The 115,343-nt window shown below is 39.2% G+C and carries 108 protein-coding genes, 12 tRNA genes, 1 other RNA gene and 1 riboswitch (2 of these 122 running past the window's edge); of the genes, 57 read left to right on the top strand and 64 right to left on the bottom strand.

The window, feature by feature from the left end; genetic code table 11:
• Positions 1 to 405, bottom strand: partial view of a glycosyl transferase family 90 gene (locus A9P82_RS01625; RefSeq protein WP_066203467.1) — the start only. 582 nt of this gene lie to the left of the window's left edge; 405 of the gene's 987 nt are visible here — the first part of the coding sequence; the start codon lies at positions 403 to 405; its stop codon lies off the left edge, out of view.
• Between the two features lie 47 nt (positions 406 to 452).
• Between A9P82_RS01625 and A9P82_RS01620 the strand changes: the two genes are divergently transcribed.
• The 3 genes from A9P82_RS01620 to A9P82_RS01610 are packed head-to-tail and all read left to right on the top strand — an operon-like array spanning position 453 to position 3,769.
• Complete coding sequence (locus tag A9P82_RS01620) at positions 453 to 1,607, top strand: glycosyltransferase family 4 protein (RefSeq protein WP_197492207.1); 1,155 nt, start codon at positions 453 to 455, stop codon at positions 1,605 to 1,607.
• An 8-nt stretch (positions 1,608 to 1,615) separates the two neighbouring features.
• The gene (locus A9P82_RS01615; protein ID WP_066203461.1) at positions 1,616 to 2,707 is read left to right on the top strand and encodes a glycosyltransferase; all 1,092 of its coding nucleotides are present in this window, start codon (positions 1,616 to 1,618) and stop codon (positions 2,705 to 2,707) included.
• A 3-nt stretch (positions 2,708 to 2,710) separates the two neighbouring features.
• On the top strand, positions 2,711 to 3,769 hold the full coding sequence (locus A9P82_RS01610) for a glycosyltransferase (protein ID WP_066203458.1): 1,059 nt from the start codon (positions 2,711 to 2,713) through the stop codon (positions 3,767 to 3,769).
• Between the two features lie 7 nt (positions 3,770 to 3,776).
• Here A9P82_RS01610 and A9P82_RS01605 read toward each other — a convergent pair whose 3' ends face one another.
• The gene (locus A9P82_RS01605) at positions 3,777 to 4,892 is read right to left on the bottom strand and encodes a hypothetical protein (protein ID WP_231891183.1); all 1,116 of its coding nucleotides are present in this window, start codon (positions 4,890 to 4,892) and stop codon (positions 3,777 to 3,779) included.
• Positions 4,893 to 4,965: 73 nt separating this feature from the next.
• Between A9P82_RS01605 and A9P82_RS01600 the strand changes: the two genes are divergently transcribed.
• The 4 genes from A9P82_RS01600 (at position 4,966) to A9P82_RS01585 (ending at position 8,255) form a co-directional block, all read left to right on the top strand.
• The gene (locus tag A9P82_RS01600) at positions 4,966 to 5,466 is read left to right on the top strand and encodes a DUF5606 family protein (protein ID WP_066203455.1); all 501 of its coding nucleotides are present in this window, start codon (positions 4,966 to 4,968) and stop codon (positions 5,464 to 5,466) included.
• A gap of 185 nt (positions 5,467 to 5,651) precedes the next feature.
• Positions 5,652 to 7,367, top strand: a complete 1,716-nt coding sequence (locus tag A9P82_RS01595; protein WP_066203452.1) for a M3 family oligoendopeptidase — start codon at positions 5,652 to 5,654, stop codon at positions 7,365 to 7,367.
• 42 nt (positions 7,368 to 7,409) lie between these two features.
• A complete protein-coding gene (locus A9P82_RS01590; RefSeq protein ID WP_066203449.1) occupies positions 7,410 to 7,784 on the top strand; it encodes a VOC family protein in 375 nt (124 codons plus the stop codon).
• Between the two features lie 141 nt (positions 7,785 to 7,925).
• On the top strand, positions 7,926 to 8,255 hold the full coding sequence (locus A9P82_RS01585) for a YegP family protein (protein ID WP_066203447.1): 330 nt from the start codon (positions 7,926 to 7,928) through the stop codon (positions 8,253 to 8,255).
• A 104-nt stretch (positions 8,256 to 8,359) separates the two neighbouring features.
• Here the strand turns inward: A9P82_RS01585 and A9P82_RS01580 are convergent, their stop codons facing one another.
• Together A9P82_RS01580 and A9P82_RS01575 are read right to left on the bottom strand one after the other, a co-directional pair.
• Complete coding sequence (locus tag A9P82_RS01580) at positions 8,360 to 8,641, bottom strand: DUF721 domain-containing protein (protein ID WP_066203444.1); 282 nt, start codon at positions 8,639 to 8,641, stop codon at positions 8,360 to 8,362.
• Positions 8,642 to 8,659: 18 nt separating this feature from the next.
• Positions 8,660 to 9,247, bottom strand: coding sequence for a riboflavin synthase (locus tag A9P82_RS01575; RefSeq protein ID WP_066203441.1), 588 nt, complete (start codon positions 9,245 to 9,247; stop codon positions 8,660 to 8,662).
• Positions 9,248 to 9,348: 101 nt separating this feature from the next.
• Here A9P82_RS01575 and A9P82_RS01570 point away from each other — a divergent pair, with 101 nt between their 5' ends.
• Together A9P82_RS01570 and fbaA are read left to right on the top strand one after the other, a co-directional pair.
• The gene (locus A9P82_RS01570; RefSeq protein WP_066203438.1) at positions 9,349 to 10,041 is read left to right on the top strand and encodes a DedA family protein; all 693 of its coding nucleotides are present in this window, start codon (positions 9,349 to 9,351) and stop codon (positions 10,039 to 10,041) included.
• Between the two features lie 150 nt (positions 10,042 to 10,191).
• A complete protein-coding gene (gene fbaA / locus A9P82_RS01565) occupies positions 10,192 to 11,265 on the top strand; it encodes a class II fructose-bisphosphate aldolase (protein WP_066203435.1) in 1,074 nt (357 codons plus the stop codon).
• 73 nt (positions 11,266 to 11,338) lie between these two features.
• On the opposite strand, the gene gyrB is transcribed toward fbaA, so the two are convergent.
• From gyrB to A9P82_RS01520, 9 genes are all read right to left on the bottom strand, one after another.
• On the bottom strand, positions 11,339 to 13,324 hold the full coding sequence (gene gyrB, locus A9P82_RS01560; protein ID WP_156522578.1) for a DNA topoisomerase (ATP-hydrolyzing) subunit B: 1,986 nt from the start codon (positions 13,322 to 13,324) through the stop codon (positions 11,339 to 11,341).
• A gap of 153 nt (positions 13,325 to 13,477) precedes the next feature.
• On the bottom strand, positions 13,478 to 14,260 hold the full coding sequence (locus A9P82_RS01555; protein ID WP_066203432.1) for a glycoside hydrolase family 25 protein: 783 nt from the start codon (positions 14,258 to 14,260) through the stop codon (positions 13,478 to 13,480).
• Positions 14,261 to 14,269: 9 nt separating this feature from the next.
• Positions 14,270 to 16,933: a methionine synthase gene (gene metH / locus A9P82_RS01550; RefSeq protein WP_066203430.1), complete on the bottom strand. Its 2,664-nt coding sequence runs from the start codon at positions 16,931 to 16,933 to the stop codon at positions 14,270 to 14,272.
• Positions 16,934 to 16,974: 41 nt separating this feature from the next.
• On the bottom strand, positions 16,975 to 17,367 hold the full coding sequence (locus A9P82_RS01545; protein ID WP_066203428.1) for a GxxExxY protein: 393 nt from the start codon (positions 17,365 to 17,367) through the stop codon (positions 16,975 to 16,977).
• 17 nt (positions 17,368 to 17,384) lie between these two features.
• Complete coding sequence (locus A9P82_RS01540; RefSeq protein WP_066203425.1) at positions 17,385 to 18,410, bottom strand: homocysteine S-methyltransferase family protein; 1,026 nt, start codon at positions 18,408 to 18,410, stop codon at positions 17,385 to 17,387.
• Between the two features lie 241 nt (positions 18,411 to 18,651).
• Positions 18,652 to 19,815: a DUF6600 domain-containing protein gene (locus tag A9P82_RS01535; protein ID WP_156522577.1), complete on the bottom strand. Its 1,164-nt coding sequence runs from the start codon at positions 19,813 to 19,815 to the stop codon at positions 18,652 to 18,654.
• 304 nt (positions 19,816 to 20,119) lie between these two features.
• Entirely contained in the window at positions 20,120 to 20,848 is a 729-nt protein-coding gene (gene kdsB, locus A9P82_RS01530) for a 3-deoxy-manno-octulosonate cytidylyltransferase (protein WP_066203420.1), read from the bottom strand.
• Positions 20,849 to 20,862: 14 nt separating this feature from the next.
• Positions 20,863 to 21,552 carry a monofunctional biosynthetic peptidoglycan transglycosylase gene (gene mtgA, locus A9P82_RS01525; protein WP_066203417.1) on the bottom strand — a complete coding sequence of 230 codons (690 nt, stop codon included), beginning with the start codon at positions 21,550 to 21,552 and terminating at the stop codon, positions 20,863 to 20,865.
• A 173-nt stretch (positions 21,553 to 21,725) separates the two neighbouring features.
• The gene (locus A9P82_RS01520) at positions 21,726 to 22,637 is read right to left on the bottom strand and encodes a helix-turn-helix domain-containing protein (protein ID WP_066209455.1); all 912 of its coding nucleotides are present in this window, start codon (positions 22,635 to 22,637) and stop codon (positions 21,726 to 21,728) included.
• 183 nt (positions 22,638 to 22,820) lie between these two features.
• Here A9P82_RS01520 and A9P82_RS01515 point away from each other — a divergent pair, with 183 nt between their 5' ends.
• Genes A9P82_RS01515 through A9P82_RS01505 form a run of 3 tightly spaced genes read left to right on the top strand, consistent with a single transcriptional unit; the run spans position 22,821 to position 24,974 of the window.
• A complete protein-coding gene (locus tag A9P82_RS01515) occupies positions 22,821 to 23,687 on the top strand; it encodes an SDR family NAD(P)-dependent oxidoreductase (protein ID WP_066203414.1) in 867 nt (288 codons plus the stop codon).
• A gap of 4 nt (positions 23,688 to 23,691) precedes the next feature.
• Positions 23,692 to 24,594 carry a helix-turn-helix domain-containing protein gene (locus tag A9P82_RS01510; protein ID WP_066203411.1) on the top strand — a complete coding sequence of 301 codons (903 nt, stop codon included), beginning with the start codon at positions 23,692 to 23,694 and terminating at the stop codon, positions 24,592 to 24,594.
• Between the two features lie 2 nt (positions 24,595 to 24,596).
• Positions 24,597 to 24,974: a cupin domain-containing protein gene (locus A9P82_RS01505; RefSeq protein WP_197492206.1), complete on the top strand. Its 378-nt coding sequence runs from the start codon at positions 24,597 to 24,599 to the stop codon at positions 24,972 to 24,974.
• A gap of 41 nt (positions 24,975 to 25,015) precedes the next feature.
• Here the strand turns inward: A9P82_RS01505 and A9P82_RS01500 are convergent, their stop codons facing one another.
• Both A9P82_RS01500 and A9P82_RS01495 read right to left on the bottom strand, forming a co-directional pair.
• A complete protein-coding gene (locus A9P82_RS01500) occupies positions 25,016 to 25,990 on the bottom strand; it encodes a GSCFA domain-containing protein (RefSeq protein WP_066203409.1) in 975 nt (324 codons plus the stop codon).
• 190 nt (positions 25,991 to 26,180) lie between these two features.
• On the bottom strand, positions 26,181 to 26,801 hold the full coding sequence (locus A9P82_RS01495; RefSeq protein WP_066203406.1) for an OmpW/AlkL family protein: 621 nt from the start codon (positions 26,799 to 26,801) through the stop codon (positions 26,181 to 26,183).
• Between the two features lie 177 nt (positions 26,802 to 26,978).
• On the opposite strand from A9P82_RS01495, the gene A9P82_RS01490 reads away from it, so the two are divergent.
• The 8 genes from A9P82_RS01490 to A9P82_RS01455 all read left to right on the top strand — a co-directional run bounded on the left by A9P82_RS01490 (position 26,979) and on the right by A9P82_RS01455 (position 33,091).
• Positions 26,979 to 27,761, top strand: a complete 783-nt coding sequence (locus A9P82_RS01490; RefSeq protein ID WP_066203403.1) for a dienelactone hydrolase family protein — start codon at positions 26,979 to 26,981, stop codon at positions 27,759 to 27,761.
• A 146-nt stretch (positions 27,762 to 27,907) separates the two neighbouring features.
• Positions 27,908 to 29,425: a bifunctional ADP-dependent NAD(P)H-hydrate dehydratase/NAD(P)H-hydrate epimerase gene (locus A9P82_RS01485; protein ID WP_066203401.1), complete on the top strand. Its 1,518-nt coding sequence runs from the start codon at positions 27,908 to 27,910 to the stop codon at positions 29,423 to 29,425.
• A complete protein-coding gene (gene pnuC, locus A9P82_RS01480; protein WP_066203399.1) occupies positions 29,422 to 30,087 on the top strand; it encodes a nicotinamide riboside transporter PnuC in 666 nt (221 codons plus the stop codon). The genes A9P82_RS01485 and pnuC overlap by 4 nt, the downstream gene beginning before the upstream one ends.
• A gap of 26 nt (positions 30,088 to 30,113) precedes the next feature.
• Positions 30,114 to 30,689, top strand: a complete 576-nt coding sequence (locus tag A9P82_RS01475) for a Crp/Fnr family transcriptional regulator (protein WP_066203397.1) — start codon at positions 30,114 to 30,116, stop codon at positions 30,687 to 30,689.
• Positions 30,690 to 30,723: 34 nt separating this feature from the next.
• Entirely contained in the window at positions 30,724 to 30,975 is a 252-nt protein-coding gene (locus tag A9P82_RS01470; protein ID WP_066203393.1) for a type II toxin-antitoxin system HicB family antitoxin, read from the top strand.
• Positions 30,976 to 30,979: 4 nt separating this feature from the next.
• The gene (locus tag A9P82_RS15815) at positions 30,980 to 31,171 is read left to right on the top strand and encodes a type II toxin-antitoxin system HicA family toxin (protein ID WP_197492205.1); all 192 of its coding nucleotides are present in this window, start codon (positions 30,980 to 30,982) and stop codon (positions 31,169 to 31,171) included.
• Between the two features lie 77 nt (positions 31,172 to 31,248).
• Positions 31,249 to 31,842 (top strand): NAD(P)H-dependent oxidoreductase, encoded by a 594-nt coding sequence (locus tag A9P82_RS01460; RefSeq protein WP_066203391.1) that lies wholly within the window; start codon positions 31,249 to 31,251, stop codon positions 31,840 to 31,842.
• 190 nt (positions 31,843 to 32,032) lie between these two features.
• Positions 32,033 to 33,091 carry a mechanosensitive ion channel family protein gene (locus tag A9P82_RS01455; protein WP_066203388.1) on the top strand — a complete coding sequence of 353 codons (1,059 nt, stop codon included), beginning with the start codon at positions 32,033 to 32,035 and terminating at the stop codon, positions 33,089 to 33,091.
• A gap of 21 nt (positions 33,092 to 33,112) precedes the next feature.
• On the opposite strand, the gene A9P82_RS01450 is transcribed toward A9P82_RS01455, so the two are convergent.
• Positions 33,113 to 33,658, bottom strand: coding sequence for an NUDIX domain-containing protein (locus tag A9P82_RS01450; protein WP_066203386.1), 546 nt, complete (start codon positions 33,656 to 33,658; stop codon positions 33,113 to 33,115).
• A 35-nt stretch (positions 33,659 to 33,693) separates the two neighbouring features.
• Positions 33,694 to 36,315: an MGH1-like glycoside hydrolase domain-containing protein gene (locus A9P82_RS01445; protein ID WP_066203383.1), complete on the bottom strand. Its 2,622-nt coding sequence runs from the start codon at positions 36,313 to 36,315 to the stop codon at positions 33,694 to 33,696.
• 200 nt (positions 36,316 to 36,515) lie between these two features.
• Between A9P82_RS01445 and A9P82_RS01440 the strand changes: the two genes are divergently transcribed.
• From A9P82_RS01440 to A9P82_RS01425, 4 genes are all read left to right on the top strand, one after another.
• A tRNA-Gly gene (locus A9P82_RS01440) sits at positions 36,516 to 36,591 on the top strand.
• Positions 36,592 to 36,711: 120 nt separating this feature from the next.
• Positions 36,712 to 37,437, top strand: a complete 726-nt coding sequence (locus tag A9P82_RS01435) for an LOG family protein (RefSeq protein ID WP_066203380.1) — start codon at positions 36,712 to 36,714, stop codon at positions 37,435 to 37,437.
• 168 nt (positions 37,438 to 37,605) lie between these two features.
• Complete coding sequence (locus A9P82_RS01430; RefSeq protein WP_066203379.1) at positions 37,606 to 38,865, top strand: cation:proton antiporter domain-containing protein; 1,260 nt, start codon at positions 37,606 to 37,608, stop codon at positions 38,863 to 38,865.
• Positions 38,866 to 38,872: 7 nt separating this feature from the next.
• Complete coding sequence (locus tag A9P82_RS01425) at positions 38,873 to 39,649, top strand: FkbM family methyltransferase (protein ID WP_066203376.1); 777 nt, start codon at positions 38,873 to 38,875, stop codon at positions 39,647 to 39,649.
• Positions 39,650 to 39,691: 42 nt separating this feature from the next.
• Here A9P82_RS01425 and A9P82_RS01420 read toward each other — a convergent pair whose 3' ends face one another.
• Positions 39,692 to 42,031, bottom strand: coding sequence for an NADP-dependent malic enzyme (locus A9P82_RS01420; RefSeq protein WP_066203374.1), 2,340 nt, complete (start codon positions 42,029 to 42,031; stop codon positions 39,692 to 39,694).
• 113 nt (positions 42,032 to 42,144) lie between these two features.
• On the opposite strand from A9P82_RS01420, the gene prfB reads away from it, so the two are divergent.
• Together prfB and tilS are read left to right on the top strand one after the other, a co-directional pair.
• A protein-coding gene (gene prfB, locus A9P82_RS01415; protein ID WP_156522576.1) for a peptide chain release factor 2 occupies positions 42,145 to 43,222 on the top strand; the annotation gives its coding sequence in 2 pieces (ribosomal slippage) (positions 42,145 to 42,204 and positions 42,206 to 43,222; 1,077 coding nt in all).
• Positions 43,223 to 43,371: 149 nt separating this feature from the next.
• A complete protein-coding gene (gene tilS, locus A9P82_RS01410) occupies positions 43,372 to 44,727 on the top strand; it encodes a tRNA lysidine(34) synthetase TilS (RefSeq protein WP_066203372.1) in 1,356 nt (451 codons plus the stop codon).
• Between the two features lie 116 nt (positions 44,728 to 44,843).
• Here tilS and A9P82_RS01405 read toward each other — a convergent pair whose 3' ends face one another.
• On the bottom strand, positions 44,844 to 45,152 hold the full coding sequence (locus tag A9P82_RS01405) for a PIN domain-containing protein (protein WP_066203371.1): 309 nt from the start codon (positions 45,150 to 45,152) through the stop codon (positions 44,844 to 44,846).
• Positions 45,153 to 45,468: 316 nt separating this feature from the next.
• Between A9P82_RS01405 and A9P82_RS01400 the strand changes: the two genes are divergently transcribed.
• From A9P82_RS01400 to A9P82_RS01390, 3 genes are all read left to right on the top strand, one after another.
• Complete coding sequence (locus A9P82_RS01400; protein ID WP_066203370.1) at positions 45,469 to 45,789, top strand: DUF3467 domain-containing protein; 321 nt, start codon at positions 45,469 to 45,471, stop codon at positions 45,787 to 45,789.
• A gap of 165 nt (positions 45,790 to 45,954) precedes the next feature.
• Entirely contained in the window at positions 45,955 to 47,589 is a 1,635-nt protein-coding gene (gene pruA / locus A9P82_RS01395; protein ID WP_066203368.1) for an L-glutamate gamma-semialdehyde dehydrogenase, read from the top strand.
• Positions 47,590 to 47,786: 197 nt separating this feature from the next.
• Positions 47,787 to 48,308, top strand: a complete 522-nt coding sequence (locus tag A9P82_RS01390) for a Dps family protein (protein WP_082915160.1) — start codon at positions 47,787 to 47,789, stop codon at positions 48,306 to 48,308.
• Positions 48,309 to 48,360: 52 nt separating this feature from the next.
• On the opposite strand, the gene A9P82_RS01385 is transcribed toward A9P82_RS01390, so the two are convergent.
• The 8 genes from A9P82_RS01385 to A9P82_RS01350 form a co-directional block, all read right to left on the bottom strand.
• Positions 48,361 to 48,924: a hypothetical protein gene (locus tag A9P82_RS01385; protein ID WP_066203365.1), complete on the bottom strand. Its 564-nt coding sequence runs from the start codon at positions 48,922 to 48,924 to the stop codon at positions 48,361 to 48,363.
• A gap of 59 nt (positions 48,925 to 48,983) precedes the next feature.
• On the bottom strand, positions 48,984 to 50,525 hold the full coding sequence (locus A9P82_RS01380) for a YifB family Mg chelatase-like AAA ATPase (RefSeq protein ID WP_066203362.1): 1,542 nt from the start codon (positions 50,523 to 50,525) through the stop codon (positions 48,984 to 48,986).
• A 31-nt stretch (positions 50,526 to 50,556) separates the two neighbouring features.
• Entirely contained in the window at positions 50,557 to 51,372 is an 816-nt protein-coding gene (locus A9P82_RS01375; RefSeq protein ID WP_066203359.1) for a glutaminyl-peptide cyclotransferase, read from the bottom strand.
• Between the two features lie 113 nt (positions 51,373 to 51,485).
• Complete coding sequence (locus tag A9P82_RS01370; RefSeq protein ID WP_082915159.1) at positions 51,486 to 52,820, bottom strand: transporter associated domain-containing protein; 1,335 nt, start codon at positions 52,818 to 52,820, stop codon at positions 51,486 to 51,488.
• A gap of 152 nt (positions 52,821 to 52,972) precedes the next feature.
• A complete protein-coding gene (locus tag A9P82_RS01365; protein WP_066203354.1) occupies positions 52,973 to 53,377 on the bottom strand; it encodes an ExbD/TolR family protein in 405 nt (134 codons plus the stop codon).
• Positions 53,378 to 53,457: 80 nt separating this feature from the next.
• A complete protein-coding gene (locus tag A9P82_RS01360) occupies positions 53,458 to 54,147 on the bottom strand; it encodes a MotA/TolQ/ExbB proton channel family protein (protein WP_066203351.1) in 690 nt (229 codons plus the stop codon).
• Between the two features lie 93 nt (positions 54,148 to 54,240).
• On the bottom strand, positions 54,241 to 54,762 hold the full coding sequence (locus A9P82_RS01355) for a hypothetical protein (protein WP_066203349.1): 522 nt from the start codon (positions 54,760 to 54,762) through the stop codon (positions 54,241 to 54,243).
• 17 nt (positions 54,763 to 54,779) lie between these two features.
• The gene (locus A9P82_RS01350; RefSeq protein WP_066203347.1) at positions 54,780 to 55,532 is read right to left on the bottom strand and encodes a menaquinone biosynthetic enzyme MqnA/MqnD family protein; all 753 of its coding nucleotides are present in this window, start codon (positions 55,530 to 55,532) and stop codon (positions 54,780 to 54,782) included.
• 123 nt (positions 55,533 to 55,655) lie between these two features.
• On the opposite strand from A9P82_RS01350, the gene purB reads away from it, so the two are divergent.
• Complete coding sequence (gene purB / locus A9P82_RS01345; RefSeq protein ID WP_066203344.1) at positions 55,656 to 57,002, top strand: adenylosuccinate lyase; 1,347 nt, start codon at positions 55,656 to 55,658, stop codon at positions 57,000 to 57,002.
• A gap of 132 nt (positions 57,003 to 57,134) precedes the next feature.
• Entirely contained in the window at positions 57,135 to 58,019 is an 885-nt protein-coding gene (locus tag A9P82_RS01340; RefSeq protein ID WP_066203341.1) for a mechanosensitive ion channel family protein, read from the top strand.
• 345 nt (positions 58,020 to 58,364) lie between these two features.
• On the opposite strand, the gene A9P82_RS01335 is transcribed toward A9P82_RS01340, so the two are convergent.
• From A9P82_RS01335 to A9P82_RS01315, 6 genes are all read right to left on the bottom strand, one after another.
• On the bottom strand, positions 58,365 to 59,174 hold the full coding sequence (locus tag A9P82_RS01335) for a M48 family metallopeptidase (RefSeq protein ID WP_066203338.1): 810 nt from the start codon (positions 59,172 to 59,174) through the stop codon (positions 58,365 to 58,367).
• A 138-nt stretch (positions 59,175 to 59,312) separates the two neighbouring features.
• Entirely contained in the window at positions 59,313 to 60,074 is a 762-nt protein-coding gene (locus A9P82_RS01330; protein WP_066203335.1) for a succinate dehydrogenase/fumarate reductase iron-sulfur subunit, read from the bottom strand.
• Positions 60,075 to 60,182: 108 nt separating this feature from the next.
• Complete coding sequence (locus tag A9P82_RS01325; RefSeq protein WP_066203326.1) at positions 60,183 to 62,168, bottom strand: fumarate reductase/succinate dehydrogenase flavoprotein subunit; 1,986 nt, start codon at positions 62,166 to 62,168, stop codon at positions 60,183 to 60,185.
• A 3-nt stretch (positions 62,169 to 62,171) separates the two neighbouring features.
• Positions 62,172 to 62,393, bottom strand: a complete 222-nt coding sequence (locus A9P82_RS15750; RefSeq protein ID WP_255364016.1) for a four helix bundle protein — start codon at positions 62,391 to 62,393, stop codon at positions 62,172 to 62,174.
• Entirely contained in the window at positions 62,390 to 62,590 is a 201-nt protein-coding gene (locus A9P82_RS15745) for a four helix bundle protein (protein ID WP_255364015.1), read from the bottom strand. Before A9P82_RS15745 ends, A9P82_RS15750 begins: the two co-directional genes overlap by 4 nt.
• 71 nt (positions 62,591 to 62,661) lie before the next feature.
• Positions 62,662 to 63,324, bottom strand: coding sequence for a succinate dehydrogenase cytochrome b subunit (locus A9P82_RS01315; protein ID WP_066203319.1), 663 nt, complete (start codon positions 63,322 to 63,324; stop codon positions 62,662 to 62,664).
• 256 nt (positions 63,325 to 63,580) lie between these two features.
• Between A9P82_RS01315 and A9P82_RS01310 the strand changes: the two genes are divergently transcribed.
• From A9P82_RS01310 to A9P82_RS01280, 7 genes are all read left to right on the top strand, one after another.
• Entirely contained in the window at positions 63,581 to 64,597 is a 1,017-nt protein-coding gene (locus A9P82_RS01310) for a sensor histidine kinase (RefSeq protein ID WP_066203316.1), read from the top strand.
• Positions 64,594 to 65,355, top strand: a complete 762-nt coding sequence (locus A9P82_RS01305) for a LytR/AlgR family response regulator transcription factor (RefSeq protein WP_066203313.1) — start codon at positions 64,594 to 64,596, stop codon at positions 65,353 to 65,355. The genes A9P82_RS01310 and A9P82_RS01305 overlap by 4 nt, the downstream gene beginning before the upstream one ends.
• A gap of 94 nt (positions 65,356 to 65,449) precedes the next feature.
• On the top strand, positions 65,450 to 66,217 hold the full coding sequence (locus A9P82_RS01300; RefSeq protein ID WP_066203310.1) for a sterol desaturase family protein: 768 nt from the start codon (positions 65,450 to 65,452) through the stop codon (positions 66,215 to 66,217).
• Between the two features lie 105 nt (positions 66,218 to 66,322).
• Positions 66,323 to 66,649: a hypothetical protein gene (locus A9P82_RS01295; RefSeq protein ID WP_066203307.1), complete on the top strand. Its 327-nt coding sequence runs from the start codon at positions 66,323 to 66,325 to the stop codon at positions 66,647 to 66,649.
• A 35-nt stretch (positions 66,650 to 66,684) separates the two neighbouring features.
• A complete protein-coding gene (locus tag A9P82_RS01290) occupies positions 66,685 to 67,062 on the top strand; it encodes a hypothetical protein (protein ID WP_066203301.1) in 378 nt (125 codons plus the stop codon).
• Between the two features lie 36 nt (positions 67,063 to 67,098).
• Positions 67,099 to 67,470 (top strand): hypothetical protein, encoded by a 372-nt coding sequence (locus A9P82_RS01285; protein ID WP_066203296.1) that lies wholly within the window; start codon positions 67,099 to 67,101, stop codon positions 67,468 to 67,470.
• 44 nt (positions 67,471 to 67,514) lie between these two features.
• Positions 67,515 to 68,606: a serine hydrolase domain-containing protein gene (locus tag A9P82_RS01280; RefSeq protein WP_082915157.1), complete on the top strand. Its 1,092-nt coding sequence runs from the start codon at positions 67,515 to 67,517 to the stop codon at positions 68,604 to 68,606.
• 137 nt (positions 68,607 to 68,743) lie between these two features.
• Here the strand turns inward: A9P82_RS01280 and A9P82_RS01275 are convergent, their stop codons facing one another.
• The 17 genes from A9P82_RS01275 to polA all read right to left on the bottom strand — a co-directional run bounded on the left by A9P82_RS01275 (position 68,744) and on the right by polA (position 77,370).
• Positions 68,744 to 69,220, bottom strand: a complete 477-nt coding sequence (locus A9P82_RS01275; protein ID WP_066203290.1) for a ribonuclease H-like YkuK family protein — start codon at positions 69,218 to 69,220, stop codon at positions 68,744 to 68,746.
• A 26-nt stretch (positions 69,221 to 69,246) separates the two neighbouring features.
• Positions 69,247 to 69,318: transfer RNA gene (locus tag A9P82_RS01270), tRNA-Trp, on the bottom strand.
• 8 nt (positions 69,319 to 69,326) lie between these two features.
• A tRNA-Phe gene (locus A9P82_RS01265) sits at positions 69,327 to 69,399 on the bottom strand.
• A gap of 3 nt (positions 69,400 to 69,402) precedes the next feature.
• Positions 69,403 to 69,488, bottom strand: a tRNA-Ser gene (locus tag A9P82_RS01260).
• 180 nt (positions 69,489 to 69,668) lie between these two features.
• Positions 69,669 to 69,740: transfer RNA gene (locus A9P82_RS01255), tRNA-Asn, on the bottom strand.
• A gap of 6 nt (positions 69,741 to 69,746) precedes the next feature.
• Positions 69,747 to 69,820, bottom strand: a tRNA-Lys gene (locus A9P82_RS01250).
• Positions 69,821 to 69,904: 84 nt separating this feature from the next.
• Positions 69,905 to 69,979 (bottom strand) — tRNA-Ile (locus tag A9P82_RS01245).
• 7 nt (positions 69,980 to 69,986) lie between these two features.
• A tRNA-Met gene (locus A9P82_RS01240) sits at positions 69,987 to 70,057 on the bottom strand.
• An 83-nt stretch (positions 70,058 to 70,140) separates the two neighbouring features.
• Positions 70,141 to 70,213, bottom strand: a tRNA-Ile gene (locus A9P82_RS01235).
• Positions 70,214 to 70,219: 6 nt separating this feature from the next.
• Positions 70,220 to 70,292, bottom strand: a tRNA-Arg gene (locus A9P82_RS01230).
• A 9-nt stretch (positions 70,293 to 70,301) separates the two neighbouring features.
• Positions 70,302 to 70,372, bottom strand: a tRNA-His gene (locus A9P82_RS15345).
• A 9-nt stretch (positions 70,373 to 70,381) separates the two neighbouring features.
• Positions 70,382 to 70,453: transfer RNA gene (locus A9P82_RS01225), tRNA-Gln, on the bottom strand.
• A 74-nt stretch (positions 70,454 to 70,527) separates the two neighbouring features.
• A complete protein-coding gene (locus A9P82_RS15340; RefSeq protein ID WP_156522575.1) occupies positions 70,528 to 70,665 on the bottom strand; it encodes a hypothetical protein in 138 nt (45 codons plus the stop codon).
• A gap of 689 nt (positions 70,666 to 71,354) precedes the next feature.
• Positions 71,355 to 71,840, bottom strand: a complete 486-nt coding sequence (locus A9P82_RS01220; RefSeq protein ID WP_197492204.1) for a glutathione peroxidase — start codon at positions 71,838 to 71,840, stop codon at positions 71,355 to 71,357.
• A 211-nt stretch (positions 71,841 to 72,051) separates the two neighbouring features.
• Positions 72,052 to 73,455: a hypothetical protein gene (locus A9P82_RS01215; protein ID WP_066203283.1), complete on the bottom strand. Its 1,404-nt coding sequence runs from the start codon at positions 73,453 to 73,455 to the stop codon at positions 72,052 to 72,054.
• Positions 73,456 to 73,513: 58 nt separating this feature from the next.
• Positions 73,514 to 74,200, bottom strand: coding sequence for a ComF family protein (locus tag A9P82_RS01210; protein ID WP_066203282.1), 687 nt, complete (start codon positions 74,198 to 74,200; stop codon positions 73,514 to 73,516).
• A gap of 347 nt (positions 74,201 to 74,547) precedes the next feature.
• The gene (polA, locus tag A9P82_RS01205; RefSeq protein ID WP_066203278.1) at positions 74,548 to 77,370 is read right to left on the bottom strand and encodes a DNA polymerase I; all 2,823 of its coding nucleotides are present in this window, start codon (positions 77,368 to 77,370) and stop codon (positions 74,548 to 74,550) included.
• A gap of 91 nt (positions 77,371 to 77,461) precedes the next feature.
• Between polA and A9P82_RS01200 the strand changes: the two genes are divergently transcribed.
• From A9P82_RS01200 to A9P82_RS01180, 5 genes are all read left to right on the top strand, one after another.
• Positions 77,462 to 78,040, top strand: a complete 579-nt coding sequence (locus tag A9P82_RS01200; protein ID WP_066203275.1) for a hypothetical protein — start codon at positions 77,462 to 77,464, stop codon at positions 78,038 to 78,040.
• Between the two features lie 176 nt (positions 78,041 to 78,216).
• The gene (locus A9P82_RS01195) at positions 78,217 to 79,089 is read left to right on the top strand and encodes a carbon-nitrogen hydrolase (RefSeq protein ID WP_066203272.1); all 873 of its coding nucleotides are present in this window, start codon (positions 78,217 to 78,219) and stop codon (positions 79,087 to 79,089) included.
• Positions 79,090 to 79,116: 27 nt separating this feature from the next.
• Positions 79,117 to 79,365, top strand: coding sequence for a hypothetical protein (locus tag A9P82_RS01190; protein ID WP_066203270.1), 249 nt, complete (start codon positions 79,117 to 79,119; stop codon positions 79,363 to 79,365).
• A complete protein-coding gene (locus A9P82_RS01185) occupies positions 79,353 to 79,685 on the top strand; it encodes a hypothetical protein (RefSeq protein ID WP_066203267.1) in 333 nt (110 codons plus the stop codon). Before A9P82_RS01190 ends, A9P82_RS01185 begins: the two co-directional genes overlap by 13 nt.
• 24 nt (positions 79,686 to 79,709) lie before the next feature.
• Positions 79,710 to 80,750 (top strand): agmatine deiminase family protein, encoded by a 1,041-nt coding sequence (locus A9P82_RS01180; protein WP_066203265.1) that lies wholly within the window; start codon positions 79,710 to 79,712, stop codon positions 80,748 to 80,750.
• Positions 80,751 to 80,801: 51 nt separating this feature from the next.
• Here the strand turns inward: A9P82_RS01180 and A9P82_RS01175 are convergent, their stop codons facing one another.
• From A9P82_RS01175 to A9P82_RS01160, 4 genes are all read right to left on the bottom strand, one after another.
• Positions 80,802 to 83,207, bottom strand: coding sequence for a TonB-dependent receptor (locus tag A9P82_RS01175; protein WP_066203263.1), 2,406 nt, complete (start codon positions 83,205 to 83,207; stop codon positions 80,802 to 80,804).
• 57 nt (positions 83,208 to 83,264) lie between these two features.
• Positions 83,265 to 83,360, bottom strand: a riboswitch (TPP riboswitch).
• A gap of 49 nt (positions 83,361 to 83,409) precedes the next feature.
• Positions 83,410 to 84,534, bottom strand: coding sequence for a hypothetical protein (locus A9P82_RS01170; protein WP_066203260.1), 1,125 nt, complete (start codon positions 84,532 to 84,534; stop codon positions 83,410 to 83,412).
• Complete coding sequence (locus tag A9P82_RS01165) at positions 84,534 to 85,166, bottom strand: ABC transporter ATP-binding protein (protein ID WP_066203257.1); 633 nt, start codon at positions 85,164 to 85,166, stop codon at positions 84,534 to 84,536. Before A9P82_RS01165 ends, A9P82_RS01170 begins: the two co-directional genes overlap by 1 nt.
• Positions 85,167 to 85,268: 102 nt before the next feature.
• On the bottom strand, positions 85,269 to 86,114 hold the full coding sequence (locus tag A9P82_RS01160) for a hypothetical protein (RefSeq protein WP_066203256.1): 846 nt from the start codon (positions 86,112 to 86,114) through the stop codon (positions 85,269 to 85,271).
• Positions 86,115 to 86,275: 161 nt separating this feature from the next.
• On the opposite strand from A9P82_RS01160, the gene A9P82_RS01155 reads away from it, so the two are divergent.
• The 3 genes from A9P82_RS01155 (at position 86,276) to A9P82_RS01145 (ending at position 88,908) form a co-directional block, all read left to right on the top strand.
• On the top strand, positions 86,276 to 87,463 hold the full coding sequence (locus tag A9P82_RS01155; protein WP_066203253.1) for a proline dehydrogenase family protein: 1,188 nt from the start codon (positions 86,276 to 86,278) through the stop codon (positions 87,461 to 87,463).
• Positions 87,464 to 87,579: 116 nt separating this feature from the next.
• Entirely contained in the window at positions 87,580 to 87,960 is a 381-nt protein-coding gene (locus tag A9P82_RS01150; RefSeq protein WP_066203251.1) for a DUF3127 domain-containing protein, read from the top strand.
• A 120-nt stretch (positions 87,961 to 88,080) separates the two neighbouring features.
• Positions 88,081 to 88,908 (top strand): purine-nucleoside phosphorylase, encoded by an 828-nt coding sequence (locus A9P82_RS01145; protein ID WP_066203247.1) that lies wholly within the window; start codon positions 88,081 to 88,083, stop codon positions 88,906 to 88,908.
• A 94-nt stretch (positions 88,909 to 89,002) separates the two neighbouring features.
• Here the strand turns inward: A9P82_RS01145 and A9P82_RS01140 are convergent, their stop codons facing one another.
• A complete protein-coding gene (locus A9P82_RS01140; protein ID WP_066203240.1) occupies positions 89,003 to 89,593 on the bottom strand; it encodes an RNA polymerase sigma factor in 591 nt (196 codons plus the stop codon).
• Between the two features lie 279 nt (positions 89,594 to 89,872).
• Between A9P82_RS01140 and A9P82_RS01135 the strand changes: the two genes are divergently transcribed.
• The 5 genes from A9P82_RS01135 (at position 89,873) to A9P82_RS01115 (ending at position 94,482) form a co-directional block, all read left to right on the top strand.
• On the top strand, positions 89,873 to 90,082 hold the full coding sequence (locus A9P82_RS01135; protein ID WP_066203238.1) for a hypothetical protein: 210 nt from the start codon (positions 89,873 to 89,875) through the stop codon (positions 90,080 to 90,082).
• Positions 90,083 to 90,194: 112 nt separating this feature from the next.
• An RNA gene (gene ffs, locus A9P82_RS01130) (signal recognition particle sRNA small type) lies at positions 90,195 to 90,294 on the top strand.
• Between the two features lie 134 nt (positions 90,295 to 90,428).
• Complete coding sequence (gene fsa, locus A9P82_RS01125; RefSeq protein WP_066203235.1) at positions 90,429 to 91,085, top strand: fructose-6-phosphate aldolase; 657 nt, start codon at positions 90,429 to 90,431, stop codon at positions 91,083 to 91,085.
• Positions 91,086 to 91,309: 224 nt separating this feature from the next.
• Positions 91,310 to 92,740, top strand: coding sequence for a type III PLP-dependent enzyme domain-containing protein (locus tag A9P82_RS01120; protein WP_066203231.1), 1,431 nt, complete (start codon positions 91,310 to 91,312; stop codon positions 92,738 to 92,740).
• 83 nt (positions 92,741 to 92,823) lie between these two features.
• Positions 92,824 to 94,482 carry a glutamine--tRNA ligase/YqeY domain fusion protein gene (locus A9P82_RS01115; RefSeq protein ID WP_066203226.1) on the top strand — a complete coding sequence of 553 codons (1,659 nt, stop codon included), beginning with the start codon at positions 92,824 to 92,826 and terminating at the stop codon, positions 94,480 to 94,482.
• Between the two features lie 448 nt (positions 94,483 to 94,930).
• On the opposite strand, the gene A9P82_RS01110 is transcribed toward A9P82_RS01115, so the two are convergent.
• From A9P82_RS01110 to A9P82_RS01095, 4 genes are all read right to left on the bottom strand, one after another.
• Positions 94,931 to 95,773 carry a type 1 glutamine amidotransferase gene (locus tag A9P82_RS01110; protein ID WP_066203223.1) on the bottom strand — a complete coding sequence of 281 codons (843 nt, stop codon included), beginning with the start codon at positions 95,771 to 95,773 and terminating at the stop codon, positions 94,931 to 94,933.
• Positions 95,774 to 95,788: 15 nt separating this feature from the next.
• Positions 95,789 to 96,889, bottom strand: coding sequence for a carboxylate-amine ligase (locus tag A9P82_RS01105; RefSeq protein WP_066203220.1), 1,101 nt, complete (start codon positions 96,887 to 96,889; stop codon positions 95,789 to 95,791).
• A gap of 97 nt (positions 96,890 to 96,986) precedes the next feature.
• Positions 96,987 to 97,949: an ATP-grasp domain-containing protein gene (locus A9P82_RS01100; protein ID WP_066203217.1), complete on the bottom strand. Its 963-nt coding sequence runs from the start codon at positions 97,947 to 97,949 to the stop codon at positions 96,987 to 96,989.
• 24 nt (positions 97,950 to 97,973) lie between these two features.
• A complete protein-coding gene (locus A9P82_RS01095; protein ID WP_066203214.1) occupies positions 97,974 to 98,678 on the bottom strand; it encodes an esterase family protein in 705 nt (234 codons plus the stop codon).
• A gap of 425 nt (positions 98,679 to 99,103) precedes the next feature.
• On the opposite strand from A9P82_RS01095, the gene A9P82_RS01090 reads away from it, so the two are divergent.
• The 6 genes from A9P82_RS01090 to A9P82_RS01065 all read left to right on the top strand — a co-directional run bounded on the left by A9P82_RS01090 (position 99,104) and on the right by A9P82_RS01065 (position 109,668).
• Positions 99,104 to 99,667, top strand: a complete 564-nt coding sequence (locus tag A9P82_RS01090) for an RNA polymerase sigma factor (RefSeq protein WP_082915156.1) — start codon at positions 99,104 to 99,106, stop codon at positions 99,665 to 99,667.
• A 145-nt stretch (positions 99,668 to 99,812) separates the two neighbouring features.
• Complete coding sequence (locus A9P82_RS01085; RefSeq protein ID WP_066203212.1) at positions 99,813 to 101,003, top strand: FecR family protein; 1,191 nt, start codon at positions 99,813 to 99,815, stop codon at positions 101,001 to 101,003.
• Between the two features lie 154 nt (positions 101,004 to 101,157).
• A complete protein-coding gene (locus tag A9P82_RS01080; protein WP_066203210.1) occupies positions 101,158 to 104,607 on the top strand; it encodes a SusC/RagA family TonB-linked outer membrane protein in 3,450 nt (1,149 codons plus the stop codon).
• Between the two features lie 11 nt (positions 104,608 to 104,618).
• A complete protein-coding gene (locus A9P82_RS01075) occupies positions 104,619 to 106,061 on the top strand; it encodes a RagB/SusD family nutrient uptake outer membrane protein (protein WP_082915155.1) in 1,443 nt (480 codons plus the stop codon).
• A 258-nt stretch (positions 106,062 to 106,319) separates the two neighbouring features.
• Positions 106,320 to 107,504 (top strand): TlpA disulfide reductase family protein, encoded by a 1,185-nt coding sequence (locus tag A9P82_RS01070; protein WP_082915154.1) that lies wholly within the window; start codon positions 106,320 to 106,322, stop codon positions 107,502 to 107,504.
• Positions 107,505 to 107,532: 28 nt separating this feature from the next.
• Entirely contained in the window at positions 107,533 to 109,668 is a 2,136-nt protein-coding gene (locus tag A9P82_RS01065; protein WP_066203202.1) for a carboxy terminal-processing peptidase, read from the top strand.
• Between the two features lie 89 nt (positions 109,669 to 109,757).
• Here the strand turns inward: A9P82_RS01065 and A9P82_RS01060 are convergent, their stop codons facing one another.
• The 5 genes from A9P82_RS01060 to A9P82_RS01035 form a co-directional block, all read right to left on the bottom strand.
• Positions 109,758 to 110,003, bottom strand: coding sequence for a hypothetical protein (locus A9P82_RS01060; RefSeq protein WP_066203199.1), 246 nt, complete (start codon positions 110,001 to 110,003; stop codon positions 109,758 to 109,760).
• A 335-nt stretch (positions 110,004 to 110,338) separates the two neighbouring features.
• Positions 110,339 to 111,463, bottom strand: a complete 1,125-nt coding sequence (locus tag A9P82_RS01050) for an alpha/beta hydrolase family protein (RefSeq protein ID WP_066203195.1) — start codon at positions 111,461 to 111,463, stop codon at positions 110,339 to 110,341.
• Between the two features lie 2 nt (positions 111,464 to 111,465).
• Positions 111,466 to 113,463 carry a TlpA family protein disulfide reductase gene (locus tag A9P82_RS01045; protein WP_197492203.1) on the bottom strand — a complete coding sequence of 666 codons (1,998 nt, stop codon included), beginning with the start codon at positions 113,461 to 113,463 and terminating at the stop codon, positions 111,466 to 111,468.
• Positions 113,464 to 113,861: 398 nt separating this feature from the next.
• Positions 113,862 to 115,295, bottom strand: a complete 1,434-nt coding sequence (locus A9P82_RS01040) for a RagB/SusD family nutrient uptake outer membrane protein (RefSeq protein WP_066203184.1) — start codon at positions 115,293 to 115,295, stop codon at positions 113,862 to 113,864.
• Between the two features lie 12 nt (positions 115,296 to 115,307).
• Positions 115,308 to 115,343: the 3' end of a SusC/RagA family TonB-linked outer membrane protein gene (locus tag A9P82_RS01035; RefSeq protein ID WP_197492202.1), read on the bottom strand. It continues 3,606 nt past the right edge of the window; only the last 36 of its 3,642 coding nucleotides appear in the window; its start codon lies off the right edge, out of view; the stop codon is at positions 115,308 to 115,310.

Raw genomic sequence — 115,343 nt, 5'->3', positions numbered from 1 at the left:
ACCCGCAACAGGTCTGCTTTTTACAATCGCAGGCTCGTCCGGAATTTTGGTAATATCGCCGAATAAAAAATGTCCTTTTAAATCTTGATTAAAATACCTGCCATATTCGTAAAAATCGAAATAATAACTCCTGTGTCCATCTTTTGTAAATGCTTTTAACGACAAATCCGAGAGCTTTTGGGCGGCTGATAAATTTGTTGTTTTCTCCAGTTTGTTATAATAATTTACTCTTGCCAATATTTTCTTCTTATTATCATCATCGAGCAAATTAAAAGAGTCTAATATTGCTTTCAACTTCGGTTGATAATAGCCCGCAGGAATTATTTGTCTGAAATAATTTTGCGCGTAGTACAAGATTTTGCTGTTCTTATGCTTGTATGATAATCTTTTGGGTTCTATTTTCATAACTAAAATCAAAAGTAAACAACGGCAATGAATATAAGCCATGAACTATGAACTTTTCAAATTACTTTTGTCAAAACAAGAATATGCGCATTGGCTTTGACGCAAAAAGAATTTTTCACAACGCTTCGGGATTGGGCAATTACAGCCGCGATTTGATAAGGATTTTGAGCGAAAAGTATCCCGAAAATCATTATCTCTTATACAATCCAAAGCAAGGAAAAATCAATCGCATTACAGAAGAAAAAAATATCTCCATTCATTATCCCGAAACCAATTTTGGTAAACGCTTTTCGTCTTATTGGCGGCGCTCGGCAATCGTAAAACAATTGAAAAAAGACAAGCTCGATTTGTTTCACGGTTTGAGCAACGAATTGCCTGAAAGTATTGAAAATACAGGCATTCCAAGCATTGTAACCATCCACGATTTAATTTTTCTCCGCTATCCTGAATGGTACGGGAAAGTCGAAACTTTTATTCATACAAAAAAAATAAAACAAGCGGCGCACGCGGCAAATTTTGTGATCGCCATCAGCGAGCAAACGAAGAATGATTTGATTGAATTTTTAAATATTCCCGGAGAAAAAATTAAAGTAATTTATCAAGGCTGCCATCAGGCATTTAAAAAATTTTATTCCGGCGAAGAAAAAATTGCCGTGAAGAATAAATTCCATCTTCCCGAAAAATTTCTGCTGAACGTTGGTACGATTGAAGAAAGAAAAAATTTATTGACAATTGCAAAAAGTTTGAAACATCACGATTTGCCCTTAGTTGTTATCGGAAAAGAAACAAAATATACCGAAAAAGTAAAGCAATATTTGCATGAAAATAATTTGGAAAACCGTGTACAATTTTTAAAAAATGTTTCGATGCAAGAGCTTGCAATTATTTATCAATCATCGTCTGTATTCCTTTATCCATCTGTGTTTGAAGGATTTGGCATTCCGATTATTGAAGCATTGTACAGCAAAGTTCCTGTAATTACAAGCAAAGGAAGTTGCTTTCCCGAAGCAGGCGGAAATTCCAGTTTTTACATTGATACTTTTGATGAAAAAATGCTGGCTGAAAAAGCCAATCTTTTGATGAACAATGAAAATTTATATCAACAAACCGTTGAAAACGGTTATAAATACGCGCAGCGTTTTAACGACGATGTAATTGCAAAACAAGTAATGAATTTGTATCAGCAAACAATTAAACACTAATTGTCAAAATGTCAAATCAAGGAACAATATGTTTTTTTAATTCTGCAAATGCCTGGGGCGGCGGCGAAAAATGGCATTATGATGCTGCTATGCTGATGCATAAAAACGGTTGCCGCGTTTTGGTAATTACAAGTCCCGGAAGCGCTTTGCAACAAAGGCTTCCGAAAGGAATTGAATGTAGTGAAATGGAAGTTGGAAATCTTTCTTATCTCAATTTTTCAAAAATAAAAAAACTCAAAAATATTTTTCTACAACATTCCGTAAACATAGTTGTCATCAACCTTTCAGAAGATTTGAAACTTGCAGGAATTGCTGCTAAGCGTGCGAAAGTTGAAAGAATTATTTACCGCAGAGGCAGCGCCATTCCTTTAAAAAATCATTTCATCAACCGCTATTATTTTAAAAATATTCTGACGAATGTTTTGGCAAATTCGGAAGCAACAAAACAAACTGTTCTACAAAATAATCCAAACCTTTTTCCTTCGGAAAAAATAAAAGTGATATACAACCCGATTGATACAAAAGAATTTATTGAAAGAAATTCTTCGCCGGTTTATGAAAAAGAAAAAGATGAATTGGTTCTGGCAAATATCGGAAGATTGGTAAAGCAAAAGAATCAAAAATTTTTAATTGACATTGCGGGAAAATTGAAAGAAAAAAATGTTCCATTTCGGCTGTACATCACTGGCGACGGACGTTTGGAAGAAGAACTGAAAAACTATGTGCAAGAAAAAAACGTTTCGCAGGAAGTTATCTTTACAGGCTTTTTAAAGAATGTAAAAGACGTGTTGATGTGTTGCGATATATTTTTGCTTTCCTCTTTGTGGGAAGGTTTCGGTTATGTTTTGGCGGAAGCTTCGCTTTGCAAAAAAGCAATCGTTGCATTTAATACAAGCAGCAATCCCGAATTGGTTGTAAACAACGAAACAGGTTTTTTAACCGAAGTAAATAATGTGGAAGAATTTAGTGATAAAATTATTGAGCTATACAACAACCAAACTTTGCTGAAATCCCTTGGCGACAAGGGTTTTGAATATATTTTGGAAAATTTTTCGGTTGAAAAAATCGAGCAACAATTATTGAATTATCTTTCCGAATAAATCATGAATATTTTATTTGCAGGAAAATTTGACCCTGATTATAACCGCACAAAAATCATTATTGACGGACTGAAATATTTTCCTGAAATAAATATTTCGTTTTATAACTATTCAAATAGGTTACGCTTTAATCCTTTTCGTTTTAGAAAATTAAGCAAAGAGGCAGACGTTATTTTCATGCCTTCGTTTACGCATTTGGATGTTCCGTTGATTCGCTTGTTTACAAAAAAGCCAATCATCTTCGACCCTTTGATTTCACGGTATTTGAGCAAAGTTTTTGATTATAAAACCATTTCAAAAAATTCGCCGCGCGCGCTCAAAAATTTTCTTAAAGACAAACTTTCCATGCAAGCAGCAAACATTGTTTTGTGCGATACGGAAGCGCATAAAAATTATTATCATTCCACAATCGGCATTGCTGAAAAAAAACTACACGTGCTCCGCGTAGGTGTAAATACGGATGAATATTTTCCAAAAAAAAACGAACAAAAATCTTCCGAAAGTCGCTTTATTGTTGGCTTTTACGGCTCTTTTGTTCCGTTGCAGGGTGCTGAAAAAATTGTTGAAGCAGCAAAATTATTGTTCGAACAAAAAGATATTTATTTCAAATTAATCGGCAGCGGATTTGAATTTGAACGTATCAAACATCTCGCATTGAATGAATATCGACTTGACAATGTTGAGTTTACCGGTTGGATAAAAGAAGACGAACTGGCAAATGAAATCGACAACTTTGATATTGCTTTGGGCATCTTTGGCGATTCGCTGAAAACCGATTTGGTTATTCCGAATAAAATTTATCATTACGCTGCAATGCAAAAAGCAATCGTTACAAAAGACACGCAAGGCATTCGTGAAATATTTTCCGATAAAAAAAATATTGTTTTATGCGAAGCAAATAGAGCATCCATTGCTGAAAATATTCTTGCTTTAAAAACCAATGCCACTCTTAAAAAATCAATTTCTGAAAATGGATATAACCTCATTGCACAAGAATTTAATCATAAAAAGATTGCAGAACAATTTATTAATCTTGCAAAAGAATTGCTGCATCAAAATTAATTTTCCTCTAAAAGAAATTTCTTCGCAAAGTCTTGTGTCTCGTGGCTTTCAGCACCATATTCAGATTTGGCAGCAACACTTGTTTCATTTGAATTTTCAAAATGGCGCCCATTGTTTTTGCTTTTAAGAAAGACGGATTTTTCCAATAATCAGCCAACTCAAACTTAAGTTGATAAATCTTTTCCGGTGTTGAAATTTCGTCTTTCAACATTACGTCCATCAATTCTTTCATTCTGTAACGTTCCGTTGTAATCCTGTACACCAAACGCGAACGCTCTTCCGCCTGATATTGCTTGATAGATTCGGAATCCAAATGCTTCATTGCCATTTCCACAATATCAAAATTTTCTTTTGCAAACTGCGGCATATACAAACGCATTTTTCCTTCATAAGTCTGTTGGTCAAAATCAATCGCACGGATATAATATTGCGTTCCCTCAATGTCCGGCGTAATGTCCACAACAAAATTATAAGAACGCATATCGCCAAGCAATCGCACAAAACTCGACTCATTAAATTTTACAAAAGACTTCAACAAACGCAGCACATTTGTTTCAGGTTTATGCAAATAATCTTTGATAAAAATGTCGCCCGGAATGCCCGCGATATGTTCTTCAATCAAGGTTTGATTACACGTTAAAAAAACAATGCGCGACGATGAAAGCAAATGTTCCAGTTCCAAGCCATACACGCGGTTTGCATCGGCTTTCTTGATATAAAAATGGTCGTAATTTCCGTTGAAAACATTCACTATTTTTATACGAAAAGGCTGGCTGTTGCCAAAGCTGCAAAAGTCAATTCGTTCCACATTTAAGTTTGATGAAAAACTGAAATCGCCTTCTGTTTTCAGCATCGCATAACACTTTACCAAACCCTCTTTCAGAAATTCCCATTCACGATAATCGTAGCTCACTTGTTCCCAAGCCGTTTCATTTCCCTTTGCATCAAGCAATGGTCTTGCATATGTGAAATGAATCAAATCGTTGTAGGTTACAGGTAAATCTACTTCGCGACCATACCGCTCCAAATATGTGCGCAGCGCAGGTTTTACCGGATAAAGCATCTTTTTTTTCGATGGTCGAGCCGCTTCCTGATGATGTTCTTTTGATATGTTTTTATTCAATAAATTCAAGTTTTTTAAATTTGGCTTTATATAATTAACTGTTTACTTTCGCACCCTTAAAATAAAAGTATAAATGGAATACAACAAAATAATTTCTGTAACGGGCTTAGGCGGATTGTTTGAATTGGTTGGCAGCAAAGCCGACGGTGCAATTGTACGTTCGTTGGAAGATAAAACCACAAAGTTCATTTCATCGCGCAGCCACCAGTTTTCACATTTGGAAAGCATTGAAGTATTTACAGTGCGCGACAATGTGAATCTCGTAGATGTGTTTAACGCCATTAAAAATTCATCGGAAAAATTGCCCGATTACAAAGATGCAAATGCCGTAAAAGCATATCTGCAAAAGGTTTATCCCGATATGGATTTCGAGCGTGTGTATGCAAGCGATATGAAAAAAATGATTCGCTGGTACGGCATTCTTTCTGCGAATAACATAGATTTTAGTTTGCCGGCAAATGAAGAATTAAAGGCAGAAGCTGAGGCAGTAGCAGAAGAAAAACCTGTTGAAGAAGCAGAAGCAAAACCAAAGAAAAAAGCCGCTCCGAAAAAGAAAAAAACAGAAGAAGAATAAAATTGCCACATATGCGCCGATAAATTTTTGTCAGTGTATTTATGGCAAGTCAAATGCGCAGGAAAAGCCTTGTTAAAATGCTTTAGCCTGCGCGTTTTTATTTTACTTTTACACGACATTGCGACAAATGCACGAATGAAATTTATCTGTGCATATGTGGCTATCTAAAATAAATTTTCATAAACATGACAGCAGATATTCAAAAACTGAAAAGACATTTTTTACCCGAAGATTTTACCGTTACCACTTGGGAAACTTTAGAACCCTATTTTAAAAATTTGGCGGAAAGAGCAATTAATTCTAAAGCCGATTTGGAACATTGGCTGAAAGACGTGAGCGAAGTGGAAGCCGTTGTGAGCGAAGATGCGTGCTGGCGGCAAATTAAGATGACTTGCGATACTACGGATAAATCTTTGGAAGAAGCGTTCACGTATTTCTGCATGGAAATACAACCGAAGCTGCAACCTTACGCCGATTTATTGAATCGCAAATTGATTGATTCGCCTTTTGTAAAAGAATTAGATGAAGAAAAATATTTTACTTACCTGCGCAGCGTAAAGAAAAGTATCGAGCTTTTCCGCGAAGCGAATATTCCTTTGCAGGCAGAATTGAGCGTGCTCCAACAACAATATGGCGCCATCGCCGGCAAGATGACGGTGGAAGTAAACGGACAAGAATACACTTTACAACAAGCTGCAAAATTCTTTGAAAATCCCGACCGTAAACTGCGCGAAGAGGTTTATTTCAAAATCCAAAACAGAAGATTGGAAGACAAAGATGCGTTGAATAATTTGTATTCCGAATTAATTGAAAAACGCACGAAAGTGGCGCAGAATGCAGGTTTCAGCAATTACCGCGATTACAAATTTGTGGAACTCGGAAGATTCGATTACACCAAAGAAGATTGTTTTCAATTTCACGATGCGGTAAAACAAAATGTATTGCCTTTGGTAGAAAAAATCAATTTATATAAAAAAGAAAAGCTCGGTTTGGATGTGTTGAAACCTTGGGATACAGAAGCCGAACCTGAAGGCGTAAAGCCTTTGCATCCTTTTGAAAAAGGCGATGAACTGTTGCAAAAATCGGAACAATGTTTTGAGCAACTCAATCCGTTTTTTGCGGATTGTTTGCGCAAAATGCAGGAATTACATCATTTTGATTTAGACAGCCGCAAAGGTAAAGCGCCGGGCGGATATAATTGTCCGCTTGCGGAAAGCGGCGCGCCGTTTATCTTTATGAATGCTGCGGGGCAAATGAGCGACGTAACCACGATGGTTCACGAAGGCGGACACGCCATTCATTCTTTTCTCGCGCATCCTTTGGAACTAAGCGCGTTTAAAGAATATCCTATGGAAATTGCGGAAGTCGCAAGTATGTCTATGGAGCTGTTTACGATGAATTATTGGAATGTTTTTTTTGATAATGAAGAAGAATTGAAACGCGCAAAAATCCATCAGTTAGAACGTGTAATTACCATCTTCCCTTGGATTGCAACTATCGATAAATTCCAACATTGGGTGTATGAAAATCCGGCACATACGTTGGACGAAAGAAAAGAAAACTGGCTGCGCATTTTAAATGAATTTTCTACCGAAACCATTGATTTTACAGGGCTTGAAGAATATCGCGCTTACGGTTGGCAACGGCAATTGCATTTGTTTGAAGTGCCGTTTTATTATATCGAATACGGCATTGCGCAGCTTGGCGCCATCGGTTTGTGGATGCAATACCAGCAAAATCCGCAACAGGCTTTACAAAACTATATCAACGCATTAAGTCTCGGCGGCACAAAGACTTTACCCGAACTTTTCAACGCCGCAGGATTGAAGTTCGACTTCTCTCCTACGCATATTAAAACCTTGATGGATTTTGTGAATAAAGAAATGGAAAAGTTGATGTAAAAAACGCATTATAATATGTCTTTAAAAAAATAAATTACACAAATGAAGACTGTATTCGATACAATAATTCTTTATGTTAGAAACATTAAACTTCTTCGGGATTTTTATGTGGAAAATTTCAATTTAAAAGTTATAGAACAGGATGACATTTGGGTCTTATTGAATGCAGGAAATACGAATATCGGATTCCACAAAATCGGAGAAAAATATTTGAAACAAATTGATGAGAATCATCAGTTCGATAATAATACAAAAATGGTTTTTGAAATAGATGAAAATATAGAAGCCGCCAGAAAAAATTTCTTGGAGAAAAATATTCCGATGAGAGAAATCAAAACTTTTGAAAATTATGATTTTTGGCTTTGCGATGGAACAGACCTCGAAGGAAATGTATTTCAACTAAAAAAGAGAAAATAACCGCAGTAATAAAATGTTCAATAGTGGAAACTAAAACAATCAAATAATTTTATTGTTAAGATTTTGGGCAAATAACTAACAAATAAAAATAAGTTTATATCTTACTCACAAATTTATCAAACCTTAAAAAACGATTGAATCATGGCAAAATTTGTGATTTCAAAAAGAACAAACGGAGAATTTCAGTTTAGCCTGAAAGATGACAGTGGAAAAATTCTGCTCGGTAGCGAAGGCTATACTACGCACGCCGCGGTAAAAAACGGCGTCGAGTCTGTAAAGAAAAATGCGTTGATTGAGGCGCATATTGAGAAGAAGGAATCGTCTAACGGAAAATTTTTCTTCAACGTAAAAGCGTCTAACGGACAGGTAGTCGCTACCAGTCATTTGCACGATACAGATGCGCACCGCGCAGAAATTATCGAAGCAATTAAAGAAGCGGAACACGCTCCTGTTGAAGACGAAACTGTGTAAATTTCTCTTGTTTTTTGTTCAAGAGGAACCTTTGACGAAATTTTTCATATCCTTTGAGTAATTTTGATACAAAAAATTTCATGTCGGTTTCAGAGAAGGTTTTCTCAATTAATTACAACTTCTGTAATAGTGTCTCTTCCCATTTTTTCATTGATACGTTCAATGATTTGGGAGCGCTGATACAGAAGTTCGTTTTTAAGCGGACCATTGGATGTACGGATAAACAACTTCTGATTGATGATTTGAATTTTATCGGTATATTTTGCGATTACTTCACCCACAATTTCGCGCCATACGTCTTCAAGCTGAGCCGTTTTAAGACCATTTTTTAACCGACTTTTTTGAAGAAAATTTTTCATCGCATCGCCCATAGAAAATTCCGACATCGTATTATCCGTTTAATTTTATTTTAAAGATTCAAAGCGTTGAATATATTTTCCAATCACATCAAACTCAATATTTACAATACTTTCAGGCTTTACCTGCTTGATACTTGTATGTTCGTATGTATATGGAATAATAGCAACAGTGAAGGTATTTTTTGTAACATTAAAGCAAGTAAGGCTTGTTCCGTTTACAGCAACAGAGCCTTTTTCAATCAACAGCGAAGCAAATGTTTCCGGATATTCAAATGTATATTCCCAACTGCCTTCAAGCGTTTTTAATTCTACACATTTTGCGGTTGCATCTACATGACCTTGTACAATATGTCCGTCAAGCCGACCGTTCATCTGCATACAACGTTCAATATTTACCTCGCCGTTTCTGCGCCATGTAGCAAGATTGGTTTTTTTCAAAGTTTCTTCAATGGCGGTAACTTTATATTTGTCGTTTTCAATAGCTTCAATTGTCAGACAAACGCCGTCGTGAGAAACACTTTGGTCAATCTTCAATTCGTTTACAATGGAACTTTGGAGCCAAAAAGATTTATTGGTTCCATGCGATATTATATCAACAATTTTTCCCGTGGTTTCAATAATTCCCGTGAACATCGGGCGAAGTTAATCCAAATAACAAGATGTTTGGTTAATAATTTCTTTTAAATGAAACACAATGTTTTTTATTTTTATATTTGGGCAATAATAACTAACGAATGCAGACAATAGACGCCGTTTTAATCAGTTTTGATTGGAAACAACTTTTAAATCCGGATTTTTATGTACATCTTCCCGCAAGCGCATGGATAATTGCGTTCATCATTTTTGCAGAAACAGGATTGTTTATCGGCTTTTTTTTGCCGGGCGATTCGCTGCTGTTTGTTGCAGGCATTTTCAGCGAAGATTTAATTCGCTCTTCGGCGATTGATACCGGCAATACACACCTGAATTTATTTGAACTGATTATCATAATCTTTATTGCCGGCGTACTTGGCAATATGGTCGGTTATTGGTTTGGCAAAAAGAGCGGACCGTTATTGTTTCACAAAAAAGATACCTGGTATTTCAAGCAAAAGCATTTGGTTCAGGCGCATAATTTCTTTGAAGAGCGTGGTGGCGGCGCCATTATATTTGCGCGCTTTCTGCCAATTGTACGCACCTTCGCTCCCATCGTTGCAGGCATTGTAGAAATGGACAGAAAGAAATTTATGTTATACAACATCATCGGTTCTTTTACGTGGACGGCGTTGATGCTTGCAGGTGGTCATTATCTTGACAGGTTCATCCGTAAAAAATACGGTTTTGAATTAACGGAACACCTGGAAGTAATCGTCATCGGATTAGTAGTCATTACAACTGCCCCTATTATTATAAAAATGATTAGAGGAAATAAGAAAAATAAAAATTGACAATATTAATAGACAGCTGTCGGAATGAAAATCTCCGGACGTTCTTGTTAGCCATCTATTTGTTTTTAATCAAAAACTGTCCTATTGTAATAAAACAATCGTATTTTGCTGCCCGCAAATTATTTTCTGTGATTCATTAAACAAAAAACAATGGCAAAATACAGAGCAGGCGTTTTACATGGCGAAGAACTAATCGACTTGTTCAACGATGCAAAACAAAACGGCTACGCAATACCTGCCGTAAATACAATCGGCACCAATTCAATTAACGCCGTATTGGAAACGGCGGCAAAAGTAAACTCCCCGGTTATTGTTCAGTTTAGCAATGGCGGCGCTCAATTTGTAGCCGGCAAAGGAATGCCGAACGATAATTACCAGGCAAATATTTATGGTGCAGTAAGCGGCGCGCTTCATGTGCATAATGTAGCAAAATATTATGGCGTGCCGGTTATATTGCATACCGACCATGCTGCGAAAAAATGGTTACCCTGGGTGGATGGACTGATTACCGAAGGCGAACAATATAAAAAAGAAAAAGGACAGCCTTTGTTTAGCTCACACATGCTCGACCTAAGTGAAGAACCCTTGCATGAAAACCTCGAAACATCCGTTGCTTTTTATAAAAGAATGCAACCGCTCGGTATGTGCCTCGAAATCGAACTGGGCGTAACCGGCGGCGAAGAAGACGGCGTGGACAATTCCGGCGTGGACAATTCAAAACTCTACACACAACCCGAAGAAGTATTTGAAGCTTATGAGGCATTGAGCAAAATAGGAAATTTATTTACCATTGCAGCGGCATTCGGCAATGTTCACGGTGTGTACAAACCCGGAAATGTAGCCCTGCATCCTGAAATTTTAAAGAACAGTCAGATTTATATTTCGGAAAAATTAGGCTTGGCAAAAGATGCTAAACCTGTATCTTTTGTATTCCACGGCGGCAGCGGCTCGGAGAAAGAAAAGATTGCGGAATCACTGAATTATGGTGTTGTAAAAATGAATATTGATACAGATATGCAGTGGGCATTTGCCGATGGAATTTTTGGTTATTACAAAAAGAATGAAGCGTATTTGCAAGGACAATTGGGTAATCCTGAAGGTGCAGATGCTCCAAACAAAAAATATTACGACCCGCGCGTATGGCTGCGAAAAGGCGAAGAAAGTTTTGTAAAGCGTTTGGAAGAAGCCTTTACCGACTTGAATTGCATCGGCAGAAATGCGTAAGCATAAAGAATGTACAAATAAAAACAGCCGGTGGTAAAAATTCGCCGGCTGTTTTTATTTGTAGAAATTGTTCTTAAATATCAATTCTTGCGTATGTCGCGTTTTCTTCAATAAACGCCCGGCGCGGCGGTACATCATCGCCCATGAGCATGGCAAAAGTTTCATCTACCGCTGCCAGGTTTTCAATAGTTACTTTCTTTAACGTGCGGCGCGTGGGGTCCATGGTTGTTTCCCACAATTGCTCCGCATTCATTTCGCCAAGACCTTTGTAACGCTGAATGTTTACACTGTCTTCTTTTCCGCCACCGAGTTTAACGATTAGATTTTTCCGTTGCTCTTCGTTATATGCGTATTCTTGTTCTTTACCTTTTTTTACCAAATACAATGGCGGTTGCGCAATGTACACATAACCTTGCATTACCAATTCTTTCATATAACGGAAAACAAAAGTAAGAATCAAGGTAGCAATATGGCTTCCGTCCACATCGGCATCGGTCATAATGATGAGTTTATGATAACGAAGCTTCGACAAATTCAATGCTTTCGGGTCTTCCGGCGTACCGATGGTTACACCCATTGCCGTAAAGATGTTGCGGATTTCTTCATTCTCATAAATCTTATGCTCCATCGCTTTTTCCACGTTCAAAATCTTTCCACGCAAAGGAAGAATCGCCTGATAGCTTCTGTCGCGACCTTGCTTTGCCGTTCCGCCTGCGGAATCCCCTTCGACCAAAAAAAGTTCGCATTTTTCCGCATCGCGTTCGCTGCAATCGGCAAGTTTTCCGGGTAATCCGCTTCCGCTTAAAACAGATTTACGTTGCACCATATCGCGCGCTTTTTTTGCCGCGACACGAGCCTGTGCAGCAAGCACCACTTTCTGGATAATGTTTTTTGCCTCTTTCGGATTTTCTTCTAAATATGCTTCCAACACGCGGGCTACGGTTGTTTGCACTACGCCGCTCACTTCGCTGTTGCCGAGCTTTGTTTTTGTTTGTCCTTCAAATTGCGGTTCGGGAACTTTTACCGAAATAATGGCGCTCAAACCTTCGCGGAAGTCATCGCCCTCAACGGTAACTTTTGCTTTTTCAAACAAGCCTTGCTTGTCGCCATAGCTTTTAAACACGCGCGTCAATGCCTGGCGAAAGCCGGTTACATGCGTTCCGCCTTCAATCGTGTTGATATTATTGACGTAAGAATAAATGTGTTCTTTAAAATCATCGTTATAGCTCAAAGCCACGTCCACCGTAACATTTGAAGGTTCATCATATCCTTCTACATACAAACTGTTTGCAATTATCGGCGTGCGTTTTGCATGGCTGTCGAGCATTTCCAGAAATTCAACAATGCCGCCTTCACTGTAATATTCTTTTATATAAACGTTTCCGTCCGCATCTTTTTCACGCAAATCTTTAAAAATAATGCGCACCTTTTTATTCAGATAAGCCAATTCCCTCAAACGATTTTCCAGAATATCTTTTTGATAAACCGTTGTTTGAAAAATGGTATTATCGGGCCAAAAATGCTGCCGTGTTCCGTGTTTATCGGAAGTTCCCACTTCGCGAACAGCATATTGAGGAATACCGATTTTATATTCCTGCTCAAATATTTTTCCTTCACGAAATACCGTTGTGTGCATGTGCGTACTCAGCGCGTTCACACAACTCACACCCACGCCATGCAAACCGCCGGAAACTTTGTACGAATCTTTATCGAACTTGCCACCAGCGTGCAAAACCGTCATTACAATTTCGAGCGCACTCTTTTGTTCTTTTGTATTGATGCCCGTAGGAATACCGCGCCCGTCGTCTTCAACAGAAACGGAATTATCTTCATGAATAACTACTTCAATATTTTTGCAATAGCCGGCAAGCGCTTCGTCAATCGAGTTATCAACCACTTCGTACACCAGATGATGCAACCCTTTTACGCCCACATCGCCAATGTACATCGCGGGTCTTTTTCGTACGGCTTCCAATCCTTCCAATACCTGAATACTATCGGCGCCATAGGTTTTATTTTGCGTTGGTTGAATGTTTTCGTCCAGATTTTCCTGACTCATAATTTTATTTGAAACCCTCGTTTTTATGTTTGAAAAAAGTGTAGCGAAATTACGAAAAAATACCCGAAAAATCAACCAATTTACTAATTAAAATAAAAGAAAATACGAACGTCTGAAAGTCAGTAATATCAGGCATTTCAGGAGATTTACAGGCTAAGGAAGAAGAAAATTTTTAAAGGCTGCACTGTCGCCATTGAAAACGCTGAAATCGACGTGCTCACGAATGCCGTAAACATGACCATTTTCACTGTGCTGCCAAAAATTCCAATGCCGTTTTATGCGCGGTTTATGCTCTTCAAAATAATGTGCTACCCACAAAGGATAATCGTCAAATTCGCCGTCCAGATAATCGTTATAAAACGTCGCATAAGAATAAATGACAGGTTTTATATGGTAATAATTTTCAATCGTTGAAAGATAATTGTGCAGCTCACCGCGGACGACTTTGGGAGAAGATTTGTACAGCTCCTCAATGTCTACAACAGGCGGCAAATCGCCCGAAGTTAGTCGAACATTTTTGATAAAATTCTGCGCCTGCAACACGCCGCTTTTCCCTGCAATGAAAAAATGATATGCACCACGAGGAATGCCCGCAGCGTAAGCACTTGACCAATTGTATTGAAATGCTTTATCGACATTTGACAAGCCTTCGGTTGCTTTGATAAACACAAAACCAATTTTGATATTTTGCGATTGCATCGCTTTTACTTTTGCCCAATCGATTTTGTCCTGATGCGTGCTTACATCAATGCCGTGAATGGGAAAATTATCCGGCATATCAATACCGAAATCGTTGTAATAAACAAAATGCGCAACTTTGTCGTTATGAGCTTTATAAACATATTGAGCAATCGCCAATATGCCCATCACTCCTATAACACAAGCGAATATTTTCCAGAATTTACTTTTGCGTTTCGGTTTCTTTTTGCGAGGCATTTTCAATTATTATTCCATACTAGGTCTTAACCATTTTTGCGCCGTTTCATCATCCCAGTTTTTGCGTTGCTTATAATCTTCGTATTGGTCTTGTGAAATTTTTCCCACGCCGAAATATTTACTTTCGGGATGTGAAAAATACCAGCCGCAAACGCTCGATGCAGGATACATTGCCAAAGATTCGGTAAGCTCAATGCCAATGTTTTCGGTAACGTTCAACAAGTCGAACAGTTTGTATTTTTCCGTGTGGTCGGGACATGCAGGATAGCCCGGCGCAGGGCGAATGCCAACGTATTTTTCTTTAATCAAATCTTCATTTGACAAGTCTTCATCTTTTGCATAACCCCAAAAATCTTCGCGTACTTTTTTATGTAATAATTCTGCAAACGCCTCGACAAGTCTGTCGCTCAGCGCTTGCAGCATAATTTTATTATAATCATCATGCTCGGCAACAAAACGCTCGATGTGCTTTTCAATGCCTTGAATGGTTACTGCAAAAGCACCCAAAGCCCCCCTGCCCCCCGAAGGGGGGAGAAAATCTGCAAGAGATAAATTCGGCTGGTCTTTTGCTTTTTTAATTTGTTGTCTTAAAAATTCGAGCCTTGTTTTTTCTTTATCAAAATATACATCAACAGAGTCGGGCGCAACTTTTTCTGCGTGCATAAAACCCACGACGCCATTGGCTTTCAGCCAATTTTCTTCGATAATTTTATCTAACATTGCATTGGCTTCGTTGAATAATTTTGTGGCTTCCTTACCTACAACATTATCCGTCAAAATGTTCGGAGAATTGCTATGTAATTCCCAACTGATGAAAAATGGTTTCCAATCGATATACTCACGAATTTCTTTTAAATCATAATCTATGAAAACTTTCGTACCTATAAAACTCGGCTGAATTGGTTGATAATTTTGCCAGTCAATTTTTACAGCATTTGCCTGCGCATCTTTAAAAGAAATAAATTGTTTTACAGGTTTTTTATTCTCAAACTGCGTTTTTAGTTTAGTGTATTCATCTTTCGTTTCTTTCAGAAAAATTTCTTTCTGCGTTGCATTTAATAACGAACCCACAACCGTTACGCTGCGCGAAGCATCCAGGCAATGCACCACACCGTGTTCATATTCGGGTGCAATTTTTACCGCGGTGTGCATACGCGAAGTAGTTGCGCCGCCAATCAGCAAAGGCAATTGCATATTGCGGCGTTTCATCTCACGCGCCACGTTTACCATTTCGTCCAAAGACGGCGTAATCAATCCGCTCAGTCCTACAATATCTACTTTTTCTTTTTCAGCAGTTTCCAAGATTTTATCCGTAGGAACCATCACGCCCAAATCAATTACTTCATAACCATTGCAGCCCAACACAACGCCGACAATATTCTTTCCAATATCGTGCACGTCGCCCTTAACTGTCGCAAGCAAAATTGTCGGCGCGTTCGATGCTTCCTGCTTTTCGGCTTCAATGTATGGCGTAATAATTGCAACCGATTTTTTCATCACTCTGGCGCTTTTCACAACTTGCGGCAAAAACATTTTTCCGCTTCCGAATAAATTGCCGACAACATCCATTCCCGCCATTAACGGACCTTCAATCACATCCAAAGGCTTGGGATATTTTTGCAGGGCTTCTAAAGTATCTTCATCAATATAATTCGTGATGCCGTTTACAAGTGCGTGCTTCAAACGCTCTTCCACCGTGGCTTTGCGCCAGGCTTCATCTTTTTTAATTTCTTTTCCTTTAGACTTTACGGTTTCTGCAAAAGCAATTAATTTTTCTGTTGCTTCGTTGTTATCATTGTTGCGATTGAGAATTACATCTTCGCACAGTTCACGCAACTTCGGTTCAATTTCATCATACACAACCAACTGTCCCGCGTTCACGATACCCATGTCCATGCCCGCTTTTGTTGCATAATATAAAAACACGCTGTGCATGGCTTCGCGCACGGTTTCGTTTCCTCTGAAAGAAAAAGATAAATTGCTGACGCCGCCGCTGATTTTTACCAAAGGATATTTTTGCTTGATGATTTTACAGGCTTCGATAAAATCAACTGCGTAATTATTATGTTCTTCCAAACCAGTCGCTACCGCGAAAATGTTGAGGTCGAAAATAATATCCTGCGGCGGAAAACCGATTTGCTTCGTCAAAATTTCGTATGCCTTAGAGCAAATATCTACGCGCCTTTGCAAAGTATCTGCCTGACCGTTTTCGTCAAAAGCCATAACGACAACCGCCGCGCCGAAGCTGCGGCAAATATGCGCTTGTTCGATAAATTTTCCCACGCCTTCTTTCATGGAAATGGAATTGACGATGCACTTGCCCTGCACGCATTTCAGTCCCGCTTCGATAATGTGAAACTTGGAAGAATCAATCATGATGGGAATTTTCGCGATCTCAGGTTCGGCTTGTACGAGATTTAAAAAAGTAGTCATTGCCTGCTCGCCGTCGAGCAAAGCATCGTCCATATTGATGTCGATAACCTGTGCGCCATTTTCGATTTGCTCACGCGCAACGCTCAATGCTTCTTCGTATTTTTCTTCACGAATCAACCGCGCAAATTTCTTGGAACCCGTAACATTCGTGCGTTCGCCGATATTGATAAAATTCGATTCGGGACGAATGATTAAGGGTTCAAGACCGGATAAGTATAAGTATGGTTTTATTTCGCTCATATTTTATATTTGCCGCTAAGGCGCAAAGACAGAAAGATACACTAAGAAAGTATCATTCGCTTAATGCCATCTTTAATCAACGGAACTGTAAAATTGATAATGTATCCTAAATGTTTATTAGACAATCTTAAATAGCTCAACAACTGAGCTTCCCAAACAGGATGGAAATTTTCCTGCGCTTTTAATTCAATAATCACTCTGTCATCAACCAAAATATCAAGACGCAACGCTTCATCAAATTCAATATTATCATAAACAATAGCCACTCTTTTTTGTGTAACAAAAGGAATGCTCCTTTTGCCTAATTCATAACAAAAGCAAGCCTCATAGACTTTTTCAAGCAAACCCGGACCTAATGCCTTATGCAAATGATAAGCAATGTCAACGATTTGTTTTCCCAACCACTCAATATGTTCTTTTTCTTCTTTGTGCATCTTTGCGACTTCGCGTCTTAGCGGCTGATTAATTCTTCTATTACCGGCAACTTTCTCGGCTTCAAATCCTTCACTGCATCTGCAATATGTTTGATGTGTTCAGGCGTTGTACCGCAACATCCGCCGACGATATTTACAAAACCCTGCTCTGCCCAATCTTCGAGAAAATGCGCGGTTTCATGCGGTTGCTCATCGTATTCGCCCATTGCATTCGGCAAACCTGCATTGGGATATGCCGATGTAAAACAACTTGCCAACTCGCTTAACTCCGCAATGTGCGGACGCATTTCAGCTGCGCCAAGCGCACAGTTCAAGCCAACGCTCAAAGGATTTGCATGGCTTATCGAAACATAAAACGCTTCCAGTGTTTGTCCGCTTAAAGTTCTTCCCGAAGCATCGGTAATCGTTCCTGAAATCATTATCGGCAATTCTGGTTTGCCCGTTTCGCGGAAGTATTTTTTAATAGCATAAATAGCTGCTTTCGCATTTAAAGTATCAAAGATTGTTTCAATTAACAGCAAATCAACGCCGCCATCCACAAGCCCTGAAACCTGTTCGTAGTAAGCGTTTGCGACTTCATCAAAAGTTACAGCGCGATAACCCGGATTGTTTACATCAGGAGAAAGCGATAAGGTTTTATTTAAAGGACCGATAGCGCCGGCTATGAAAGCACTCTCCCGCCCTTCCCCTTTCGGGGAGGAAAAAAAATCATCAATCGCTGCTCTTGCACATTTTGCTGAAGCGACATTTAGTTCATAAGCCAATGACTGCATATCATAATCTGCTTGTGCAATAGAAGTGCTGCTGAACGTATTTGTTTCGATAATATCTGCGCCTGCTTCGAGATATTGTTTATGGATTTCCTGAATGATTTTAGGCTGTGTAATGCTGAGCAAATCATTGTTTCCTTTTACATCTTTATGCCAGTCTTTGAAACGCGCGCCACGATAATCTTCTTCCTGCAATTTATACCGTTGAATCATCGTTCCCATGGCACCATCGATGACGAGGATGCGTTTTTCCAATTCTTTTCTTATATCCATCTTCAAAAAATTAAAAGTAAACAATCAATAATGAATAATTTCTTATCCATCATTTTTGTGAAAACCAATAAAACGTTTGGGGGAAATTTAGTTAGAAATCACTCAACGTTTATTAGTTCTTTAAAGGCTGAACAATAAACAAATCTGCCTTTTGCGCAGCGAAGTTACAATTAGTTTATATAAAAAAGAAAATCCCGAATCGCAAGGTTCGGGATTTTCTTTACGTGAATAGAGTTTCGAGTTATCTGCCTCTTGAATGAGTTGTTGTTTTTGTTTGTGTACGGCTTTGCCTTGTTGCCTCACGAATTTGCCGTCTTGTTTGCGGAGCGGCATTTTTATTCAGCGGAACGGGCGTTACCGTTCTTGTTTGCGGCGTAGTTGTTGTACGTTGTTGTACAGGTTGCGTTGTTCTTGCAGGCTGAGAACGCTGCTGCTGCGTTTGTTGCTGCACAGGACGATATGCCCTTGACGGATTTGTGTTTGTCTGTGTACGAACCGGAGCCGTTCTGTTTTGCTGTTGAACGTTATTAGACGGCGTTGTCGTTCTTCTGTTTGTACTCGTATTTGCACTTCTTACTGCCGGGCGATAAACGCGCAATTCATTGTTGCTCACTCCTACACTTTTACTGTCTCGTACGGTTACAACTTTTGTCTGTTGGATTGTACGTCCTGTATAACGCTGAACGTCCGTAGCACGCGGTCCCATTGAATAATGCCTATTACCTTTAGAACCCATATTGCCGTAATTATTAATAATGGTTGTGTGATTATTAATAATGGTTACGTTTCTTGAACGGTTTACATAATAGTTGGAAATGTTATTTCTACCCATATATCTGCCCGGCATAAACGTCCAGTAATTTGCAGGGAATGAACCAATGGAAATATTTACATTCAAGCTCATACCGGGACCTAATGGTGCCCAACCATACATATCTGAATTTGAACTCCAGGCTACCCAAGCCGGTCCCCAAGCATAACCAGGAATCCAAAACCATCCGTAAGCATCGCTGTAACCCCATCGTCCGTAATGGAATGGCGCCCAGCCCCAAGGATAATTGGAAACCCAGGTCCAGCCGTAATTGGTATATGACCAATAACCATTAGTAGAATAAGGTTGAAAATTACGAATGCCTGCAACCCAAACCCGTCCGTAAGGCGAAAGACTTACCCAGCTTCCGTAAGGAGAAAGTTGAGTATAGAAATCATCGAATGTAATTTGTGGTTCATTATCCTGCGGCGCATAAGTATTCTGGCTGTAATCATAAGTGCCGTCGCCATAACCATTATCGTAACTGTAATCGTTATAACCGTTGTCTGTTTGTGCGTACATCATCGTGTCGCAACCGGTGGAAATAAGTGCAACAGCAAAAGCTCCTGCCATTATTTTGAAAAACTTTTTCATGTGTTTATTTTTTTACTTTTTTTATTTGCCACATGGAATGCCCAAAATAATCATCGCTTTGAGTATGTAAAATACTTATGGGCATTTCATCTGTTTATTTTTTAATTGTTTTTAATGGTCAGATGGAATTGGCTTCGCCGAACTCCGTTTCGCCATAAATAATCATTTCTTTGGGTATCCAAAGTTCTTATGGCTCATTTCATGGCTAATTTTTTACTTTGTTTGATAAGTTATATCAGCAACTTCAATACCAAGTTACTTATTATTAAGACAATAATTTAAAATTAAGTTTAATTTTTTGTTGTTAAATATTTTCAGAAAAAGATATGCTTGCACGTTGCAAATCTTCGGGCGTATCTATTTCCACTCCTACTCCATTCACGATAATCATTTTTAAAGCAATACCATTTTCGAGATAACGCAAACATTCAATCTTTTCGGCGCGTTCCAAAGGTGTCATTTCCCAATTAGTAAAGTCGAGCAAAGCCTGTTTACGAAAAGCATACACGCCGATATGCTCGTAATAACTAATTTTTTCGTCTTTGCTGCGCGGATAAGGAATGACCGAACGGCTGAACATAAGTGAGTTCATTTTTTTGTCCACGACCACTTTTACATAATTCGGGTCGCTGATGAATTGTTCTTCTTTTAATTCCTGCATCATGCTGGCAACCTGTACATTTTTATCTTTAAATAAATCAATAATTTCCTGCAAAGATTCTTGATTGACAAACGGCGTGTCGCCCTGCACATTTACAATTACATCCACATTCATATCGCGCGCTACCTCGGCAATTCTGTCGCTGCCGCTTTCGTGATTTCCGAAAGTCATTTTTGCAATGCCGCCGTTGTCGGTTATTTCTTTAAAAATAATTTCGCTGTCGGTTGCCACAATCACTTCATCAAACAAGCCTGTTGCTTTTACATTGTCGTAAGTATGACGAATCACGGTTTTATTGCCCAGCACCTGCATCAGCTTGGCGGGAAAACGTGTGGCTGCGTAACGCGCTGGAATGAGTGCGACTGTTTTCATAGTTTATAAAAGAATTATTTTATGATTGAACGAATATCATCATCGTTCTGAATATTATTCATTTGTTTTAAAATCCAGTTGGTTTTCCATGCGACAAATTTACTTTCGGGCACAACCGTAAACTTTTTCGGATTGGGCAAACAAGCGATTATCATTGCTGCTTCCCTGCGCGATAAATTCTTTGCCGATTTATGAAAATACTGTTGTGATGCAGCTTCTATACCGTAAATACCTTTGCCCATTTCAATTGTATTCAAATAAACTTCCAATATTCTTTTCTTTCCCCAGACCAATTCACAGAGCATTGTATAATAAAATTCGGGCGCTTTACGCACGTATTTCATCACGCCTTCACCTTGCCAAAGAAACACATTTTTCGCCGTTTGCTGACTAATCGTACTTGCCGCCGCGCCGTGTATGCGTTTCCTGGAGGTCGAGTTCAGGCTTTTTTTCAAAGCCTTCCAGTCAAAGCCGTTATGGTCCGGAAATAATTGATCTTCGCTTGCAATCGCCGCCAGCTTTACGTTTGAAGAAATTTTATCCCATGAAACATAATCTCTTTTTAATCCGTCGCCTGTAACAAAACTACTCAGTTGTGTAACGGTAATTGGCGGCATCAGCCATTTACAGAGGATTCCATAAACAGTTGATAGCACAAACAGCCGGATGAAAATTTTAAATAATCGCCAAAAGAATTTTTTCACGCGGCAAATATAAACGGAAGTTGCTTATTAGACTTTCCCGAAATAATAAACTATACAGAAATACAAAAAACAATAGATTTCCCGGTGTTTCGACGAAGAAGAACAACTTTTCTATTGTTGTATATTTTACATTATACACCCTTTATTCCACTCGCGTTTTTATCCTGCACTTTTTACTCAACAGTTTCTTCCAACCGGTAAGTGCGTGGCGTTTGTCCAATGGTCTTTCTGAAGAAACCGATGAAATGCGAAGGCTCTTCAAATCCAAGACAGTTGGCAATTTCAGAAACATTCCAATCGGTATGTTTTAATAAAACTTTAGCTTCCTGCATCACACGTTCGGCAATACATTGCGAAGTTGTCTTACCCGTTGCATCCTTTAAGGCGCGGTTCAAATGATTGACATGAACAGACAAATGCTCCGCAAATTCCTGCGGGCTGCGAAGTTTCATATACTGCTGTGGCGATTCAATCGGAAACTGCAATTCCAATAATTCTGCAAACAAAGAAGCGATGCGCGTATTGGCATTTGAACCTCTAAAAAGCTGAACTGTTGCGGGTTTCAGCTTCATGGCTTTGTGAATTAATTCAAAAACAAGCGTACGCAATACATCGTATTTAAATGTATAGTCGGACTTAATTTCTTCTTCCATACGCAAATAAATATCCGTGATTTCTTTCACTTCTTTTTTATTCAGCAAAAATATCGGCGTGTCATTCGGACTAAAAACAGGATAATCTTTTATGTTGCCGAAATGATTAAAAAACGCTTCGGTAAAAATGCAGAAATAGCCTGCGTGTCCATCGCTCAGGTTTTCCCATTGGTAAGGAATCAAGGGATTGGCAAATAATAATGCGCTGCCATTTATTTCGATTGTTTTGTCGGCATAGTTGCAGCGGAAATTCCCGACAGCTAATTTTATTTTATAAAAATCCTTCCGGCTGTATGTCGTAGGCGTTGTTTTTCCGCACAAAAAATCATCGATACGAAACACATTAAAATGCCCTAATTCTTTTTTTAAATCCTGCGGAATGGATTTAAAATTGCGCTGGTAAAAATTCTCTATCGTTTCTGTCTTTTGCATAGCTGATTTTTTCATAAAAGCAAAATTATACCAATTGTTTGATTTTTTATATTTTTTTTATTTTTACAAAAAACGTTTAAAAAAGTATATACACCGTGAAAATTATACAATTGTCCCGATTTTATATACACTTCACATCCACCGTATAGCAGAACTTTGCGCCATAATCAAAGTTTGTAAAAAATGAAGAACAATTTCCGCTATGTTGTAATCACGGGAGCCTCAACGGGTATTGGAAAAGTTACGGCAATAATGCTCGCTCAGCAAGGATATTATGTATTTGCCGGTGTGAGAAATGAGCAGGATGCGCAGCGTATTTCCACAGAAGCCTCCAATATCCATCCGGTAATTTTGGACGTAGCCAAACCGGAACATATTGAATCTCTGTTTGCTCTTGCATCATCTATTTGTAAAGACTCAGGATTGTATGCGCTCATCAATAATGCAGGCATTAATTATATAGACCCGTTTGAAAACACAAAAGAAGAAAACGCGAGATACTTGATGGAAGTCAATTTTTTCGGGATGTATAAGATGATGCAAACTTTTCTGCCTTTACTTCGTAAAGCGGCAGGAAGTAATAATGCCAAAATTATTAATCTTTCATCTATTGGCGGCGCAATAGGTTTGCCGTGGGAAAGTTTTTATCATGCTTCCAAATTTGCAGTTATCGGCTTGAGCGAATCGTTGAGGTTTGAATTCAGAAAACAAAATATTGCCGTGTCCTGCATTCTTCCGGGCGGTATTAAAACCGACTTTATGACAAAGTTGAAAAGCGACGTAAACAAATCACTGGCAAATCTTACACCAGCCAACCCGCCTTACTATAAAAAAGGGTTGGTAACAATGATAAAAGCATCAGAACAGTTTGGCGAAAAGATGGCTTCCAAGCCCGGAAAGGTAGCTGCGACCATTGTTAAAATCCTGAATAAAAGAAGACCAAGGTTTAAATTTGTGGTGGGAACAGATGGAAAAATGATGTATTGGATGAGTAAGTTTTTGCCAAGCACCGACCGCCACTTTTTATTAAGAAGACAATTCGGAGCATAGAAAAATGAAAACTTTTGAAGAAATAAAATCGATAAAACAGTTGCATCAATTGTTGGGATACGAAAATCCAAAACACCCTTTGGTGTCGGTTGTGGACTTTTCAAAAGTCAATCCCATAGCGGATATTTACCAGTCAAGTTTTATATTGAACCTCTATTTTATCGGCATAAAAGAAGTTCCTCTTCAGGGATTTCAGTATGGCAGAAATCAATATGATTTTGAGGAAGGTACAATGATGTTCATGGCTCCGGGACAGGTTTTCAGTATCCAAAAACCCACCGCCGAAACTGAATACAAAGGCTACGGCATATTTTTTCATTCAGATTTAATTGTGAGTTGTCCGCTTGGCGCTAAAATTGAGAACTTCGGCTTTTTCTCCTACAACGTAAGTGAAGCATTGCATCTTTCGGACGATGAAAAGAAAATCATTTTGTCCATTGTGGAAAATATACAAAAAGAATATTACGGCAGCATCGACAGGTACAGTCAGGATGTAATTGTTACCGGCATTGAGCAGCTTTTGAATTATTCGCAACGGTTTTACGGACGGCAATTTATTACGCGCAAGAAACTGAACAACGATTTAATTTCCCGGTTTGAACAATTGGTTTCGGATTATTTTTCCTCATACGAATACAACGGCTTGCCCGATGTTGCTTATTTTGCCGATAAAATGTATCTGTCTTCAGGCTATCTCACAGACCTTTTGAAAAAGGAAACAGGCAAAACCACTAAAGAATATATCCAAATCCACATTGTGGAATTTGCGAAAAAACGGCTACTCAATTCCAACAGTACTGTAAGTGAAATTGCCTACGCACTAGGCTTTGAATATCCGCAATATTTCAGTCGCTTGTTCAAGCAGAAAACCGGCATGACGCCTTTGGAATACCGAAGAATAAATTAAAAATGAAAACAAACGATAAAATGGAAAAAGTAAATCTCAACGAAAAATTATCTCTCTTTTCGGAGCATTGGTCTCCAAAAATTGTTGGCGAATTAAATGGTCAGCTTGTGAAGCTCGCCAAGTTTAAAGACGAATTTGTTTGGCACAAGCATGAGCACGAAGACGAGTTCTTTTTTGTAGTGGAAGGTGTTTTAAAAATGGAACTCCGCGATAAAACCATCGTGGTTAACAAGAACGAATTTTTAATCGTTCCGAGAGGCACAGAACATAGACCTGTTGCAGAAGGCGAAGCATGGATTATGCTTTTTGAACCGGCAGCAACTTTGAACACCGGCAACACAGAAAATGAACTTACAAGACATGAATTGGATAAAATATAAAAACTTCGAGGTATAAAAACTTCTCTGCAAAAAAGCAAAGGCTAACTTCCAAAGTATTTCAACTCTTTGTCAAAATGAATATGTGGATATTGTTCCTGCAATGCCAATGTTTGCCGGTAATATGTTTCCAAAAAATTTTTATGCTGCGAAGATTGCGGGTTGAAAGGCTTGTGATTTTTGGCAATCACAATCTTGCGAATCGTTCCCATCAACTCCCGTGTATCACTGTCCATCAGCGTTTCAGAGAATTTCTCTAAGACAAATTGCGTAGCCGCATAATTCGGATGTACCAAATCAATATCGTAAAAACGATAATCGCGCAGCACATCAATGACCAATTCGTATGCAGGAAAATAATACAGTTTGTCGAACTTGTCCACCAAATGATGCACGGCTTCCAACAATCTTGCCTTGCTTCGATTATTTTCCACAACGCCGTCGCGGATATGCCGCACAGGACTTACCGTAAACAACACTTTCGCTTTCGGATTAAACCTAAACAAACGATACAACATTCCGTCCAATGCGGTAATGGTTTCATCAATTGTGTTCATATGTTTTTCAAAAGTCTGCGCAGGCGCTTTATGGCAATTGGCAACAAAGTTCTGGTTCTCGGCTAACATGTAAGAAAATGAAGAACCCAACGTAATAATCAGCCAGTCGCATTCGCGCAAATATGCATGAGCATTGGCTTGCGAAGCATTTATTTTTTCAAGCGCTTCTTCTTTTGTAACGGCGGAAAAACGACTGTGATGCGCCCAGCTGTGCCACGCTTCGTTCAGGTAAAACAAATCATTTTCCGAGTATCTCTTATTTTCCATATAAGAAATCAAACTGTTGCAAACACTTTGCGAGTCAAACAAAATACCATTTGGATTTTGCAGCACATCAAATTTTACTGATTGCAAATGATTGCCGATATGCTCTGTAAAACACGAACCCGTAAGTAAGATTTTATCTTTATACGAAATGCCGTTTTCAACCGGCTTTATGTTAATGGGAACTTGAAATTGCATTAGGCAAAAGTAGAAAATTTCGCCGCGTTTCACATAAAATAAAGGCGCGATAAAATTAACTTACCGCGCCCGTTTCATGTGTCTATTTTTATTATTATTTTAATTGCCACATGGAATTGGCTTCACCGAACTCCGTTTTACCATAAATAATCATTGCTTTGAATATGCAAAATTGCTGTGGCTTATTTCATTAAAGCTTAACTCCTACTCCAAGGCTGAAAAGCCACGGATTAATTTTAGTATTTGAATACACCGTCGCACCGGCGGCTTGCACGGTATTCTTTGTTTTTAACCAAATCTTTTTCGCATCTATATTGATAAACCATTTTTTACTGATGTCAAAATCGCTACCGATTTGCGTTGCAAAACCAAAACGGTTTTTATAGCTGATGTCGGTAACAGGTGCGTCGAACGACTTGCTGTAAAAAATAGTATAATTCACACCTGCACCAATGTAGGGCAAAATGCCATTGCCCAATGGCTGATGATACAAAAATGTAAGCGTCGGCGGCAACAACCAAACGTGTCCGAGCGGAACATCGCCGAGCGACGTATTGGTTGCCGTAACTTTATTTTTGGTCGTTCCCAAAATAAGGTTCGCCGAAACTCTGTCCACCAAAAAATAAGTAAAGTCCAATTCAGGAATAACCGATTTTGAAATATCCACGCTGCCTCCAATTGTTGATATGGTTGCGCTCGCGTCAGGCACAACATAAGTGCCGCACAGCCTTATGCGCCATTCGCCTTGTTTTTGTGCAAATAATTTAACACCCATAATCAGCAAAACTGTTGTGATAAATAGCTTTTTCATAATTGAAATTTTTAATGACAGCACAAAGGTCTTACGCATTGCAAGGCAATAAAATGATGCAGAATAGGCAATGTGTTGATTATTGTCATACTTACTTGCATGACATTAATTTAATCCTGAAAATCTATCCAAATCCTCGCCCAGACATTGTAACTTGCATCATCAAAAATCTTTTGTATGAAAAAGTTACAATCACTCATCATCGTTTCTTTCCTGTTATTTTCGTTCTGCGCTTGTGCGCAAAACAATGCACACGACATTATTTATAAGCAAGGCAACTCCGAACTTCAAGGCTATTTAAGAAAACCTGCAAAAGCGGGAAAAGCGCCGGGCATCGTAATTTTACACGCATGGATGGGTTTGACCGACCACGAGAAAAACACGGCAGACAGATTGAGCGCGCTTGGTTATTACGCGCTTGCCGCGGACGTTTACGGCAAAGGAGTTCGTCCGGCAAATGCAAGCGAAGCAGGCAAACTGGCACATCAATATGAAGTGGATGATTATACAATTTACATTGCGCGCATACAAGCCGCAATTGATGAAATTATCAAACAAGGTGCAGACCCAAATAACATTGTTGTGATTGGCTATTGCTTCGGCGGCTTCGGTGCAATTGAAGCTGCGCGAAGCAATCTGGCAATTAAAGGTATCGTTTCTTTCCATGGCGGTTTGCTGAAAGACCCGACAGGCGCGACTTCTGCGATAAAACCTAAAGTTTTAATTCTTCACGGAAACGATGACCCAACGCAACCGAAAAATGCAGATATTGATATTCGCAACGAAATGGAAGCGCGCAATGCGGATTATCAAATGATGTATTTCGGACATACGGTTCATTCTTTCACGGATAAAACGGCGGGCAACGATATGAGCAAAGGCGTGGCTTACAATGCAAGTTCCGATAAACGCTCATGGCAATATATGTTGGATTTTTTAAAAGAAGTTTTTAATAAATAATTTCTCATAGGGCGCACGGAGTAACTGAGATACAGAGAAAAATAGATGCCAGTTTTGCCTTTCGCATATAAATTTTTGCATAGTAAATATCATATCCTCTGTGCCTTATTTTCTTTGTGTTCTCTGTGTGAAACCAAAATCTTACCATGAAAATATTTTCTTCTGCAAAAATCAAACAATGGGATGCTGCAACTATTGCGGAGCAAAACATTTCTTCACACGAATTGATGGAACGCGCTGCCCATGCGTGTCTGACATGGATTAAAAATAATTATTCCGAAGAAAAAACGATTTATATTGTTTGCGGCAATGGCAACAACGGTGGCGACGGTTTGGCTTTAACAAGATTGCTGATTGAAGAAACTTATGACGCGAAAGCCGTTTTATTAAACCCTGAAAAAGAATTTTCAAACGATGCTTCTATCAATTTAAAATTGTTGCAGGAATACGCACCGCAAAATATTCTGCATTGGAACGAGATTGATTTGAATAATATTCCAGGCGATGCAATTATTGTTGATGCTATTTTCGGAACAGGTTTAAACAGAAATCTGGAAGGAGAATTTGCGGAACAAATTGAAGCGTTAAACAAATTATCCAACACAAAAATTTCTATTGATATTCCGTCAGGATTATTTACCGATACGCTCTTAAACGTTGATGCTACATGCTTTTCAGCAGATTATACGTTAAGTTTTCAAACGTATAAAAGAAGTTTTCTGCATCCTGAAACAGCGAAGTTTGCGGGCAAGATTAAAATACTCGATATTGGCTTAAGTAAAATTTTTGAAGAAGAAACCTCAAGCGATTTTTATGCAACCGGCATCAACGATATTCATGCTTTGTACAAACCAAGAAATCCATTCAGTCATAAAGGAACTTTCGGTACGGCAGTTTTAGTTGGCGGAAGTTACGGCAAAATCGGTGCGGTGGCTTTGAGCGCGAAAGCCGCATTACGCGCGGGCGCGGGTAAAGTTTTTGTGCAAGCGCCGGAATGCGGTTACAACGTATTGCAAACTTTCGTCCCCGAAGCTATGTTTGAAAATGCGGGAAAAGATTTTGTAGAAAAAATAGTTGCAGAGGAAAATGCTGTAATTGGTATGGGACAAGGATTTGGAACAAATGATGTTTCTGCAAAAGCGATGGAAACATTTTTAAATAATTATAAAAACCCCTTAGTAATTGATGCTGATGCGTTGAATATTATTTCGCAAAACAAAGAAAAATTATTGTCTTTAGTTCCTGCAAACTCCGTCCTTACACCGCACCCGAAAGAATTTGAAAGATTATTTGGCAAAGCAAATTCTTCTTTGGAACAAACGGATTTGGCTATACAAAAAGCAAAAGAACATAACATTATCATCGTGCTGAAAGGGCATCGAACGGCAGTTTGCACGCCTCAAGGGAAATGTTTTTACAACCTCACAGGAAATGCAGGCATGGCAACTGCGGGCAGCGGCGACGTACTTACAGGCATCATTACAAGTTTGTTGGCGCAAGGATATTCTTCTGAAAATGCGGCAAAGCTCGGTGTGTATCTGCACGGGCTTTCGGGCGATATTGCCGCCAAAGAAAATTCGCAGGAAGCCTTGATTGCACACGATTTGATGGAACATTTAGGCAAAGCATTTTTACACATTCAACACGCAACAATACAGCTTTGAATTTCTTCGACATCAACAATACACTTGTAACCATTTTCGGCTACAACTTAAGCTACATCGAATGTTTCGGTACCATCTTCGGATTGTTGTGCGTGTGGCTCGGCGCGCGTGAAAACATCTGGAATTGGGCTGTCGGGCTGGTCAATATCATTTTATTCTTCATTATTTTTTACCAGGTGCGATTGTATTCCGATATGTTTTTGCAAATCTATTTTTTCTGCATCAGCATTTACGGCTGGATACAATGGAGCAAGCACCGGCAAGAGGACAAACCGGTTGCATTGCTTTCTCCGAAACAGCGATGGACACTGACTTTTATCATTATTATCTCTACAATTATTTTCGGTTTTATTGTCAAAAACATTCATCATTTATTGCCCAAAATATTTCCTGTTCCTGCAGCGTTTCCGTTCATAGATACATTTGTTGCCGTGTGTAGTATTGTAGCCAACGCACTGCTCGCAAAACGGATTTTGGAAAACTGGGCGCTTTGGGTGTTGGTCGATTTTATCTGCGTGTTTGTTTATGCAATAAAAGGAGTTCGTTTTATTTCGATTGAATACGGTATTCTGTTTATCATTGCAAGTTATGGGTTGATTGAGTGGATGAAGTTGTATAAAATTTCTCACAGAGAAGGCAGAGGAATTGAGACTCGGAACTGAATTGTAACTTTTCATACCTTCAATAAATGTTCTCCCAATTCAAAAATAAATTCCCCATCGACGACACGCAATGGAACGACTTTACAAGTTATTTCAAGCGCATGGAAACGCCTGCCAAAACCATACTTTTGAGAGAAGGCGAGATTGCCAGAAAATTATTTCTGATTGAAAAAGGTTGCGTGCGTGTCTGGTTCAACAACGACGGAAAAGACATTACATTTCAATTCTTCTTTGAGCACAACACCGTTTCTTCCATTGAAAGTTTCCTAAAAAATATTCCGAGCCTTGTAACGCTTGAAACTATTGAACCATGTGTATTGTGGTACATTCATAAAAAAGATTTCAATAAAATTTTTGAAGAAATAAAAAACATTCCTGCGCTTCGCGAAGCCTTTATCGACGCTATATTTGAACGCACCTTTAATTACATGAAACACTTTTTATCATTTATAAAAGATACGCCGCAGCAACGTTATTTGAATTTAATAAATGATAATCCGCAAATTATACAGCGTGTGCCGCAACATTATATCGCGTCTTATCTCGGTATTACAAAAGTTCATTTAAGCAGGATAAAAAGTAAGATGGCGAAAGGGGAATAATAAAAAACAAACAAAAAATATTTACATTTGCTGTATGAAAAAATCTCATTCAATTCCGGTAACTTTTATTTTGGATTACGATAAAGAAAGCGGTTATTATGCTTCGCAAATAAAGGAATACCCTCACGTCATTTCGCAGGGAAAAACAAAAGAAGAGGCGATTGAAAATGCCATTGACGCCTTTATGGAATTTGTAAAAATGTATCAGCAAAAACCTGCCGGTTCGCGCGTGCGCTCTTCCCGGACACGCACTGTAATGCAATCTAATTTGCTCATTCACGCTTAATGTTATGATAAAGTACAAAGACTTTATCCGTCATTTAAAAACCAATGGATGTTCCTTGTTGAGACAAGGCAACAAACACGAAATATGGGAGAAAAATTCAAAGCAAACTTCTGTGCCGCGCCACCCCGCTATTAACAAACTTACTTGTTGGGCAATATGTAAACAATTAGGAATCCCCAAATATCCAATCAAATAATTCCGGATGATTTGATAACAAATGTTATCGCTCCAACGCGAACAACTGCCGAATTTTGTGCAACAAAAAATAAGCAAATGAAAGCAGCCATCATCTTCGACCATCCTTACGGAATACAGGCATCCGAAAATGAACCACACAATCGTTCCTTTTCTGCGGCTGTTTATAAAAAGGTTAAGGAAACTATCGAAGCGCGCGGCGGCGAAGTTGATTTGATTGATTTACGAGCCGATAATTTTAATCCTGTAATGTCGCGTGAAGACCTTGTCGCATGGCGCACACAACCGTTTATTGACCAACAAACTGATGATTATTTTCAACGATTAATAACAGCAGATAAAATCATTTTCATCTTTCCGGTTTGGTGGGAAAGTATGCCTGCTTCCACCAAAGGTTTTATTGATAAAGTGTTGGCGAAAGGGCGCGTACAATCGGGTGATTTGGCAAAGCTGCAACAAAAAAATCCCGATATTTATGTGATGACTGTTTCAGGTACGCCAACCGTCATTTATCAGTTTTGGTACGGCAACCCGATTGTGAAAATCATGAAGAAAGGAACGTTTAATAAGATTGGTTTGAAGAAATTTCATTGGCTCAATTTCAATGCTGAAGAACGTAAACTGAAAGGCAGAATTAAATTGTTGGAATCTATTCCAAACAAGCTAAGATAAGCGTTTGATAACAAAAATTTAAACCAAGATTGCTTCATTAAAGGGTCAGCTGTTTTTCCGGCTTGCCAATTTTTCTTATCTTTACAACTCCATTACAAGCCGTTTCACTTATCTGCGGCATTTTTTCACAGAATGTAGCTGCATTCAATTAACTACCGGAATCGTATTTCCGAAGAAATATTTTTTATTTATGAATGATTACTTGAATCACACTTTTGGAGGTAATACAGTCAAAGATTATGTTATAACATTAGCTATTGTTATCATTGGCTTTTTATGTATCAGAATCTTAAAAAGCATTGTTCTTACAAGGTTGAAAAAAATTGCCGAACGTACTGCTGTTACTATCGACGATTTTATTGTAAAAGCACTTGAAAAAACAGCCGTTCCGGCGCTGTATATTTTTGTCGTTTATATGGCATTGAACTATCTCAATTTTCCTGCAAAAGCCGAAACCGCTATCCACAACATCATGATTGTGGTAATTACGTTTTATCTTTTGCGGCTCGTTACCATGCTAATCGAATACGGCTTACATTTTTACCTGCAACACAATAATTACGAAGAATCGCGCAGCAAAGAAATCAGGGGAATGCTCATCATTATCAATATTGTATTGTGGAGCATTGCGGCAATTTTTCTCTTGGATAATTTTGGATATAACGTAACTACGGTCATTACCGGATTGGGAATCGGCGGTGTTGCCATTGCGTTGGCTTCGCAAAATATACTGAGCGATTTATTTTGCTATTTCGTGATTTTTTTCGACCGTCCGTTTGAGATTGGCGACTTCATTATTGTCGATGATAAAATGGGAACGGTCAATCATATTGGCATAAAAACTACAAGACTGCAAAGCCTTAGCGGCGAAGAAGTCGTTTTTTCCAACAAAGACCTTACAGACTCGCGCGTTCATAATTATAAAAAGATGCAACAGAGACGCGTGTTGTTTCAGATAGACGTGGTGTACGAGACCCCGCCCGATGTCGTGGAAGAAATTCCAAGCCTTTTGAAAAGCATAGTCGGGACGCAGGAAAATGTAACATTCGACCGGGCGCATTTTGCAAGCTACGGCGCATACAGCCTAAAATACGAAGTAGTATTTTATGTACTTACCGGCGATTATAATCAATACATGGATATATTGCAAAAAATAAATTTCGCCATTTTCCGCGAATTTTCTGAACGCAACATCGGCTTCGCTTACCCTACTCAAACGTTGTTTATACCGAAAGAAAATCAAAGTTGATTTCCGTCTTGTGTTCTCAATTCAGTATCCTAATACTTTCAACTTCAGAATCGCGGCAACCGTAATACTGTCTGTGATTCCGCCGTTCATTACTTTTGTGAGAACCTCTTCAAAAGGCAATTTTATGGTTTGCAAATCTTCTGTTTCTTCGGGTTTGGCTTCGTGTTGCGTCAAGTTTTTTGCAAGATAAACAATCGCTTCTTCGTCCGTTACGGAATTGGAAAGTTCCATTCGCATCAGCTCTTGCCAATCATTTGCAACGAGTCCTGTTTCTTCCAAAAGCTCTCGCTGCGCGGCTTTCAGCGGTTCCTCATCCAACGCGCCGCCACCTTCGGGCAATTCCCAACTGTAACGTTCGGTAGGAAAACGATACTGCCCTACGAGAAAAATATTGTTTTCATTGTCCAATGCAACAATACCGATTGCACGGTTTTTAAAATGCACTTTGCCGTAAATACCGCCGCCGCCTGAAGGATTAATGACTTTATATTCCGTGAGATTGAGCCATGGATTATCATAAATATTTTTTGAAGAAATAATTGTCCATGGATTTTCATGCTGTTGCATAAAATTTTGTTTAAAACTTTACGTTGGAATCTATTCTATAACTTATAATGAATCTGCAACATCAATTCCGCAACCAGCGCCGTCCAGCCTGTTTGATGGCTCGCGCCTAAACCACGTCCGCTGTCGCCGTTGAAATATTCGTAAAACAGCACCAAATCAGTATTCTCAGGCTTTTCATAAAACCAATCGTACTCTTTTCCATTCAGTATTCTTCTGCCGTTTTCATCTTTCACAAAAAGACTGATAACACGCTTCGTCAATTCTGTTGCAACATCGAGCAGGTTCAATTCATTGCCCGAACCCGCAGGAAATTCGACCTTTAAGCTGTCGCCGTAAAACTGTCCGTACTTCAATAAACTTTGAATTAATAAATAATTTATCGGCAGCCAAATAGGTCCGCGCCAGTTGCTGTTGCCGCCAAAAAAATCGGAAGTTGCATCTGCCGGGTCATACTGAATACTGTAATCAATACCATCAATCGTAACCTGGTAAGGATGTGCTTCATGATACTTTGAAAGTCCGCGAATACCGCCATCACTAAGAAACTCATTTTCGTTCAGCACTCGCTGCAATAAATAAACAAGCCGCTCTTTCGGAATCATGGACAACAAAATTTTATCGCTGCCATGTTTTTCTTCGTTGGGCCAAAACTTGCCGTTTTCTTTACGGTAATCTTCAAACCAGCTGATGCGTTTTGTAAAATCTTTCAACCGTTTCAACGGTTGTTTTTTAATTACGGAAACGGCAAACATTGTGGTCAAACCAACAATGCTTTGTATGCGCAAATGCAGCGGCGGAGCACCTTTCACGGCAAGCGTGTCGTAATAAAATTTATCATCTTCATTCCACATTCCGAGTTCGTTCAAGGCTTCGGCAATCAGCACAAAGTGCTCGAAAAACTTGGTTGCCATGTCTTCAAACGAATCGTCGTGCAAGGCAATTTCCAACGCTATATCCATCATATTGAGGGCATACATACCCATCCAGCTTGTACCGTCGGCTTGCTCAAGCTGAACGTTGCTGTGCAACGGCATATTGCGATTGAATACACCGATATTATCCAACCCCAAAAATCCGCCTTCAAAAATATTGTTGCCGTTCGGGTCTTTTCGATTAATCCACCAGGTAAAATTGATGAGTAATTTTTGAAAAACCTTTTTAAGAAAATGAACATCGCCTTCACCTTTTTGTTGTTTCTCAATCTGATAAATCTGCAATGCCGACCAAGCCTGTAACGGAGGATTTACATCGCTGAAACTCCATTCATAAGCAGGCAGCTGTCCATCGGGTTTCATGTACCATTCGCGCATGATAAGCGACAGTTGATGCTTCGCAAAAACCACATCAATCCGTGCCATTGCAATACAGTGGAAAGCCAGATCCCACGCGGCATACCAAGGATATTCCCACTTGTCGGGCATCAGAATTATATCCTGATTTTTGAGGTGTTGCCAATCCCAGTTCCGACCTTTTTGCCGGGCATCATTATTGGCTACAATGCCGTCGCCTTTAGCCAGCCATTTTTCAATATCGAAATGGTAATATTGCTTGTTCCAAAGCAACCCCGCAAATGCCTGCCGCTGAATATTTTTTATATCGTCTGACAAATGTTGCGGAATGATGGTGCTGTAAAATTCGTCAGCTTCTTTTTTTCTTAAATCGAAAATATATTCCGAACCCTGAAGAAAAGGTTCATCCATTTTCTCTTTGGACAATCGTAAATATAATGTCTTTGCTTCATGCCCGTTAAAAGACAAATCATATACTGGAGAGAATTTTGTACCCTGTTTCCGCACTTTCAAAGCGTCTGCATTTTCATTGTGAATAACAGCCCGCTGAATAGCGTCTTTGGTAAAAATATTCTCGTCTATCTGCATCGTGATACCGGTATAATTTGTTTCATTGTCCGTGTAAAATCTTTCTTCTGTGTCTGGAAAATAAAAATAATAATCGCCCAGTCTTGGATGCGAAGCATGGACAGAATTATTGTTTAGTTCAGTCAACATCGGCTTCTGAATATTTTCATCATATTGCCAGCGATTATAAAACCATAATGTGGGTAATACCTTTAGCTGCGCAGAGTCTGCCGAACGGTTTACGATTTCTATTTTTATACCAATGTCGTTTTTGCCATATTTTGCATAAACAATATTGACATCAAAATATTCATTATTATCAAAAATTCCCGTATCTAAAATTTCATATTCAGGGTCAAGCGTTGAACGGTTTTTATTTTCTTCAATAAGTTGTTCATACGGAAATTTTTGCTGCGGATATTTGTATAGATAGTGCATATAATAATGCGAAGGAATATTGTCCAAATAATAATACAATTCTTTCACATCTTCGCCATGATTGCCTTGGTAGTTGCCAAGTCCAAATAATCTTTCTTTTAAAATATCATCTTTTCCGTTCCATAAAGCCACACAAAAGCAAAGGTTTTGAAACATATCGCTGATGCCTGCAAGCCCGTCTTCGCCCCAGCGATACGCACGTTTATCGGCATGGGCAAAAGAAAAATAATTCCAGGCATCGCCGTTCTCGCTGTAATCTTCACGCACGGTTCCCCACTGCCTTTCGGAGAGATAAGGTCCCCATCGTTCCAAAGGCATATCGGTTTGCGCATTTGCTGTTAATCGTTGTTGTTCTGCGGTCATATTCACTTTTCATTGATTAGAGGTTGCTAAGATACGCTATTAGAAAAAAGAGGAGTTGGCGTGTGATAAATATGTGAAGATGTATAAATTTCTCTTGTATTTCTTATTGCTTTTTAATCAAGAGGAATCTTTGATGAAATTTTTCATATCCTTTGTGTAATTTTGATATAAAAAATTTCATGTCGGTTTGTTTTCACATTGCGGAAGTAGCTCAGTTGGCAGAGCGCAGGTTTCCCAAACCTGAGGTCGCGAGTTCGAACCTCGTTTTCCGCTCCATTTATCTTACTGAGATTTATATCATTTCCTGTTTCTTAAAATTAAATTAATCGTTCGACAAATGCATTATCCAATGGTTTGTGTTTATATTTGAATTTTGACATTCGTTATTTGAAGAGTATGAACACAAAAAAAATTCCTAAGAAAACACCCCTGTATCTTGACGGACCGAAGCGCGGCATTAAAGAAATATGGTTTGCACTTAAAGTTGGCTACAGTTTCATGTACAACAATTATAAGCTGCACAACATCGGTCCCGGAATCACGGTTTTTGGTTCGGCGCGCACGCCAATAGGCAGCGAATATTATGAAGCGGCAAGAGAATTTGGCAAGCGCATTGCGCAAATGAATTTTACCACCATCACAGGCGGCGGACCGGGCATTATGGAAGCTGCTAATAAAGGCGCATTTGAAGCAAAAGGACGTTCAATCGGTATGAACATCGTACTTCCGCACGAGCAACACGAGAATCTGTACCTTACGACGTCCGTAATTTTTGAATACTTTTTTACAAGAAAAGTAATGCTGGTAAAGCATTCTTATGCATTCATTATTATGCCGGGAGGATTTGGTACGATGGATGAGTTTTTTGAAATCATCACGCTGATTCAAACGAAGTCAACAGACAAATATCCTGTAATTCTATTCGGCAAAAAATACTACGAAAAACTCGTAGGAATGATGCATACAATGGCTGATGAAGGTACCATTGCGCGGGAAGATATTGACCTGATTTTTTGGACAGACAGCATTGATGACGGCATGGATTTTATCCAAAAATTTATTCATAAAAATTTCAACATTCTTCCGCACCGCCCAAGATGGCGTTGGCTGGAAAAGAAGTAACAATTAGGGTTTTGTAACCACATAGATACAATAGAAAATTTCTAAGAAGCGAGGACTTATTTTCTTAAGAATAGAAACAAAAGGAAATCATAGCCTTTTCATCTTCGATGAAAACTTTTGTGCAACTTTTATTTTCGCTTCGTTCATCTTTATAAAAGCTATGTTTCTATGTGGTTGGTTTTAAAGAACTTTATTTATTCATCGGGAAAACAATACTGCATGGGCAATTTATCGGTAGGCACAATAGTCATTATTTTCAGCTTAATCGTGATAGGTTCATACCTGTTTTCGATTTTATCGAACTTTATCAAAGTGCCGTCAGTACTGCTTTTGCTGATTGCAGGAATCGTTTTTCGCTACCTGTCGGACAAATACAATTGGGGTTTAAATATTCCCGAAAAAATTACGGCAATACTTGGCGCAGTAGGTTTGGTAATGATTGTATTGGAAGCCGGACTTGACCTTCGTTTGGGAAAAAGTAAAATTCCACTAATCCGAAATTCCATTTTTGCGGCAATTTTTATTTTTCTCTTGTCGGTCGCATGCATTAGTTGCGTGCTGATATTCTGGTTGCACGAAGTACCCATAAAATGTATTGTGTATGCCATTCCGCTTTCGATTATGAGCAGCGCCATCGTGATACCAAGCATTCAGAATTTGTCTGAAACCAAGAAAGAATTTTTGATTTACGAAGCGTCTTTTTCCGATATTCTCGGCATTCTTGTTTTTAATTATTGCCTCGGCTCGGAAATAGTAACGCTGCATGCCATGAGTGGATTTTTTATCAATATTATTTTTGCAATTATTTTATCGCTGCTATTTTCTGCATTGCTTTTTCTTATTATGGCGCGCTCGCCCGTTACGGTAAAATTCTTTCTGATATTTGCACTTTTATTGCTGCTGTATGAGGGCGGCGAAATGCTGGGACTGCCGGCGTTACTGGTAATTCTGATATTTGGATTGATGATGAAAAACTGGGATTTGCTGCGCATTCCGTATATGAACCGATGGTTTCCTCTGGAAGAAGTAGATGAAATAAATAAGTATCTGCAATCCATTACAGCAGAAACTTCGTTTTTAATCCGCACATTTTTCTTTCTCATTTTCGGGTTCTCGATTGACATTAAAGTAATCATGCACTCCGAAGTTTTACTGATTGGTTCTATCATTATTGCAGCATTGGTAATTGCTCGTTTTCTTTATCTTAAATATTTGTTCAAAGGCAGTATTTATCCCGAAGTTATTTTTATACCACGCGGCTTGGTAACGATTTTATTGTTTTACCAGATTCCCGATTCCTTCAAATTAAAATCTTTCAACGACGGTATTTTGTTTTACATTATCTTGGGCACGACTTTAATAATGATGATTGGATTGTTGTTCTATAAAAATAAATCCATTGACAAGTCGGAAGTTTTAAAAATGTGATTGAATAATGAAGAAATTAGTTAAAAGCATTTTATACAAATCTCTGGGACAAAATGCTTATCTAAAATTGTTGCACAAAAGTTTTTTTGTTTTATACGATGCAGGATTATTGAAAAATGATGAAGCATATAAATTCAATTACTTCGTAAAAAACCTTGTCAACGAAGGCGATTATGTCGTGGACTTTGGCGCAAATCTCGGTTACTTCGCCAAAATATTTTCAAGGCTTGTGGGCAAAAGAGGAAAAGTAATTTGCATCGAACCTGTCAAACCGTTTTTCGCGACATTATCCTGGGGCTTGAAAAGCAAGAAAAACTGTACACTTTACAATTACGCTTTGGGAACGGAAGAAAAAACCATTGAAATGGTTGTGCCAAAAATGAACGGATATTTACGCACAGGTTTGGCGCACGTTCCGGTAAACGAAACCTATAACGCAAACGATAATTACACTTTCGAGGTAGAAATGCGTAAAGGCAGTGAACTACTGAAAGACTTACCACGACTGGATTATCTCAAATGCGACATCGAAGGTTACGAAGAATATGTGCTGCCCGAAGTAAAAGAAATTTTAATCAAACATAAACCCACAATTCAAATCGAAACTTGGGGAACACATAAAGACAAAGTGTTTGAATTGCTCGAAGGAATCGGCTATGTGCCGTACGGATTAACAGAAAACAAATTAACAGTTGTTAATAATTTGAGGGGGGGGTACGATGGCGATTATTTGTTCATCCACAACAGTCGTATAAGCGAGGTGTTGGACAAAAATAAAGGTTGATAAAAATTTTTATCAACCTTTAAAATAGCGCTGAAATATGGACTAAATGAGCTTATTTGCTTCTCTCAGCTTTCTCCAGTATGGAGATTTAATCAAAGCCTCTTTTCCATGTCCACAGCATTTGAGTTGCGCATCCAGCACAGCAATGTTTGCCATATTAATAATATTCCGCACGGAGCTTCCCAACTGCAATACATGAACCGGTTTCTTTAATCCAAGTAAAATAGGACCAATTAAATCCGCATCGCCCACTTCTTTCAGCAGATTATAAGCTACGTTGCCGGCGGTAAGATTCGGGAAAATCAGTGTGTTTACATCTTGGTCAACCAATGAACTAAAGCCATAGTTTTCCTTTAAAACTTCTTTATTGAAAGGCAGCCAAGCCTGCATTTCTCCATCAACAATCAATGAAGGATTTTTTTGTTTTACGATGCGCGTAGCTTCCGCAACCAACTTCGCTTCTGCCGAAGGATTGCTGCCGAAATTACTGTAACTCAGCATGGCAATTCTCGGCGTAATATTAAAGTTGCCTACTTCTTTTGCAGCCATTAAAGTTATCTCTGCAAGTTCTTCCGCAGTCGGATTAAAATTAATGGTTGTATCGGCAAGAAATAATGGACCCTTTTTTGTCAGCAACAAATACATTCCCGCGATTTTTTTCACGCCTTCTTCTACGCCAATCACTTGCAATGCAGGACGAATAGCATCGGCGTAATTTTTTGTCAGTCCCGAAATCATCGCATCGGCTTCGCCTGTTTCCACCATCATGCAACCGAAATAATTCCGGTCGTTTATCAGCTTTTTGCTTTCATAATGATTTAGTCCTTTGCGCTGGCGTTTTTTAAATAAAATCTCTGCGTATTTTGCTTTGGTTTCAGTCAAATCGGACGAGCGCGGGTCAATAATCGGCAAGTCTTCAATATTCAAACCGTTTTCTTTTGCAATCGCTTCAATCTTTTCTTTTGCGCCAAGCAAAATAGGATAACCGATTCCTTCTTCATACACGACTGATGCGGCTTTCAGAATCTTTTGATTATCCGCTTCCGCAAAAACAATGCGCTTCGGATTTTGACGCACCCTTCCGTTAATGGCGCGAATAACCTGATTGTCCAAACCAAGACGTTTGTTCAGTTCAACCGTGTAAGCCTCCCAGTCTGTAATCGGCTTTTTAGCTACGCCGCTTTCTATTGCAGCTTTTGCAACAGCCGGTGCAACAGTCGCGAGCAAGCGCGGGTCGAGCGGTTTGGGAATAATATAATCGGGACCGAAAACAATATTCTTTTGCAAGTATGCCAAGGTAACAATATCGGGAACGGGTGTCTTAGCCAATTCCGCCAAAGCCTTGACAGCAGCGAGTTTCATGGCTTCGTTGATTTGCGTTGCACGTACATCCAACGCGCCGCGGAAAATGTATGGGAAACCCAACACATTGTTTACCATGTTAGGATAATCGCTTCGTCCCGTTGCCATAATAATATCATCACGGACAGACTTTGCATCGTCATAACTGATTTCGGGCGTTGGATTTGCCATCGCAAAAACAATGGGTTTTGCAGCCATTGACTGAATCATATCTTTTGATACCAAATTCGGTGCACTTAAACCAACAAACACATCCGCGCCGTTCATTGCTTCCGCCAAAGTTGTTGACTCGGCAACGGCAAATTTTTGTTTTATTTCATCCAAATCTGTTCTGCCTTTGTGCAGCACGCCATTTATATCAAACATTGTGAAGTTGCTATACTTCGCGCCAAGCGCAACATAAATTTGCACACAAGCCATTGCCGCTGCACCCGCGCCGCTAATCACGAATTTTACATCTTCCAATTTCTTTTCCTGAATTTCCAGCGCATTCAGCAAAGCGGCACCACTGATGATTGCCGTGCCGTGCTGGTCGTCGTGCATCACAGGAATATTCAATTGTTCTTTCAAATGTTTTTCGATATAAAAACATTCGGGTGCTTTAATATCTTCAAGGTTGATTCCCCCGAAAGTCGGTTCGAGCGACTTGACAATTTGTACAAACTTTTCCGGGTCTTTCTCATTTATCTCAATATCGAACACATCAATGTCTGCAAATATTTTGAACAACACGCCTTTTCCTTCCATCACAGGCTTGCCCGCGTCTGCGCCAATATCGCCCAAACCCAATACAGCCGTACCATTACTGATAACGGCAACGAGATTTCCTTTTGCCGTGTATTTGTAAGCATCCTCTTTGTTGCGGTAAATTTCCATGCAAGGTTCGGCTACGCCGGGACTGTATGCAAGCGATAAATCTCTTTGTGTTTTGGCTTCTTTGGTTGGAACTACTTCAATTTTTCCCGGACGACCTTTACTGTGATACAACAATGCGTCCTGCTTCTTTGATTCTGTTGCCATAAATCATTTTAATTATTGAGAAAGCGAAGGTATAAAAATGAATTTGTGCGCCAAAAATAAATAGCCGGCAAGCGAAACGATTGTCAGTTTTTACAATTCCTTATCTTCGCGCCATGACAACAGAACAATTAAAAGATATAAGGGACCGTGTGCTTGTCCTGAGGAGGTTTCTTTGACGTCGAGAACCGAACACAAAAAGTAGAAAGCGACCGAAAACTCTCTGTTTCCGCAGGTTTTTGGGATGACAACGCGCGCGCTACACAAACCATGAAGGATATTCAGACCAATGAAAATTGGTTAAAATTGTACGGCGATGTAGAATCTTCGGTGGAAGATTTTGCCGTACTGTTCGAGTTTTGGAAAAGTGGCGATGCAACAGAAGAAGAAACAAAGAGCGCCTATGATTCGGCAATCGAAAAAATAGAAGACGCCGAGTTTAAAAGCACTTTAAATCAGCCAGAAGATGAGATGCCTGCCGTGCTGCAAATCACGTCCGGTGCGGGCGGAACGGAAAGTCAGGACTGGGCGGAAATGCTGTTACGTATGTACAGAATGTACGGCGAAAAGCAAGGCTGGAAAGTTACCGAAATCGACTATCAGGAAGGCGAAGTTGCGGGCATCAAATCTGCCACATTAGAATTTGAGGGCAACTTTGCTTATGGCTTTTTGAAAGCTGAAAGCGGCGTGCATCGCCTCGTGCGTCCTTCGCCATTCAATGCACAAGGCAAACGGCAAACTTCGTTTGCATCAGTGTACGTTTATCCGTTGGTGGATGATACTATTGAAATTGAAATCAAAGATGCAGACGTTAAAATGGAAACAGCACGCAGCGGCGGCGCAGGCGGGCAAAACGTGAACAAGGTGGAAACCAAAGTAATGCTTACGCATATCCCCACAGGTATTGTAGTCATGAGCCAGACCGACCGCACACAGCTTGGCAATCGCGAGCGCGCCATGCAAATGCTGCGCAGCCGTTTGTACGAAGAAGAATTGCGCAAGCGCGAAGAACTGAAAAATGCTGCCAATGCCAACAAAAAAAATATCGAATGGGGCAGCCAAATTAGAAGTTACGTTTTAGACGATAGGCGCGTTACCGACCATCGTACAGGCTATAAAGTTCACAATCCTGAAGCGGTGCTGGACGGCGATTTGCAGCCTTTTATCAAAGCGTATCTGATGATGAAAGAATAAGAATAAAATATTGGGATATCGAGAATAAATTGATGATTAGAAAATTGGAAAATAAACATGACTGAAGATATTCCTGCAAAAGCGCAATTATCAAATAATATTCAATAAACAATATTCCCGTAAATCATCCTAAATCCTCGTTCCTACAAATGAACCTACAAACCTTTCAAACCCGCATACAGCAAGCATTTCCGTATGTTTCAAAAAAGCATACGAAGTTCTTGTTGGCTGTAAGTGGCGGTTTGGATAGCGTTGTGTTGTTAGATTTATTTGCAAAAGCAGAATTTGCTTTTGCAATTGCACATTGCAATTTTCACTTGCGCGGCGAAGAGAGTAATCGCGATGAAGCATTTGTAACAAGTCTTGCCGAAAAATATCAAAAGCAACTTTTTACCCGGCATTTTGATACACAAAAAATTGCGCAAGTGCAAAAAACATCGATTGAAGAAACTGCACGAAACCTGCGCTACAATTGGTTTTCAGCATTGCTGAAAGACGAAAATATTTTTCCTGCAACATTGCAAAATAAATTTATTGTAACGGCACATCATGCAAATGATAGTATCGAAACGTTGTTGTTTAACTTTTTTCGCGGCACAGGAATAAGTGGTTTGCATGGCATTCCCGAACGCATCGGGAATATTATCCGTCCGTTGTTGTTTGCAAAAAGAGAAGACATAAAACTGTATGCCGAAGAAAATAGTTTGACTTGGATTGAAGATAGTTCCAATCAATCCGAAAAATATACACGCAACTTTTTCAGGTTGAATTTTTTGCCGAAAATTCAAGAATACTTTCCAAAAGTTGAAAATAATTTATTGGATAACATTCAGCGCTTCAAAGAAGCTGAAATGCTGTATTCACAGGCAGTTGAGGCGAATAAGAAAAAACTGTTGCAACAAAAAGGCAATGAATTTTTTATTCCTGTTTTGCTCTTGCAAAAGTTGCCTGCACAACAAACTTTGCTTTGGGAAATACTGAAAGATTTTTCTTTTTCACAAGCGCAGATTCCTGAAGTAATGAAGTTATTGAATGCAGATTCAGGTTCTCACATTGATTCTTCGACACACAAAACTTTTAAGAATCGTGCGCATTTAGTCATTACAACTTTGCAAACGATTTCTTCGCAACAAATTCTGATTGAAGAAGGCGATAAAAAGATTGTTTTTGCCAATGGAATAATTACGAAATCTTTCGTAGAAGGAAAGATTGAGATTGATAAAAATCCGGACATTGCTTTGCTTGATGCAAAAGAAATTACTTTCCCGCTGTTGCTGCGTAAATGGAAGCAAGGCGATTATTTTTATCCTTTAGGAATGAAGAAAAAGAAAAAATTGTCGCGCTTTTTCATCGACCAAAAATTATCTCTCTCTCAAAAAGAAAATGTGTGGATAATTGAATCGAACAAACGCATTGTATGGATTGTAGGGATGAGAATTGACGAGCGTTTCAAGGTTTTGGATGCAACAAAGAAAGCCGTGAAATTGGTAGTGAGTTATCAATGATAAAGAAAGCGATAAAAGAAGTTTTCTATCGAATAAACAGGAACACCTTTCTTCGGGAAATCAATTTGATTATTGGTTATAACGCAGTCCACGCCCGCATCTTGAGCAGAGAAATATTACATGGCATCTTCTAAACCTTCAAAATCAGATTGCACTACTTTTTCCATGATGATATAATCTTCTCTTGAAAATTTTATATTTTTATACAACAACAGAATTACTTCTTTTGCCTTCATTATGCTTCTATATTTCTTGCCTATCAGATAAAAATTAATCGCGAAACTTGTTGGCGAAGCATATAAAATGTAGTTCCCTTTCTCTAAAATAGCAATTACTAATTTAGTGATTTGATGTTTTTCCGATTGGCTATTTACAACATCAAACAAAATATTTACATCTAAAAAAATTCTTGCCGGCGTTTTCAAACTACTCTAACATTAATTGTTTAACGGTTTTATTGCCTGCTTTTATCGAGCCTGTTACAGCCTTTAAATGTTCAGGTAATTCGTGCGTTTTAAAATATTCTTCTGCATACGCATTCAATTCATCAATATTATAAGTTTTGGCTTCTTAGCTGTTGATGATTTTTCTTTAGTTGCGTGCTTCTTTTGGCTTATTTTCTTTTCCATGAGAATAAAGTTATACAATTTATTTTAAAATTATTGCCAGCGTAAGAGTAGAATGAACAATGCTTATGTAAAGCGGAATTCCCTAACTTTGCTCCACTTAAAATAAAACAGAATGTCTAACGAAAATCAGCCGTTACCGCCAAATCAGTTGAACATCGAAATCACGGAAGAAGTTGCTGAAGGCAATTATGCCAACCTCGCGATTATCACGCACAGTCATGCAGAATTCATTGTGGATTTCATCAATGTAATGCCCGGCGTTCCAAAGAGCAAAGTAAAATCACGCATTATTCTAACGCCAATGCACGCCAAACGTTTGATGCGCGCATTGTCCGAAAATATTGAACGTTACGAACAGGAAAATGGCGACATCCGCGATTTGGAAGAAGTGCAGATTCCTTTAAACTTCGGCGGACCTACCGCGCAAGCATAAGTCAATTAATAATTAAAAATTAGTAGTTAATAATTGTCGGGTGTTCAGTTACAAATCCTGATAATGAAAATGATTAATTTTTAATTGATTAACTTCTTAATAATGCCTCTTTAAACATCGTTCTTTAATTCTTAATTTTTAATTACTAATTATCAATTCATAAAAATGAGCATCGGATATTTCAATTACAAGCAACCCGCGAATGAACCGGTATTAAATTACGCGCCGGGTTCGCCGGAAAAAATTGCCTTAAAAAAAGCAATTGCAGAAGCAAAGAAAAAGCCCATCGACATTCCTTTATACATCGGCGGAAAAGCTGTAAAAACGAATAACAAAGTAGAAATTCGTCCGCCGCACGAAATAAAACATTTGCTCGGCACTTTCCACATGGGCGATGAAAAGCACGTGCAGCAGGCGATTGACACGGCTTTGAAAGCAAAAGCAAGTTGGGAAACAATGCCTTGGGAAGACAGGGCGCACATTTTTTTGAAAGCAGCAGATTTAATTTCTACAAAATACCGTGCGCAGCTGAATGCAGCAACCATGCTTTGCCAAAGCAAAAATGCTTATCAGGCTGAGATAGACAGCGCTTGCGAGTTAATTGACTTCCTGCGTTTCAATGTTCATTTCTTAAACGAGATTTACCAGCAGCAACCACCCGCAACTGCGGCAGGCATTCATAACCGTACGGAATGGCGTTCGCTCGAAGGATTTGTGTTGGCGATTACGCCGTTCAATTTCACGGCGATTTCTGCCAACTTACCGTCAAGCGCTGCAATGTGCGGCAATGTGGTTGTGTGGAAACCGGCAGATACGCAGGTTTATGCAGCACAACTTGTGATGCGCATTTTCAAAGAAGCGGGTTTGCCCGATGGCGTTATTAATTTAATTTATGTTCCCGGAGATGCTTTGGGAAATGTATGTTTTTCGCATCCCGATTTTGCGGGTATTCATTTCACGGGTTCGTCTGCGGTGTTCAATCATATATGGAAAGAGATTGGCACGAACATCAGTAAATACAAGTCTTTCCCAAGAATCGTGGGCGAAACAGGCGGAAAAGATTTTGTATTGATTCATAAATCTGCCGATGTGGATGTTGCAGTTACGGCATTGGCACGCGGCGCATTTGAATACCAGGGACAAAAATGTTCGGCGGCTTCACGTGCATACATCCCTTCGAATCTGGCAGATAAAATCAAAGAAAAATTAATCGCAGCCATCAAGACTTTTAAAGTTGGCCCGGTAGAAGATTTTACCAATTTTGTGAATGCCGTAATTGACGAAAGAAGCTTTGATAAAATTGCGCGCTACATTGATAATGCGAAGAAAGATAAGAAAGCGAAAATCCTTGTTGGCGGAACTTATGATAAGAGCGAAGGTTATTTTATTCAGCCGACAGTCATCGAAGCAAAAGACCCGAAATATGTAACTATGTGCGAAGAAATTTTCGGTCCTGTATTAACGGTTTATGTGTATGACGAAAATAAATTTGAAGAAATTCTGGAAACCGTAAATAGCACTTCGCCTTACGCTTTAACAGGCGCAATTATTTCGCAAGACCGCGAAGCGATTGCTCTTGCAACAGATAAGTTACGCCATGCAGCAGGCAATTTCTATGTAAATGACAAACCAACGGGCGCAGTTGTTGGTCAGCAACCATTCGGCGGCGCGCGCGCTTCGGGAACGAATGATAAAGCGGGTAGCGCATTGAATTTATATCGTTGGCTGAGCGCAAGAACAATTAAAGAAACTTTCGTTCCACCGACAGATTATAAATATCCTTTCCTGGCGGAAGAATAATTTTTTTATTTACAGATTTTTACTTCGCCGTAGGTGCACAAAAAGGCTTTTATCCATGCATTTGCGGCGATTTTTCTTTACAATGTTTTAACCTGCAATATGACGAAACTCATCTTTTGCTTGAAAATATTTATCTACATTTGTAGAGATAAAAGAAAACGCTTGGCTACAATATTCTTCACTTAAAAAATAATTTCATGAAAACAAATGGAACGCTCAAAGCAGCGACTACAACAAAATCCAAAGGTCTTAATATTGAAATCGGTATATCCGATAAAAACAGACAAGCAGTTGCGAACAGCCTGCAAAAGTTGCTTGCAGACGAACAAGTTTTGTATGCGAAAACGCGCAACTATCATTGGAACGTCGAGGGTTCAAACTTCATGGAAATGCACTTGTTCTACGAAAGATTATATACAGAGCTTGCAGAAACCATTGATGAAGTTGCAGAAAGAATCCGCAAAATCGGGCATTATGCGCAAGGTCGCCTGGAAGATTTTTTAAAGCAAACCAATCTGCTCGAAGGCGATTATACCAACGACCAAAATACACAGTTAAAAAACCTGTTGGACGACCACGAAACCATTATCCGTTACGTGCGCAACGAGATTGATGAGTTTGAAGACAAGTATAAAGATACAGGTTCGGCGGATTTTCTCACAGGCTTGCTAAAACAGCATGAACAGTGGGCTTGGTTCTTGAGAAGTTATTTGAAGTAAAAGAATCTTAATACAGATAAAAGCTCCGTGAAGTGAATCTTTCACGGAGTTTTTAACTAATCCAGTGATAATAAGTTGTTACGAGTTGCCATTTGTCTTTCTTTTTTCCATACAAATACAGCCCGCCGTCTCCGCAAAGCCAGCCACAATGATGCGTAATATAGACCAAACAAGAAGAATAATTGTTGAAAAAAACAGGCGCTGAAAAACTATAATATCCGTAACCATATTGCTTATAAAAATAATTCCAGCCTTTTGTATTGTCTTGGAAAATATTGCTAATGCTGCCTCTGGAAATAATCGTTGAAACATCCGGTAACAGCGTTTTTGTCCATTTTGTAATTAAAGAAAGATGCGGCAGTTTTAAGATAGAATCAATTTTCGTTTTTGTTTTGCCGGAAACATCTTCTTTGTTTACCATAACAGGTTCATCTTCCACACTAAGCTTTATAACCTGCTTTGTTGATATACTTTTCTTTTGCAAAATATATTGCCTGTAAAATTCTTTTGTTGCATTTATATAAGCCAACGAATCTTTATGCGATGGTGGATTACTTTGCGCATGACAGGAAACAATCATCAACATTGAAACAACTTGCATAAATATCTTTTTCATAAAACGGTTTTATAAAAAGATGCAACAATGAATGAAATTGCATAAATGTTGAAGTTTTTTTAACCACCCCAACCTTCCCTATCCAAACTTCTGTATTGGATGGCTTCTGCCAAAAATTCGGGACGGACTTCTTCGCTGCCTTCAAGGTCGGCAATAGTGCGGCTTACTTTCAAGATTCTATCGTAAGCGCGCGCACTTAAATTCAACCGTTCAATTGCGCGTTTCAGCAAAGCTGCACCCGCATTGCTGATGGCACAATATTCCTGCATCAGCTTGGTAGTCATTTGGGCGTTGGCGTGGATTCCTTGCAAATCTTTGTATCGCTGTGTTTGAATATTTCTCGCTTTCAACACTCTTTCACGAATCACGGCTGAAGTTTCACTTTCTGTTTTACTGCTCAATTCATTATACGAAACAGGCGTAACTTCCACGTGCAAATCAATTCTGTCAAGCAAAGGACCTGAAATCTTGTTCAGGTATTTTTGTACTGCGCCGGGCGGACAAGTACATTCTTTTTCAGGATGATTGTAATAGCCGCAGGGACAAGGATTCATCGATGCAATCAACATAAAATTCGCAGGAAATTCCAGCGTTTGTTTCGCACGGGAAACGACCACTTTTCTGTCTTCCATTGGTTGGCGCATGGTTTCCAAAGCTGTGCGTTTGAATTCCGGCAATTCATCCAAAAACAGTACGCCGTTGTGCGCCAGCGAAATTTCGCCGGGCTGCGGAATGCCGCCACCGCCAACCAACGCAACATCACTGATAGTCGCGTGCGGCGAGCGATACGGGCGACGACTGACCAATGAACTGTTTGCCGGCAACTTCCCCGAAACGCTGTGAATCTTTGTCGTTTCCAATGCTTCGTGCAAAGTAAGCGGCGGAAGAATCGTGGGCAATCTTTTTGCGAGCATCGTTTTCCCCGCGCCGGGCGGACCAATGAGAATAGCATTGTGTCCGCCTGCGGCGGCGATTTCCAATGCGCGTTTAATATTTTCCTGCCCTTTTACATCGCTGAAATCAATATCAAAATCATATTGCGCATCGTAAAAAGTTTCTCGTGTGTTTTCAACTTCGGGCGTTAAACTAATTTTCCCATTTAAGAATCCAATCACTTCGTTTATATGCGAAATGCCGAACACTTCAATATTATTAACGATAGCTGCTTCGCGCGCATTTTGCTTCGGAACAATCAATCCTTTGAAATTTTCTTTGCGGGCTTGTATCGCAATCGGCAGTGCGCCTTTAATGGGTTGAATTGTTCCGTCCAAACTCAATTCGCCCATCATAATATATTGCGAAAGCAAATCGATATTTTCAATTTGTTCACTCGCGCCCAACACGCCGATTGCAATAGGCAAATCAAATGCAGAGCCGGATTTTTTAATATCGGCCGGCGCGAGATTGACTACGATTTTCGTGCGCGGCATATAGAAATTGTTGGTCTTAATAGCACTTTCAACGCGCTGCATACTTTCTTTTACGGCGCTATCTGGCAAGCCGACAACAAAATAATGTTGTCCTTCACTCACGTTCACTTCAATCGTAATTGTAATTGCGTCCACGCCGTAAACCGCGCTGCCAAAGGTTTTGACTAACATAGGCTTCAGGGTTAAATACCAAATATAAAGATTAATGCGGAAAGTTTATCTGATAAATATTCTGCCACAATTTGCCTGTAACATAAATTTTATCATTTACAGAATCATAGGCAATTCCGTTTAAGACATTCGCATCGGGATGTTTCATTAATGCTTCATTGACAAGAGAACTTAAATCTAATTTACCAACAATCTTTCCGTCGGAAGTATCAATTTTTACAATCTCGTTTCTATACCAAATGTTGGCATAGATATATCCCTTGATAAATTCCAATTCGTTCAAACTGTCTTGTGCAACTCCGTTTCGTGTAACATTCAAGACTTTGGCAGGCTTGAAGTTTGATGGATTGAGATACGTTAAATGATTAGAACTATCATCCATAATCAAATATTTACCGTCGGTTGTAAAAGCCCAACCTTCTCTATTCGGAAGATTGAATGAATCTATTTTTTTGAATGATTTTGCATCGTAAATAAAACCGATTTGATTGGTATAAGTAAGCTGATATAGTTTGTTGCCTAAAAACACAATTCCTTCTCCGAAATATTTGGTTTTATCAATAGAAATTTTCTTATCGAATTTTCCGGTTTGCAAATCATCTGTTCCCACAACGGAATTTGTATAAGGAATTTCATCCGGTGCGCCGGAACTTTCATACAATTTTCCATCGCGAAATGTGAGACCTTCGGTAAACAAAGCAGTATCGTGCGGGAAAATATTGACAACTGAATAATTGATAAGCGGAACGTCAGAAGCATTGATTTCAGTGGATTCTGATGAATTGTTTTTGCAACTGACAACGGCTATGAGAAAAATGAAAAAGATGATTTTTGTATAAGACAACATTAATTATAATTTTATTGAGATTCGACACAAGTTCGGAATGACGTGCGAGCGTTTTCATATTTAATATTCAATTTCCATTTTCATGCAAATCATATAAATCCCACAAATCATGGTCAATCTTCCAAATCAATCATCACGCGAATTTTTTGCAAGCGGTTTTTATTGATTTCTTCTACGGAAAAATTAAAGTCGCCGCAATTAATTATCTGTCCTACTTGCGGAATTTCGCCTGCTAACTCAAGTACCAATCCCGCAAGCGAATCGCTGTCGCCTTTCACTACATCAAAAGTGTCGGACGGAATACCGATAATTCGGCAAACATCGTTAATCATTACTTTTCCGTCGAAGATATAATTGTAATCGTCGATTTTTTTATAGGTTTCGTTTTCAATATCACGTTCATCTTTTATTTCGCCGATGATTTCTTCCTGAATATCCTGTAAAGTTACAATGCCGCTTGTGCCGCCAAATTCATCCACAACTACGGCAAAACGTAAATGTTTTTCCTGAAATTCTTCCAGCAGTTCACCTGCCATTTTTTGCTCGTGCACAAAGTAAACGGTGGAAATATGTTTGTGCCAATCGTAATTGTCTTTCTCCCCTATCAGCGGAATGAAATCTTTGATATTGACCAAACCTACCATTTTATCCAAATTGTTTTCGTACACCGGTAAACGTGTATATTTCAGTTCCTGTAAGCGTTTCATCACTTGCGGAAATGTTAGGCTATAATCAATTCCCGAAACATCAAGCCGCGATTTCATTACCTGCTTTACGGTTACTTTGTTGAACTTCAGCACACCTTGCAATATTCTTTTTTCTTCTTCCGATGCATCACGGTGCGTAATACCGATTGCATTGTCCAGCTCTACGTTGTAATAAGAACTTGTATCGCGCTTAAATATGGAAGCTTCCAGTGAGTTGGACGAAAGCAGCATCCAGCCTGCAATACGCCGGAAAAAATAATATACGATTTCGGTAAGCACACCGAAGTCTTTGGCAAATCGTACGTTTTCCTGTGCAGCGTAAGCCTTTGGCAAAGTTTCGCCTATCAAAAATATCGGAACAAAAATTGCAACTACTTTCAACAGCAACATTCCCCAGAAACTTATACCCGTTATGACTAAATGGTCTATAAGATAGCTTGATGTAAAAATAATGGCGAGGTATAAAAACCAATTTGCAATCTGCAAAGCGAAAAGCAGCTCCTGCGGACGTTCCAGTAAATCGAGAATGCGTTTATACGATGGTTGTGTTTTGGTTTTAATAATGTTAATGTCTTTAATTCCGAAAGAAAAGAAAGCCATTTGTGAACCCGATACAGCAAAAGCAAACACAAATAATATTAAAAGCAAAATTCCGAGAATAGCCGCAATCTGAGAATCGGCGGCATCCAAATGAACCACCTGCGGAGTGGCAATGTTGAATATGGTGTCAAACAAATTCACGGGCTCTGTTTTAAGATTGAAATTAATAAATTAAAGCGTAAAATAATGAAAATTTTTATTCTACGAAAACAGAAGTTAGAATATAGAAGAAAGAAGTTTCCGACACGAATAGGAAAATGGAATTTAGGAGTCCCGTTTCCGGTAGTCTCTAATTACTGGACATTGGCTACCACCCTTGCTCCGGCACGCTTTGCGGACTGCATAATTTTGAAAACTTCGCCGTAATAAGAAATCGTATCGGCGTTAATCACAACAGAAGGAGTATCGGTAATATTGCTGCGCAGCTTGTTTACTTCCGTAATTAATAAAGTGTCCAACTGGTTGATATCTGTAACAGGATTTTGTCCAATGTAAATTTTCTGGTCTTTATCAATGGAAACAACAATGTTTTGTTTTGCTTTGGTGTCTTTTTGACCTTTGGGATTATTTACCTTAATCACATTCGGATTTGCCAATGTAGATACGATAAGGAAAAACAGCAACAGGATGAACAAAATATCGTTCAACGAACCTGTATAAACTTCCGGTCTGTCTTTCAGTCTTCTTCGTATGTTCATGTATCGTGAGTTGTGAAATGTGAGTCTTGAGTGATGAAATTCATTTTCAAATAATCACATCATCAAATTTTCAAGTTAAATTATTTAGTCGGTTCTTGCAAAATATCAACAAACTCTGTGGAAGCAATTTCCATTTTGTTCGCCGTTTTATCTACCTGCGTCGCGAGATAATTGTGCATAATGTATGCAATTAAACCGATAACCAAACCTGTTCCCGAAGTAATCATTTTTACATAAATACCGCCTGCAATCGTGCTCAGTTCAAACTGCCCTGTGCTGTTGATTTCGTAAAACAACTGCACCATTCCCACAATTGTTCCTAAAAAACCAAACATTGGTGCAATGCCCGCTACAAGCGACAGAATATTGAGGTTGCGCTCCATTTTATACAATTCCTGCCGCCCTACACTTTCCATGCTTTTTTCGATTACATCAATCGGCTTGCCTATTCTTTTCAAACCTTTGTTTATAATTCTCGCAATGGGTGTATCGGTATTTTTTGCCAGACTTTTTGCGGCTGTTATATTCCCTGATAAAACATTGTCGCGAATCATGTTCATAAAATTCGCCTCGGTCTTCGACGCTTTTTTAATCGCAAGCAGCCTTTCAAAAAATATGAAAACAGCCAGCAGTAACAAGATGTACAAAGGATACATTAACACACCGCCTTTGCCCAATAATCCCCAAAGCGATATTTTCTGAACAGCCTGCTGCGCCGTTTGCGCACTATGAACAACTGCCGAATCTGCTACCTGCAATAAAAAGCTCATACAAAAATGGTTTGAGGCTAAAATAGGAATAGCGTTTCTATTTTTTTGTTAATGTGAATAAATTCGGGATAAGTAACTAAGAAATCAACATTCTTATTGCTTCTCGAACAGATATCTGTACCTTTTTAAAAACAAAAAACTCAACAGCAAATGCAACAACAGCAAAAGTGCATAAACAAGAAAGGCAATGGTAATGCCGCGCGAAAAATTGTACAGCATATCAACTGAAAATACAGGCAAGGACGACTGATGAAGTATCGACTGCACTTGGCTTATCTCGCTTTGAAGCGCTTGTTTCAGGGAGTCTTTATCAAAGCTGAGCATTTCTATTCCCTGCTGCACGGTTTCCATAATGTAGCCGATAACAAAGAATGCACTTACTCTAATCCACAGCTGGACAGACATTTTAGCTTTTGCATTTCTGCAAATATTCCTTTTGAAAAACCGCTGCGAAATAATTGTATATACGACCACACCCACTACAAATATGGCAGACATAAATGCGGGCGGATACAACAACGCTGTGAGTAATAGTCCAACGCCGGACAATCCAACCAAAACCGTAAACGGCATCAATACCCAACTGATAATTTTATAGACTTTTTCTTCTTCCATCGTTTTTCAAATAGCAATTATAATTCGCTCATGTATTTTAAAAATAAGTCCATTGCTTTCAACTTATTTTCATCAATTATATAATCTATGTTTTGTGTAAAGTAAGTATGCAAATCGTAGATGCTGTAAGGGTTTTCGGCAATCACGGCATCAATATTTTCCAAACCCACTTTGTTTGCGGCATTAAATTTTTCAACAAAATCTTTTGGCAGTTCTTTATTGGAAATCCATGCTGCCATTAAAAACGGCAGCTCGGTAAAATACGTCCATTCTTCCGCCAAATCGTAAATAAATTTCTTTGGTTGTGCCACAGATTTTTGTTCAAACACCCTGTCGCCGATGATAACGCCGGCAGTTGTTCCGCCAATTTCGTTGATATAATTTTCGGATGCCTGCTCGTACACCACTTCTTTTTTCCAATAATTTTTCAGCAATACTTTGCAAAGATTTACGGAAGAAAAACTTTGGTAATCCAATAACACTTTATCAATTTGTTCCACAGGAACATCGCTGAACAAACAAACCGTTTCCACAGGTCCTACTGAACCAATTCCGTAATCGGAAATAATGTGCCATTCTTTTAACTGAGAAATATACGCCACAGGAATCAAACCCACATCCACTTCATCGTCCACCAGCATTTTACCAATTTTTGAAGGAAAATCTTCGAGCAATTCCATTTGCTGCATCAGCGCAGCATCTTTCTTAATTCCGTATAATAATGGTTTGGTATTCAAATAACTAACCGCCGCAACTTTTATCTTCTTCAATTTTAATTACTTTTGCGTGCAAAGATATATGATACAATGTTATCAGTTGTCGGTTATCGGTTGTTTAACAAATAACGGAAAACCAATAACTCATAACAGATAACAAATAACAGATAACAAATAATGGAGCTTTCCCCACTTACCGCCATCTCTCCTATCGACGGTCGCTATCGTAGTCAGGTCGCACATTTGAGCGAATATTTTTCTGAATTTGCATTGATAAAATACCGCGTATATGTAGAGGTAGAATATTTTATTTTTCTTGCCGATAAGAAGTTTTTCACGCTGAATGCTTCTGCAAAAAACAAGCTAAGAAACATTGCCGCTGAATTTAGTCTGGACAATGCAAACCGCATTAAAGAAATCGAGCGCACTACAAACCACGATGTAAAAGCCGTTGAATATTTTTTGAAAGAAGAATTGGATAAACTAAATCTTTCGTCGGTAAAAGAATGGATTCATTTCGGATTGACTTCGCAGGATATTAACAATACATCGATTCCTTTGAGTTGGAAACATTGCATGGAACACGAATATTTGCCCGCGCTGATTAATCTGCAAAACGATTTATATGCTTTGGCAACACAATGGAAAAATATTCCCATGCTCGCCAAAACACACGGGCAGCCTGCATCTCCAACAATTTTGGGAAAAGAATTGATGGTATTTGTAGAAAGGCTGAACAACCAGATTTCATTGTTTTCATTCATTCCTTATGCGGCAAAATTTGGTGGTGCAACAGGAAATTTTAATGCACACAACATTGCATTCCCCAAAAAAGATTGGGTAAAACTCGGCAACGAATTCGTGGAAGAAAGATTGGAATTGCAGCGAATGCAGTTCACTACGCAAATTGAACATTACGATAATCTTGCCGCGCATTTCGATACAATTAAACGACTGAACAATATTTTAATTGACCTGTGCCGCGATATTTGGACGTATGTGTCGATGGAATATTTCAAGCAAAAAACAAAGGCAGGCGAAGTAGGTTCTTCGGCAATGCCGCACAAAGTAAATCCGATTGATTTTGAAAATGCGGAAGGTAATCTCGGCATCGCAAATGCAGCGCTGGAGCATCTTTCAGCGAAATTGCCCATTAGCCGTTTACAAAGAGACTTAACAGATTCAACCGTTTTGCGCACGCTCGGCGTGCCTGTTGCACATACCATTATTGCCATTAATTCCATCCAGAAGGGCTTAGGAAAATTGTTGCTGAACGAAACCAAACTGAATGAAGATTTGGAACATAACTGGGCTGTGGTCGCAGAAGCTATTCAAACTATTTTGCGCAGGGAAAATTATCCGAATCCTTATGAAGCGTTGAAAGATTTAACACGCGGCAAAGCATCCATCACGAAAAAAGATATGCACGGTTTTATCGGCAAACTAAAAGTTTCGGCAGAAATTAAAAAAGAGCTGAAAGCTATTACACCGCAGAATTATACGGGCGTTAGCGCAAAATTTTAAAATATCATAAGGCTGCGAAATGCAGCCTTTTTGTTATAATTTTTGACATTAAAAATAACGTTAAGTATGTCCGAGTGCGTTTGACGGCTATTTCATAAACTGTACCTTTGTCCGCAATCTATATTTTTAGTTATGTACATATTTTCATCTATTTCGCAAGTTTTAAATCCCAAAGACATTAATCCCACAAATATAGAAAGTTACTGGAGTAAATTCTCGTCGGCAGTTTCGGTATGGCTGCCCAAAATTGCAGGCGCGCTTATTTCCAGCATCATCATTTATTTCGTTGGCTCATGGTTGATAAAAGGTATTATGAAAGTGCTGCAAAAAGCTTTTGAAAAAAGCAATGTAGAAGTATCGCTGCGCAAATTTTTGACCAATCTTATCCGTTGGACGCTCAACATTCTTTTGTTCGTTATTGTAATTACGCAACTCGGAATACAAACGTCGGCGTTTGTGGCAGCCATCGGTGCGGCAGGTTTAGCCATAGGTTTATCTTTACAAGGTTCTCTTTCCAATTTTGCCGGTGGTGTTTTAATTCTCACGTTAAAGCCTTTTCGCGTGGGCGATTACATCGAGAGTAAAAGCGGCGAAGCGGGAACAGTTAAGGAAATTGATATTTTCAACACTAAATTAATCACGCCGCAAAACCAGCTTGTAGTAGTTCCCAACGGCGGACTTTCCAACAGCAGCATTATTAATTATTCTGTGCTTGGCACGCGTCGCACATGGATTGATATTGGCGTCGCCTACGATGCCAATCTGCGAACTGCTAAAGAGCTTTTGCTGGAAACTGTTTCGAAAAATGAATATGCGTTCAAAGAACCCGCACCGGAAATAGTCGTAACAACACTCGGCGACAGCGCCGTAAACCTTTCCATAAGGGTAAGCACTACCACAGAAAACTTCTGGAAAATGCGCGAGCAATTGATTATATCATGTAAAGAAGCACTTGACAACGCAGGCATTTCTATTCCGTTTCCACAACAGGATGTGCATATTATATCCAAAGCATAAAGATTTTTATTGGTTTAAATTCTTTATAAAAAATTGAGCCTGTTGCAAAAATGCTTCAGGCTTTTTTGTTGGAGTTCCTTTTTCTTCTTTATAAATCAAGGTATTATTCCGGAAATAATATTTTCCGCTTGCAATGATTTTATTCTCGTTTTCTTTTCTATTATGTCTTTCTATATAATTTTTTTCTCATTGGATGCCGCCATCAGCAATCAAACTTTCAAAGATTGATGTTGTATCAATAATCTTTACGATAGAATCAATTTTTTTAATTGAGAAATAATTTTCTTGACCTCGAACTAATATTGAACTCTATAAAAAGATAATAATAAAAAAATATTTCATATTCTATTTATTCCCCTGATAATATTTTAACGCCTCCGGCATCAATTGCTGAATGGCTGCAATACGCTGTGCGTCACTCGGATGGTCGCTCAGCATGGCGGGCGGTTTCTGTCCGTTTGCTCCCAGAGCAGCCATTCTTTGCCAAAAGGGAACAGCCACGCGCGGGTCGTAACCAGCCATTGCCGCGAAGATTAATCCGTAATGGTCGGCTTCTAATTCCTGCTTTCTCGAATTGGGCAACAACACACCCACCTGCGCGCTCGGCGCATATACCGAATTAAAAATAGATACCGCCTTCGGATTTGTACCTAAAGCCGCACCGCCAACTGATTGTAATCCTTGCGCCAATAATTCCTGACTGTATCTTTCTTTTCCGTGTCCTGCAACTGCGTGCGTAATCTCATGCCCCAGTACAATTGCCAATGACGCTTCATCTTTTGTTACAGGAAGTAATCCTGTATAAACAACCACTTTTCCGCCGGGCATACACCAGGCATTTACTTCTTTGCTTTGCACTAAATTAAATTCCCACTTATATCCATTCAGCGCGTTGCTCTGCCCTTTGGAAGCATAATATTTTGTAATAGCGACAGCAATGCGTTGCCCAACTCTTTTAACCATTGTCGCATCGGCAGTAGTTGCAGGAACAACTTTATTCTCATTCAAGAAATCTTTGTATTGCGTAAGTGCCATAGATTCCATTTCGCCGTCGGAGACAAGGCTTAATTGTTTGCGTCCCGTAATGGCGTTGGTAGCGCAACTCATGATTGTTATTGAAGAAATAACTGCAAGGGAAAAATATTTCAGTTTCATAGGTAAGACCGTTTTATTCTTTACAAATGTAACAAACTATCCGGTGGCAAAAACTATACCTTTTTAGAAATTGTATTTTTTGAAAAAAATAAAAAGGTCGCACAATGAATGCGACCTTTTCTCTCTTATGTAAATTTTTTATTCCGCCGTCAAACTTGCCCACAAATATTCTTTGTTAAGCCTTGCAATATTGGTAATGGAAATTCCTTTCGGGCAGGTTGCTTCACACGCTCCTGTGGACGTACAAGCACCAAAGCCTTCTTTTTCCATTTGAGCAACCATATCAAGTACGCGCGTTTTGCGTTCGGGCGCGCCCTGCGGCAACAAAGACAACTGCGAAACTTTTGCGCTCGTGAATAATAAAGCAGAACTGTTTTTACAAGCTGCAACGCACGCACCACAACCAATGCAAGCCGCAGCAGCAAACGCTTCATCAGCGGCTTTTTTCTCAATCGGCAAATTGTTGGCATCCTGCGCGTTACCTGTATTCACGGAAACATATCCGCCAGCCTGAATAATTCTGTCGAACGAAGTTCTGTCCACCACCAAATCTTTAACCACCGGAAAAGCCTTTGCACGCCAAGGTTCTACAACAATCGTATCGCCGTCTTTGAACGCTCTCATGTGCAACTGGCAAGTTGTGTTCTGCGCCCAGGGACCGTGCGGCTTTCCATCGATAACCATTGAACACATTCCGCAAATACCTTCGCGGCAGTCGTGGTCAAATGCAATCGGTTCTTGTCCTTCCGAAATTAATCTTTCATTCAGTACGTCAAACATTTCAAGGAAAGACATTTCGGAAGAAATGTTTTCGACCTTGTATGTCTGGAAATCGCCCTGTGTATTTGCATTCTTCTGACGCCAAACTTTTAATGTCAGATTCATTGTATAGTGTTGCATAACTGTAATTTCTTAATTTGAAAATTTGAAGATTTGAAAATGCAGAACCAATGAACTTGGATAACTTGAAAAATCATTTTCAAATTAACACATTCTCAAATTTTCAAATTACTTATAATTCCTCTGTGTCGGTTTAATCACTTCGTAATTTAGTTCTTCTTTGTGCAATTCCCATTCGATATTATTACCGTTGTGCCCTTTATATTCCCATGCGGACACATACATAAATTCATCGTCGTGGCGCAGGGCTTCGCCGTCGGGCGTTTGCGATTCTTCGCGGAAATGTCCGCCGCAACTTTCTGCACGGTTCAAAGCATCCAAACACATTAATTCGCCCAATTCAATAAAGTCTGCAACGCGACCGGCTTTATCCAATTCCGTGTTAAATTCATTGATGCTTCCCGGAATTTTTACGTTGCTCCAAAACTCTTTTTTCAACGCGCGTATTTCTTCAATCGCTTCTTTCAAACCTTGTTCGTTGCGCGCCATGCCACATTTTTCCCACATGATTTTTCCGAGGCGTTTGTGTAGGCTTTCCACCGTTTCGCTGCCCTGAATGCTCATCAGTTTCTCCAATCTTTCCGCAACATTTTGCTCGGCTTGAGCAAATGCTTCGTGCGTTGTGGGAATAGCTGCGCTATAAATTTCATCTGCCAAATAATTCCCTAAAGTATAAGGAATCACAAAGTATCCGTCTGCCAAACCTTGCATTAAAGCGCTCGCACCGAGGCGGTTTGCGCCATGGTCGCTGAAATTGGCTTCGCCCAAGCAATACAAGCCTTTCACGGAAGTCATCAGCTCATAATCTACCCAAAGCCCGCCCATTGTGTAATGCACCGCAGGATAAATACGCATCGGCACTTCGTAAGGATTTTCGCCCGTAATCTTAGCGTACATATCAAAAAGATTACCGTATTTTTCTTTTACCACTTCCAACCCGTGATGACGGATTTCTTCCGCCGAAGGATTTTCGATACCGTGTTTGTTGCACTCCGTTTTTCCGTAACGAGTAATGGCTTCCGCAAAATCCAGATACACCGCTTGCTTCGATGTTCCTACGCCATAACCAGCATCGCATCGCTCTTTCGCAGCGCGTGAAGCCACGTCGCGCGGCACAAGATTGCCGAATGCAGGATAACGTCTTTCCAAATAATAATCTCTTTCATCTTCTGGAATATCGCTTGGTTTCCGCGTATCATTTTTTTGTTTCGGCACCCAGATTCTTCCATCATTTCTCAAGCTCTCACTCATCAAAGTCAGCTTACTTTGATGGTCGCCGGAAACAGGAATACAAGTCGGATGAATTTGTGTATAACAAGGATTGCCAAAGTATGCGCCTTGCTTGTGCGCTTTCCAAGCAGCGGTTACATTGCTGCCCATCGCGTTGGTGGAAAGATAAAAAACGTTGCCGTAACCACCGCTGCAAATCAACACGGCATGACCGAAATGTCTTTCCAATTTTCCCGAAATCAAATCACGTGCAATGATGCCGCGCGCTTTGCCGTCTATCTTTACTACGTCCAACATTTCATGTCGGTCGTAAACTTTTACGGTGCCTAAAGCCACTTGCCTTTCCAATGCGCTGTATGCACCTAACAAAAGTTGCTGTCCTGTTTGTCCCGCAGCATAAAAAGTGCGTTGCACCTGCACACCGCCGAAAGAACGGTTGCTTAAAAGTCCACCATATTCGCGTGCAAAAGGCACGCCCTGCGCCACGCATTGGTCAATAATATTGGCACTTACTTCTGCGAGACGATAAACATTCGCTTCACGCGAACGGTAGTCGCCGCCTTTGATAGTATCATAAAAAAGACGAAAAGTAGAGTCGCCGTCGTTCTGATAATTCTTCGCCGCATTGATGCCGCCTTGTGCCGCAATCGAGTGCGCACGGCGCGGACTATCCTGAAAACAAAATGCTTTTACTTTATAACCCAATTCGCCCAGAGCCGCAGCAGCGCTTGCTCCCGCGAGTCCTGTGCCAACAACAATTACTTCAAGTTTGCGCTTGTTAGCAGGATTTACGAGCTTGCAATGACCTTTGTATTCGGTCCATTTATCTTCTAACTTTCCTGCGGGTATTTTTGAATCTAACATATATCAATGAATCAATTTGAAGATTTGAAGATTTGAAAATGCAAAGCCAAGAAACCAGAGAAAATTTTTAATTCCCGTTTTTGATGAAGCAATACTTTTAGAAAGTATTCTTGTGATTTCTTCTAAATCATTTCTAAGTTGCTTATCAAATTTGTACGACTCACTCCTTTCACACAAAATCAACCAATACAATGTTTCGCTTGCTTCTTTTGCCGCAATCTTCATCTTATGAATGAAGTCATTTTTACTTTCTGCATTTTGCGCTTCAAAACATTGGCGCCGATTGAAGTTGCGGAACGCAAAAGCTGTTTTGCAATTACATATTTTCTGTCTTGTTCAAGAACTTCGCAATATTTGATGATTGAAAGAGAAAAATTAATAGTCTTCTCAACAATCACATTTTCTTTATCGTTTCTCATCATTCAAAAATTTAAAAGTGAAAAAATGAAATCAATTTTCAAATTAACACATTTTCAAATTTTCAAATTATTTTTTATATCCAGCCGAGATAAAAACTTACCGGTATCAAAGCAAATAACAACGGAACAATTATAGAAAACCCTGTCCCGATGCACTTCAACAAAGCGAGCCATTTTTTATTGTAAACACCGATTGAACGAAACGCGCTTTGAAAGCCGTGCAGCAAATGATACGCCAAAGCAATACATCCGATAATATACGCTATAACAACTACGAGATTACTAAAAGTATCTTGCATTTTTTCGTACAGGTTAATTTCGCCGTCCAATAAAAAATGCTGATGAATACGATTGGGAAACCAAAAATCCGACAAGTGTAAAATCAGGAACAACAAGATAATTGTCCCCAGCAAACCCATACTGCGGCTGTACCATTTGCTGCCGCGATTGCCGTAATTTACCCGGTAACCAACACCGCGTTTTGCACGATTGCTCATTTCCAACATCAACCCTTGAACAATATGTGTTAAAAGAAAAACGAACAATCCGATTTCCAACACGCGCGGCACCCAAAATCCACCCATAAAATGCGCAGCGGAATTGAACATATCTTCCCCGCCAAAAACGCATAAATTCAAACCAACGTGTACAATTAAAAAAAGAATTAAGAAAATTCCGGTAAGACCCATCGTAATTTTTCTGCCGACAGGCGAGATAAAGACTTGCTTGAAACTCATATCACGTTATTAGTTACTCGTAAAGTAATTGACGCCACAAAGGTACGGTACGAACGTCAGTTTTGTAGCAACAAAAAATATTTTTTTGTTATAAAGTCTAAAGATTTTAAAAGATGGTTGAAACATTTAAAAATATCATGGCTATAATAATTCTGTATGTTATAAAAATCAGTAAACATTTCACTCCCCTATTTTGCAGCTTTGCCGTTCCTCTTTTCCGTTATACAACCAAAATAACGGAACTTTACTTTATAATATGAAGCAGCCTTTGACTTTAAAAGTAATTGTGTACAGCGCGCTCTTTATCACGGCTGTCATGTGTTTACCGCAATTGCTGCGGCAGCAAAGCAATAGCCTGCGCAGCATTTTAATTCCTTTTAATTGGAACGAATGGGTAGTGCGATTGATTGTTGAATTTGGCTTTTGTATGAGTATTTTTTACGCCAATAAAAAATATATTCATTCCTTTAAAAGCAATCTTGCACTCTTTAAAAACGGTGCTCTCTTGCTTAGCAACATCGGGCTTTTATTGCTGTTTACGTTTATTGGCGGCGGCATCAGCCGCTTGTTTGTACATAGTAAATTCTTTTGGTTCAACGGTTATTTGTTTCGCCTTACAATTACCTTGTTTTTTATTCTTGTTGAATTAAAAATCATTTCAGCTTTATATTATGCTGCACAGAAAGAGAAAGAAAATGAACAACTGCGCAACATCAATACGCAGATGGAACTGGAGATTTTGAAACAGCAAATCAACCCGCATTTTTTGTTTAACACATTAAGCAGTTTGTCGGCTGTAATACGCGAAAATCCTGCAAAAGCACAGGATTTTGTTTCGCATTTATCAAAGATTTTCCGTTACTCTTTAAGTAATAAAAATCAGCATTTGGTAACGCTTGGAGAAGAATTGGAAAAACTAAATTCATACATTGAACTGACGACTATGCGCATGGAAAATTCTTTCCGGCTAATCAATAATATCCCGAAAAATTTTTACAACAAACAATTGCCGCAAACAAGTTTACTGCCTTTAATTGAAAACGCTTTAAAGCACAACATTGCGACCAACGAAAAACCTTTGCTCGTAACCATGAGTGTGGGTAATGATGAATTAATTATTGCCAACAATCTTCAACCGAAAGCGTTTCCGGAAAGCGGCACGGGCATTGGCTTGACAAATTTGAACGAACGCTTCCGCATATTGTTGCACGAAGAAATTACCATTATAAAAACAGATACATTTTTTACTGTAAAACTTCCGTTGAAAAAATGATACGCATTGTAATTGTTGAAGACGAGCCTGCGATTGCACGCAACTTACATTTCATGCTGAATGAAATCGAAAAAGTGCAATTGCTGGAAACTATTGCCAATACTGAGTTTGGGGCGAAATGGTTTGAAGAAAACACCGGAAATTACGATTTGGTTTTTATGGACATTCGTTTGAGTGACGGCTTGTCTTTCGATATTTTTAATAAAACAAAAATTACTGCGCCGGTCATTTTTGTAACGGCTTACGACGAATACGCACTTGCCGCTTTTAAAAGCAACGGTATCGATTATATTCTTAAACCTTTTGATAAAAAAGATTTGCAAGTGGCTTTAAACAAGTTCAAAACGCTTACAAAATTTGATGCTTCGCAGGGAAACGAAAATATTAGTCACTTGCTGAAAGAGTTAAAACAAACGCAATACAAGCAATCTTTTCTGGTGCATTACAGGGAAAAATTAATTCCGGTTGCGACCAATGATATTGCCTATTTCTACACGACCAATGAAGTAACGCACGCTGTGCTGCACGACAAGCGCAAACTGATTGTGGACTTCACATTGGAAGAATTGCAACAGCAGTTAAACCCGCAAAATTTCTTCCGTGCCAACAGGCAATACATTGTTCAAAGAAGCGCGATTAAAGAAGTAGAATTTTATTTCAACGGAAGATTGTTGCTGGTTATCAATCCTTCGCCCGAAGAAAAAGTTTTGGTCAGCAAAGCCCGCGCATCGGAATTTAAGGAGTGGATGAATCAATAATTTCAACCCTCGTTTTTTCAGCCTCACAGGTTCTGTTGTTTTTGTCTTTAAATAGTTGCGCAACCTTTGTGTTATCATTTAAAAACAAAGTATCGTGGAAAGGCATTCTCACAAATTTATCATTTACGGTTTTCTTTTATTATTGATTACGGCTGAAATTATCTGGAGCTGGCGTAAGGATAAAAAGGCTTACGGCATTAAAGACACTTTTGCCAATCTCTTTATTTTCGCGGGTTTCCAGTTGTCGAAGTATGTGTTTGCAGGCTACCAGCTTTTTGTATTGAGTATTGCATCCCGTCATTCGGTTTTTCGTATTGAAAATAATATTGGGTCGTTCATTGGTTGTTTCGTCCTTGCCGATTTTATCTATTACTGGTTTCATCGCGTTTCGCACGTATGGAAACCGATGTGGGCGTTTCATCTTATTCATCACAGCAGTCCGTATATGAATCTGAGCGTATCTTATCGCTTGAATTGGTTCAGCGCATTGATAAGTCCGGTGTTCTTTCTGCCGTTGGCATTCATCGGATTTTCACCGGAATTTATTGCAGGAAGTTATGCGTTGAACTTGGTGTATCAGTTCTTCATGCACACAGAATTGATTGGTAAACTTGGGAAAATAGAAGGCATTATTGATACGCCTTCCGCTCACAGAGTTCATCACGGCAGCAATCCTATTTATATAGATAAAAACTTTGGCGGTGTGCTGATGATTTGGGACAGGATTTTTAAAACCTATCAGCCCGAAACCGAAAAGCCTCGTTATGGCATTACCACAGGCTTCATCAGCAACAATCCTTTTGTGCTTGTGTTCAAGGGCTTTGCAGATTTATTCAGAGGGAAAATGAAATACAAAGGATAGTTCAACCCTTTGTTTGTCAGCTTCGGCGGCAGCTGAATAACTCGATAGAAAACAGATAGTCAAATTTGTGTTCATTAATTTATTAATCATAAAAAGCTATTTAAAATGAAAAAAGTAATCTTATCCTTAATCGTGCTAATTGCAGCAACCGGGCTTCACGCGCAAACTGTTGTAGTCATTCATCGCCCTGTTATAGTTGCACCAAGAGTTGCAGTTAAAATGGGACCTGTGGTAGCAACTACTCCATTGCCTGCGCCCGTAGTAGTTGCACCTCGTCCGGCGGTTGTGGTAAAACCCGCAGTAGTTGTAGCACCAAAACCTGTTGTGGTTCGTCCAATCGTACATCCTGTTGTAGTCGCACGTCCTGTGATAGTGCATCCTGCGCCGGTAATTGTGCGCAGAAGAACAGTAGTTGTACGCAGGGTTTATTAATTATTCTTATTCATTCATCTTAAAAAATAAAAAAAATGAAAACAACAATTATTTTAAGCATGGGCGCCGCAGTATTGTTAAGCATTTCTGCCAACGCACAAACATTTAAAACCAATCGTGCCAACAGACAAGCGAAAAGGCAAGCGAATGCTCAAAATATTCACAACGCCAATATTGCCATTCATAATAATAACGTGGCAACCTATCAGACAAATAAAAATAACAGACAAGCGGCTACTGCAGACGGTGTATTGTCCAAAGACGAAGTAAAGGCAACTTATCAAGCAAACGCTCAGAACAGGCGAAATACTGCCAAGACAAACAACTCAGTTAAAAATGAAACTATTGAATCTAATAGAATAAATCGCCGCAATACTTTTAAAGTAAACAGAGCCAACAGACATCAACAATAAACTTAAATTCTCAACATTCATTAATTAAATTTTTTTATGAAAAAGAATACCATCCTCAGAAATTTGCTTTTCTCATTTTGCCTGCTCATCGGCATTCAAACTTTCGCCCAGCAAGATTCAACAGCAACGAAAAAGCTGACGGATAAAATGAAAACGGAACTTTCCCTTACCGATAAACAATATAGCGAGGTATATGCGATTAACCAGAATTTTATCAGTCAATTGCAAGCGTTACAATCTTCCGGCGGCGGACGGTTTGCCAAACTCAAAAAGATGAAATCCATCGCTAATAACAGGGATAAACAACTGAAACAAATTCTTACAAGCGAACAATATCAGGCATTTGAGAAGAATAAAGCTGCCAACAGAGAAAAAATGAAAGAAGCTTACAAAGCACGAAAAAAGTAAATACATTCCATAAACATTAATTTACAAAACACTCAAAAAAAAAAATGAATAGGATACTTATTTACATCTCTTATATGGCTTTATTGATAACCTCTTGTAGCAATAAAGATGACACACTTAAACCGCCCGCAGGCTCAACAGGAAAGTATGATTTTTCTTCCGTTGACCAATATCTTGTCGATAATTTACCTGCATACAATAATCATGTTGCCGTGCTTGTAATGCAGGACGGACAATTAATTTATAAGCAGCAGTTAGGATTGAGGGCGGACAGAAAACTGCCTATTGCATCAGCCTCAAAATGGTTGTCGGGGGCAGTCATCATGTCGCTGGTGGATGAAGGAAAATTATCATTGGATGATACCGTGGGCAAATATCTGCCCATATTCACACAATACCATAAAGGCAACATTACTATACGCCAGTTGTTTTCGCATACTGCCGGCTTTGAAGGAGACATCGGCGCAGACGATTTATCATCAAAATATGAATACCGAAAAGACCTCTCACTCGAACAAGTTGTGGATTCTATCGCAGTGTATGAACCATTAATAAATGCGCCCGGAGCTGCCTTTAATTACGGAAGCACGAGTATGCAAATTGGCGGACGAATAGCAGAAATTGTATCGGGAAAATCGTGGCAGGAATTGTTCAATGAAAAAATAGGCATTCCTTGCGACATGCAGGCGGACTATAGAAAAATGAGTACGGAAAATCCCTTGCTGGCAGGCGGTGTAGCCACAACTGCAAACGATTATATCCATTTTCTTGAAATGATAGTCAATAAAGGAATGTATAACAACAATCGCGTATTAAGCGAAAATGCCGTCAATCTGATGGAGCAGGACGAAACGCACGGCGCGGAAATACAGACAACGCCTTATCCTTCCAATCCGCTGACTTCGCCGCAGGTATCGCCGGTAAGGTATGGTATCGGCAACTGGATGGATGTTCTGGACAGCGCGGGAAATGTAGTGGAAACCAGCAGTCCGGGATTGTTCGGCACGCATCCCTGGCAAGACTCAAAACATCATATCGCGGGTATTATTTTTACATTTACCACTCCTAAGAAGAGTAATGCCGTGAGTTTGGAGATAAGAAAAATGATAAGAGATATTGTGGATAAAAATGAGTAGTTATAAAAAATAAAAGAGCAACCCATATTCGCTTGGGTTGCTCTTAAACAAAGATTGTAAAGAACAATTCACAGCAAAATCTATCTATCCCATTTCAAGAGCGAATCTTAGGAGAATAATTTCAATATTCCCTATTATTAATGCACCATTTTATCGGCGCAACTTGAACTGGCAAAAGCGTGCGGCTTGGCTTTGAAAGCAAAACCCATTCCCCAAATATAACCCATTGCTTCTTTTAATGCGGTGTTGCTTTTAAAGTTCGGATTGGTATTAATATCTGCATGAATCTCCATTTCTACATTAAAAGCAATAAACAGCTGGCACAAGCTGTAAGCAGCGTCAATGCTGCGTTGCACCTCTTCCAGCATACGTTGTTTTACAGGCATTTTGCGTTGCACGGTTTCGTTGCGGATGTACATAAAACCGCCTTTGCCTTCGCGCACAAAAACAATTACGGTAGCAAATTCCACACGCCTGTTTTTTACCTGGCTGTCCGTGCCAATGCACACACGCATTTTGTTGCCTGCATCGCGTTCTTTCATCAACGCTTGTTTTATTTCTTCTTCAATCGGTCGAGGAATAATTTCGCCGTTGAATTTTCTCCATTGTTGCATAATACTTCATTTAAAAATATGTGTCGCACGGGCTGAAAGACTCGAACTTTCATCTTCAGTTTTGGAGACTGAAATGCTTACCATTGCACCAAACCCGCATTAGCAGTGGCGCCCAAAGGACTCGAACCTTCTTTGCCGGATTTTCGGTCCGGTGCATAGACCATCTCTGCCAAAGCGCCATGCGGAGAGTAGTGGATTCGAACCACTGCGCCGAATAAACGACAATTGTTTAGCAGACAATTGCAATTAACCACTCTGCCAACTCTCCATTGTGTGAGTGATAAGATTCGAACTTATTCAGCGCAATGCACTTGTTTTACAGACAAGTCCAACTCTCCCGCGTTGGCGCACTCACATTATTTCATTTTGAGTCGTGCAGAGGACTCGAACCTCTTTCTTTCGATTTGCAGTCGAATGCATACGCCATGTCTGCCAGCACGACACTTTGCGGATAAAGAAAGATTTGAACTTTCAACCAACGCTTTAACAAAGCGCTGCTCTGCCGTTGAGCTATTCATCCTTTTTGTTGGTCCGATGAGATTTGAACTCATATCCTCTTGATTAAAAGTCAAGCGCTGCTACCATTTGAGCTACGGACCAATGTTGCGTTGCGACTGTCGGATTCGAACCAACAACTTTCACCATGTAAGGATGAATTTCTTCCTTTGAATTGAGTCGCAATAGTGATGACTGAAAGACTTGAACTTTCAACCTGTATCGTATCAGGATACTGCTCTTAACCAATTGAGCTAAGCCATCATATTTGTTGCGGCTGCAAGATTCGAACTTGCATCTAAGGCTTATGAGACCTTCGAGTTGCCGTTACTCCAAACCACAATTTTGCAGATGAAGAAAGACTCGAACTTTCATCTTCCCATTAGAGGCAGGATATTTTTCCCTTAAACTATCCATCTGTTTTGTTGGCTTGAGCAGATTTGAACTGCTAACCTTTTGCGTATAAGGCAACTGCTCTTACCATTGAGCTACAAGCCAATTTCGCCGGCTTAGAAAGATTCGAACTTTCATCTCTGCGTTCGTAGCGCAGTATTTTTATCCGTTAAACTATAAGCCAATTTTATCGGTTGACTTCGGGATTTGAACCCTGTTCCTCACTTTCACAGAGTGGCGCTTTACCACATAAGCTAAAGCCAACATTTTTTGTTGTTGAGATTGGACTCGAACCAATATCGTCAGTGTCAAAAACTGATATGCTTGCCATTGCACCACCCAACAATATGTGCAGCAAGGGTCGATACCTTGCCGCCTTTCATCATGTGTCACTACAAAAGAAAAATTCTTATAAAAATTTATTCAAGTCGCAATTCCGCCCTGTATCTTTTCGCTTTTTTGTTGATGCTTCTCCTCTGCATCAAATTCAGCATTTTAATGGTTCTGGCTTCGCCAAAATGTTTTACCAATGTCTTAATCAAAAAATTGTTGTTCATATTTTGTTCCTCCTTTTTTCATTTTTTTGAGCATAAAAAAACCGGTCGTTTTTTGCGACCGGTTTTCTCTGTTTCCATAAAACATGATTGTTCTATGTACGGATATCTTCCGGTCGCGGATGAATGCAATTACCATCATACTTTTCTATGCACACAATACTTCTGCACAACGGCGCACACCAAAGGCTTTGCACTGATAAAGTCGACTCAATGCACATCGTAAATCGTGTATGTCGTTTCTGTTGTTGCATTATTTTTTTTATAATATTTTCTTTCATGTAAAAATAAAAAAGCCTCGCAAAAATGCGAGGCTTCTAATATGATTGAACTAAGTTTTTTCAACTTTACTCAACAGCACAATATGCCCCGCAATAGGAATAATCCGTCATCGGACTAAACCAATATGCCAATTCTTTATGTAGCGACTTGCGTTGCATGATGAGTGATGAAATTTTTTCTTTTGCAGGGCAAAGATGAAATTATTTTTTTGAAGTTTCCAAATTTTTTTAGAAAAATTTTTTCAAATCATATTTTCAATTCCAAAGAAAAAACGCTGAAACTCCCTTGTAGTGAGGATTTCAGCGTATGAAAAATTATTTTAAATTTTTAGCAACTAAATAATTAATTTAATTACAAAGAAAGAAAAATAAAAACTAAATAATTAGTTTTAAATAATCATTCTAAAAAAATCATTTCAAATAATGTACAATCTCATCGCTTTCAGGTGTAACTTTTGAATCGAAATGCTGCAACAAATTGCCTTTCGGGTCAATCAAAAATTTGTTGAAGTTCCAACTGATGGTTGCATCTAAAACACCGTTTTCAGACTTCTGTGTCAAGTATGCAAACACAGGCGTAATGTTTTTTCCTTTCACATCAACGCGCGTGGTCAAAGGGAAAGTAACGCCGTAATTTTTCTGACAAAAAGCGCTGATGGAATCGTTATCGTGAAACTCCTGGTCGGCAAAATCTGCGGATGGAAAACCTACAATCACGAGCTTGTTTCCATAATCTTTATACAACTGTTCCAAGCCTTTGTACTGCGGCGTAAAACCGCAATGCGATGCAGTGTTTACCACCAAAATATACTTGCCTTTAAACTTTGAAAAATCAATTTTTCCGCCATCGAGCGATTCAATTTTAAAATCGTAAATCGATTTTTTGTGTCCGTGCATAACCGTTATTTTTGTAAATGAAGAGAGGCTTATTAATGTAATAAGCACAACTCCGAAGAGAAATAATTTTTTCATTTGTGAAATGGATTTTGTTTCTCCAAAATTAAAGCAATAAAAAGTTATGCAATTCTTAAAACCTTAAAGCCCTTTATTGCCTTTATTTATATCGCGTTTGTATAAATCTATAAAGAGTTGGGAGTAAATTATCATTCTAATTTTTAAATTCATAGCAACCGACTGTCGTTTTTTGTACATCGCGCTGTTGTCCCAAAATGTCCGTCTTTACTGCATTTGGTGCGGCTGTACCTATGGCGGGCGAAGTTGATTGCAAACGAAAATCGTATTCATTTTTTTGGTTATCGATATTCAAAAATTGCGGGTCGGCATTCTGAATACTGTTAGAAAAAGTAATCCCCGAAAGAGTCGAACCTGCCTTATACAAACCATATCCGAATTTTAAAGAAAAGTTTGCCCCACCCTGTTCATCTGTTTTAATTTCATCAGCCTGGTTATCATCGCCGTAAATGATACAGTTAATAAAAGTCGCCTGCAATACAGATGCAGCGGCGGTTTCAGCATTATTCTCAATAACCAAAGAAGGATTATTATGAATTACATAATCATTGCCATAACCGGCAAGTGTGCAATAGTTGAAAGAATAGCTGCCACCATTTTCCAATACAACCTGAACATTTGAATTTGTAATCAAACAGTTTGTCGCGCTTACGTTGGAGTTACGCAAGTACAAAGCCGCATAATCATGATTGGTTAATATACATCCGTTTAAAATCAGTCGTGATATGGATTCAGGGGAAGCTTTCATTGTATCAGCAATGCCAACAAAAGCATTCTTAACGGTCACATTGTTCAACACATTCCCTTTGCTTGACGCACCAAAATTAATGCCGCGCCACTGGTTGGTCATTTCATTATAATTATAATCAAGCCTGTCATTGGTAAATACAATTCTGCTTGCCGTATCACGTTCTCCGTTGGCAATTAATTTGCCGTCCACTTCAAAGATGGTGTTTGCATGGCAATAAATTTTCGTTCCCTTCTCAATCGTCAGTGTTGTATTACTTACAACCGTGGTATTTCCAAGCAGGACAATCGGTAATTTATTTTTCCAGACAGTATCGTGATTGATTGTTTGTGCATTCATAAAAACAGCATTCTGTCCGTAAGCCTGCAACTGGACAAATTGCTGATGTCCGTTGTAGGAATAACCAATACTATCGCTAACCACAAAAGGATTGGATACATCATTCGGATTAATGTTCACGGCAACAAACACATACAGGCTGTCGCCGCCTGCCAAATCGATATTTTGAAAATCTGTTCCGGCATTTCCGTTTACATTGATTTTAAAATAAGAATTGCTTCCACCCGATAACTTTATTTCATCAATATGAATACCTTCTTTATTAGGGTTAAAAATTTTGAACCGCTGCGTAACAGAACCAACCGAAGTAAATACCGTATCGAATGAAAGCGTATCACCGCCGAACGGCAATTGTACATACAAATATGCATCAGGACTTGATGAGAAATTTTGTTTGTCGCAAGCCGCCAATAACAAGCAGCTCAAACAAAACAGCATGATATATTTTTTCATTCGTTTATTTTTTGGGATTACAGCAAAGGCTACAATGACACGTAAACATACTCTCATTTTATTCAATTGCATACGCCGCAGTTGCGATACTCAGCTTTGTATCTTGTACTTTCAAAATTTCGCTGCCGCAAACTTCAAGTGTTGCACCGGTTGTCAAAACATCATCGATTAGTAAAACGTGTTTTCCCTGTAAAATATTATTATCTTTGGTCTTAAAAATATGCTGCATCGATTGCCAACGCAGTTCGCGTGTTTTATGTGTTTGTGTTTCGGTGTGAACAGTACGTTCAAGCACTTTTGTGTTCATCGGAATTTCTAATTCTTCCGACAGTTGCTCGCCTATTATAATTGCCTGGTTGTATCCGCGCTGCTGCTCGCGTTTTTTGTGCAACGGCAAAGGCAGAATCATGTCAATTTCTTTGAGCCAGTCTAAATGTCGAAGATTATTTGCCAACAAAGCGCCCAGCAGCGTTCCGGCGTTTTTATTGCTTTTATATTTCAAATCAAAAATCAACCGCTGTACTAAGGAATCTTTTTCATAAAACAGTAAACTTCCCGCGTGTTCGACCTTTATTCTTCCGAAGAAAATTTCTTTTACAGGATTATCATCCGTTTGGAAAAAATCTGTGTAGGGTAATTCATCCATGCATTCTACGCAAAGCACTTCTTCATTTTCCAGCAATGCATCGCAGCCCACGCAATAACGCGGATAAATCATATCGAGCAGGTCGCGGAAAAGGGGCATTGAATTAATTTGAAAATGAGAGAATTTGTGAATTTGAAAATATTGATTTCAAAGTTCGCAAACAAATGATATATAAAATCCAGATTCTTTAAAATTAGTGGCGATTGAATAACAACTAAAATCTATGCTCGTCATTTCTGCACAAGCGTCAATCTGAATTTAACCACATGGAATCACAGGCATAAAACTATGAGTCTATGTGGTTTTACTAATTTATGCTTTATGTTCAGATGCCAAAACAAGTTCGGCATGACGTTTCAACGTAGCCAATTTGATGACTATATTCATTATTTTATGATACGCAATTTCATTTTCAAATTCTCAAATCATCCAATTTTCAAATTGAACTAATGCGCCTCCAACCAATTATTTCCAATGCCCACTTCCGCTTCCACAGGAACATCATTGGGCAAAAGCAACGCGTTGCGCATATTGTATAAAACAGCTTCTTTCACTTCTTCAATTTCATCTTTTACAACGTCGAAAACCAATTCATCATGCACCTGCAAAATCATTTTAGACTGGAGCTTCTTTTCGCTGAAAGCCTTGTCAATCTTAATCATCGCGAGCTTAATCATGTCCGCTGCCGAGCCCTGAATAGGCGCGTTAATGGCAATGCGTTCCGCAAAACCGCGCACTGTAAAATTAGCGGAATTAATATCGCGGATATGCGCTTTACGACCGAGCAACGTTTCAACATAACCATGCTTTTGCGCAAAAGCAACCGAGTCTTCCATGTATTTGGCAATGCCGGAAAATTCGGTTTTATAATTATCAATAATTTCTTTTGCTTCGGTACGGCTGATGCCGAGATTTTGTGCCAGACCGAAAGCGCCTTGCCCGTAAATGATGCCGAAGTTCACGCTCTTTGCTTTGTATCGTTGTTCTTTCGTAACTTCTGCAACGCCCACGCCGTAGACCTTTGCAGCTGTTGCAGCATGAATGTCTTCTCCGCTGCGAAACGCATCGCCCATGTTTTTATCGCCACTGATGGCAGCCACCACGCGCAGCTCGATTTGCGAATAATCGGCGCTCATCAACACATGATTTTCATCGCGCGGAATAAATGCTTTGCGTATTTCTTTTCCGCGTTCCGTGCGCACGGGAATATTTTGCAAATTCGGATTGTTGCTGCTTAAACGCCCAGTAACCACCAGCGTTTGATTGTACGAAGTATGCACTCTGCCCGTTTTCGGATTAATCAATTGCGGTAATGTGTCCACATAAGTATTTTTCAATTTTGTGAGTTCACGGAACGCAAGAATATCATCTGCAATCTTGTGCTGCACGGCAAGTTTCGTCAATACGTCTTCGCCTGTCGCGTATTGTCCTGTCTTGGTTTTCTTGGCTTTCGGATCGAGTTTTAGTTTCTCAAACAATATTTCGCCCAATTGTTTAGGCGATGCCAAATTGAATTTTACGCCTGCCGCTTCATACACATTATCCTCAAAAACTTTCGCATCTTTTTCCAGGACAACGGAATAATTTTTCAAAAAATCAACGTCAATCTTAATGCCCTCAAACTCCATGTTAGCAAGCACTTTGACTAAAGGAATATCCGATTCATTAAACACTTTTTCAACCTCATTTTCTTTTATCAATGGTTCAAAAGCTTCTTTCAGTTGCAAGGTAATATCGGCATCTTCGCCGGCATACTCCGCGACTTTCGGAATTTCCACGTCGCGCATATTGCCTTGATTTTTTCCTTTTTTCCCAATTAGTTCTTCGATGTGAACAGGTGTGTAATGCAAATATTTTTCGCTCAGTAAATCCATTCCGCGCCTGCCTTCCGGCTCAATCACATAATGCGCCACCATCGTATCAAAGATGTTTCCCGCGAGTTGTTTACCATACCATTTGATGACAATTAAATCGTACTTAATGTTTTGCCCGACCCACAGAATATTTTCATTATTAAACAATTCATCGAACAAATCGAGTTGCTGCTGCGCTTCTTCTTGGTTGGCAGAAATAGGCACATAAAAGGCTTCGTGTTTCTTTACCGAAAAACTGAGTCCGACCAATTCCACATTGTTCGGGTCTGTGCCTGTTGTTTCCGTATCAAAACAAATTTCTTTGTGAGATGAAAGATTTTTGATTAATGATTTTATTTTTTCTTCCGTATCAACAACCTCGTATTTATGCGGCGTATCATTAATTGTTTTGAAAGAAGATACTGTTTCAACTTGTGCTTCTTCTACGAAATTTTTCGTAGTTTTTTTATTATTTGATTTTGTTTCAACGGCGTTGCCGAATAAATCTGTTTGTATATTTTCAGGTGCGGCAATGGTAAAACTGTCACCCAAAATTCTTTTACCTAAGGTCCGAAACTCAAGCTGTGAGAAGATTTCAGCCAATGCCTCTTTGTTGTAATCGCTTACGCAAAAATCTTCTTCGTGAAATTTTACAGGGACATCTGTGATAATCGTAGCCAACTTTTTAGATAAAATTGCATTCTCTTTTCCCGCGCGTACCTTCTCTCCCAATGCGCCTTTGATATTATCCGCATTGTCCAAAACATTTTCCAGCGTGCCGTATTCTTTCAACAATTTCGCCGCCGTTTTTTCGCCCACGCCGGCAATGCCGGGAATATTATCCACCGCATCGCCCATCAATCCGAGAATGTCAATTACTTGTTCTACACGCTCAATATTCCATTTTTCACAAATCTTTTCTGCCGTCAAAATTTCTTCCTTGTTGCCCATGTATGCAGGCTTGTAGATAAACACATTCGGCTTGGTCAAAAGCTGTCCGTAATCTTTGTCTGGCGTAACCATGAACACTTTGTAACCCGCATCCGCCGCTTCCCAAGCAAGCGTACCGATAATATCATCAGCTTCATAACCGTCGCTCTCAATCACGGGAATATTGAAGCCGCGAATAATCTCTTTGATGTCGGGAATGGACGCGAGCAAATCTTCGGGCGCTTCCTGTCGGTTGGCTTTATAATGTTCAAAATCGGTGTGGCGTTCTGTGGGCGCGTGCGTATCGAAACACACCGCCATGTGCGTGGGTTTGTACTTATTCAGCAGCTCCAGCAAAGTATTGGTAAAACCGAATTGTGCATTGGTATTTTTACCTGTAGAAGTAACGCGCGGATTGCGGATGAGCGCATAATACGCACGATAAATCAACGCCATCGCATCCAGCAAAAAGAGTTTTTTTTCCATGGGGCTAAGGTAGGGGAAATTGGGAATTGAGATTTATGAATGATGATTTTATTGATAAGCGTTGATTATATTTGGCAAAGAATATTTTATTATGATAAAAGAGTTTATCCAAAAAAGAGGATTTAATTACAGGAAATTTTTCTTGTATTCAGATAAAATTATTGTCGAAACTAAGTCTGTTCGGAAGATTAATAAATACGAAGCCAAACTTGATAGAATTGGTTTTAATATTCATTATCAAGCTGATAATGTTATGGCAGGTAAAATATTTTTATGGGTTTGCATCGCATTACCCATGATTCTTACCGTAGCTGAATTATGGGAGCATAATATTGACGTGAGAACTTTGATTATTTTCTATGTAATTTTTTTAATCCTAATTCTTACCAATTTTTTAAAACAGCATCAGGACGATATTTATTTAACGGGCGGACAAATCAATTTAGTTTTTTATAGGGCAATTCCAAATGAGCAAGAGGTATTAAATTTTATCTCACAGATTGTGAGGGTATCAAAAGAATATTTGAAAGAAAAATATACGCAATTTGATGACTTTACAAAAGAAGAAATATTTATGAACCAGCTTCGGTGGCTCTTAGATAGAGATGTTATTACAAATGAAGAATATAATAATATCGTAGAGAACTTTAAGATAAAAAGGTTATTATAAGTGATAGAAGACCTTTGCCTTTGGAGTTCTCTTTAACAAATAATTTTTGCCGTCGGTCAAAAGATACAACAACGGCATAATATTATTCCTATTTTACTTTACAATTAACAAACAAAATCCCGCTCCACGCCTCGTATATTTTCACTAATTTTGCCGTTCAAAATTCGGTAAGAAAAATGGCAAAAGTACAAGTTGGTTTGGTGCAAATGTCCTGCGTTAAAGACAAAGCGGCGAACCTGCAAAAAGCAATTGAAAAAGTAAGAGAAGCTGCTGCAAAAAGCGCGCAAATCGTGTGTTTGCAGGAGTTATTCACTTCGTTATATTTCTGCGATGTGGAAGATTACGAGAACTTCAAATTGGCAGAAGCAATTCCCGGATCTTCGACAGATGCCTTGAGTGAAGTTGCAAAAGAATTAGGTGTTGTGATTATCGCTTCGCTGTTTGAAAAACGTGCTGAAGGTTTGTATCACAACACGACAGCCGTTTTGGATGCCGACGGAACTTATCTCGGCAAATACCGAAAAATGCACATTCCCGACGACCCTGCTTTTTATGAAAAATTTTATTTCACGCCGGGCGATTTGGGCTATAAAATCTTTCAAACAAAGTTTGCAAAAATCGGCGTGTTAATTTGTTGGGACCAATGGTATCCCGAAGCGGCGCGCATCACAGCTTTAATGGGCGCAGAAATTCTCTTCTATCCTACGGCAATCGGTTGGGCAACTTCGCAAGACGAAGCCACGAATGAAGAACAATACAACGCCTGGCAAACCATTCAGCGCAGCCACGCTGTTGCCAACGGCGTTCATGTTGTAAGTGTGAACCGCGTCGGTTTTGAACAAGACGGATTGATGAAATTCTGGGGCGGAAGTTTTGTAAGCAATCCTTTCGGAAGCCTTATCTACAAAGCTTCTCACGATAATGAAGAAACGACCGTTGTGGAAATTGATACAAAAAAAACAGACCATTATCGCACGCATTGGCCCTTTTTAAGAGATAGAAGAATTGACAGCTATCAGCCGATTACGAAAAGATTTATTGATGAGTAATTTTGTAACTTTACAAAAACAAAGTTTATGGACACAATTGTTGAAATAGATAAATTGGAAATCGCTAAATGGCTCATCAATTTGGAAGATAAAAGTACTTTGGAAAAGGTTGCTCGCATAATGAAAGAAAGCAACAAACCTAAGTACGATGCGGCTTACGAAGCAACATTGTCCGATAAAGAAAAGGTTGTGTATTGGCAGGAAGTCGGTATTTCCGGCGAAGAATTTTTTAATAACGTTATAGAACATATCAGGGCATGGCCATGGAAAAAATAATTATTTACTTGCCCGAAGTAAGAATTTATTTTAATGATTTAATGGATGTTCTCTTTAAACAAGAATACTTTGGGTTTATGGATAGTGCAGAAGAATATGTGCTTAAAATAAAAAGTTTTATAGAAGAAAATATTGCAACTTTTCCAGCAAAAAACACGCCTGTCGAACTTCAACAATACGGCGAAAAATATTTGACGTATAAAGCTAACGAACACACAAGTTGGTACATTTTCTTTTCGCAAATAGAGCAAAATTATTTTATAAAATTCATTACCAACAATCACACAAGTTTGGCTGCCAAATTGAATATCGATTATTAATTATTGAACACTGACTATTTCTACATGAATCCGACTCCCAAAGAATTAGGTTATTTTTTCCCTGCTGAATTTGAAAAACATTCCGCAACATGGCTGAGCTTTCCACACAAAGAAGAAAGCTGGCCCGGAAAAATCGATAAGGTTTATCCGTATTATTCCGAGTTTGTAAAATTACTTTCGCAAAGCGAAAAAGTTTGTATTAATGTAAACGATGAAGCAATGAAAGCCTTTGCAGTCGGGCATTTCGAGAAAGCGGGCGTTGATTTATCGCAAGTAGAATTTTTCATTCATCCGACAAATGATGCGTGGTGCCGCGACCATGGTCCTGCGTTTATCATCAATCAAAAAGAAAATAAAAAAGCAATTGTTGATTGGAATTATAACGCATGGGGAAATAAATATCCGCCGTACGATTTGGACGACGTGATTCCTACGTTAATTGCGAAAGATTATAACATTCCTGTTTTTTATCCCGGCATTGTGATGGAAGGCGGCTCTGTGGAATTTAACGGAAAAGGAACGTTGCTTACTTCAACTTCGTGTTTGCTCAATCCAAACCGCAACCCGCATTTGACGCAAAAAGAGATTGAAGAATATCTGGTAAATTATTACGGTGTTGAACAAATTCTTTGGGTAGACGAAGGCATTGTAGGCGACGATACAGACGGACATATTGACGACACTATCCGCTTCGTAAATGAAGACACCGTTTTGACTGTTGTTGAAAAAAATAAGAGCGACGAAAATTTTAGTTTATTGCAGAACAATTTAAAACAACTGCAACAAATGCGCTTGCTGAACGGTAAACAATTAAACATTGTTGAGCTGCCAATGCCAGATGCCGTTATTTGGGAAAATCAGCGTCTGCCTGCATCCTACGCAAATTTTTATATTGCCAATAAGTTCATCATTGTTCCAACTTATCGTTGCAAACAAGATGATGAAGCATTGCAAATTATTCAGCAATATTTTCCTACGAGAAAAGTTGTAGGCATAGATTCTACGGAAATTATTTGGGGCTTGGGAAGCTTTCATTGCCTGAGCCAGCAAGAACCTGCGATATAAAACAAAGGCGAATACAATTGTACTCGCCTTCTTCTTTTTCATAGATAAGCCTTATAACTTTATATTCACTCCTACCATATAATTCGTTCCCGCCATCGGGAAGAAATAATTCCAATTGTTTACTTTACCTTTTTCATATTCAGGATATGTGTAACCGATAGAGTTATACTTTGTATTAAACACATTGTACACCGACCCAATGATGCTTAACTCTTTAAAGAAATTAGTTTTTATTGTATAAATAATTCGTGCATCCTGATTATAATATGCCGCCACGATCCTGCTGCTATTCTGTGTATTATCCATATACCTGCGGCCGACATATTTGCTTATTAAACTCAATTCCAGATTTTTAAAAGGCAAAATATTAATTGTTCCTGCTCCTACAACGCTCGGCGAAAGCGCAATATCTGTGTTGTGATGCTGCTCTGCAACCTGCGGCAATTCGTTCCAATCTGCATCGTAAGCATTGTAATATGCCGTGAAATCTTTTATCTTATTTCTGCTGAAACTCAGGTTGGCTGCGGCATTCAGCCAATTCGAGAATACATATCCGCCTTGCAGTTCAATGCCCGCGCGATAACTGTTCGGCACATTGATGCGCGTTGCTGCGCCTACGTCATTCAGCTTGCCTGTTAATACCAATTGGTCTTTGTACAACATATAATAGAGATTAATTCCCCAATTATATTTTGCTGCTTTTTTTTCTGCACCCAATTCAAAATCGTGTAGCTTTTCAGGTTTTGGCTGATTATCCAAGCCTGCTTCATAATCATCTCTGCTCGGTTCTTTATTCGCCAAAGCGTAGGACAGATAAGCATTGTAGCCGTTTCTTGTATAGGATATTCCTGCTTTTGGATTAACAAAATTAAACTTGCTTTTTCTGATTAATTCCGGGTCATCCTCAAATCCGTAAATATGATACCATACATTTCTGTATTGAACATCGGCATACAAATTCCAATATTCGTCAAATGTGTGCAGCCATTTCAAGTAAATACTTTTATCGTATTTGTACGCAGGCACATTGTAATATTCATAATCATTTGCAACGCCGCCGTTTTGCGCCCAAATTACATTGCCGTAATGTTGTCCATCGTAGTTTGTCCACGCACCGCCGAAAGTGAGTTCATCATTTGTATTTTTATATTGAAGAGAAAATGTTTGTCCGTAAAAATTATTCTTCAACCATTTTTGCCTGACCAAATCCGTTGAATAAGTTGTATCGCCAGAAACTGAGACAGGATAAGGGATTCCGTAAGATGAATAATCTGCATCCGTTTTATATTCTTCGTAATATCCGTAACCATGCACGAGAAAAGAAGTAAGGTTAAAACTAAGTTTCTCGTTAAACCGATGGGTAATAAAAAGCTGGTAATGCGACTGCCAATAATTATCCGTTTCGTTTTTATAAAAAGTAGAATCGTTGATGTAGCCAAGTTCATTGTAAGTTCTGTCCGTTGGCAAAATATCTTCGGAAACGCCGTCCCAGGCTTGATACGTTTTTTCTTTGCCTGTAATAAAATTAAACCGCACGGTTGTTTTCTTTCCGATATATGCCGTTGAGAAAAATAAAGATTGAAGATTACTCTTTGCCCTGTCGATATATCCGTCGCTTGATATATTGCTCAAACGCACGTCAGCCGTGAATTTGCCATCAACCAACCCTGAACCTGCGGCAACAGTATTTTTCCATGTATTGAACGAACCGTAACTGTTGCTGAATGTTGCATAAGCGCTGTCATGCACTTCATTGGTACTCAAATTTACGGTTGCGCCAAAAGCGCCCGCGCCGTTTGTAGAAGAACCTACGCCGCGCTGAATTTGTATAGAACCAACCGAAGAAGCCAAATCGGGCATATCTATAAAATACACGCCCTGGTCTTCTGCATCGTTGTTTGGAATACCGTTAATCGTAACGTTGGTGCGCGTTGCATCTGAACCGCGAATGGTAATCCCCGTGTAGCCAATGCCGTTGCCTGCATCGGAATTAACCACAACATTCGGTGTTTGATTTAAGAGAAAAGGCAAGTCTTTTCCTAAATTATTTTTTTCGATTTCTGCTGCGGAAATATTTGTTTTTGTAAAAGGCGATTTGTCGCTCGCACGCACAGCACGCACTTCCAGCGGTTCAAGCTCTTGTTGCGAATCGTTTAAAACATAGGTTTCATCAATATTTGAGCTATTGACTAAAATATTCGTTGCATAAATATTTTTCCCGGTATAAGAAATATTGAGTTTCCATTTTGTATATTCTTTCAGGGAAGAAAAGGAGAAAAAACCATCATCGTTACTTGTCGTTTTTAATACTTGTTTCGTTGAAACATTTTTCAAAAGAACCGTTGCATTTGCCAAAGGCTGCTGCTGTTCATTTAAAATTTTTCCGTTAAAACTTACCTGTGCAAAAAGTACGTTGGCAACCAATGCCAACACGAAAGACAATAAAATCCGTTGCATAATTTTTTTAAAAATTAAGAACGAGTATGATGCGGAGAAAGTTTCTGCAAAGTTGTAGAAATGCTTTGCAGCCTTCCCTTCGCAGGCATTACCCTGTTCAGGTTTTACGGGTATAATCTCAGCCTTCCGAAGAAAGCACCCCGAGGAATTTTGTTTACGGCGGCAAAACTAATTGAAAAATGTATATGAAAGAATAAATTTTTTATTCAACACTTTTGTAAAAATAATTTGTACGAAAAATGATGAACGCAAGCACAAAACAAACCGGCGGAACAAGCAGGAAAAAGCCATAAATTATTACCAGAAAAATAATCGCAAGCATTAGAAAAACAACTTTTAAAAAAGCCTGTAATTTAATATCCGAAGCGTAAGAAATGCTTCTTAACAACAAAAGAACAGACAATGCAAAAAACAAGAGCAGCAAAGCATTCCCGATAGAAAAATAAATGAAAAACCAGAATATTTCCGGGAATAAAATCAACAAATAATTAATGATGAAGGCAAAAAATAATTTCGTTTTGGAATAAGGAAAATTATAGGAAAACAACAGATATTTATTATTAAAAATCTGTTCCTGAAAAATGATAACCGAATGCGCTATAACAATAAGTGTTACGATAAGGCAGGAGGTTTTAATATCCTCTTTCAAATCGGGGTAATTATAAAACAATGTTAGAATGATAAGCGCAGAAATAATTTTTGTAACAACATAAGTTCCTTTCAATCTGTGCAGAACATGATAAGTGTATAACGTAAAAAAGGGTTTATGCCACTTTTTAAACAGCAGATTTGATACAGTACTTTTTTCTCGTTTACCAACGTTATTCAGGTTTTTTACAATAAACATTGCACAACAGGCAGCGAGCAATAAAATGTAAATAACAAAAAGAAACGGCGTAAAATAATGACGTGTAAAAAAGCCTATGATTACAGAAAACGAAGTGTAAATAATAAGTGGAAGAAAAACATACAATTGGATAACGAACCACACTTTAAAATGCTCTTTTTTCTTTAAGGCATTCATACTGTAAAACAAAAACCGGTTATTTGATTTTTGCAACTCTGCATCTATGAACTGTAAATTCTTAAAAGCGTAAAACATGCACAAAACAAAAAATACCAGCATCATAACAGGGTTGCTTACCAAAGTAATCGTAATTACATAATGCCAGAAGAAATAACTTCCCGGCGGCAATTCGCCCAAAGTATTTACAAAAAAACAGCAGCTTAAAACAGCAGTAAATAAAAACACAAGCATTCCTGCGTGTACACGATAAAAACCGTGAACAAATATCTTCCTTAAAGCTAATGGTACTGAAATGCCCATCAATAAAGTATTTGGATTGTTTTGTTATTGATAAGAATTTCCTTTGCCAAAAAACTATTTTCTAAGTTTACGGATTGATGCGACGAAAATATAAAGCTGATTCCTTTGTCTTTGTAGAGTTTTTCAATTCTGTTCTGTAATATTTGCAATGAGGCGGAATCGAGCGTTATGAACGGCTCGTCCAGCAAAATCAGTGAAGGATTGCCAGTAAGAGCAAGCGCTAATGAAAGTTTTTTGAGCATACCACTTGAATATGTTCCGATTGAATTTTGCAAATATTCGGCAATGCCTATTTCTTCTGAAAAATCGCGAATGCCGCGAATATTTCCGCCTTTGGCTCTCAAAAATAGCTGAACCAAATCTTCGCCCGTAAGATAATCGGGGAACAACGGTTCTGCATCTGCAAAATTTATTTTTTGCCTGTATGCGACACCATTCTTTTTTAAATTATATTCTTTAAAAAAAATATTGCCTTTATAAGAAAGCAAACCGGCAATAGCTTTGATTAATGTACTTTTTCCGGAACCATTCGCGCCTTTCAGCCAATAAATGCCGGCATCGAAAATGAAATTATCAATTTCCAGAATTGTGTTGTTGCCATAAGATTTTTCAAACGAATTAAAAGATAGCATTTGACAAGATTAGTATTAGAAATAAGCCGACAGCTTTACACCTCATATTGATAAAGATATAAGGAAATTTTATTCAAACACTTTGCCTTGTATTTTCTACCATTATTTTAACGGAACGCTTACGCCGATATTTAAAATCATCTCGTAGGTACCGAACAATTGTCTTGCTTCCCCTTCGTAAATATGCAGATGCGAATATTCGGCAAGGTCTAACTTGTTACAATATTCAAGATACACATGATTAAAGAATGTTGCACGTACTGTGGCTTCTACGCCTTGATTGAACCCGCCAAACTGAAAATCGGCATGATTCGAATGCCCGTCAATCGTGTTTTGTACATGTGGAATTACAACGCCTATGCCGCCTTTGAAAAATGCGGAAGCATCAAACCAGTCGGTATTAAAATCCGTGATATGCGTTCGGCGCACAAGGTTGAACAACAAAAAGTTTGCGCCATTATTAAGTTGCCAGCGAATAAACCCCTTTCTGTTATCGATAAAAGTATCTACTTTTTGCCCGTTCATGGTTCCTACTGCATGTAGCAATTGGTCGTTTGCTACCACATATTTTGTATGGTCGAAATTGATTTCGACAGCCCAATTATCTTTGAAAAAATATCCCAAACGATAGTTGTATTGCGGAATCGACAAAGCCTTGTTAAACAAGCCTTTATTCCATCCGGGTTTATCGCCTGCATACACATTTCTCAAAGTATAATTATTGCCGAGCGAAGGCTGGTCAATATGAATATTACTTGGCGTGTACCATTCTTTATTATAGCCCCACGAGCCGTAAATTGTTCCTTTGCTTCCGGGATTTCTTTTCTTTTTATCTTTTTTCAAATGAATGGAAAATTGTGTAGCATCGTCCGATTGCGCATAGGAAAAATTGGTCAGTAATAAAAACGTAAGGAAACACAACGCGAGTTTGAAAAATCTATTTGCCATTTTAATTATTATTTTTTCTTAAAGGAACTGCGGCGCGAAGTTATTCAACAAATATTTTACAAGGCAAATTATTTTATCTCCTTAAAAGAGAATTTCCATGCAACAAATCATTTGACAGTTAAATTCAATTATCAGATATTTGCGCACAAATTATTCCAGACATGAGCGTTTCTTTTAACAATACCAAAGTTGCTTTTGCGTACAAATCCGACAAAGAATTAAAATCTGCCAAACGGTTATTTTCTACCATGAATTATCCCGCGCTTACTGCGCTCGGCACAAGGTTTACACCGTTTTTGGTAAAAACAGGATTACCGATTGACGGCTTGATTCGCAAAACAATTTTTAAACAGTTTGTAGGCGGTGAAACACTGGAAGAAACAGCAACAGTTTGCCAAATGCTCGATAAATACAACGTGGACGTCATTCTCGATTACGGCGTTGAAGGCAAAGAATCGGAAGAAAATTTTGAACACGCCACGGAAGAATTTATCCGCGTAATCCGCTTTGCCGCATCTCAAAAAAATATTCCGGTAATTGCGATTAAAGTTACCGGTTTGGCGAGATTTGCTTTGCTGGAAAAATTAAACGAAGCGCCGCGCCTGCGCAGCGGCGTACACGATAGCGAAGCTGAAAGCGCTGAATGGGAAAGAGTTCGCGCGCGCATGAAAAGAATTTGCGACGTTGCCGAAGAAACCGGAATCGGCGTATTGGTAGATGCGGAAGAAAGTTGGATTCAAGACCCGATTGACCACATTACGATGGAAATGATGGCAATTTATAATAAAAACAAAGCGCTTGTATATAACACTATCCAGCTCTATCGCCACGACAGACTGGATTTTTTAAAAATGTCGCATAAAATTGCCAAAGAACAAAGTTTTATTCTCGGAGCGAAACTCGTTCGCGGCGCATATATGGAAAAGGAACGTACGCGCGCAACTGCAATGAATTATGCCTCGCCTATTCAAAAAAACAAGGAAGCAACCGATAAAGATTATAATCTTGCACTGGATTATTGCTTTGAAAATATTGATAACATTGCATTTGTAGTAGCTACGCATAATGAACAAAGTGCGCTGAAAGCCGCAGAACAACTGCATTCCAAAGGATTATCGCATCATCATCCGCATGTACATTTTTCACAATTGTACGGCATGAGTGACAACATGACTTTCAACCTGGCGAAAGACGGATATTCCGTAAGCAAGTATGTTCCGTTCGGTCCTATACGCGATATTGTTCCTTATCTCATGCGGCGCGCGCAGGAAAACAGCAGCGTGAAAGGACAAACAAGCCGGGAGCTTTCATTGATTAAAAAAGAAATCGAAAGAAGGAAGAATAATTAGCAAATCAGATAATATGCAAATATGCAAATTATTGAAAAGATAAAAAACACAAGCATTATTTGCATATTTGCTGATTTGCACATTTGCATATTTTAAATCATTAAATAAATAAAAAAATGTCTTACGAAGTAACAGGAAAATTAGTAGCAAAATACGACACTGTACAACGCACCGAAACGTTTAAAACAAGAGAATTTGTTATAGAAAAATCAGATGATATAGGCGGAAGAATTATTAATAATTATGTGAAATTTCAATGCGTGCAGGACAAAACGGCTTTGCCCGATAAGTTCAACATAGGCGACGATATAAAAGTTTCTTTCAACTTAAAAGGAACGAAATGGAGCAAAGACGGACGTGAAAATTATATTACCAATCTTGATGCGTGGCGTTTGGAAGCAGCAGGAAGTCTTGCGCAAACTGCAATAAACAATGCGCCGGACAACTTTGTTCCCGATGCCGCGCCGGATGATGTTGTGGATGATTTACCGTTTTAATTTTTCACAAACAAATCATACAAAAAGCCGAAGAACATTTGTCCATCGGCTTTCTTTATTTATCCACATACGGTTTTTATTCATTCATTCTTTTACATTTGCAAAAAGCGAAAATCTTATATGTCATCATTAATTGAGCAATTAAACGAGTCGGCAAAATACATTCAATCGGCAAGTACAGCCAATCCCAAAATCGGTATTGTTTTGGGTAGTGGTTTGGGCAATCTCGCAACAGAAATAGAAGTTGAACAATCCATTCCGTACAGCGATATTCCACACTTTCCTGTAAGTACGGTAGAAGGTCATTCCGGCAAACTTATTTTCGGCAAACTCAATGGTGTAACAGTTTTGGCAATGGCGGGTCGCTTTCATTTTTACGAAGGCTACACATCAGCACAAGTCTCCTATCCTATTCGTGTGATGAAATTTTTGGGCATCGAAACCATTCTTTTGTCCAATGCTGCCGGCTCGGTAAATCCCGATTATAAAGTGGGCGATTTAATGATTATCAACGACCATATCAGCTTTTTTACACACAATCCTTTGATTGGAAAAAACGAAAAAGGACTCGGTGTTCGCTTTCCGGACATGAGCGAACCTTATGATAAAAAAATAATTACTCTTGCAAAAAGCATCGGCGAAAAACTGCAACTTCATTTGCACGAAGGCGTTTATACAGCCGTTACCGGACCAACATTTGAAACACATGCCGAGTATCGCTTAATCAAAGCTATTGGCGGCGATGTTGTAGGTATGAGCACTGTGCAGGAAACTATTGTAGCCGTTCATGCGGGCATGAAAGTTTTTGCGATAAGCGTGGTAACTGACTTGGGAATCCGTGAAGATAACAATGTGATTACCCACGAAGAAGTTTTGGAAGCTGCCAATGCAGCAGAACCAAAGCTCACAAGCTTGTTCAAAGAATTAGTTGTGGCACTCAACAATTAATCTTGATCCAAAAGAAAAAGAATGCACAAGCTTCCGCTTGTGCATTTTTCATGTTTGAGCTTTCGAAAACGACCATTATTATACCTACAAAATTTTATAAAGACACGCTGTTTTCTTCCATCATCTTGCGCAGGTTCAGCAATCCGTAACGCATTCTTCCCAACGCTGTATTGATGCTGCAATTGGTAATGCGCGCAATTTCTTTAAAGCTCAAATCGGCAAAGTGCCGCAGAATGATTACATCGCGCTGCGTTTCCGGCAAGCGGTACAGCATATCGGTAAGCGTAGCATTTGTTTCCTGCCGTATAATTTCCTTTTCGGCATTCTCATAATTATTTACGCCCGTCGATTCAAAAATATCGCGAATATCCGATTGGTCGCTTGTGATTACAGGCATCCGCTTTATTTTTCGGAAGTGGTCAACACACAGGTTGTGCGCAATGCGCATAATCCACGGAAGTACTTTTCCTTCCTCATTGTAGCGGCGCGAGCGCAAAGTATCTATCACACGAATAAACGTATCTTGAAAGATATCTTCGGCGAGACTTTTGTTTTTAACAAGGAAAAAAATAGACGAATAGATTTTGTCTTTGTACCGCTCTATCAATGTTGACAAAGCTGTTACATCACCGTCTTGAAAAGATAAGACAAGTTGCGTATCATTGTAGGTTGTGTAGGTTCTCATAATTTTACTCTAAGTCTTTGTTGCACCGCAGGCTATGCGGTATTATTAATAAAAATATTCAGAGTAAAATTTATTCGATACGCAATTGATTTTGTCAAAAATAATACAATTTTATATTTAACAAAACTTTTGTGCCATTAATTTTTATTTACTTTCAAAAGAAAATCAATTCCCAAATAAAGATTTTGTCAGGAAAAATGGTACATTTATTGCGATTTAAGAAATTGCGCTTTTATATGCATATTCTGACAATCAGTATTTTTTAATTTAAAAAAGGAAATGATGGACACTTCAAAATTTATTAAGGCTTATTGCTTGAAAACAAAGGAAAAAGATGTACCCATGCACGATGCGGTAATTTCAAAAACAGCAAGAGGCGGCTATATTGCCAAAGGAAATGATGGGAAGGGCAATAAAATGAGCGCTATCTTAGGCGAAGCAACTGCGTTGAAAGCAATTGCCGATGGCGTGGCTAAAAAGGATTTTTAGTCTGTCTCGATATGCTCGAACAACTTATTGGACCCGTTTGCAATTGCGCAAGCGGGTTTTTATTTGCTTACCAAAAATTTGGCAGTTAATATAAATCTTTTACATTTGCACCCGGCAGGTCTTACACGACCAGCTCCTGCTGAAACCTCCCAGGACCGGAAGGTAGCAAGAGTAGGTGGTTGTAGCGGTGCGATGTAATAAGCCTGCCTTTTATTTTTCTGTTACTTCTCTGCCAATTTACCACATCTTTTTATTTTTTATATTTAACTTTGTCTCGAAATTGAAACACAGGTTTCTTTTCTTAATTGAGATTTCTTATTATTAAAAATTAAATAAATCTACAAAAATGAAATTCTTTATCGACACGGCAGATTTGGAACAAATTAAAGAAGCAAACGATTTGGGCATTTTGGATGGTGTTACGACTAATCCTTCTTTGATGGCGAAAGTAGGCATTAAAGGACAGGAAGCTGTATATCAGCATTATAAAACAATCTGCGAAATTGTAACAAACGGAGACATCAGTGCAGAAGTTGTTTCCACCGATTTTAAAGGCATTATCGAAGAAGGTCAGAAGCTGGCAGCTCTTCATAAAAATATTGTGGTAAAAGTTCCGATGATTAAAGAAGGCGTTAAAGCTATAAAATGGTTTACCGACAACGGCATCCGTACAAACTGTACATTGGTGTTTTCTGCCGGACAAGCAATTCTTGCAGCAAAAGCAGGTGCCGCTTATGTTTCGCCATTCATCGGTCGTATTGACGACAGTGGTTGGGAAGGTATTCAACTGATTGAACAAATTGCTGAAATTTATTCCATTCAAGGTTATGAAACCGAAATTTTGGCAGCATCAATCCGCAGCTCCAATCACATTATTCAATGTGCGGAAGCAGGTGCAGATGTAATCACTTCGCCGCTTGAGCCGATTTTAGGTTTGTTGAAACATCCTTTGACAGACATCGGATTGGCTAAGTTTCTCGAAGATGCGAAGAAGTTTAACTAATTAATTAGTTTTATATTGAAAACCATAAATCCTTGCAGAAAAAACTGCAAGGATTTTTTTGTACCTATTTATTAAACGACAGATGCACACATATATTTTCATCCGTGTATCTGCGGCAATAGATTAATAAAGAATTCATCACAAAATTTCATAAATCATAATTCATATTTTCCCATACATTTGTGCTTCAAAATTTTTAAGCACACAATTAATCATTTTACAGAATGAATAATTCGTATACCGACCTCGTGAAACAAACATTTCACTTCCCGCAGGAAGGAATTGATTTGAACGAAAACGGATATTTAGAGTTTAATGGTTTAGATTTAAAACCAATTATTGAAAAACACGGAACACCGCTGAAACTTACATTCTTGCCGAAAATTGGTATCAATATCAACCGCGCAAAAGACTATTTTAGAAATGCTTTTAAAAAGCATAAATACGAAGGCGAATATTTTTATACCTATTGTACCAAAAGCTCGCATTTTTCTTTTGTAGTTGAAGAAGCACTGAAGCATGATATTCACTTGGAAACATCGTCTGCTTATGATATTGACATCATCAACCAGTTGTATAAGAAGAAAAAAATCACAAAGGATATTTCCATTATCTGCAACGGATTCAAGCCTAAAGCATATACTTCAAGCATCTCCAAATTAATCAACGCCGGTTTCAAAAATGTAATTCCTGTGTTGGACAATAAAGACGAACTGCATATGTACAAGCGCAGCATAAGAACCAAAGAGCCTTTCAATATAGGCATTCGCATTGCTGCCGAAGAGGAACCTACGTTTCCTTTTTATACGTCAAGACTTGGCATTAAAGCTCGTGATATTTTGGAATTTTATGTGGATGAAATTGAGGGCAATGAAGAAAAATATCAGCTCAAAATGCTGCATATATTTTTAAATAAAGGAATTAAAGACGATATTTATTATTGGTCGGAATTGAATAAAGCCATCAACCTTTATTGCCAGTTAAGAAAAATTTGTCCCGAACTTGACAGCATCAATATCGGCGGTGGTTTTCCCATAAAACATTCGCTGGCATTTGAGTACGATTATCAGTTTATGATAAACGAAATTGTCGGAAATATTAAAGCTGCGTGCAAAAAAACAAAAGTGCCGATGCCCAATATTTATACGGAATTTGGCAGCTTCACGGTTGGCGAAAGCATGGCGCATATTTACAGTGTCATTGGAGAAAAAGAGCAAAACGACCGTGAAACGTGGTACATGATTGATTCGTCTTTCATCACAACTCTGCCTGACACCTGGGGCATCGGCGAAAAATTTTTAATGCTGCCGATTAATAAATGGGACAACGAATATCAGCGTGTAGTGCTTGGGGGAATTACCTGCGACGGACACGATTATTATGACTCGGAAGAGCATATTAACGAAGTTTTTCTTCCCAAAACTAAATCCATAGATTCTGACGACCCCGAAAATAAAAAGCCTTTGTATGTTGGTTTTTTTCATACAGGTGCATATCAAGACCAGATAAGCGGCTACGGCGGTATTAAGCACTGCCTCATTCCTTCGCCAAAGCACGTGATTGTTGAATACGACAAAAACGGTGCGTTAGAAGATTGGGTGTATGCAAAAGAGCAAACAGCACAAAGTATGTTGAAAATTTTGGGCTATCTTTGATTCGTAATTCAAAAAACAAGATATAGAGGTAGCGAGCAATTGCTACCTTTTTAGTATTTTTAATTTTACAGAAACAACACAGAATGAGCGAAGAAAAATCACTGAACTTCATCGAAGAAATTGTAGAAAACGATTTACAGGAAGGAAAATACAAATCCATTCTTACGCGCTTCCCACCCGAGCCGAATGGCTATTTACACATGGGGCATGCCAAAAGCATTTGCTTAAATTTCGGTTTGGCACAGAAATACGGCGGCAAAACCAATCTTCGTTTTGACGATACCAATCCCGAAAAAGAGGAAACCGAATATGTCGATAGTATTAAGGAAGATATTAAATGGTTAGGCTTTGGCTGGGCACAGGAATTATATGCATCCGACTACTTTGAACAATTATATCAGTTCGCTGTAAACCTTATCAAAAAAGGGCTTGCATACGTTGATGACAGCACAAGCGAGGAAATTGCACAACAAAAAGGAACGCCTACAACCGCTGGCGTTGGCAATAAATACCGCGAAAGAAACGTGGAAGAAAATCTTCATTTGTTTGAAGAAATGCGTGCAGGAAAATATAAAGACGGCGAAAAAGTGTTGCGTGCAAAAATTGATATGGCTTCTCCGAATATGTTGCTGCGCGACCCGATTTTATATCGCATCAAACATGCGGAGCATCATCGCACGGGCAATACGTGGTGTATTTACCCGATGTACGATTTTGCGCACGGACAAAGCGACAGCATCGAAAACATTACACATTCCATTTGCACACTGGAATTTGTTCCGCACCGTCCGTTGTACGATTGGCTGATTGAAAAACTGGAAATTTTCCCTTCTCATCAATACGAATTTGCGCGGCTCAACATGACCTACACCGTGATGAGTAAACGCAAATTATTAAAACTTGTCAACGATAAGATTGTTGAAAGCTGGGACGACCCGCGAATGCCCACAATTTCAGGAATGCGCCGCAGAGGTTATACATCCAAAGCTATCCGTGACTTTTGTGAACGCATCGGCGTGGCTAAACGCGACAACCTGATTGATTTGAGTTTGCTGGAATTTTTTGTAAGAGAAGATTTGAATAAAACGGCTTGGCGCAGAATGGTTGTGTTTGACCCGTTGAAGGTCATCATTACAAATTATCATGAAGAACAAGAAGAAATTTTGGAAGGCGAGAATAATCCTGAGGAAGAAAATTCAGGAACAAGAAATGTCATATTTACAAAAGAAATTTTTATCGAGCGCGAAGACTTTATGGAAGAACCGCCGAAGAAATTTTTCCGTCTTGCACCGGGACAAATGGTTCGTCTGAAATATGCATATCTGGTACGTTGCGACAATTTTGTAAAAGATGAAAATGGCAATATTACCGAAATTCATTGTACATATATTCCCGAAAGTAAAAGTGGCAACGATACTTCGGGCATTAAAGTAAAAGGTACATTACATTGGGTAAGTGCCAAATATGCAAAACCGATTGAGTTGCGGTTATACGACAGATTATTTACTGCCGAAGATATGGACAATATTGAAGGAGAATACACTGATTATCTCAATCCAAATTCTTTACAGATTTCAACGGCGTTTGCCGAACCTGCGTTATTAGAAGACGAAGAAAACAAGGCGTATCAGTTTATGCGTAAAGGATATTTTGTAAAAGATAAAATGTCAACACCCGAAAAGCCTGTATTCAACAGAACTGTCGGACTGAAAGACAGTTGGGCAAAAGAAATGAAGAAATAGCAGAAACGCTGTGCTGTGTGTATGGTATAATGTAAAACATAAGTCTCGCTGAAATTAATTTTCGACGGGACTTTTTTTTATTTCTTAATAACCGTAATAATGATGATAATGGGGTGGTCTGTGGTAATGATGTCTGCCGTAATACCCATGAGAATAACCGTTTCCATACGGATAATCGACATAGCAGGAACTCATGCACATTGCAACAAGTACTAGCACAATAAATACTTTATATCGCTTTAAAATGTTTTTCATCTGTTTATTTTTTAATTGTTTTTAATGGTCAGATGGAATTGACTCCGTTTCGCCAAATAATCATCTCTTTGGGTATGCAAAGTTCTTATGGGCTCATTTCATGTTTTAATTTTTAATTGTTATCGATTAATGCAAAACATAAATAAGAACATTTCTGTCAAACAAAGTTTAAGTTCTTCCGAAAAATATTTTGTTAAACGTTACTTGCAGTTACACGACTTTTCAGCGCTTCATCGAGAAATGCCGGAAGAATAATTTTTTGCGTGAGCAGGATTTTGTCTTCGTCTTCCAGCTTGTCCAGCATATCATAGTATTTTTCCTCTCCATGCTCATTGATAACGCGCTCTTTGTTGATGTCTTGCAACAAATGTTCGCGCATACTCATCGCATCCGCTTCGGGATGAAACTGCGTGCCAATCATTTCCGGAGAAAAACGAATTGCCATCATTGCTCTTTCCAAGGGCACATGCGGACGCTCTTTTTCAATCGCCAAAATGCTTGCCCCCATCGTATTTAAACGTTCAAGATTTGGTTCAATTACCTGATAATCGCGGCTATCAACGCCATAAAACGGATTGGATAGACTTTTAAAAAGCGGCTCGCTCAATCCTTCATGTGTTTTATGAATCGGGAATACTCCGAACGAAGTGGACTTTCTTTTACAAACTTTTCCCGCTTTAAAAAAACGGCAAGCGAGTTGAAATGAATGGCAAATAAAAAATACGTGTTTTTTATGTTCGTCGTTCGCAGTTAGATTATGGTTATACAAGCGGTTGATGAGTGCGAAAAATTTTTGTTCCCACAACCAACCTTCTTCATCAAACGGAGAGCCCGGACCTCCACTCGAAATATACACATCAAATGAAGTATCGGGCACTTCATCTTTTTGGCGTACGTCAAATACTACAACATGAAAAGGAGTGTCTTTTTCCGCTTCATATTTTTTCAGAATTTCCAAAATGCAACGTAATCCCTGATTTTTAAACCCATTGTTCATATCAAGAACCGCGATGCGTGTTCCTTGCTCATTAATCATGCTGCAAAGATAATTTTATTTCAAAAACTGGTCGCACACAAAGTCAACTACTGCACGAAAGTCATGTGTGTCATGGAATACAGCAAGCTGCCTGTCTGCACCGGTGCCGTGTTCTAAAATCTTCGGAACATAATTGATTGCGCTTCGCGAACCCAAGTCATCCACTATGTCGTCAATAAAATCGAGCAACTCGCCAATCAGAAGTTTTGTGTGTACTTCCTCCTCTTTACCGAAATCAATCAGCAATGCGTCAATACCGTAACGCGATGCGCGCCATTTATTTTCATTGATGAAAGAACGTTTATAAATCATGTAGTTCATGTTTTGCATGCGCAACTTGTACAATTTTGCACACACAGCCTGAAACAATGCAGCGACAGCAATAGTTTCATCAGTCGTAAGCATTACATCGCAAATACGAAATTCAATGGTATTGTAATGCGGATGCACACGCAAATCCCACCAGATTTTTTTCGCATTGTCAATGCACTTTGTTTTAATCAGTACTTTGATATAATTATCGTATTCTTCAATTGATTCAAAAAAATCGGGAATACCTGTGCGCGGAAACTTATCAAACACTTTTGAACGATACGATTTAAAACCCGTGTTGCGAGCTTCCCAAAAAGGCGAATTAGTCGAAAGTGCGTAAATATGCGGCAAAAAATACCGGACAGAATTAGCGATATGTATTGCCATTTCGCGCGTAGCCATGCCGATATGTACGTGCAAACCAAAGATTAAATTGGAACGCGCTGCATCTTGCATTTCATTTACAATCTCGTGGTAGCGCGGGTTTTCGGTAATGGATTGTGTTTGCCAAAGCGAAAAAGGATGTGTTGCCGACGCACCCACTCGCAAGCCCTCGGCGTTTGCATATTTTGCTATTGTTTCTCTCAGCAAGCGCACATCGTGGTACGCTTCCTCTGCATTTTGACAAATAGACGTGCCGACTTCTACGACTGCCTGATGCAGCTCCGCCTTCACTTTATCGTTCAGCAAATCTTTTTCTGCCTGCTCTACGATTCTGTTTTGATGCGACGTAAGCTCCCGTGTTTCGGGATTTACAATCATATATTCTTCCTCAATACCGATGGTAAATTGTTGGAAATTCATACCAACTGTTATTATGTGTTATTTGTCATTTGTTATCTGTTGTCGATTGTCTGTTATTTAATCCTGAAAACGAATAAACAGATAACCGATAACTATCTTATTTTAACGCCTGCATCGCGACAGCGCTTTGCAAATATTTCCCCCAGGTAAGATTGTCTTTTCCCGGTTCAAAAGCCGATGCCTTTTCGAGCGCAAACTTTGCTGCATATTCCACCACCCAGTTAAAGTTTTCCTCGCCTACAGAATTTCTGTCAGCATCAGGTGCGGGATTACAAAAATCAATAGCATAAGGAACGCCGTTTCTTACAGCCAACTCAACCGTATTAAAATCATAACCGAGATATTGATTAAGTGTTAATACATCATTTTCTAATTTTTTGTACAATTCTTCTGACGGATTGAAATTCGCTGAATACCGCAAGTGAAAAGGATTTCGCGGCTCATAAGGCATTATCTTTACATACTTTCCGCCAATACAATAGCAACGGTAATATTCTTCAAAAACAATTTCTTCCTGCAACAACATTACGAGTTGAGCGGTTTCTTTATGCTTATCAAAAAAATCTTCTTTATTTTCCAACCGATACACCGATTTCCAACCGCCGCCGGCAAAAGGCTTCATGTATGCGGGAAACTTCACATAGTCAAAAATGCTTTCCCAATCCAACGGATAGGCAAGATTCCTGAACGATTCTTCTGATGTATCATCGGGCAGCTGATATGACGGAAGAATCACGGTTTTCGGCACTTCCACACCGATTTTCGTGGCAAGGCAATTATTAAAAAATTTCTCGTCGGCGCTCCACCAAAACGGATTGTTGATAACAGCCGTTCCATTCAGTGCAGCATTTTTCAAATACGCACGATAGAACGGCACGTCTTGTGAAATTCTGTCGATAATCACAGCGTAATCAGTAGCTTCGCCCTGAACAGCTTTGTTGATTTTGACTGCTTCGGCAATAAATTTACCGTTTGCCAATTCATTTACTTTATCAATGAATGCCTGCGGAAAAGTATTCTCTTTGCCAAAGAGTATTCCGATTTTTTTTGAGTTTTTCATGATGTTCTTTTATGTCGGTAAATTTTATAAAACAGATAAATAATGCGGAAACATCTCAAGCCACATATTCCAGTCGTGCGGCGCATTACCGCGAATATCCAGCCGGTAATTGATATTTTTCTTTGATAAAATTTCGGACAGTCTCACATTTTGTGTGTAACAAATATCGGCATAAGAAGTTCCCAAAATAATTTGCAATTGCCACAAAGCGCCGTTATCATCATTCGGTAAATAATCAACAGGATTGTTGAAATAAACATTATCGTCATAATGATTATCTACCTGCGATTTAATGTCGAATACGCCACTCATTGAAATCATCGCATGATTTTTTTCAGGATGCCGGAACGCGAAGTTCGCTGCATGATAGCCGCCAAAGCTACACCCGGCAACGGTTGCCGTATGCCAGCCTGTTTCGTGTAATGCAAGTGGCAACACTTCTTCGGCAATGTACCTGTCGTATAAAGTGTGGTTATATGCACGTGTCGCAGGATGAACATTTTTATTGTACCAGCTCCATGAATCAATACTATCGACGCAATAAATTTTCACAAAACCGTTATCGATAAACCATTCTACCGACTGAATCAACCCCCTGTCTTTTGCTTCATAATATTTACCTTGCGAAGTCGGGAATAAAATAACCGGTCGTCCGGAATGCCCGAATACAAGCATTTCCATGTCTTTACCAATGATAGGCGAATACCATTTGTGATAAAATTCCTGCATCGTTTCGGGCTGAATTTGGTGTTGTAATTTTTCTTAAAAATAAGAATATTTTTTTCATGTGTTTATTTTTTATTTTTTTTAATTGCCACATAGAATGCCTCTAAATAATCATCGCTTTGGGTATGTAAAATACTTATGGGCATTTCATCTGTTTATTTTTTAATTGTCAGATGGAATTGGCTTCGCCAAACTCCGTTTCGCCATAAATAATCATCGCTTTGGGTATGCAAAGTTCTTATGGCTCATTTCATGAAAACAAAAAGAAATTTCCATTTATATTTCCGGTTGTGCTACACCGGCACAACGTCTTTAAATCTTAGGATTTTTGAAGATTCTGTTGTTTCACAAAAAGGATTGAAAATTTATTTTTGGATATATCTGTTAAATTACCATTAAATTTACGCCAAAATTTAGAAACGATAATAGTGCCTGATTACCTGACATATACGGACGAAGAGTTGGTACACGCAATGCGCTCCGACGATGAGGTCGCTTTTACTTCATTGTATTACCGTTATTGGGAATTGCTGTACAATACCGCTTACAAACGGCTGAAAGACCATGAACTGTGCGAGCAGATTGTGCAGGATGTGTTTACGGATTTGTGGATACGGCGCAAACAAACAATTATCTCCAATCTTCCCGGCTATCTACGCACTGCCGTGCAATATCAAGTTTATAAAATCGTAACAAGAAAAAACACCGGCGCGGCATTTTTTGAATTGTTCGAACAAATGGGTTCTCCGACTTATCATGCAGATGCGGGTATAAAATACAAAGAATTTGCTGCACTTATTGATTCCTGGATGGAAACACTCCCCGCCAAAAGGAGAGAGATTTTTCAACTGCATTATTTTGAAAATCTGAGTTCCCCGGAAATAGCCAAACGACTGAACCTTTCTCCCAAAACTGTTCGTAACCAGTTAGGTACTTCTCTCGAATCATTTCGCATAAAGCTTTCCCAATTTCTTTCTGTTATGCTTATGTAAGCCCAAGTTCACTCTCCTATTGAACATATTATTTAAAAATACATATTTTCTTTCTTATTGCCATTTGCATAAAACTTAAAAAAAACTTCATTTTTCTTTGGGCTAATTTTCCGTTTTGGGTACATATACAAGCATAAGGGAAAAAATGAGTTCAATATTGCATAAAAAACAATTACAAAAGCTGATAAAGAAATTTCTTGACGGTCACGCGACCACCGAAGAAATAGCTTTCTTGGAAAAATATTATGCACATTATGAACAGGAAGCAGACATTTTGGAGACACTTCCACAAGAAAACAAACAGCATCTTTCCGTACGGATAGAAAGAAAAATACTACAACGCATTCATTCCGATGAAAACAACTCGGCAACCAACAAAAAAGCTGTGCAGCCTGCATACAGGTGGGCTGCTGCGGCAGCAGTCTTTTTACTTTTATCACTAAGCGGATATTTATTTATACAAAAACGAGATACCAAAACTAAACTGCAATTAGCTGCGAGCGCTATTGTGCCCGGTCATAATGGCGCTATACTTACATTGAGTAACGGCACAAAAATATTATTGGATAGTGCCGGACAAGGAAGCATCACGTCTCAAGGAAATATGACAATTGTTAATCGGAACGGAGCAATTGCTTATATCAATAATCCAGCCGATGAACAAACAACAAATGCTGTTACATACAATATGCTGGAGACACCTCGCGGACGACGCTTTAAAGTTACTCTTCCCGATGGCACGCAAGTGTGGCTCAATTCAGCATCTTCGCTAAAATATCCTACCGCATTTAACGGCAGCGAGCGCGATGTTGAACTTACAGGCGAAGCGTATTTTGAAGTAATCCATAACGAAAAAAAGCCTTTTATTGTACATACATCAAAAACAAAAGTCCGCGTGCTCGGCACAGGATTTAATGTGATGGCATACAATGATGAATCTGCCGAACGTACGACACTAATACATGGATTGGTTCGGGTATCTGCCTTAAACGACAGCTCGAAACAAGTGATTATACACCCGGGACAACAAGCGATATTACGTGCCAATAATACAGCTTTAAATGTTCGTCAGGCTGATACATCGGAAACATTGGCTTGGCTTAACGGCAACTTTATTTTCAATAACAGGGATATTAAATACATCATGCGGCAAATAGCCAGGTGGTACGATATATCTGTTCAATACCAAGGAAATGTGGACAATGTGCACTTTGAAGGATTATTATCTAAAAGAGAAAATATAGGCGATATTCTCGAAGCTATTCAAACAACAAATGAAGTTCATTTCAAAGTAGAAGGCAGAACCATTACGGTAATTGCCGGAAAAACTGAATAACAATTTAAAAATTGCGAACTAAGCTTAGACATAAAGGTTTTCAAAAAATTAAAACAAGTCTCTCCGAATGCATGCGGCAAAGATAGTGTTCTAAAATTGAAGACTAATTCTTGATGATTATGAATATTTAAAAACTCCAAAACTTTAATAAAATATGAAGTTTAACTATGCTTACGCAAGGCATGGGCGGCACCTTGCATACAAAAAACGCCGCTTTGCTAAATTTATTGGGGTTTCTTTTACACTAATTTTTCTCCTGTGCGGCAGCAGAGTCTTTAGCCAGGAAGTAAGCCTGAATGTGAAAGAAGAGAAACTTGCCGTAGTATTAAAGCAAGTCTCACAACAAACCGGATACCAGTTTATTGCTTCGCCAACGCTGTTAAACACAGCAAATCCGGTTACTATTGACGCTAAACATATGGAGCTGTTAAAGTTTTTAAGTACCGTGTTCAACGAGCAACCCATAACATACACGGTCAAAAACAAAATCATTATTGTCATTCGAAAGCCTGAAGCTATTTCAAGCAATGGAAAAGTTGTAAGCCAAATAATAACTTCTCAATCCAATGACTTGAACGGTAAAGTAACCAACGAAGCTGGAGAACCGTTAGCTAATGCTACTGTCATTATTGCGAATAAACACTATGGCACGCTTACCAATACGGAAGGTCTGTTTCACTTATCGGGCATCAAAGATGCTCAATTAGAAATAGAAGTTTCATATACAGGTTTTGGCACAAAAAAGCTCAAGGTAAAAACATCCGATTTTATCAATGTAATGCTCCGTCCGTCCGACAACGAACTGGACGTAGTACAAACAATGGCATACAGCAAAACAAGTATGCGCTATAACACAGGCACGGCATACACTGTTACTGCAAAGGATATAGAAAAAAATCCTGTACCCAATGTATTGCAGGCTATACAAGGCAGGGTGCCGGGTATGTTTATACAGCAACTTACCGGTACACCCGGTGGTGCATTTAATGTAACCATTCGCGGAAGAAGCACAATTGACGACCAGTCTCCGTTATATGTGATTGATGGTGTGGCTTATCCGGCTGGCGGCAGTAATGGGGGTTCTTATGGAAGTGGCACTTTACCATTATATAAAACAAACGTAACAGGCGTTTCTCAAAGCAACAATCCTTTGCAGGGTGGCAATGCGTTGAATTATCTTGACCCTTCGCAAATTGAAAGTATCAATGTGCTGGAAGGTGCGGATGCTACGGCTATTTATGGCTCGCGAGGCGCCTATGGCGTAGTCATTATTACCACTAAACACGGGAGTGCCGGTAAGCCTAAATTAAATCTCAATACTTATTCAGGTATATCCGCAAGAGGTTCTGCACCCAAGTTGCTCAACACACAGCAATATCTCAATATGAGGCGGGAAGCCTTTCTCAATGACTCCGCGAATGGCAATAATCCGCTCGCTGCAATATACGGCGCCATTAATCCGGCGCTGAATAGTCTTTTCCCAACGTATGATTTAACCGAATGGGACACGACAAAATATACCGATTGGCAAAAATATTTTTCCGGTACCAATGCCATGACTACTAAATTAAATGCTACTTATTCAGGCGGCACACAGAACCTGAATTTCATTATAGGCGCTTTTTACAATGACTTGCAAAGTGTGCAGCGCGGCAAAGGACACGACAGAAGCGGCGGTATGAATTACGATATCAGAAGCACCACACCGGATAAAAAACTGACAGTCGATTTCTCCGGAAATTTTTCTACCGATGTCAATACCATGGTGCCATTCGACTTTACAAATGCTTCCATTAATCTGGCGCCCAATGCACCGTCGCTATTTGCTGACGGCAAGCTTAACTGGGACATTGACGGATTTGATAATCCCGCTAAATCTTTATTCGAACAATATCATAATACCACTAACAATCTCTTAGCCAATCTGTCTTTTAATTATGTTCCCGTAAAAGGCTTAACCATTCACTTAACCGGCGGCTATAACCTGTTATCGGCAAAAGAGTTCAGGGGCTTTCCTTCGGAATACTTCAACCCTACCGGGTTCAGCACCAGCGAGGTAAACAGTGTACTGAATTATTATACCATTCACACGCTTACCCTTGAGCCGAATGTGAACTATACCACATTATTGGGCGGTGCCAAAGGCAGACTGAACATTACAGCAGGCGGTACTTTACAAGACCGCTCTACGGACAATCACTATCTTACCGGCTCGGGTTTCTTAAGCGATGCTTTGATGTACAACCCGGCTTCTGCCGCACAAGTCAATACCTCCGAATATTATAACCTTACGCCCAACAGGTATGCGGGTTATTTTGGAGTTATCAACTATACCTACGACAATAAATATATCCTCAACCTCAATGGTAGGCGCGACGGCTCCACCCGTTTTGGTTCCGACAAGCAATTCGGCAACTTCGGTTCCATTGGTGGCATATGGATTATCAGCGACGAAAAATGGTTTAAAAACAATATATCATTTATTGATTTTGCCAAATTGAGAGCTAACTATGGAACAGTAGGCGGTGATGGTATTGGCGATTATCAGTTTGTTGATATTTACACGTTAAATTCTAACTCTTACCAGGGTTCTCAAGGGTTGAGTCCGACCAGAATTGCCAACCCCAATCTTCAATGGGAAAGTAATAAGGAAAGTGAAGTGGGGCTTACGCTCCAGTTTCTAAAAGACCGTATTACGCTTGACGGGGACTTTAACAACAGGAAAACATCCAACCAGTTGATACAACAGCCGATTTCAACAGTTACAGGGTTTAGTCAATTTCCCAAAAACTCGCCGGCGGTTATCCGTACTTACGGAATTGAGTTTAGCTTATCTACTAAAAATATCGAGTCAAAAAACTTTTCATGGCGAACTATGTTGAATATGACTATCCCGAAAAGCAAGCTCGTTTCTTTTCCGGGCTTAGCGCAGTTACAGAATTTTAGCTACCAAATCGGGAAGCCGACTACCGGTATACTGCTGTATAAATATGACAGCGTAGATTCCCAAACCGGTCAATATATTTTTACCAATGCTGCCGGAGACTCGGGTCCTTTCTCTTACGGGTCAGGGGCGCAATTGGACCAAACTAAAGACCGAACTGTATTTAAGAATCTTGGGCCCAAATTCTATGGTGGGTTTGAAAATACATTCAGCTACAAAGGACTCTCACTCAGTTTCATGTTTTACTTTGTAGATGAAGACGGTCCTACCTACGCCGGCTCTTTACCATACCAACCCGGCTACTTTAATCAGAATATTACGACTGAAGCATATAAAGAAATGTGGCAAAAACCGGGCGATAAAGCTACCCTTCAGGGAGCCAGTCAAAGTGTACTCGCCTTAACTTCCCAGAATAATTTCCGTTTTAGCACAGGCGCATACAGCAATGCAGCTTTCGTAAGGTTAAGCAATGCAAATATTGCCTACACTTTCCCGCCGAAGTGGCTGAAAAAAGCAGGTATTTCAAGATTGCAGGTATATGCTTCCGGGCAAAACCTGCTGACCATTTCAAAATATGGTGGTCTCGACCCCGAAAACCTGAGCCCGAACCTGATGCCGCCATTACGCATTTTTACCGGCGGCTTAAACATCACTTTTTAAACTGAACTATTATGAAAAAAGTACAAAATAAAATTACCTTTTCTTTCCGCAGGCTGTTTTGGATACTTGCAATTATTACAATCATCGGTTCGGGGTGTAAAAAATTCCTGAGCATTCCGTTACCTACCAATAATATAGCCGGAGTGGCGGTCTTTACCAACGATGCTTCCGTTGTTGCCGCACTCAACAATGTATATAGCCAGATTATAACCTCTGATGTTCTTTCCGGCAACGGCAGCATTGGACAATACTCCGGGCTTTATACCGACGAACTAACGTATGAAGCAAGCGCCAACAATACAGCTATACAGCCTTTGTATCTGAATACGGTTGTAAGCGATAATACAGGTGGTATGTGGACAGGGATTTATAACCGTATTTATTCCGTGAACCGCGCCATCGAAGGCATCACAACAGATTCGAGCCTGCTGCACAAAAACCAATGGCTCGGCGAGGCTTATTTCCTTCGCGGCTTCCTGTATTTTTATCTGACGAATCTCTATGGCGACGTGCCGCTGGCAACTACTTCGCTATATACTACTAACAATACATTAAGCCGAAATCCTGCCGCCGATGTGTATAAGCAAATTATCTCCGATTTAAAGCAGGCGCAGTCTTTATTGACCGATGATTATATTGACCTGAACGGCAACCAAACCACTGACCGGGCGCGTCCCAACAAAGCGACGGCAACTGCCATGCTCGCAAGAGTATATCTCTATACTAAGGATTATAAGGATGCGGAAGCACAGGCGGACAGCGTTATCAGCAATTCCGGTTACCAACTTGAATCATCTTTGAACAATGTTTTTCTTAGCACCAGTAAAGAAATGATTTGGGGGCTTGACCCATCGCACCTAATCAATGTTGTTCCGGATGCCCCTGCGTATATTGTTATTGCCGATACTACGCCGCAGGCATCTCAGGTAAATGGTGTATTAAGCAGCAACCTGCTTAGTGCTTTTGAACCGGGCGACCAAAGACGTGTAAACTGGGTGGATAGTTCTACTACTTCTACCGCAGTTTATTATTATGCTTATAAATATAAGGTACGTACAAACATAACAGCCGTTTCAACAGAATATCTTGTGCCGCTTCGCCTTGCAGAACAATACCTGATTCGTGCGGAAGCGCGCGCTTACAACAATAATCTTGAAGGCGCAAAAGAAGATTTGGATATGGTAAGAACAAGAGCGGGCTTACCGAACACCACGGCATCATCTCAAAGCGCTCTACTCACTGCCATACTGCACGAGCGGCAGGTAGAGCTCTTTACAGAATGCGGGCATCGCTTCTTCGACCTACGAAGAACGGGCAATTTAGATAAAGTAATGAACGTAGTATCTCCGCAAAAAGGTAGCAGTTGGCAATCCTTCGAGCAATGGTGGCCCATCCCTACCAAAGACATTCAGGAAGACCCGAATCTGACGCAAACACCGGGTTACCAGGAGTAAAGAGTAAGTACAGAAACAATATGTCGTGGCTGCATTCGTCCGCACCACGGCAACAAAACAAGAAGTTCTTTAAAATGTTGGGGTAATGAAGAATCGGAAAACGCCTGCACCGTCATTGCCGCACAGGCGGCAATCTCATAAAACATTAAGGCATTAAGAAAATTAAGTCTTAATGCACCTAAACTCCCTTAATGGTTTAAAAATGCAGGAATCAAAAAACAAAGCATTATTTTAAAAAACATAATAAAACAAAAAAGAATGAAAAGGATATGTTCAGCAGGTATCGGGATTATATGTGTTATGTTCGCCGCAAAGGCGCAACAGGTTCCGTTTACTATTTACGGTTCGTTTAAAAATATGACAGATATTCCTTCCAAGGTCTATCTTATCTACGCACCTTTTTTGCATAAGCCTACGGACAGCGCCATGGTACAAAACGGCAAATATCAAATTACCGGTATTACTGAAAAAGCCGTAGGTGCGCAATTGAGCCTCAATAATCCGCCCGATTTTAAAGATGCAAAAAGCATAGCCCAATTGATTTTGGATAAAGGAGAATTGAATATTGTATCCGATGGTTCTTTTAACCAAATAACCGTTACAGGCAACGGTTCAAAAACTCAAAATGAATATGATAGCATTCTTACTGAAAATCGCAAACTGTCAGTAGAAGTTAATAAAGAAATGACATCAGACAGTTTTAAAACAGACGCAGCTTTTAAGCAGGCAACCATGCAAAAATTTTATCATTTGCTGTCATCCTCGCTGGAAAGCCTGATTGTGTATGTACGCAAAAATCCCAACTCGGAAATAGCGCCTTATCTCACTTACACATTGGTATCTACCGGCTATGTCACGCCTGCCATGCAGGATACATTGGCACAGAATATTCCCGCACCGGCACGGCAAACTATATTGGCGAAGCAAATAGACAGTTTAGTGGCAAAGAATAAAGAAAGAGCCAAAGCAATAGCAGAAGCCAAGGAAGCTCAACAAAAAGCTGCTGAAGAAAAAGTGCCTGTGGGCATTAAAGCCCCCGACTTTACGGAGAATGATGTAAATGGCAATCCGGTAAGCCTTTCTTCTTTTAAAGGCAAATATGTGCTGGTCGATTTTTGGGCAAGCTGGTGCGCGCCTTGCCGCGCCGAAAATCCGAATGTAGTAAAAGCTTATAATGAATACAAAGACAAAGGCTTTAATATTCTCGGCGTTTCCCTCGATGGCACTTCAACCAAAAACGCATGGCTCGCAGCCATTAAAAAAGACGGTCTTACATGGACGGAAGTTTCTGACCTCAAAGGTTGGGAAAATGCCGCAGCCCAATTGTATATGGTAACTGCCATTCCGCAAAATTTTCTTATCGACCCGAATGGTGTTATCATAGCAAAAAACCTACGCGGCGATGCTTTGGAAAGCAAGCTGGCAGAGATATTTAAAAAGTAACCGGCACAAATTATTTTAACTAAGAAAAATGAACATTAAACAACTCCTTGCAGGCGCATTACTTTTGCCCGCGCCTGCATTATTCTCTCAAACACCTGCTGCCAATACAAACGATACATTGGCGCAACAACAGCAACTGCTGGTAAGCATCGGGAAAATGATTCAACAAAAGCATTATTCCCCCAAACCTTTTGATGATGCTTTTTCCGAAAAAGTATTCGATAATTTCCTCACACAACTGGACGGCGAAAAAAATATTTTCCTGCAATCCGATATTGATTCCTTGAGCAAATACCGGACAACCATTGACGATGAAATTGAAGGCAATGCGCCGATGGATTTTTATCCCGCAGCGATTGTTATTTTCAAAAAAAGAAGGACAAAACTAAAGGAGCTCTACACAGAAATATTATCCAAGCCATTTAATTTTTCCAAAGATGAGCTGTACCAACCATTAACCGACAGCCTGCATTATCCCGCCGATGAAGCAGCCGACATACAGGCATGGCGGCAACGGCTAAAATACAGGACACTTTTGGCTTACAGCAATTTGCTTACACAAAAAGAAAAAGCCAAACCAACGGATAATATCAGTAAAAAATCAAATGCCGAACTGGAAAAAGAAGCCCGCAACAGCGTGAAAGCATTTTATGACCGCTACTTTGAAAGCAGGTTTAATGCAGAAGCATTTAACACTATGGCGCAATTCAGTCTTTTTGTAAATGCCATCGCGCACGAGACCGACCCGCACACTGATTACTTTTCTCCGATAGAAGAGCGTAGCTTTCAGGAATCTTTAACCAACAGTTTTTACGGCATAGGTGTTCAATTAGACCCGAACCTGAAAGACGGGCAACCGGTTATCACGGGAATTATTGTCGGCGGAGCTGCATGGAAAAGCAAAAAAATAGATGTAGGAGATGCTATCTTGAAAATAGGCGAAGGCAATGAACCGATGAAAGACATTTCCGGTTACTCAATGATTGACATTATCAAAATGGTACATGGCGCAGAAGGCACCACTGTAAAACTTGCTATCAGAAAAGCATCAAACGGCTTGGTACAGGAAGTAAGCCTTACAAGACAAAAAGTAAATGTAGAACAGGCTTCAGCCAAAAGCCTCATCATCCGGGACAATAATAAAAAAATCGGGTATATATATCTGCCGGAATTTTATGCCAATCTCGGTTCAAATGCAGGTGTACAGTGCTCTACAGATGTAAAGAAAGAAATTGAAAAACTAAAAACCGAAAACATTGACGGACTGATTATCGACCTGCGCAACAACCCCGGCGGCTCGGTAGCAGACGCTGCTAAAATGATAGGCTTTTTTGTTCCACAAGGACCCGCATTACAATTGCAGCTATACACAAATGGCAAAAAACAGAGACAAATTGTGCCGGACTATAATACAGATTCTTCCGGTTTATTATATTCCGGACCAATGACTGTAATGGTAAATGAAATGACCGCATCGGCAGCAGAAATATTTGCAGGTGCTATGCAGAATTATCATCGCGCTATCATTATCGGCAGTACCACTACTTATGGAAAAGGTACGGCGCAAATGCAATTACCACTTGGCAAAACAGGCTCAAATCATTTGCCGGAATATGGCGAATTAAAACTAACGATAGGAAAGTTCTATCGCATCAACGGCGGCTCTACGCAACTGAAAGGCGTATCGCCCGACATTGTAATACCGGATTTATATGAAGCGCTGCACAAACAGGAAAAGGACAATCGGAATGCTTTAGCTTGGGATGAAATTGCATCGGCAGCCTACACGCCATGGCAACCGGCTTATAACATGAAGAACATTCTGTCCGAAGCACAAAAATCAGTGGACAATAATCCGGTTTTCAAATCTATAATTGCAGTCAATAACCTGCAAAAAACAAATAGAAATATGCCGGTCAGTTTGGACTTAGTACAATACAGGAAAAATCTGTCAAGCGTTCAGAAGTTACAGGATATAGCCGGAGAAGCTGCCGCCTCTGTTACTCCGTTATCCGTAACAGCTTCCCAAACCGATTATAATAAATTTTATAAAAATTCAAATAAGGCGGAACAAGGGATGTATCAAAACTGGATTAAAAACGTCTCCAAAGATGTGTATATCCGCGAGAGTGTGAAAATATTGAACAGCATGATTAAAGATTAAATCGCCACGAGGTTCAATTTTCTCTATACGCGATACTGTATCACAAAATATAACTAAAAAATCGAGTCAACATGGTCCCGATTTTTTAGTTACATATTTTGTCTCATCAGATAAAAAGCCCCATTTTCAAATTCTGCAAATATTTCTACCGAAATGTTTTTGGATTTCGACACTTTTACAAAATATGGTTTCAGCACCTCAAATTCCGGTCTTAGCTCAATATTCTCAATTTCAAATTCAAGCGTTGTGCTTGTTTTGCTATCGGTATAATTGAATGCCGCATTTCCATAGCGGAATTCTAAATGCTCAATCAGAATTTTGATTTGTTTTTCCATTGTAACAATATTTCTTTTTGAAGTTTCGGCTTCTTCTGTCGGCTCGTCAAATAAAGCAGCTTGTTTGTCAATTTTTCGATAGTAAGTGTTTCGTTTTATTCAACAACTTTTCCGTAATAGAAACTCTTAATGACTTCTGCGTATTTTCTGCGTTCATAATATCTCCTCCGACCGCGGCTGCTTCACGAATCTGTTGGTTTAAATATTCATTTTGAATAAAATTTTCTGCAAGAAAATCCTGAAACAAATTTATTACTTCAACACGTGGCACAATGATACATTCCAAGTATTTCAAAGGATACATCCTTGGTCATTATCTTCTACTGACAGGTGTCTTAATGCAAGTTATTTTGTTTCGTCGGCGGGGTATCTGATCGATAGAGAAGCGCTTTTAACCACCCATCTATAATATTCAGTGCTTCTAATGAAAAACCTTCATGCAGACTGCCATATTCATTTATTTGACAGGTTTCACAATGAAGAAACAAATGGTTTAGTCCGGGCAATAAAACCGTAGTAACATTTTTATTACCACCTTCTGATAAATAATTTTCCCAATTTTTCAGATTGTCCGGAGAAACCATTAGATCTTTATCGCCGTTGAGCGCAAGCACAGGAACTTTTATATGACTAAGAATCAGTTGCGCATTGTAACGGATAAAATAACGATACCAAGGTGTTGTTGCCGACTGAATGTAACTGTAAACGGGAAATCTAAAATGGTCAAACTTAACGTTTAATGTATTGAAATAAGCATCATCTCTTTTCTTCCAATTGTCATAAGTTTCGTTCAGTTTATCTTTCATGTTTGCCGAATCGGCATATTCATAAGCAGTAATAAACATGAGCTTATCAATTTCATTGGAACGGACTTTATTTGTATCGCTCAATACCGAGTGATTAACAAGGTCTTCATTTTGTTTAATCAATGCATCCAATCCGTTCATTGCCAAGCCCGCAATACTTATAAGAAAAGCCACATCTTTTGATTTTGCGGCAGCAATAGAAATGGCTGCGCCGCCTTCGCTATGTCCAAGCAGTCCTATTTTGTGCGGATTAATGTTTTTATATTTTTGCAAATAATGCAAAGCAACAAGCGCATCATTTGCAAAGTCTTCGGTCGTAGCATCTTCGTATTTTCCGGTTGTCTGTCCTACGCCTCTGTCATCCATACGCAGCACGGCAAAGCCTTTCCGGGTAAGGTAATCCGCGATTTGCGAAAATATCGGATGCCCTGCCATTGAGCCGTCTCGGTCTTGCTTTCCCGTACCGGAAACCAAGACGATTGCCGTAAAATTTTTGCCGTGCAAAGGCATTGTTATAGTTGCGCCGTAACGAATGCTTGAATCCCGATTATAAAACAAAACACTGTCTTGCTTGTAGGGTAATGCGTTTTGGGCAAAGGAAATTGAGAAAATAAATGGACACAGTATTATTCCGATAAGTTTAATTGTTTTCATTTCTAATTAGTTGTAAAAGATTTTTCTTTCGCCGCTTTTACCATTTCCACAATTTCATCTTTTAACCCTGTGGGACTGCCTTTATAGCCTACATTGGTATTACGTATTTGCCCATTGCCGTCGATAATCACTTTAAAAGGAATGCCCGATATATGTATTAATGATGCATATTTTTGATACACACCGCTTGTAGTATCATACAGAATATGAAAATCGAAGCCTTTGGATTTCACGTATTCAACCGTTTGCTTTTTGTAATCCGGCTTTGTTTCCTGCGTATCTATGAAAAAGAACAGCACATCTTTATCGTTCTTAAAATATTCTTTTGCCATATTCATTCCGGAAAAAGATGCCTTGCACGGCGCGCACCAGGTAGCCCAAAAATCCAGCACCACCGTTTTGCCTTTTAACTCGTTTAAAGAAATTGTTTTACCATGTTGGTCTTGCAGCGAGAATGGCGCAGCCGTTATGTTCACGGCAGACTTGCGCACTTCTTCACGCAGCAATTCCATGGTATGCGTATCTTTAAGGCTTTCAACATAATTGTCAAAACCTGCATCACTTTTATGCTGCACAACATATTCTTTGCGCAGCATTTCGAGGATACCGGAAGTCGCCTGATTATGCCGAACGCTTTCTACTAAAAGATTGTGCAGCACATCTTTCTTTTTCAGTTTTTCAAAAAGTGTTGCCTGCGTTTGGTTCAGGTCGGCAGAACTGTATTGCATTTGTTCTTGCGCATCGGTTGCCATTTTAAGCGCATCATTTATTTTATTGTTTTCCAACAATATTCGTGCTTGTATAACTTTATCTCTCAACGTCATTTTATTGACAAACACATTCCATTCGCCCGAACTCATATACCAATATTCGTGCGGCTTGTTTTGCAAAAAATAATTCCATCGTGAAAAAATCGGCTGTGAGAAATACAAGGCACTGTCGGCAGGTAGCGTTTTCCAATCAGCATAAGGAATTTCAACAAGCTTGTAATACACTTCAGGTAAATTGTCAAACGGCATTTCATCAACAAGCTTTAAAGCATCCGTTTTTTTTCCTAAAGCAATGTAACAGGCTGCCAATTGCCAATAAACAAACGTATAGCTGACGTTCAGCATTTTGTCGGTGTTTTCATCAGTTGTATGATATGGATATGCTTTCAAAAAAGCGCTCGCCGCAACAATCACATCCTCGGGTTTGCGAAGCGATTGCAGGTACTGATAATCCTTTTTTTTCTTCATCAAGCCGTTTGGGTATTGCTGCATGGCGATATTGTGAATAGAATCCGCCAATGCGGTATCTTTCAAATTTTGCTTGGCAATTATCCACGCTTTAAAATAATTTTCATCGCTTGCTTCCTTACCAACCAGATAATTAACCGCGCGTCTTAATTCTGGAATTGCATTTTCGTGCTTATACCCGGAAATGGCTTCTGCATACGGCAATACTAAACGACCAGCCGATTCGTGATGCCTTATTATTTCGTTGCTCAGCCACATATATACAGCCGTGTCGCTGATGGAAAAATTTTTGAAATACTCCGGCACACCATAGCCGTAGCGCGGCGCACGCATCAGTCCATAGCCCGCTTCCGCGCCGGCTTCAAACATATTATTCCTGCTTCCGCACATGATATAATATCCTATATCATTGTTATTATCAACAGTATCGGCTGCTTTGTTCGTCATAGCAAAGGCAATCAATCCCGCATTTTGCGGAGCGGGAAATTTTAATTTTATCAGGAAAGAATCGCGCGACATTTTGGGCATTTTCGTCTCCATAAGCGACCAATGATAAGATGTATCAAAAATGTACGCTCTTAAATAAATTTGTTGTCCTGCTTTGAATTGCGCGGTATCAACATGATAAATCATTGCAACCGTATCGCCGGGAAAGATTTTTGGCGATTCTATTTGTAACCGACCTTGTGTGCTTTGCGCATTTGATTGAAGACTTAATAACCCAAACGCTGCGAGAGATAAAAAACTATGCTTAAATTTCATTTTATATTTACTTATTATTTGGATTGAGGGGCTGTTTAAGTTAATTAAAATAATTTTTGTAACGAGCAATTTAGAGCTGCATTTTATTCCATTAGGAACATTTGTCTGGTAGAAAATGTATTTTAAGCTAATCATGCGTTTCTTCGGAGCGCTTGATTCATCATTTTGCATCGACTACCAATCCAATGTTCCTCACAGAACATAGAATTTGCAATGTTCATTATTCATTTTTTACAATTAACTTAAACAATTTCTGAGATTTCTCGGTCGTTCCTCCTTCGAAATGACGACACACAGATTTCAATTTTTATTCATCATCAATTTTTGATGAACAAGAAAACGCCAACATTGTTATTTCGACTAAAGGAAGAAATCTCAACTTGGCAATTCTTAATTAATTACGGGTTCGGCTCAATTTCTGGATTCAACTGAAGATTCCATGCCGCAATAGGAAACACATAGCGGTTGCTTGTCGGAGCAAGCGTGTACGTTTGTCCATTAATTACACGTGTGAGCGTTTCCGCGAAGCGGCTGTCGTCTTTCAGACGGCGCATATCCCACCAACGAATGTTGCGGCAGAAAAATTCTCTGTCGCGTTCTTGTATTACTATTTTCAACGCATCGTCCGCGCCGCTTGCTGTGAGTGCAACATAATCTGCCGCTTTAAATCTTTTTACACGCAGCTTGTTTACCCATGTCATAGCATCAGCAGGCAGGTTATTGCGAGCATAGTATTCCGCTTTTATCAGCATCATTTCCGGCACGCTGGGACCAATGTTGCGCGCTTCGCCCAAAGACATATCTTTTGTAAAATACCTGCTTGCCGTGTCTGTAGCATCATAAATAACGGTTGTTCCATCTTTTGTAAATAACTGATAACGCAAATCTTTCGTACCCAGCTCTTTCAGCAACGTATCGCTCAAGCGCATGGCTGTGGACGAATAGGCAATTCCCTGAATAACTACTTTGGATAATAAAATTTCAGGGTCGTTTTTTCTTACCGGATAATTTGCACTTGAAATAGCCCCTGAAACTGTACTTAAATCATTTAAAGAACTGTTGAGCGCCAAAGCGCTGTCGGCATACGCATTAGCATTCGTATAATCTGCCATATACAAATAAACGCGTGCCAACTCGCCATAAGCCGATGCTTTCGATGGTAATGTCGTAAACTGCTGCGTTGTGGGCAAATTGGGCAAAGCCGTTTTTAAATCTGTAATAATTTGACTGTATGTTTGTTCAACGCTTGCTCTTTTCAATGACTGCGTGGTTGTTTCTTTCAAAATTAATGGAACACCTAAATCTGTGCTTGCTGTTGACGCATTGTAAGGCTTAGAATATGTCTGAACAAGATTAAAATACGCATCAGCCCTATGCACCAAAGCTTCTGCAAGCAATTCGTTTTTTGCAGATTCCGAACTGTCCGTAACTGATGGAAGCTCTGTAAGCACAATATTTGCATTGGTAATCACATTATACATATTGTTCCAGTTATCATCCTGATAATAATAGGCGCTTGTTGGAGAATAAATTACATCCAGCCACCTGTAACTGTTGATAGACCACGCATAGTAATCGCTTGACAGCATGGTATTTACTTCCGATGAACTGTCCTTAAATTGTATATCATCGGACGCGTAATCACTGATGGCTGCGCCCACTCTTTCAAAAGTGGAAGTATTGTTCAACAAATCACGATAATTGGAATATTCGCCCGGAACATTAATGCCTTGTGTTTTGATATTTACATACTTTTCGCAGCCTGTCGCAGCTACCAAAACGACTATTGCGAATAAGTATATGTGATAGTTCAAAAATTTCTTGTTATTCATTATCAAATAATTTTAAAAATTAGCATTCAGAGAAAAAGTGTAAGATTT

The sequence above is a fragment of the Arachidicoccus sp. BS20 genome (assembly GCF_001659705.1).
GTDB lineage: Bacteria > Bacteroidota > Bacteroidia > Chitinophagales > Chitinophagaceae > Arachidicoccus.
This window is presented reverse-complemented; position numbering and strand designations above follow the sequence as displayed.

Coding starts and splice junctions, on each gene's coding strand:
- A9P82_RS01620 (WP_197492207.1), top strand. CDS start 453: ATGAACTTTTCAAATTACTTTTGTCAAAACAAGAATATGCGCATTGGC.
- A9P82_RS01615 (WP_066203461.1), top strand. CDS start 1,616: ATGTCAAATCAAGGAACAATATGTTTTTTTAATTCTGCAAATGCCTGG.
- A9P82_RS01610 (WP_066203458.1), top strand. CDS start 2,711: ATGAATATTTTATTTGCAGGAAAATTTGACCCTGATTATAACCGCACA.
- A9P82_RS01600 (WP_066203455.1), top strand. CDS start 4,966: ATGGAATACAACAAAATAATTTCTGTAACGGGCTTAGGCGGATTGTTT.
- A9P82_RS01595 (WP_066203452.1), top strand. CDS start 5,652: ATGACAGCAGATATTCAAAAACTGAAAAGACATTTTTTACCCGAAGAT.
- A9P82_RS01590 (WP_066203449.1), top strand. CDS start 7,410: ATGAAGACTGTATTCGATACAATAATTCTTTATGTTAGAAACATTAAA.
- A9P82_RS01585 (WP_066203447.1), top strand. CDS start 7,926: ATGGCAAAATTTGTGATTTCAAAAAGAACAAACGGAGAATTTCAGTTT.
- A9P82_RS01580 (WP_066203444.1), bottom strand. CDS start 8,641: ATGTCGGAATTTTCTATGGGCGATGCGATGAAAAATTTTCTTCAAAAA.
- A9P82_RS01575 (WP_066203441.1), bottom strand. CDS start 9,247: ATGTTCACGGGAATTATTGAAACCACGGGAAAAATTGTTGATATAATA.
- A9P82_RS01570 (WP_066203438.1), top strand. CDS start 9,349: ATGCAGACAATAGACGCCGTTTTAATCAGTTTTGATTGGAAACAACTT.
- fbaA (WP_066203435.1), top strand. CDS start 10,192: ATGGCAAAATACAGAGCAGGCGTTTTACATGGCGAAGAACTAATCGAC.
- gyrB (WP_156522578.1), bottom strand. CDS start 13,324: ATGAGTCAGGAAAATCTGGACGAAAACATTCAACCAACGCAAAATAAA.
- A9P82_RS01555 (WP_066203432.1), bottom strand. CDS start 14,260: ATGCCTCGCAAAAAGAAACCGAAACGCAAAAGTAAATTCTGGAAAATA.
- metH (WP_066203430.1), bottom strand. CDS start 16,933: ATGAGCGAAATAAAACCATACTTATACTTATCCGGTCTTGAACCCTTA.
- A9P82_RS01545 (WP_066203428.1), bottom strand. CDS start 17,367: ATGCACAAAGAAGAAAAAGAACATATTGAGTGGTTGGGAAAACAAATC.
- A9P82_RS01540 (WP_066203425.1), bottom strand. CDS start 18,410: ATGGATATAAGAAAAGAATTGGAAAAACGCATCCTCGTCATCGATGGT.
- A9P82_RS01535 (WP_156522577.1), bottom strand. CDS start 19,815: ATGAAAAAGTTTTTCAAAATAATGGCAGGAGCTTTTGCTGTTGCACTT.
- kdsB (WP_066203420.1), bottom strand. CDS start 20,848: ATGAAAACAGTCGCACTCATTCCAGCGCGTTACGCAGCCACACGTTTT.
- A9P82_RS01520 (WP_066209455.1), bottom strand. CDS start 22,637: ATGCAAAAGACAGAAACGATAGAGAATTTTTACCAGCGCAATTTTAAA.
- A9P82_RS01515 (WP_066203414.1), top strand. CDS start 22,821: ATGAAGAACAATTTCCGCTATGTTGTAATCACGGGAGCCTCAACGGGT.
- A9P82_RS01510 (WP_066203411.1), top strand. CDS start 23,692: ATGAAAACTTTTGAAGAAATAAAATCGATAAAACAGTTGCATCAATTG.
- A9P82_RS01505 (WP_197492206.1), top strand. CDS start 24,597: ATGAAAACAAACGATAAAATGGAAAAAGTAAATCTCAACGAAAAATTA.
- A9P82_RS01500 (WP_066203409.1), bottom strand. CDS start 25,990: ATGCAATTTCAAGTTCCCATTAACATAAAGCCGGTTGAAAACGGCATT.
- A9P82_RS01495 (WP_066203406.1), bottom strand. CDS start 26,801: ATGAAAAAGCTATTTATCACAACAGTTTTGCTGATTATGGGTGTTAAA.
- A9P82_RS01490 (WP_066203403.1), top strand. CDS start 26,979: ATGAAAAAGTTACAATCACTCATCATCGTTTCTTTCCTGTTATTTTCG.
- A9P82_RS01485 (WP_066203401.1), top strand. CDS start 27,908: ATGAAAATATTTTCTTCTGCAAAAATCAAACAATGGGATGCTGCAACT.
- A9P82_RS01475 (WP_066203397.1), top strand. CDS start 30,114: ATGTTCTCCCAATTCAAAAATAAATTCCCCATCGACGACACGCAATGG.
- A9P82_RS01470 (WP_066203393.1), top strand. CDS start 30,724: ATGAAAAAATCTCATTCAATTCCGGTAACTTTTATTTTGGATTACGAT.
- A9P82_RS15815 (WP_197492205.1), top strand. CDS start 30,980: ATGATAAAGTACAAAGACTTTATCCGTCATTTAAAAACCAATGGATGT.
- A9P82_RS01460 (WP_066203391.1), top strand. CDS start 31,249: ATGAAAGCAGCCATCATCTTCGACCATCCTTACGGAATACAGGCATCC.
- A9P82_RS01455 (WP_066203388.1), top strand. CDS start 32,033: ATGAATGATTACTTGAATCACACTTTTGGAGGTAATACAGTCAAAGAT.
- A9P82_RS01450 (WP_066203386.1), bottom strand. CDS start 33,658: ATGCAACAGCATGAAAATCCATGGACAATTATTTCTTCAAAAAATATT.
- A9P82_RS01445 (WP_066203383.1), bottom strand. CDS start 36,315: ATGACCGCAGAACAACAACGATTAACAGCAAATGCGCAAACCGATATG.
- A9P82_RS01435 (WP_066203380.1), top strand. CDS start 36,712: ATGAACACAAAAAAAATTCCTAAGAAAACACCCCTGTATCTTGACGGA.
- A9P82_RS01430 (WP_066203379.1), top strand. CDS start 37,606: ATGTGGTTGGTTTTAAAGAACTTTATTTATTCATCGGGAAAACAATAC.
- A9P82_RS01425 (WP_066203376.1), top strand. CDS start 38,873: ATGAAGAAATTAGTTAAAAGCATTTTATACAAATCTCTGGGACAAAAT.
- A9P82_RS01420 (WP_066203374.1), bottom strand. CDS start 42,031: ATGGCAACAGAATCAAAGAAGCAGGACGCATTGTTGTATCACAGTAAA.
- tilS (WP_066203372.1), top strand. CDS start 43,372: ATGAACCTACAAACCTTTCAAACCCGCATACAGCAAGCATTTCCGTAT.
- A9P82_RS01400 (WP_066203370.1), top strand. CDS start 45,469: ATGTCTAACGAAAATCAGCCGTTACCGCCAAATCAGTTGAACATCGAA.
- pruA (WP_066203368.1), top strand. CDS start 45,955: ATGAGCATCGGATATTTCAATTACAAGCAACCCGCGAATGAACCGGTA.
- A9P82_RS01390 (WP_082915160.1), top strand. CDS start 47,787: ATGAAAACAAATGGAACGCTCAAAGCAGCGACTACAACAAAATCCAAA.
- A9P82_RS01385 (WP_066203365.1), bottom strand. CDS start 48,924: ATGAAAAAGATATTTATGCAAGTTGTTTCAATGTTGATGATTGTTTCC.
- A9P82_RS01380 (WP_066203362.1), bottom strand. CDS start 50,525: ATGTTAGTCAAAACCTTTGGCAGCGCGGTTTACGGCGTGGACGCAATT.
- A9P82_RS01375 (WP_066203359.1), bottom strand. CDS start 51,372: ATGTTGTCTTATACAAAAATCATCTTTTTCATTTTTCTCATAGCCGTT.
- A9P82_RS01365 (WP_066203354.1), bottom strand. CDS start 53,377: ATGAACATACGAAGAAGACTGAAAGACAGACCGGAAGTTTATACAGGT.
- A9P82_RS01360 (WP_066203351.1), bottom strand. CDS start 54,147: ATGAGCTTTTTATTGCAGGTAGCAGATTCGGCAGTTGTTCATAGTGCG.
- A9P82_RS01355 (WP_066203349.1), bottom strand. CDS start 54,762: ATGGAAGAAGAAAAAGTCTATAAAATTATCAGTTGGGTATTGATGCCG.
- purB (WP_066203344.1), top strand. CDS start 55,656: ATGGAGCTTTCCCCACTTACCGCCATCTCTCCTATCGACGGTCGCTAT.
- A9P82_RS01340 (WP_066203341.1), top strand. CDS start 57,135: ATGTACATATTTTCATCTATTTCGCAAGTTTTAAATCCCAAAGACATT.
- A9P82_RS01335 (WP_066203338.1), bottom strand. CDS start 59,174: ATGAAACTGAAATATTTTTCCCTTGCAGTTATTTCTTCAATAACAATC.
- A9P82_RS01330 (WP_066203335.1), bottom strand. CDS start 60,074: ATGCAACACTATACAATGAATCTGACATTAAAAGTTTGGCGTCAGAAG.
- A9P82_RS01325 (WP_066203326.1), bottom strand. CDS start 62,168: ATGTTAGATTCAAAAATACCCGCAGGAAAGTTAGAAGATAAATGGACC.
- A9P82_RS15750 (WP_255364016.1), bottom strand. CDS start 62,393: ATGAAGATTGCGGCAAAAGAAGCAAGCGAAACATTGTATTGGTTGATT.
- A9P82_RS15745 (WP_255364015.1), bottom strand. CDS start 62,590: ATGATGAGAAACGATAAAGAAAATGTGATTGTTGAGAAGACTATTAAT.
- A9P82_RS01315 (WP_066203319.1), bottom strand. CDS start 63,324: ATGAGTTTCAAGCAAGTCTTTATCTCGCCTGTCGGCAGAAAAATTACG.
- A9P82_RS01310 (WP_066203316.1), top strand. CDS start 63,581: ATGAAGCAGCCTTTGACTTTAAAAGTAATTGTGTACAGCGCGCTCTTT.
- A9P82_RS01305 (WP_066203313.1), top strand. CDS start 64,594: ATGATACGCATTGTAATTGTTGAAGACGAGCCTGCGATTGCACGCAAC.
- A9P82_RS01295 (WP_066203307.1), top strand. CDS start 66,323: ATGAAAAAAGTAATCTTATCCTTAATCGTGCTAATTGCAGCAACCGGG.
- A9P82_RS01290 (WP_066203301.1), top strand. CDS start 66,685: ATGAAAACAACAATTATTTTAAGCATGGGCGCCGCAGTATTGTTAAGC.
- A9P82_RS01285 (WP_066203296.1), top strand. CDS start 67,099: ATGAAAAAGAATACCATCCTCAGAAATTTGCTTTTCTCATTTTGCCTG.
- A9P82_RS01280 (WP_082915157.1), top strand. CDS start 67,515: ATGAATAGGATACTTATTTACATCTCTTATATGGCTTTATTGATAACC.
- A9P82_RS01275 (WP_066203290.1), bottom strand. CDS start 69,220: ATGCAACAATGGAGAAAATTCAACGGCGAAATTATTCCTCGACCGATT.
- A9P82_RS15340 (WP_156522575.1), bottom strand. CDS start 70,665: ATGAACAACAATTTTTTGATTAAGACATTGGTAAAACATTTTGGCGAA.
- A9P82_RS01220 (WP_197492204.1), bottom strand. CDS start 71,840: ATGCACGGACACAAAAAATCGATTTACGATTTTAAAATTGAATCGCTC.
- A9P82_RS01215 (WP_066203283.1), bottom strand. CDS start 73,455: ATGAAAAAATATATCATGCTGTTTTGTTTGAGCTGCTTGTTATTGGCG.
- A9P82_RS01210 (WP_066203282.1), bottom strand. CDS start 74,200: ATGCCCCTTTTCCGCGACCTGCTCGATATGATTTATCCGCGTTATTGC.
- polA (WP_066203278.1), bottom strand. CDS start 77,370: ATGGAAAAAAAACTCTTTTTGCTGGATGCGATGGCGTTGATTTATCGT.
- A9P82_RS01200 (WP_066203275.1), top strand. CDS start 77,462: ATGATAAAAGAGTTTATCCAAAAAAGAGGATTTAATTACAGGAAATTT.
- A9P82_RS01195 (WP_066203272.1), top strand. CDS start 78,217: ATGGCAAAAGTACAAGTTGGTTTGGTGCAAATGTCCTGCGTTAAAGAC.
- A9P82_RS01190 (WP_066203270.1), top strand. CDS start 79,117: ATGGACACAATTGTTGAAATAGATAAATTGGAAATCGCTAAATGGCTC.
- A9P82_RS01185 (WP_066203267.1), top strand. CDS start 79,353: ATGGAAAAAATAATTATTTACTTGCCCGAAGTAAGAATTTATTTTAAT.
- A9P82_RS01180 (WP_066203265.1), top strand. CDS start 79,710: ATGAATCCGACTCCCAAAGAATTAGGTTATTTTTTCCCTGCTGAATTT.
- A9P82_RS01175 (WP_066203263.1), bottom strand. CDS start 83,207: ATGCAACGGATTTTATTGTCTTTCGTGTTGGCATTGGTTGCCAACGTA.
- A9P82_RS01170 (WP_066203260.1), bottom strand. CDS start 84,534: ATGGGCATTTCAGTACCATTAGCTTTAAGGAAGATATTTGTTCACGGT.
- A9P82_RS01165 (WP_066203257.1), bottom strand. CDS start 85,166: ATGCTATCTTTTAATTCGTTTGAAAAATCTTATGGCAACAACACAATT.
- A9P82_RS01160 (WP_066203256.1), bottom strand. CDS start 86,114: ATGGCAAATAGATTTTTCAAACTCGCGTTGTGTTTCCTTACGTTTTTA.
- A9P82_RS01155 (WP_066203253.1), top strand. CDS start 86,276: ATGAGCGTTTCTTTTAACAATACCAAAGTTGCTTTTGCGTACAAATCC.
- A9P82_RS01150 (WP_066203251.1), top strand. CDS start 87,580: ATGTCTTACGAAGTAACAGGAAAATTAGTAGCAAAATACGACACTGTA.
- A9P82_RS01145 (WP_066203247.1), top strand. CDS start 88,081: ATGTCATCATTAATTGAGCAATTAAACGAGTCGGCAAAATACATTCAA.
- A9P82_RS01140 (WP_066203240.1), bottom strand. CDS start 89,593: ATGAGAACCTACACAACCTACAATGATACGCAACTTGTCTTATCTTTT.
- A9P82_RS01135 (WP_066203238.1), top strand. CDS start 89,873: ATGATGGACACTTCAAAATTTATTAAGGCTTATTGCTTGAAAACAAAG.
- fsa (WP_066203235.1), top strand. CDS start 90,429: ATGAAATTCTTTATCGACACGGCAGATTTGGAACAAATTAAAGAAGCA.
- A9P82_RS01120 (WP_066203231.1), top strand. CDS start 91,310: ATGAATAATTCGTATACCGACCTCGTGAAACAAACATTTCACTTCCCG.
- A9P82_RS01115 (WP_066203226.1), top strand. CDS start 92,824: ATGAGCGAAGAAAAATCACTGAACTTCATCGAAGAAATTGTAGAAAAC.
- A9P82_RS01110 (WP_066203223.1), bottom strand. CDS start 95,773: ATGATTAATGAGCAAGGAACACGCATCGCGGTTCTTGATATGAACAAT.
- A9P82_RS01105 (WP_066203220.1), bottom strand. CDS start 96,889: ATGAATTTCCAACAATTTACCATCGGTATTGAGGAAGAATATATGATT.
- A9P82_RS01100 (WP_066203217.1), bottom strand. CDS start 97,949: ATGAAAAACTCAAAAAAAATCGGAATACTCTTTGGCAAAGAGAATACT.
- A9P82_RS01095 (WP_066203214.1), bottom strand. CDS start 98,678: ATGCAGGAATTTTATCACAAATGGTATTCGCCTATCATTGGTAAAGAC.
- A9P82_RS01085 (WP_066203212.1), top strand. CDS start 99,813: ATGAGTTCAATATTGCATAAAAAACAATTACAAAAGCTGATAAAGAAA.
- A9P82_RS01080 (WP_066203210.1), top strand. CDS start 101,158: ATGAAGTTTAACTATGCTTACGCAAGGCATGGGCGGCACCTTGCATAC.
- A9P82_RS01075 (WP_082915155.1), top strand. CDS start 104,619: ATGAAAAAAGTACAAAATAAAATTACCTTTTCTTTCCGCAGGCTGTTT.
- A9P82_RS01070 (WP_082915154.1), top strand. CDS start 106,320: ATGAAAAGGATATGTTCAGCAGGTATCGGGATTATATGTGTTATGTTC.
- A9P82_RS01065 (WP_066203202.1), top strand. CDS start 107,533: ATGAACATTAAACAACTCCTTGCAGGCGCATTACTTTTGCCCGCGCCT.
- A9P82_RS01060 (WP_066203199.1), bottom strand. CDS start 110,003: ATGGAAAAACAAATCAAAATTCTGATTGAGCATTTAGAATTCCGCTAT.
- A9P82_RS01050 (WP_066203195.1), bottom strand. CDS start 111,463: ATGAAAACAATTAAACTTATCGGAATAATACTGTGTCCATTTATTTTC.
- A9P82_RS01045 (WP_197492203.1), bottom strand. CDS start 113,463: ATGAAATTTAAGCATAGTTTTTTATCTCTCGCAGCGTTTGGGTTATTA.
- A9P82_RS01040 (WP_066203184.1), bottom strand. CDS start 115,295: ATGAATAACAAGAAATTTTTGAACTATCACATATACTTATTCGCAATA.